The organism is Agromyces luteolus, assembly GCF_009729855.1.
In the GTDB taxonomy this organism is placed as follows: domain Bacteria; phylum Actinomycetota; class Actinomycetes; order Actinomycetales; family Microbacteriaceae; genus Agromyces; species Agromyces luteolus.
This window is the reverse complement of record NZ_WODA01000022.1, coordinates 109203-221981: the sequence shown is the minus strand read 5'-3', so window position 1 is coordinate 221981 and position 112779 is coordinate 109203. Positions and strand designations below refer to the sequence as shown.

Sequence of the window (112779 nt, the reverse complement as noted above, 5' to 3'; positions counted from 1 at the left end):
CGAGTACGCCGACCGGACGCCGTTGCTGCTCTGGGCCCGCGGCATCCGCTGAGCCGACCGCGCGAACGACCGCCCGCTACCCCGCCGCGTCGCCCGCCGGCGCGCTCGCCGGCGCCGTGGCATCCGCCGCCCCGGGCGAGGCCTGCAACGGGCCGGACTCGAGCAGGTGCGCGATGGCGCGCAGCGGGATCGGTGCCCAGTCCGGGCGGTTCCTCGTCTCGTAGATCGCCTCGTACACGGCCTTGTCGAGCTCGAACGCGGCGAGCAGGTCCTGGTAGACCGTGAGGTCCATGCCGGATGCCGCGACGTACCCGTCGATGAACGCCTGCCGGGCCGACGCCGCCCACGCGCGCCCGTCGACGGCGCGCTCGGGATGCACGAGCTCGGTGGCCCCGGCGACGTAGTCGAAGGAGCGCAGCATGCCCGCGACGTCGCGCACCGGGAGGTCGGGTCGGCGCCGCTCGGCCATCGGCCGCATCGGCTCGCCCTCGAAGTCGAGCAGGAACCAGCCCCGGTCGGGTGCGAGGATCACCTGGCCGAGGTGGAGGTCGCCGTGCACTCGCTGCAGGTCGGGCCATGCGCCGGCCTCGGCGCGCGCGTAGAACGACTCGATCGCGCCGCGGAGGGGCTCGAGCGCCGGGACCTCGGCCACCGCGATCGCCAGCCGCCGGCGCCAGGCCGCCGCGACGGCGGCGATGAGGTCGGGCGAGGCGGGCTCCCGCCCGAAGCTCACGCCGAGCGAGGCGTGCACCTCCGACACGGCCGCGCCGAGCGCGCGCGCCTCGTCGGCGAAGTCCCGGGCGGATGCCGCGGCGAGGAGTGCCACCCGCCAGGCGTCCTCCACGCCGGGGAGGAACTCCTGCGCGAACGCGAGGTGCCCGCGGGCCCGGCCCTCGGCGCGGCCGACGTCGTCCCACTCGCCGAGCACGTCGCCGACGACGGGAGGGACGTGCGGCGACCCGGCGGCGCCGAGCGCGGTCTGCAGGGTGACGTCCGGGTTGTCGCCGTGGTGGAGCTGCCGGAACACCTTGCAGATCACGGGCGGTCCGTCGCCCGGCCGGTAGACGATGGACGTGTTGGACTGCTCGCCGCCGAGCACGCTCGCCGGCACGCGGCCCGGGGGCGTCGCGGCATCCGGCTCGCCACCGCGTTCGTCGGCCGCTGCCGCTGGGGCTGCCGCTGGGGCTGCCGCTGGGGCTGCGCCCGCGCCGGCGGCCGGATGGCCCATGGCGGCCGCGCCGTGCGCGACGGCCCGTCCGCCGTCCCGGATCAGCGCGAGCAGTGCGTCGGTGAACGCCGGGTCGTGCGGGCCGTCGTAGAGTCGCGTGCCGTCGTCGAGCACGCCGATCAGGTGCGCCTCGTCGGCGGGGCCGGCCGTCGAGCGCTCGACCACGGGCACCTGGTAGAGCACGGGCGGCTCGGGGGCGTCGTCCATGACGAGGAGCGACATCGCGCGCACGCCGGGTTCGGCGACGGGGAGCTCCCACGCGCCGATCCGCCGGAGGACCGGGGCTCGGCCCTTCCCGCCGAACCAGCGCTGGTCGGGCATCCATTCGGCGATCGCGGCCAGCGCGCTGTCCATGCCTGCACGATATTGCCGCGCGTGCGCGCCGTCGAGGCGGCACGCGCCGTGTGACCCTCGGACGGGGGCACGCGGCATCCGTCGGCGGAGGAGCGGGGCGCGGGCTCGCGTGGATGCTCGCCGTGTCAGGGCAGGCGGTCGGTCCCGCGGTCGCGACGCCGCGAGCGCGGCTCGTCCAGGCCGATGTGCACGCGCGTCCGACGCCGCTCGATGACGATGAACAGCGTGCCGATCGCCCACAGCGGCACCTGCGTCAGGAACGCGATGCGGAACGCCTCGAGCGTGTACGTGGCCGGCGTGCCGGCGCCCTGCGCGTCCATGGCGATGCCGATCAGCAGGATCGCGAGCAGTGCCGCGAGGAAGCCGCCGACGTTCGTGATCCCGGTCGCGGTGCTCAGGCGGTGGCTCGGGTTGAACGTTCGCGCGTGGTCGAAGCCGATCATCGAACCGGGGCCGCCCGTGCTCATCGCGAACGCGAGCACGAACAGCAGCCACAGCGGCGCCGGGCCGGGCCAGGCGATGACGACGAGCCAGGCGAGCGCCTGGATGCCGATCACCGGCAGCACGAGCAGGTGCGAGCGACGGGTCGGATGCCGCGACGAGAGCGCGCCGATCACCGGGCCCACGAGCAGGCCGAAGACGACGTAGACCGTGAAGAGCAGCGACGCGGTCGCCGTCGACAGCCCCTCGCCGACCGTCAGGAAGGGGAACCCCCAGAGCAGCACGAACGCCGTGCCGGAGAACGGCGTCGTGAAGTGCGACCAGAACGCCAGGCGCGTGCCGGGGTGCGCCCACGACTCGCGGAAGCCCGTCCGCAGGTCGGCCGAGGAGCGGACCACGTGGATGGCGCCCGTGACCGTGTCGACCGAGACGTCCTCGATCCGGCCCGGCGGGCGATTGCGGATGACGGCGAAGGTGAGGACCGTGAACAGGGCGCCGAGCCCGGCGAGCGAGCCGAACGCGATCGACCAGGTCGTCGCGTGCAGGAGCGCCGCCAGCGGCAGCACGGCCAGGATCTGCCCCGACTGGCCGATGAGCCCCGTGATCTGGACCATGAACGGCGCCTGCCGCTCGGGGAACCACACGGCGATCACGCGCAGCACGCTCGGGAAGACCGCCGCGTCGCCCGCGCCGAGCAGCATCCGCGCGAAGATCGCCCAGCCGACGTCGGGCGCGAAGGCGAGCACGAGCTGGCCGACGGCCATGAGCGCCATCCCGATCGTGATGATCGGCCGCGCGCCGAACCGGTCGAGCAGCAGGCCGACGGGGATCTGCATGCCGCCGTACACGGCGAGCTGGATGACGGCGAACATCGACAGCGTCGAGGCGTCGGCGTCGAACCGGAGCGCGGCGTCGACGCCGACCGCGGAGAGCGAGGACCGGTTCGTGACCGAGAGGATGTACGCGGCGACGCCGACACCCCACACCAGCCACAGGCGCCACGTCGGGGCGATGGGGAGCGGGGTGGGGATCGTCACGGCCCTTCGAGGCTACCCCCGCATCCGTCCGCCGCCGGCGGTCCCGAAGAAGTGAATTTGGATTCACTTCTTGCTACGATCGTGCCGTGGATGCCGACGGCGAGGTCGAGGTGCGCGGGCGGGCGAACCGCCGCCGCACCGGTGCGGAGCGTGCGGAACTCGACGCGGTCGAGAACTGGGCCCTGCGGCGCGCGGTGAGCTGGACGGTGCTCGCGGGCGGCACCGCGAACGTGATCATGCAGCTCGCGATGCGGCCCGTCGCGTACGGGGTGATGGAGAGCCCGGTCGTCGAGGGGAACCTGTTCACGAACCCCGAGCGCCGGGCGCGCACGACGATCGCCTACATCGCGGTGACGATGCTCGGCGGCCCGGAGGAGCGGGCGGCGATGCGTCGGGCCACCAATCGCTCGCACGCCAGGGTCCGCTCCGAGCCGGGGGCGCCCGTGTCGTACGACGCGTTCGATCCCGCGCTGCAGAAGTGGGTCGCGGCGTGCCTCTACCGCGGGGCGGAGGACGCGTACACCGCCGTGCACGGTCCGCCCGAGGGTGCGTTCCGCGACGAGTTCTACCGGCAGGGGATGGTGTTCGGCACGACGCTGCAGATGCCGCCCGAGGCGTGGCCGCCGACCCGCGACGCGTTCGAGGCCTACTGGCGCGAGACGCTCGCCGGGCTCGAGATCGACGACCCGACCCGCGAGTACCTGATGCGGATCGTGCGGCTCGAGTACCTCGGCCGGCGGATCCCGGCCCCGCTCCTCCGCTGGCGCGCGCGGATGGTCGCCGGGCACCTCCCGCCCGAGTTCCGCGAGCTCATGCGGATGCCCTGGAGCGAGGCGGACCAGCGCGCGTTCGACCGGTCGACGCGGCGGCTCGCGGGGCTCATGCGCGTGCTCCCGCGGAGCGCACGCGAGTGGCCGATCCGCCGGCAGCTCCGTGACGTGCAGCGTCGGCTCGCCGCAGGTCGGCCGCTCTTCTGAGCCGCTCGCCGGAGACGACGGAGCCCCGGGACCGGACCACGTCCGACCCCGGGCTCCGATCGCGTCGATCAGGTGACGGGCGCGTCCGCGGACGCCTCCTCCGCACCGCCGTCGAAACCGAGCACGGCCTCGCCGGGCGTGCCGACGGCCGCCTCGGCCTCCATCGCGAGCTCGGCGTCGACGTCGTAGGCCGCCTGCTCGAACTGCGAGTTGTACAGGCGGTAGTAGGCGCCCTTCGCCGCGATGAGCTCATCGTGCGTGCCCTGCTCGACGATGTCGCCGTGCTCCATCACGAGGATGAGGTCGGCGTCGCGGATCGTCGAGAGGCGGTGCGCGATGACGAACGAGGTGCGACCCTGCCGGAGCGCCGCCATGGCGTGCTGCAGCAGCAGCTCGGTGCGCGTGTCGACCGAGCTCGTCGCCTCGTCGAGGATCAGCACGCTCGGCTGCGCGACGAACGCGCGCGCGATCGTGATGAGCTGCTTCTCGCCGGCCGAGACGTTCGACGCGTCCTCGTCGAGCACGGTGTCGTACCCGTCGGGCAGCGAGTGCACGAACCGGTCGACGTAGGTCGCGCGCGCCGCCTCGACGATCTCGTCGTCGGTCGCCGTCTGGCGGCCGTAGCGGATGTTCTCGCGGATGGTGCCGCCGAACAGCCACGGGTCCTGGAGCACCATGCCGGTGCGGGCTCGGACGTCGTGGCGGGTGAGTTCGGCGATGTCCTGGCCGTCGATGAGGATGCGACCGCCGTCGAGTTCGTAGAACCGCATGACGAGGTTCACGAGCGTCGTCTTGCCGGCTCCGGTGGGGCCGACGATCGCCACGGTCTGGCCCGGCTCGACGCGGAACGACAGGTCGCGGATGAGCGGCCGGTCGGGCGTGTACGAGAACGACACGTGGTCGAACTCGATGACGCCGCGGCCGTCGACGGCCGCGGGGGCGTCGGCGGCGTCGGCCTCCTCCTCGTCGGCGTCGAGCAGTTCGAACACGCGCTCGGCCGAGGCCGTGCCGGACTGCACCACGGCGGCCATTCCACCGAGCTGCGAGAGCGGCTGGGTGAACTGCTGCGAGTACTGGATGAACGCCTGCACGTCGCCGAGCCGGAGCTGGCCGCCGGCGACCATGAGCCCGCCGAGCACCGCGATGCCGACGTAGGTCAGGTTCCCGACGAACATCATGCCCGGCATGATGATGCCGGCGAGGAACTGCGCCTTGAAGGCGGCCTCGTAGAGCTCCTCGTTCTCCCCGCGGAACTTCTCGCTCGCGTCCCGCTCGCGGCCGAACACCTTCACGAGGGCGTGGCCCGAGAACGACTCCTCGACCCGCGCGTTGAGGCGCCCGACCTTGCGCCACTGGATGCCGAACGCCGCCTGCGACTTCGGCCCGATGATGCCGAAGATCACGGCCATGAGCGGCAGCGCGACGAGCGCGACGAGCGAGAGCTGCCACGAGATCGAGAACATCATCACGAGCACGCCGATGACCGTGAGGATGCTTGTGAGCGCGCTCGAGAGCGACTGCTGCATCGTCTGCGTGATGTTGTCGATGTCGTTCGTCACCCGCGAGATGAGCTCGCCGCGCTGGGTGCGGTCGAAGTAGCTGAGCGGCAGGCGGTGGACCTTCGCCTCGACCTGCTCGCGCAGCCCGTACATCGCGCGGACCATGATCACGTTGATCACGTAGCCCTGGACCCACGACAGGATCGACGCCACCACGTAGAGCAGCAGCACGATGACCACGAGCTGGCTGAGGCGCACGAAGTCGATGCCCTCGCCCGGGGTCAGCGTCGCGGCGCCCACGATGTTGGCGAGGTCCTCCTGGCCGGCCGCGCGCAGTTGCTCGACGACCTGCTGCTGGGTCACGCCCGCGGGCAGCTGCAGCGAGATCCAGCCCTCGAAGATGACGTTCGTCGCCTCGCCGAGCACCCTCGGCGCGATGACGGTGAGGAGGACGCCGATCGCTCCGAGCAGGGAGACGAACGCGAACGACCACTTCCACGGGGCCAGGAGCCCGAGCATGCGCCGGAAGCTCCGGCCGAAGTCCTGCGCCTTGCCCGGTGCGACCGAGTCCCACGAGCCGGAGTTGATGCGCGCCTCCTCGGCGAGCTGCTGCTCCTCGAGCTGCTCGAGGGTGGGCTGCTGCGCCTCCTGCGCGGCCGCCTCCGCGCGGCTGCGGCCGCGGCCCTTGGGGGTGCTGGTGTCGCGGCTCATGCCGTGGCCTCCACTCCGAGCTGGGATTCGACGATCTCGCGGTAGGTCTGGCACGTCTCGACGAGTTCGGCGTGCCGTCCGAGCCCGACCACGCGGCCGTCCTCGAGCACGACGATGCGGTCGGCGTCGGTGATGGTCGAGACGCGCTGCGCGACCACGACCTTCGTCACGTCGGGCAGCTCTCGCCAGAGGGCCTGCCTGAGCCTCGCGTCGGTCGTGAGGTCGAGCGCCGAGAAGGAGTCGTCGAAGACGAGGATCTCCGGCCGGTGCACGATCGCCCGCGCGATCGCGAGCCGCTGGCGCTGCCCGCCCGAGACGTTGGTGCCGCCCTGCGAGATGCGGGCGTCGAGGCCGCCCTCCATCGCGGCGACGAAGTCGCGGCCCTGGGCGATCTCGAGGGCGTGCCAGAGCTCCTCGTCGGTGGCCTCCTCGCGCCCGAACCGCAGGTTGGAGGCGACGGTGCCCGCGAACAGGAACGGCCGCTGCGGCACGAGGCCGATCGTCTTCCAGAGCGCCTCGAGGTCGGCCTCGCGCACGTCGGTGCCGTTCACGAGCACTGCGCCGCCCGTGACGTCGAAGAGGCGCGGCAGCAGCGAGACGAGCGTGGTCTTGCCCGCGCCGGTCGAGCCGACGATCGCGACGGTCTCGCCGCGGTCGGCGCGGAACGTCACGCCCTCGACCACCGCGTGCTCGGCGCCCGGGTAGGCGAAGGCGACGTCGCGGAACTCGACCGTTCCCGGCGCCGGGAACTCGGCGACCGGGTGCTCGGGACGGGGGAGCGTGGTCTCGGTCGCGAGCACCTCGCCGATGCGCTCGGCCGAGACGGCGGCGCGCGGGATCATGATGGTCGTGAAGGCGGCCATGAGCACGCCGCCGAGGATCACGCCGACGTACTGCATGAAGGCGAACAGCGTGCCGACCTGCACGTTGCCGGCGTCGACCTCGGCCGCGCCGAACCAGATCACGCCGATGACGGTGAGGTTCAGGACGAGCATGAAGAGCGGGAACAGCGTGATGAACAGGGTGCCGACGCGGCGGCCGACATCCATGATGTCGTGGTTGGCGCCTTCGAAGCGCTCCTGCTCGATCGGCTCGCGCACGAACGCGCGCACGACCCGGATGCCGGTCAGCTGCTCGCGCAGGATCCGGTTCACGGCGTCGAGTCGCTTCTGGTAGCTGCGGAACAGGGGGACCATGCGGCTGATGACGAGCCCCGCGACCACGAGGATCGTGAGCACGGAGACCCAGATCAGCCAGCTCAGCCCGACGTCCTGCTGCAGCGCCATGATGATGCCGCCGACGGCCATGAGCGGGGCGCTCACGAGCATGGTTGCGCCCGTCATCGCGAGCATCTGCACCTGCTGCACGTCGTTGGTGTTGCGGGTGATGAGCGAGCCCGGCCCGTAGTGCGAGACCTCGCGCTCGCTGAACGCGCTCACCTTGTCGAAGACGTCGTTGCGGATGTCGCGGCCGACCCGCATCGCGGCCTTGGCCGCGAAGTACGTGGCGACGATCGCGGCGACGATCTGCCCGAGCGAGATCGCCAGCATGAAGGTGCCGGTCGACCAGATGTAGCCGGTGTCGCCCTTCGAGACGCCCTCGTCGATGATGTCGGCGTTGAGGCTCGGCAGGTAGAGCGTCGCGAGCACCGACAGGAACTGGAACAGGAGCACGCCGGCGATGAGCCACCGGTAGGGCTTCAGGTAGCGGATGAGGAGTCGTCCGAGCATGATTCTCCGCGAGTGCAAACGGGGTGTGCGAACGCGGGATGCCGCGTCGTCCGGGCTCGGGCCTCGGCCCGAGTCGCATCGTCAAGTCTGCATCCAAGCGGATGCCACCGACATCCGTCGTGCGGCCGATATCGCTGAGGGCGGAATCGAAACGGAGGAGAACCCCCGGTCGGACGGGAGCGTCATCGCGGGGAGCGGGTCCTGGCCCGCCGGACATGATGATGGGACGCGCACCCCCGCGATGCGCGCCCCATCAGTGGTGAGCCGTTACGAGTTGAAGGCGTCCTTCACGTTCTCGCCGGCCTGCTTGAGGTTGGCCGCGGCCTGATCCCTGCGGCCCTCGGCCTCGAGGCGCTCGTCGTCGGTCGCCTTGCCGGCGGCTTCCTTGGCCTTGCCCTTGAGCTCCTCGGCCTTGTTGCCGATCTTGTCGGACTCGCCCATCCGGGGCCCCCTTCCGATCGCGCGTCGCGTTCGGGTGCGACGTCGACGGCCACGCTACGTGCGGTCCGGAACCGATCACAGGCCTTGTCAGGGGCGGATGCCTCTGCTAGCGGATCGGCGTCGGCGGGCCCGCCCCGGACCGCCCCGAGCCGCCGCGCGCTACAGCGGCCGCGTGAACGCCACGCGATGCTCGCCGGGGCCGTCGTAGTCGCGCCACGCGGGCACGCCGTCGATGATCGTGTCGCCCGTGTGCTCGAAGCCCATCGCGCGGTGGAAGTCCTGCGAGCGGACGTTCGGCGGCCCGGTGATCGCGTCGACCCGGCCGCATCCGCTCGCCCGCATCGCCTCGAAGAAGCGCTCGTAGAGGGTGCGCGCGAGCCCGGTGCGCCGCTGGTCGGGGCGGACGCCGACGAAGTGGATGTACGCGACCTCGGGCTGCGACTGCGACCGGAAGCCGATGAGGAAGCCGGCCAGCTCGCCGCGATCGTCCTCGACGATCGTCGACGTGTCGGCGAAGTGCTGGAAGAAGAGCCGGGGGAGCAGCAGCGCGAGCCGGTCGGTGCCGGGCCGCTCCCACCACGGCCCGATGACCGCGACGACGCGGGCGTGGTCGTCGACCGAGGCCCGCCGGAACGTCAGGGACGGATGCCGCGGGTCGGCGTCGAGGCGAGGGGCGGATGCGTCGCTCATGCGTTGATCATCCGGCACGGGCGGCTCAGCCCGCGAGCACGATCCCGAGGGCGGTGCACGCGACGACGAGGGAGGTCGCCGCCGTCAGCGCGCCGGCCAGGGCGAGCCGCCGTGCGGCGTCCGTCCCCGTCGGTGCGCGGGAGCCGGGCGCCAGCGGGAGCGTCGTGTGCTCGACGGATGGCTCGGGGAGCCCGGCGGCGAGCCGGATGGTCGTCCCCGTCGCGTCGGCGTTCGGGACGTGCGAGCGGGCCGCGGTGTGCGGCGTCCAGCCGGTGCCGTCCCAGTACCTCAGCGTCCGCGGTTCGTTCGGGTCCGCGTGCCAGCCCGCCGCGGCGGGATCCGAGGCGGTCACGCCGACCCGCGACGACGGGCCCGGATCGCCCGCACCGACAGCTGGGCGGCGGCCGCCAGGAGCAGCGCGGCGAAGAGCCATCCGCCCACGGTCGGGGGGATCAGGAACGCGAGCGCGACCCCCGGCAGCGCCGCGAGCGTCGCCGCACCGCCCACGATGAGCGCGGTGCGCAGGTCGACGAGTCGGCCCCTGACGTTTTTCACCGACCCGCTCACCGCGGTCGGGATCATGGCGACGAGCGAGGTCCCGCGTGCGATCAGGTCGCCGAGGCCGAAGAGCGTGATGAACGCCGGCACCATGATGAGTCCGCCGCCGACGCCGAACAGCCCGGAGGCGATGCCGACCACGAGCCCGAGCGCGACGAGGCCGAGTGCGGATGCGGGCTCGAGCGGCACGGGGTCGGCCGTGCGGTCGGGCGCGCCCAGCGCGAGCCGGATCGCCACGACGACGAGCAGCGCGATGAACAGCCATCGGAGCCACTCGAGCGGGAGCCTCGCGAGCAGCGTCGCCCCGATCCATCCGCCCACGATCCCGCCCGTCGCGACGAGCGCGGCGGCGACGAGGTCGACCTGGCCGTTCACGAGGTAGGCGATCGAGCCCGCGAGCGCCGTGGGGACGATCGCGGCGAGTGAGGTCGCCGAGGCGCGGCGCTGGTCCATGCCGGCCAGCACGATGAGGAGCGGGACCATGACGATGCCGCCGCCGACGCCGAAGAGGCCCGAGAGCAGTCCGCCGAGCGCGCCGACGACGACGAGCCGCCACGCAGCGGGTCGCGCGCCTTCGTCGGCGGCGGGGTCGGCGGCGGGGGTCGGCACCCGGTCACTCTAGCGTCGGCCCGAGCCCGGCCCGACGGGGAGCCGTCCCCATCGGGCGTGACGCCGCGCCTCGCTCTCCTGTGAAGTCGCAGGGGAATCCGCTACGCTCGAAGTTCCTCCACATACGCGGGCGCCCGCCCGTATCACGATCGATTGCCCGGAGGCGGCACGTTCCGCAGGCATGACCCGAGACCGAGGGCAGCGCGTGCGACGCACGGCCGGCCCCTCGGACCACCGCCCGCCGGCATCCGTCGTCGGGCCTGCGGACGGCCGTACGGCCGAACGTGACGGGCCGAACCGTTCGGCCCGATCGAACGAAGGACACAGCAGCATGGCAACCGGAACCGTCAAGTGGTTCAACGCCGAAAAGGGCTTCGGCTTCATCGCTCCCTCCGACGGGAGCCCCGACGTCTTCGCGCACTTCAGCGCCATCACGGGCAGCGGCTACCGCTCGCTCGAGGAGGGCCAGAACGTCGAGTTCGACGTGGTCCAGGGCCAGAAGGGCCTCCAGGCCGAGAACATCCGCGCGATCTGATCGCGCCGCGGGCGAGGCCGCCCGCACACCCGGACGCCGGGTCGGAGCACGCTCCGGCCCGGCGTTCGCCGTCTCCGGCGTGCGTATGTGAAGTCCGGCGGGGGCCGGTCAGCCCTCGGTGGGCGCCGCCTGGCCGATGTTCACCATCCACTGCACGCCGAACCGGTCGTTGAGCATGCCGAACGCGTCGCCCCACGGCGACGGCTCGAGCGGCAGGACCACCCGGCCGCCCTCGGCGAGGCCCTCCCAGTAGCCCCGCAGGGTCTCCTCGTCCTCCGGGCCGCCGCTCAGCGAGACGGCGAAGTTGGTGCCGACCTCGTAGGGCATCTCGTTCGGCGTGTCGGCCCCCATGAGCGTGAGGTGCTCGGACGTGAGCTGGCCGTGCATGATCTTGTCGGCCTCCGCCTCCTCGTCGCCCTGACCGAAGTCGGCGAACGTGCTGAGCGTGAGCTCGCCGCCGAGCACGGACCGGTAGAACTCCATCGCCTCGCGCGCCTCGTCGCGGAAGCTGAGGTACGGGTTGAGCGTGACGGACATGGCGTCTCCTTGCGTCGTGGGCGGGCCGGTGCCGTCCCGCACGCCGATCATGCACCCGGCGGGTGACATCCGCGAGAGCCCTTGACGGACGGGACGGACGGGCGTACGTTTACAACCATCTAGTTGATAAAGCGATTGGTTGAATAATGGATGCCGCAGCCGCCGACGATCGGCTCGACCGCGCCTTCATGGCGCTGGCCGACCCGGTGCGCCGCGGCATCGTCGCCCGGCTCAGTCGGGGCCCGGCGACCGTGACCGAACTCGCCGAACCGTTCGACATCACCACGCAGGGGGTGTCGAAGCACATCCAGGTGCTCGAGTCCGCGGGACTCGTCACCCGGAGCCGCGACGCGCAGCGTCGCCCCGTGCACCTCGACGCGGCCGCGCTCGAGACGCTCACCGAGTGGATCGACCGCTACCGCCTCATCCACGAGCAGCGGTTCCGTCGTCTCGACGCACTGCTCGCCTCCGCCGACGGCGGCGACGCCGCGGCATCCGCCGGACAGGACTGACACCATGACCACCGAGACCACCAACCCCGTCACCATCGAGGCCCCCGAGGGCCTGCCCTACGTCGACATCGAGCGCGTGTTCGACGCGCCCGTCGCGGCCGTCTTCGACGCCCACCGCGACCCCGAGAAGGTCAAGCGGTGGCTCGGCCCGAACGGCTACGACATGCAGATCGAGCGCTGGGACTTCCGCCCGCAGGGCGGGTATCGCTACGTGCACGTCGACCCCGACGGCGGCCGCTGGGCCTTCAACGGCACGTTCCACTCGATCCGCGAGAACGAGCTCGCCGTGCAGACCTTCGAGTTCGAGGGCGCGCCCGACGTCGTCAGCATCGAGTCGATGACGTTCGAGGACCTGGGCGACGGCCGCACGCGCCTGCGCGGCCACGCCGTCTACCCGAGCCTCGAGGCGCGCGACGCCATGGTCGAGCACGGCATGGCGAAGGGCGTCACCGAGGGCTACGAGCGGCTCGACGCGCTGCTCGCGGAGCGGAGGCCGTCGTGAGCCGCACGGTCGAGGGCGACCGCACGCCGGCGGCCGTCGAGGCATCGCCCGCACGCGACGCGTTCGTGCGGCGCGCCGGTGCGGTGGCCGCGTCGGCCGCCGCCGCGCTGCTCGCGGTGCTCGCGCTGTTCCTCGTGCTGCGTCCCGACCTCGACCCCACGTGGACGTTCCTCAGCGAATACGCGGTGGGCGACACGGGCTGGCTGATGACCGTCGGCTTCCTGTGCGGCGCCGTCGCGTGCCTCGGGACGGCCGTGATCGGATGGGTTACCGGACGTGTCCTCGGTCGGATCGGCGCGGTTCTCGCGGGCGTCAGCGCGATCGGGTTCGCGCTGGCGGGGCTGTTCCCCGCCGATCCCGCGGTCGATGGGCCGGTCGAGACGACCGCGGCGGGTGCGCTGCACGCGCTCGGCGCCTCGCTGAACCTCACGCCGATCGCCGTGCTGCTGATCACCATCGCGCTCTGGCGGCGCCCGTCGTGGCGCTCACGGCGCCTCGCTCTCGCCCTGTTGGCCGGGCTCACGCTGGCGTCCGACGTCGCGTTCATCGCGTTCGCGGCGGCGGCGGGCGGCGAGTTCGGCCCGGGCACGTTCGCGGGCCTCGCCGGCCGCATCGCGGTCGCGGCGTTCGCCGCGTGGGTCGTGGTCGCCGGCGTGCGGCTTCGGACCGGGCCATCCGGTCACCCGGCCGTCTGACGGAAGACGAGAGAGGAGCATCACCATGGACTGGACCCTCGAGGTCGTCGTCGTCCCGGTCGCCGACATCGATCGTGCGATCGAGTTCTACCGCGACAAGGTCGGCTTCGCGCTCGACCACGACACGCACGCCGGCGAGCAGCGGTTCGCGCAGCTCACGCCGACGGGCTCGGGCTGCTCGATCGTGATCGGCACGCTGCCGGCGCAGAACGAGATGGCGCCGGGCTCGCTGAAGGGCGTGCAGCTCGTCGTGGCCGACGCCGAGGCGGCTCGCGCCGAACTCGTCGCCCGGGGCGTCGACGCGAGCCCCCTGCAGGTCATCGACCAGCGCGACGGCGGCACGTTCTTCGGCTTCGCCGACCCCGACGGCAACACCTGGGCCGTGCAGCAGATCCGGGCGCGCGGCGAGCGGCCGCTCATCCCGGTCGACGCGCGCGGCCGGTTCGGCGACGAGCAGGGCGCCGACGGCCCGACGGGATGACGCGACGCGCCGCGCACGCTCGCGCGGGCCACCGGTCCGGAATCGGACCGCGACGGACCGGTGGCCGGCGCGCGAGCATGGAGGCATGACCCCACCCGACGTCCTCCGCTACGCCGCATTCACGACCGACCCCGACGGGGGGAACCCCGCCGGGGTCGTCCTCGACGCGGCCGGACTCGACGACGCCGCGATGCTCGCCGTCGCCGCGGAGGTCGGCTACGCCGAGACGGCGTTCGTCACCGGCGCCGGGGGCGGGCTCCGCGGCATCCGCTACTTCTCGCCGGTCGCCGAGGTGCCCTTCTGCGGGCACGCGACCGTCGCGACGGCGGTCGCCCTCGCCGAACGCGAGGGACCGGGCCGGATCCGGTTCGCGACCCCGGTCGGCGAGGTGGCCATGGAGACCGCCGAGGTCGACGGGCGCCTCATCGCCTCGTTCACGAGCGTCGAGCCCCGCCTCGAGCCCATGCCGGCCGACGTCCTGGCCGACCTGCTCGACCTCGTCGGGCTCGACGCCGGCGCGCTCGACGAGCGCCACCCGCCCCGGATCGCGTTCGCCGGCAACCGCCATCCGATCCTGGTGGTCGAGGATGCCGCGGCGTTCGACGCCTTCACGTTCGACCCGGTGCGGGCGCGCGCGCTCATGGACGAGCACGGCTGGCCGGCGACCATCACCGTGCTCCACCGGCTCGCCGACGCGGCCGGCGGCGGCCTCCGCTTCGAGGCCCGCAACATCTTCCCGGTCGGCGCGATCCTCGAGGATCCCGCGACCGGGGCCGCGGCGGCCGCGGTCGGCGGGTACCTGCGCGAGCTCGGCGCCGTCGTGCCGCCGGCCCGCGTCGTGATCTCGCAGGGCCGCCACGTCGGGCGCCCGAGCGAACTCGTCGTCGACGTCCCGCCGGCCGGCGGCATCGTCGTGAGCGGGCCGGCCGTGCCGATCGCCTGAGCGCGCGGACCGCGCGGCGGCCGCTGCGCCGGGGCCACGCGATCCGACTCCGATCAGTGCAGGGGATCGCGGCCGTCGTCGTCGGTCGTCCGGTCGGGGACCTCGGCGACGTCGCCGCGCGCCCGCGGGTCGTGGTCGACGATGCCGTCGACGTCCTCGGTCGGCACGCCCGTCGACTCCGCGTTGAGCGTGTCCATGGCGCGCTGCGACGGATGCCTCGGCACGAGTTCCCCGTCGATGTGCGTGAGCACGGGGCGAAGCGGCGGTTCGGCGCCGGGCACCTTCTGGATCGGCGCCGTCGGCTGGTCCGGCCTGAGGCCGAACCGCCGCTGGAGCTGCCGCATCCACCTCGGCCCGCGCCCGATCGCCCCAGCCTCGAGCGGCGCCTCGACCTCGAGCCCGTAGTACTCGCCGATCTGGTCGACCAGCTGCGCGCGTCGCGCGAGCTCGTACGCCCGGCGCTCGCGACTGAACGCGATGATCGTCGACCAGCAGATCATGAGCATCACCACGCTGAACGGGAGGGCGATGATGATCGCCGCCGTCTGCAGTGCGCGGAGCCCGCCGGCGAGCAGCAGCGAGATCGACAGCAGCGCGGTGATCAGCGTGAAGAACGTGCGCACCCACTTGCGCGGGTTGATCTGGCCGCCGGTCGCGATCATGCCCATGACCAGCGCCCCGGAATCGGAGGAGGTCACGAAGAAGATCGTGATGAGCAGGATGACCCCGAAGGTGAGCACCGTCGAGCCCGGGAAGTAGTCGAGCAGCGCGAACAGCGTGCCCTCGATGTCGACCTCGCCGTCGGCGCCGACCAGGCTGCCCGGGTCGGTGAGCTCGAGGTAGAGCGCCGAGCCGCCGAGCACGCTGAACCAGAGGATCCCGATGAGGGTCGGCACGATGATCACGCCGGCCACGAACTCGCGCACCGTGCGGCCGCGCGAGATGCGCGCGATGAAGATGCCCACGAAGGGCGCCCACGAGATCCACCAGCCCCAGTAGAACGACGTCCACGACGCCTGCCACGCCTCGCCGGCGGCGCCCTGGAACGCGCTGACGTTGAACGACAGGCCGATGAAGTTCTGGATGTAGGTGCCGATCGACTGCACGAACTCGCGCAGCAGGAACTCCGTCTGCCCGAAGACGAGCAGGTACAGCACGAGGATGCCCGCGAGCACGAGGTTCGTGGACGAGAGCCACTTCATGCCTCGGGTGACGCCCGAGAGCACCGAGGCGAGCACGAACACCGTGATCACCATGATGATGACGACCTGCGTGGTCTCGGTCGGCTCGGCGATGCCGGCCGCGTCGAGGCCCGCGCTGATCTGCAGCACGCCGAGGCCGAGCGACGTGGCCACGCCGAACAGCGTCCCCGCGAGGGCCACCACGTCGATCACGTTGCCCCAGGCGCCGCGCACGCGCTTTCCGAGCAGCGGCTCGAGCGTCCACCGGATCGAGATCGGGCGCTTGCGCCGGTGGATGGCGTACGCGAGCCCGAGCCCGACGACGACATAGATCGACCAGGCGTGGATGCCCCAGTGCAGGTAGGTCTGGCTGAGCGCCGACGACGCGAGCTGCTCCGGCGTGCCGGAGACGCCCGGTCGCGGCGAGACGAAGTGGCTGAGCGGCTCGCTCGCGCCGTAGAACACGAGCCCGATGCCCATACCGGCGGCGAAGAGGAGCGAGAACCACGCGCCGAGCGAGAACTCGGGCTTGTCGTCGTCCTCGCCGAGGCGGATGTCGCCGTACCGGCTGAACCCGACGAACAGGCTGAACGCGACGAAGAACGCGGCGATGAGCACGTAGTACCAGTTGAACGCGTTGACGATCGACGACTGGATGGCCCCGAAGAACGCCTCGGCGAGGCGCGGCGCGAGGAGGGCGAACCCGCTGAACGCGAAGACGACGGCCGCGGCGGGCCAGAACACCCACCGTTCGATGCTCGTCTTCGGGATCCGGGGCCGTCGCCGGCTCCCGCGGTCATCGGGCTGGGTCGTCGGCGTCCCGTCCATGCCCGCCACGATACGCCCGCGGCTAGGCTCGGTCGGGGACATCCGTCGAGGAGGAGCACGCATGCAGACCCGAACCCTCGGCCGCACCGGCCGCACCGTCTCGGTCATCGGACTCGGCACCTGGCAGCTCGGCGCCGACTGGGGCGACGTCGACGAGGCCGATGCGCTGGCCGTGCTCGACGCGTCGCACGAGGCCGGCGTCACGGTGTTCGACACCGCCGACGTCTACGGCGACGGCCGCTCCGAGACGCTCATCGGGCGCTGGCTCTCGTCGAACCCGGGCTCCGGCGTCACCGTCGCGACGAAGATGGGGCGACGGATGCCCCAGGAGCACGGCAACTACGTCCTCGACAACTTCCGCGCCTGGACGGACCGGTCCCGCCGCAACCTCGGCGTCGAGACGCTCGACCTCGTCCAGCTGCACTGCCCGCCGACCTCCGTCTACTCCGACGACGCCGTCTACGACGCGCTCGACACCCTCGTCGCCGAGGGGGCGATCGCCGCGTACGGCGTCAGCGTCGAGAAGGTCGACGAGGCGCTCGCCGCGATCGCCCGGCCGAACGTGGCGACCGTGCAGATCATCCTCAACGCGTTCCGGCTGAAGCCGGTGGAGGAGGTGCTGCCCGTCGCGACGCAGTACGGCGTCGGCGTCATCGCGCGCGTACCGCTCGCGAGCGGGCTGCTCTCCGGGCGGTACACCCTCGAGACCGAGTTCGCGGCGAACGACCACCGCTCGTACAACCGGCACGGCGAGTCGTTCGACGTCGGCGAGACGTTCTCGGGCGTCGACTACGCGACCGGCGTGCGCGCGGCATCCGAATTCTCGGCGCTCGCACGCGAGGCGGCGCCGGATGCCACGCCCGCACAGGTCGCGCTCGCGTGGGTCGCGGCGCAGGACGGCGTCTCGACCGTGATCCCCGGGGCCCGCAACCCCGAGCAGGCCCGGGCGAACGCGGCGGCCGGCTCGCTCGAGCTGCCGGCATCGTTCGACGCGGCGGTTCGCGACCTGTACGACCGCGACATCCGCGCATCGGTGCACCACCGTTGGTGACCGCGCGGCGCCCCCGGGACGGATCGACGTCGTTCCGCTCGGGTCGCCCCGCCACCGCCTCGCCGGCGGGCGGTGACGCGTGATCGACATCCTCACCGGGTTCGCGGTCATCGCCCTCGCCGTGGTCGTCGGCTGGGTGGCCGGGCGCACGGGCGTGCTCGGGCCGAACGCGCGCCCGGTGCTGGCGCGCCTGAACTTCAGCGTGCTCTCGCCCTTCCTGCTGTTCTCGGTGCTGTCGACCGCCGACGTGCGCGCTCTGTTCTCGGCGCTGCTGCCGGTCTCGGCGATCGCCGCCGTCTCGGTCATGCTCGTGTTCTCGGTCGTGTCGCTCCTGCTGCTCCGGCGGGGCGTCGCCCGCACCACGATCGGCGCGCTCGCGAGCGGGTACGTCAACGGCAACAACATCGGCATCCCGATCGCGCTGTACCTGCTCGGCAACGCCGCCTACTCCGCGCCCATCGTGCTGCTGCAGCTGCTGCTGTTCGCGCCGATCGCGCTCGCGGTGCTCGGCGCGGCCGTCCAGGGCCGCACGTCGATCGGCGGCATCCTGCGCTCGACGTTCACCAACCCGATCATCATCGGCTCGCTCCTCGGCGTCGGCGTCTCGGTGTCGGGCATCGAGCTGCCGCCGATCGTGCAGGACCCGATCCACCTCATCGGGCAGGCGGCCGTGCCGCTCATGCTCATCGCGTACGGGCTCTCGCTGCACGGCACGCGCCTGCTGGAGCCCGGCACCGGCCTGCGCGACGTCGTGCTCGCGGCGACGCTCAAGCTCGCCGTCATGCCCGCCGTCGCGTGGGCCGTGGGCGCGTTCGTGTTCGGCCTCGAGGGCCGCGACCTCTACGCGGTCACGGTGCTCGCGGCGCTGCCCACCGCGCAGAACGTCTTCAACTTCGCGCAGCGGTACGAGACGGCCGAGGTCGTCGCGCGCGACACGGTGTTCGTGACGACGGTCGGCTCGGTGCCGGTGCTGCTGCTCGTGTCGGTGCTGCTCGGCTAGGGCGCACCCGGCCACCGCCCGGTACCGCCGTGACGGCCGAAGGCGGCAGGATGGTGCAACGCACCGCTGCACGGCAGCGCTGCGACGCACCCAGGCGAGGAGACCCGAATGCCCTTCCTGCGCGAGGACGGCGCACCGCTCGACGAGCTGCCGCTCGCCCAACGCCCGGCCGACGGCTACCGGTTCGAGCTGCGAGCCCCGATCGTCTACGACGACGAACCGACCGGTCGCCGCTACCGGGCCCCTGCCGCGGGGGAGGCGCCGCCGCCCGTCGGCATCACGGACCTCGCGTCGGTGCCGACGCCCCTCTGGGGCCTCATCGCGAGCTACGGTCGGCAGTCGGCGCCCGCGATCCTGCACGACGCGCAGTCGATCGCCGCGGCCGCGCTCGACGACCGCGAGGCTGCGCTCGCGCAGCGCCGCGAGGACGACGACGTGTTCCACCGCGCGCTGCGCGAGCAGGGCGTGCCCATCCTCCGGGCCCGGCTCATGTGGGCGTGGGTGTCGGCCGACCGCGAGCGCACCTACGCCGGGTGGCGCGGATGGCTCCTGCTCGCCCAGGTCGCCCTCGGGGTCGCCGTCGTGGTGGCGGCGATCGTGCTCGCCGTGGTCGCGCATCCGGCGTGGCTGCTGCTCGCCCTCGCACCCGCGCTCGCCGCGCTCTGGTGGGGCGGTCTCGCCCGGCTCGTGATCGCGCTCACGTATCCGCTCGCGCTGCTCGGCCCGGTGATCATCGTGCAACTGCTTGCCGTCGGCGTGTTCCGCGCCGTCGAGGCGATCGTCGAGGTCGTCGCCGGCGGTGACGTGCGGTCGGTCGTGCGGCCGACGCTGCGGCCTCCCGACCTGCGGGCGGACGGAGACGCCCGATGAGGGCGGGGCCCGGCCCCGTCGTCGTGATGGGGGTGTCGGCGTCGGGGAAGTCGACCGTCGGTGCGCGACTCGCCCGCCGGCTCGGTGTGCCGTTCGTCGATGCCGACGACCTCCATCCTCAGGCGAACGTCGACAAGATGCGGTCGGGACACCCGCTGGACGACGCGGATCGCGAGCCGTGGCTCGACCGGGTCGGCGCGACCCTGGCGGAGTCCGCCCGCGACGGGATCGTGGTCGCGTGCTCGTCGCTCCGCCGCGCCTATCGCGATCGCATCCGCCGCGCGGCGCCGACGACCCGGTTCGTCCACCTGCATCTCTCCGAGGAAGCGCTCGCGGAGCGGGCCGGCGCGCGGCTCGGCCACTTCATGCCCGCGACGCTCCTGGCATCGCAGCTCGCCACGCTCGAACCGCCGGCGGAGGACGAACCCGCGCTCACGGTCGACGCGGACGAGCCGGTCGACGAGATCGTCGACCTCGCCGCGGCGTGGCTGGTCGGAGGTCCCGACCTCGAGGTCGGCGCCGCTCGCGACGCCCCACCGCCCGCCTGACGCGCGGCGGCGCAGCTTCAGGGCTACCCCTGATGCCCGCCTCGCGCGCCGCCCGTACCGTTGGTCCCGGTCGCGCACCGCGGACACGCAGGGGGAACTGTCACCGCGGTGCCGACCGGAGAGCCGGCCGCGCTGGACCCGACCCGAACGGGCAGCGCAGGCCGGCTCCCCCCGTTCCGGGCCCTGCGCGCGAACCGCACCGCGCCCCGTCGCGCGCCGCGCCCCGTCGCGCGCCGCGCCCCGTCGCTCGCCCAGAAGTCGCGAATGCACGGGGCGACCCTGCATCTGCGACTTCTCGAGCTGAACGACTCCTGGGCGCCGTCGCGCCCGCTCCCGAGAAGTCGCGGATGCACGGTGCGACCCTGCATATGCGACTTCTCGAGGGATCCGCGCTCCGGCGGCACGACGCGAACGCGGGCGGCAGCGCCGACGGGCCCCATGCGGCAGACTCGAACGGATGACCCCCACCCTGCTCGAGGCCGCCCCGCGCCCGTACGATCCCGACGCCATGTACGACGCGTTCGTCGACTGGGCCGACGGCCGCGGCTTCGCGCTCTACCCCGCCCAGGACGAGGCGGTCATCGAGCTCGTCTCGGGCGCGAACGTGATCCTGTCGACGCCCACGGGAACGGGCAAGTCGCTCGTCGCGGTCGCGGCGCACGCGGCATCCGTCGCCCGCACCGCCGCCGCCCGCGACGCGGGCCGGCCCTGGGGCCGCACGTACTACACCGCGCCGATCAAGGCGCTCGTGAGCGAGAAGTTCTTCCAGCTCGTCGAGATCTTCGGCGCAGCGAACGTCGGCATGGTCACGGGCGACAGCTCGGTCAACGCCGACGCGCCGATCATCTGCTGCACGGCCGAGATCCTCGCGAACCTCGCGCTCCGGCAGGGGGCGGATGCCGCGGTCGACCAGGTCGTCATGGACGAGTTCCACTACTACGGCGACCCCGACCGCGGCTGGGCGTGGCAGGTGCCGCTCATCACGTTGCCGCACGCGCAGTTCGTGCTCATGTCGGCGACGCTCGGCGACGTGTCCGCGATCGCGGACGACCTCGCGCGCCGAACGGGTCGCGACGTCGCGCGCGTGACCGGCGTCGAGCGCCCGGTGCCGCTCCACTTCTCGTACGCGAAGACGCCCGTGCAGGAGACCGTCGAGGAACTCCTCGAGACCAAGCAGGCGCCGGTCTACATCGTTCACTTCTCGCAGGCGGCCGCGATGGAGCGCGCGCAGGCGCTCTCGTCGATCCGCGTCGTCACGCGCGAGCAGCGCGACGAGATCGCCGAGGCGATCGGCGGCTTCCGCTTCACGACCGGGTTCGGCAAGATCCTCTCCCGGCTCGTGCGCGCGGGCATCGGCGTGCACCACGCGGGCATGCTGCCGCGCTACCGCCGCCTCGTCGAGACGCTCGCGCAGCGCGGCCTGCTGCGCGTCATCTGCGGCACCGACACGCTCGGCGTCGGCATCAACGTGCCCATCCGGTCGGTGCTCATCACCGCGCTCTCGAAGTACGACGGGCAACGGATGCGGCAGCTCTCCGCCCGCGAGTTCCACCAGATCGCGGGGCGGGCGGGCCGTGCCGGCTACGACACCGCCGGAACCGTCGTCGTGCTCGCGCCCGACCACGAGATCGAGAACGAGACCGCGATCCGCAAGGCGGGCGACGACCCGAAGAAGCTGAAGAAGATCGTGCGGAAGAAGCCGCAGGCCGGGTTCGTCACGTGGGGCGAGGGCTCGTTCGAGCGCCTCGTCGACGCGGAGCCCGAGCCGCTCGTGCCGCAGTTGACGCTCACGGCCGCGATGCTGATCAACGTCGTCGGTCGCGGCGGCGACGTCGTCGGCGGCATCCGCTCGCTCGTCTTCGACAACCACGAGTCGCGAGCCCGGCAGTACGAGCTCGCCCGCCGCGCGCTCGGCATCCTCCGCACGCTCCGCGACGCCGACGTCGTCGAGATCCTCCCGGCCCCGACCCCGACCCCGACCCGGCCCTCGAGTGATACCGGTGCCGCCGAGGGATACCGGTCCGCCGGCAACACTCGGCGCGACGGGTATCACTCGGCGCACGAAGGCGGCGCCGGCCTCGGCGTCGAGCTGCGGCTCATGGTCGACCTGCAGCCGAACTTCGCGCTGAACCAGCCGCTGTCGCCGTTCGCGCTCGCCGCGATCGAGCTGCTCGACCCGAAGACCAGCGAGCAGGGGACCGGCCACTACTCCCTCGACGTCGTGTCGATCATCGAGTCGACGCTCGACGACCCGCGCCCGATCCTGTCGCAGCAGCAGTACAGGGCGCGCGGCGAGGCGGTCGCCGCGATGAAGGCCGACGGCATCGAGTACGACGAGCGGATGGCGCTGCTCGAGGAGGTCACTTGGCCGAAGCCGCTCGACGAACTGCTCGCGCACGCCTTCGAGACGTTCGCGTCGAGCCAGCCGTGGGTCCGCGACTTCGAGCTCAGCCCCAAGGCGGTCGTGCGCGACATGTTCGAGCGGAGCATGTCGTTCGGCGAGTACGTCTCGTACTACCAGCTGCAGCGCAGCGAAGGCCTCGTACTGCGCTACCTCTCCGACGCGTTCCGCGCCATCCGGCAGACGGTGCCCGACGAGCACAAGGACGAGGAGCTGCTCGACCTCATCGAGTGGCTCGGCGAGCTCGTGCGCCAGGTCGACTCGAGCCTCGTCGACGAGTGGGCCGAGCTCGTCGACCCGTCGGCGCACCTGCCCGAGGACGAGGCGCCCGTCGTGCCGCCCGCACCGCCGTCGGTCGTCACGAACCGCCGCGCGTTCACGGTCCTGGTCCGCAACGAGCTCTTCCGCCGGGTGCAGCTCGCGGCGCTCGAGCGAGACGAGGAGCTCGCAGAGCTCGACCCCGACGTCGGCTGGCCCGACGTGCTCGACCGCTACTACCACGAGCACGACGACATCCTCACGGGCGGGCCCGCGCGCTCGCCGCGGCTCGTGACGATCGACGAGACGGATGCCGCGCGCGGCACCTGGCGCGTCGAGCAGGTGATCGACGACCCCGCGGGCCACCACGACTGGCGGATCCGCGGCGAGGTCGACCTCGAGGCGTCCGCCGAGGAGGGCACGGCCGTCATGCGGATCGCGGAGGTCGTCCGGCTCTGAGGCCCGGTCGCGTCAGCGCGCCGATCCGGCGCGACCGCCCGCGTCCGGCGCGCTCACGCCAGTGCGAGCAGGCCCGCGGCGACGAGCGCGAGCGCGAGCCCGGCCCACTGCACGGGTGCGATCCGCTCGCGCAGCACGATCGCCGCGAGGAGGATCGTGCCCGCCGGGTACATCGCGCCGAGCACGGCCGCCACGGCGAGGTCTCCCGCGCGGATGCCGAGGAGCAGCAGCACGTTCGCCGTGGCGTCGACGACGCCGCAGGTCAGGGCGAGCACGAGCGCGACTCGGAGGTCGCGGAAGCGCGTCGCGCCGGGCGTCGCGGTCCCCGGGGCATCCGGCACCGCGTCGCGACCGGCCGACGCCGTCGCATCCGCCGCTGCCGGTCGGGCGGCGCTCGGCGCGAGCGCGCCGGACCGCGCGCGCAGCGCGGCGAACACGGTCACCGCGCCGAAGGCGGCGAACAGCACGGTCGCCGAGACGACGCGGTTCGCGACGAGCGGCACGACGCCCGAGGCATCCGTCGTGTGCGAGATCGCGATGTAGTACCCGCCGATCGCGAGCCCGGAGCCGACCGCGAGCAGCAGGCCGCGTGCGCTCGGCCGCACCGCGCCGCGCTCGGGCACGAACCCGACGAGGACGACCGCGACGAGCGCGACGCCGATGCCCCAGACGCCGAGCGGCCCGAAGCGTTCGGCGCCGACGAGCGTGCCCCACAGCATCGGCGTGATCGCCGACATGAGGGCGGTGAGCGGGGAGAGGATGCTCATCGGGCCGATCGCGAGGCACGCGTAGAGCAGGGCGATCGCGACGGCGCCGATCACGCCCGAGAGCGCGCCCCAGCCGAGGTCGGGCGGGGTCCAGGCGCCGCCGAGCAGGGGCAGGGCGGCGATCATCGCGACGAGGCCGGCGACCGAGGCGACGGCCGTGGCGAGGAGGGCGCCCAGGCGACGCGCGGCGAGGCCGCCGAGGAAGTCCGCGGCGCCGTAGACGATCGCGCCGGAGAGCGAGAGGACCGCGGTGAGCATCGTGGTTCAGCCTAGGGGCGCCCGACGACGCTGCTCATCTGAGCAGCGGGCGCTGCTCATCCGAGCAAAATCGGCCGATTCGTTGAACGCCGCGTGACGAGTGGGTCAAGTCCCTTCCCTCGGCGCAGGCCCCGCCATAGGCTGCCGAGCAGTGCCCGCCCGCACCCGGGGTGGTCACGTGCGACGCCGGGGGAGCGCGAAGGCCGGTCTCCCGCATCCGTCCTTGCAGAGGAGATCACGCAATGCAGCAACGTTCCCCCGGTGCGGCTCGGTCCCGCGCCACGTCCCCCAAGCAGGCCCGCCGCCGGGTGGCCGCCGGTGCGCTCGCCGGCGCCACCGCAGTCGCGCTCGCGCTCGGCGGCATGGCCTCCGCGCAGGCCGCGCCGTCCCCGAAGGGCCAGGAGGCCCGTTCGGTCGACATCAACCTCTTCACCGTGAACGACTTCCACGGCCGCATCGAGCAGTCGGGCACCGCCGCGGGCATCGCCAGGCTCGCGAGCGCCGTCGACCACTTCCGGGCCCAGAACTCGAACACCGTGTTCGCCGCGGCCGGCGACATGATCGGCGCGTCGACGTTCACCTCCTTCATCCAGGACGACGTGCCCACGATCGAGGCCCTCAACGCCGCGGGACTCGACGTCAGCTCGGTGGGCAACCACGAGTTCGACAAGGGCTTCGCCGACCTCACCGACCGCGTGATGCCGCTCGCCGACTTCGAGTACCTCGGCGCGAACATCTACGACAAGGCCACCGGCGACGTGGCCCTGCCCGAGTACTGGCTGGCGAAGTTCCAGGGCGTGACCATCGGCTTCGTCGGCGCCGTCACCGACGAGCTCCCGTCGCTCGTGAGCCCCTCGGGCATCGAAGACATCACGGTCGGCAGCCCCGTCGAAGCCGCGAACCGCGTCGCCGACGAGCTCAGCGACGGCAAGAAGGGCAACGGCGAGGCCGACATCGTCATCATGCTCGTGCACGAGGGTGCCGCCACGACGAGCGTCGCATCGGCGACCGACCCGAACAGCCGGTTCGGCGACATCGTGCTGAACGCGAACGACAACATCGACGCGATCGTCTCGGGCCACACGCACCTGCCGTACAACCACGTGATCGACGGTCGCCCCGTCATCTCGAGCGGCCAGTACGGCGAGCGGTTCAGCAACATGGAGATCAGCTACGACCGCGCGACGAAGTCCATCACCAAGATGGAGAACACCCTCTACACGATGGCGACCGCGTTCGACGCGAACAACAACGTGACGGCGTGGCTCTACGAGCCCGACCCCGAGATCGTGCCGATCGTCACCGAGGCCACCGAGATCGCGAACGAGCTCGGCAACGTCGTCATCGGCGACACGGCGGCAGCGCTCAACCGCGCGCAGCGTCCCGGCGTCGTGAACGGCGTTCCCGCGCTCGTCGAGAACCGCGGCGGCGAGTCGACCCTCGGCAACCTCGTCGCCGACGTCCAGCTCTGGGCCCTGAACGAGGACGGCACGCGCAGCGTCGACATCACGTTCATGAACCCGGGCGGCCTCCGTGCCGACATCGACCAGGGCTCGACGACGTACCGCGAGGTGGCCAACGTCCAGTCGTTCGCGAACACGCTCGTCACGCTCGACCTCACCGGTGCGCAGATCAAGGGCATCCTCGAGGAGCAGTGGCAGCCCGCCGGTGCGTCGCGTCCGTTCCTCAAGCTCGGCGTCAACGAGGGGCTGACGTACACGTACGACCCGACCGCCGCACAGGGCTCCCGCATCACCGAGATCTTCCTCGACGGCGTGGCGCTCGACCCGGCGGCGACGTACTCGGTCGGCGCGAACTCGTTCCTCGCCTCCGGCGGTGACAACTTCGTCACCTTCCGCGACGGCGTGAACAAGGCCGACAGCGGCAAGATCGACCTCGAGGCGATGGTGGACTACTTCGAGACGGTCGGCACCGTGTCGCCCGACTACGCCCAGCGCGCGGTCGGCGTCGACGTCGTCAGCGTCGCGGGTGGACAGGCCACCGTCGACCTCTCGTCGCTCGACTTCAGCACCACCGAGCCGAAGGCCGGCACCGTGACGGTCTCGCTCGAGGGCGTCGATGTCGCGACCGTCGCCGTGGACCCGTCGTTCCCGAACCCGGCGACCTTCGACGAGATCGGTCGGGCGTCCGTGACGTTCACCATCCCGGCAGGCGCGACCGCCGATTCGCGCTTCGTCATCACGACGCCGACCGGCACGACGAGCTCGTTCACGCTCCCGCTGTGAGCTGAATCGAGTCCTCACGCAGGCGGCCCCGGGCTTCGGCCCGGGGCCGCTTCCGCGTCTCGGGGCGACTACGCTGGTGGGGTGATGACCCGAGGTGCACGCGCAGCGCGCGGCGCGGCCGTCGCCGCGTTCGCGGTGCTGGCGGCATCCCTCGCGCACACGGTCGGCGGCGGCACGCCGCCCGGCCCGATCGCGCTGGCCCTCGCATTCGCGTTCTCCGTCCCGGTGGCGATGGTCGTCGTCGGCGGGCGGATGCCGCTCCTGCGGGCCTCGGTCGCGGCGCTCGTCGCGCAGGCCGCCCTGCACCTGCTCTACTCGCTCGGTACGCCCGGCGCGGGAGCCGCGGCATCCGTCGACGCCCACGCGCTCCACGCGGCCGGCGGGGCCATCCCGCTCGACGCGTTCGTCGCCGTCGACCACGGCCACGCCGCGATGCCGGTGGCGCACGTGGCCGCCGCGGCCCTCACGGTCGCGTTCCTCGTCGTGCTCGGCCGCTCGGCCGCCGTCGTCGCCGCCGTGGGCGGCGCGCTCGCGCGCGGCATCCGCCTGCTCGTCACCGCCCTCGCGGGCGCACCGGTCGCCCGCCGAGGCGACGCCCGCCCGCCGGTCTCCCGCCGCGACGGCCCGCCGCACCTCGGCATCCTCCTCCTCTCCACCCTCCGGCACCGCGGCCCGCCGACGGTGATCGCGGCCGCCTGAGCGGTCACGACCCCCGAATCCGTTCGCGCCGACGCGCCGAACCACTGCCGACGAACGCGGCAGCGCGTCCACGCACCCCTTTGGAGAAGAAGAACACCGATGCGATCCATCACCCGCACCACCGCAGCCGCCGCGACCGCCCTCGGCGCCGGCACCCTGCTCGCCCTCGCCGCGCCCGTCGCGGCACAGGCCCACGTCGTCGTCAACCCGAGCTCGACCGCCGCGGGCTCGTACGCCGTCCTCGAGTTCGCGTCCGGTCACGGCTGCGACGGCTCGCCGACCGCGAGCTACACCATCGACATCCCCGAGTCGATCCTGTCGGTCACGCCGACCCTCAAGCCGGGCTGGGACGTCGAGAAGGTCATGGTCGAGCTCGACGAGCCCGTCGAGGGCGCGCACGGCGACGTGATCGCCGAGCGCGTCGGGCAGGTCGTCTACACGGCCGAGACGCCGCAGCCCGACGGCTACCGCGAGACCTTCCAGGTCCAGGTCCTGCTGCCGGAGGACGCCGCGGGCGAGCGCCTCGAATTCCCGGTGCTGCAGGCCTGCACCGAGGGCGAGAACGACTGGAGCGAGCCCGTCGGCGACGACGGCGCCGAGCCGGAGCGACCGGCTCCGGCGATCGAGGTCACCGAGGCGACCGGCGACGCGCACGGCCACGGCGACGCCGAGGAGGCCTCGGACGAGCACGGCGAGGAGCACGAGGCCGAGGAGACCGCGGCCACGCAGGGCTCGGTCGACGTCCTGGGCCGGGTGCTCGGCATCACCGGCCTCGCCGTGGGCGCCGCCGGCCTGACGGTCGCGATCCTCGCACGTCGCGGGAAGAAGGCCTGACGACCATGTCGCGCCGGAGCACCCGGCTCGCCGCGACCGGGGCGGCGCTCGCCGCCCTGGTCGCGGTCGGCGGTCCAGCCGTGCCGGCGTTCGCGCACAACACGGTGATCGCCGTCTCGCCCGACGGCGAGGACACCGTGACCGAGCAACCCGGCGTCGTCTGGCTCGAGACCAACGACGCCCTGCTCGACGCCGACGGCGCCGCGGCGATGGACGTCGTCGGTCCCGACGGGCTCCACTACGCCACGGCGTGCGCCGCCGTCGACGGACCCATCGCGAGCGTCGCGGCCGAACTCGGCGGGCCGGGCGAGTACACCGTCGTGTGGCGAGTGGTCTCGGCCGACGGGCACCCGATCTCTGGCGACTTCGAGTTCGACTGGGAGCCCGCCGACGGCGAGCCCGTGGCGGAGGGCGCCGACGCCTCGCCGTGCGCCGACGCCGCGGGAGCGGGCGAGGACGACGGCGACGCGCAGGCCGGCGAGGCGTCGTCGAGCGGTGCCGCGCAGGACCTCGTCTGGATCGGCGCCGGCGTGCTGGCCGTCGCCGTCGCCGCCGCGGTCGCGTTCCTCTTCGTCCGCCGCGCACCGCGCGGAGCGGATGCCGCCGGCAGCGCGGCCGAGCCCGACGCGACCGCCTCGACCGACGATCCCGAGTCGACCGACGATCCCGACGGGCCTTCACCCGGTCGTTGACGACCGAGCTGCCGCCCGGCGCAGCGTCGGGGCCCGATCAGGCTCCGGTGAACGCGTCGGGCGGCAGCGCCGTCGCACCGTCCTCGATCGCGCGCACGAGCCGATCGGCGACGGCCGCGGGATCGTGTCCCCGCGGGAAGCGGGGCGGGGTTCCGAACAGCGGGCGCTCCGCGAGTCCCGTCTCGGTGTGACCGGGTCTGGCGTCGACGAGGCGGATGCCGCTGCGCCGCAGTTCCCGTCCGGCCGCCGCGACGTACGCCGCGAGTGCCGCCTTCGATGCCGAGTAGCTCGCGAGCCCGGCCGTCGGAAGCTCCGAGACGATTCCCGAGATCGTGAGCACCACGGGCTGGTTCCCCTCGGACGCGGACTCCCGAAGGCTCGGGAGCGCGACCGAGATGATGCGCATCGGCGCGAGGGCGTTCACGGTGAACAGGGTCTCGAGGTCCTCGCGCGCGGTCTCCGCGACGCCGTCGAACCCGACGACGCCGGCGGCCATGACGATCGCGTCGAGCCCTCCGAGTGCCTCGACCGCCCGCTCGACGATGGCCTCCGGAGCGTCGGCGTCGGTGAGGTCCACCGCGACGGCGGCGACGTGCGCCGGTCCGTCGGCGAGCCGGGACGCATCCCGGCCGTGCAGGACGAGTCGGGCTCCGCGGTCCGCGAGGCGACGCGCGATCGACGTGCCCAGCGCACCGGTCGCTCCGACGACGAGGATGCGCGCCTGATCGATGCGGGTCATGGACGCGAGCCTAGGTCGCCTCGGCGCGCGCGCCCGTGGTTCACAGCGGACTCGCACCGCGACCCGTCCTCCCCGTCGCCCGCCGGTCGTGGAGGTCCCGGCACCCGTGGGACCTGTCGGAGCCGCCGGGTAGGGTCGACGGGTGACCTGGAGCGAGCACCCCGAACCCGCCGGCGCACCCCCGTGGGCCGACGAGGTCCCGTGGGACCCCGACGAGCTCGCGCCCCCCGACGACGAGTGGGCGCCGCCGCCGCCGTCCGACCCGTCGGCGCGATCGCAGTCGGCCGAGCGGATGCCGCCGATCGCCGCCCCGGCGGCCGCGCCGGCGCGATTCGGCTCGGCGGACGATGCGCTCCGCACGGTCTACGGCTACGACGGGTTCCGCGGCGAGCAGGCCGCGATCATCGATCACGTCGCGACCGGCGGCGACGCCGTGGTGCTCATGCCGACCGGCGGCGGCAAGAGCCTCTGCTACCAGGTGCCGGCGCTCCTCCGCGAGGGCACCGGCGTCGTCGTGTCCCCGCTGATCGCGCTCATGCACGACCAGGTCGACGCGCTGGTGCGCAACGGCGTGCGGGCGGGCTACCTGAACTCCTCCCAGTCGCCGGCCGAGCGGGCGACGGTCGAGCGCGCCTACCTCTCGGGCGAGCTCGACCTCCTCTACGTCGCACCTGAGCGGCTCGGCTCCGAGCAGACCAAGCGGTTCCTCGAGCGGGGCACGATCGCGCTGTTCGCGATCGACGAGGCGCACTGCGTCGCCCAGTGGGGGCACGACTTCCGCCCCGACTACCTCGCGCTCGCCGAACTCGCCGAGCGCTGGCCCGATGTGCCGCGCATCGCCCTCACGGCCACCGCGACCGAGGCGACGCATCGCGAGATCACGACGCGGCTGTCACTCGGCGACGCGCGCCACTTCGTCTCGAGCTTCGACCGCCCGAACATCCAGTACCGCATCGCGCCGAAGCTCGACGTCCGCCGGCAGCTGCTCGACTTCGTCCGCACCGAGGGCCGCGACGCCGACGGCCACCCGGTGGCGGGCATCGTCTACGCGCTCTCGCGCGCGAGCACCGAGAAGCTCGCCGCGTTCCTCGCGGCGAACGGGGTCGATGCGATGCCGTACCACGCGGGGCTCGACGCCGCCACGCGTCGTCGGACCCAGGAGCGCTTCCTCCGCGACGACGGGGTGGTCGTCGTCGCGACGATCGCCTTCGGCATGGGCATCGACAAGCCCGACGTCCGGTTCGTCGCGCACGTCGACCTGCCGAAGTCGGTCGAGGGCTACTACCAGGAGACCGGTCGAGCCGGCCGCGACGGCCTGCCCTCGACCACGTGGCTGGCGTACGGCCTCCAGGACGTGGTGCAGCAGCGGCGCATGATCGACGAGAGCCCCGGCGACCTCGCGCACCGACGGCGGCTGGCCTCCCACCTCGACGCCATGCTGGCACTCTGCGAGACCGTGCAGTGCCGCCGTCAGAACCTCCTCGCGTACTTCGGCGAGCAGAGCGAGCCGTGCGGCAACTGCGACACGTGCCTCGAGCCCCCCGCCTCGTGGGACGGCACGGTCGCATCGCAGAAGCTGATGTCCACGATCGTCCGGCTCCAGCGGGAACGCGGGCAGCGGTACGGCGCAGGCCACCTGGTCGACATCCTCCGAGGCAAGCGCACGCCACGGGTCGAGCAGTACGGCCATGACGCGCTCGCGACCTGGGGCATCGGCGACGAGCTGTCGGAGGCGCAGTGGCGGGGCGTCGTGCGCCAGCTGCTCGCGCAGGGGCTGCTGCAGTCGGTCGGCGAGTACGGCGTCCTGACGCTGACGGATGCCTCGGCCGACGTGCTCTCGGGTTCCCGGCGGGTCTCGTTCCGCACCGAACCCGAGCGCCCGGTGCGCGCGTCGCGTTCGAGCCGTGCCGCGGCGCCCGCCGCGGCCGACCTCGAGCCGCGCGACGCAGAGCTGTTCGAGGCGCTCCGCGCGTGGCGCGCCGCGGAGGCGCGCGAGCAGGGGGTGCCCGCCTACATCGTGTTCGGCGACGCCACCCTCCGTGCAGTCGCGGTCCGCCGCCCGGGCGCGATCGCCGAGCTCGACGGCATCTCGGGCATCGGCGCGAAGAAGCTCGACGCCTACGGGGCGGCGCTCGTGCGGGTCGTCGCCGAGCACGCCGGCTGAGTCGGGGTCGCGCCCGCCCGCGGCATCCGCCGGGTTCACGACACGTCACCATCGGCCCTCGCGCTCGCAGCGCCCCCGTCGATAGCATCGGGCCAGAGGCCGTCAGGGCGGCGGCGCGGATTCGGGGAAGCGCATGTCCACAGCACAGGGAAGCCGGCCGGTCACCGTCACGATCATCGGGGTGCTCGCGTTCATCGCCGGGGCGATCGACATGGTCACCGGCGTCGTCCTCTTCTTCCTCCTCGCGGTGCCCGAGGTCGTCGACGGGTTCGGCGGCACGGGGCAGCTCATCACCGCCGCGATCGCGTCGATCGTCGTCGGCCTGATCACCGCCGTCCTCGCGGGCGGCCTGCTGCGGGGCAGCCAGCCCGCACGCCTGATCGTCACGGTGCTCCAGGTCATCTCGATCATCGGATCGCTCTTCCTGGCGGTCGCGTACCTCGGCATCCCGGTCGGCGAGTGGATCGGCCTCGCGATCTCGGCCCTCGTCGTGATCCTGCTCTGGACGCCGAAGGCGAGCGCGTTCTTCACGCGCTGACGAGCGACCTGCGACGACCCGACGACCCGACGACCCGCAACGACCCGCAACGACCCGACCACGACACGGAGGAGGACGCATGACCGGACAGGGCATCGAGGGAGTCCGTCGACCAGCGGCGGTGACGGTGGTGGGCGCGCTCGTCTGGGTGAACGCCGCGCTCGACCTGGTCGCGGGGTTCTTCCTGCTGACCCTCGCCACGATCGGCGGCGAGGACGCCGCGACGCGCACGGCCTGGGCGATCATGGGCTCCGTCTCGCTCGTGCTCGGCGCGATCGCCGCCGTCGTCGCCTTCGGCCTGATGCGGGGCAACTCGGTGGCGCGGATCGCGATCACCGTCATCGAGGTCTTCTCGATCATCGCCTCGGTGAGCGCCGCGATCACGAACCCCACGAGTGCGGTGAACGAGATCGTGAGCGCCCTCATCGCGGTCGCCATCCTGTTGCTGCTGTGGTCGGGCGAGTCGACGCGCTTCTTCCGCGGGTTGGCGCCCGATCGGCCCTCGGAGCCCTGATTCACGCGAATCCTTGTCGATCATCCAAGAGCGAGCGGCGGTCGGTTTGTAGGGTTCGTCAAGCGTGCTCGGATGCCGCGAACCGGCGTTTGTAGGCGACGAACGCAGTTCTCCGTCCGTCGGGACGCCCGCCGTACCGTGGGATCAGCCCTATCCCGCGTACGAAGGACGAACCGACGATGGTCGACACGGCATCCCGAACCGACGCTGCTCCCGCGCACACGACCGAGCGCCCCGGCACCCCGGAGCGTGCCGCGGCGGCCACTCCCGCCAACACCCCGATCGACGCAAGCGACGCTCCCGTCGTCGACGTCGACGCACTCGCACGCCAGCTCCTCGGCACCTGGCCGGAGGCTCGGCTCGCCGCACGCGAGCGCGCGGCGCACCCCGACTTCCAGCGGATCGACGGCCAGAGCATGGCCGAGCACCGCGAGCGCGTCCTCGGCCAGTTGCGGCTGCTCGTCGAGTCCGGCGCGGTGCACAAGGCGTTCCCGAAGAGCCTCGGCGGTGCGGACGACCACGGCGGCAACATCGCCGCCTTCGAGGAGCTCGTCCTCGCCGACCCGAGCCTGCAGATCAAGTCGGGCGTGCAGTGGGGACTCTTCGGCGCCGCGGTGCTCCACCTCGGCACCGAGAAGCACCACCAGAAGTACCTGCCCGGCATCATGACCCTCGAGGTCCCCGGCGCGTTCGCGATGACCGAGACCGGGCACGGCTCCGACGTGGCGGCCATCGGGACGACCGCGACCTACGACCCCGAGACCGAGCAGTTCGTCCTGAACACGCCGTTCCGGGGCGCGTGGAAGGACTACCTCGGCAACGCCGCGCTGCACGGCATCGCCGCGGTGGTCTTCGCCCAGCTGGTCACGAAGGGCGTGAACCACGGCGTGCACGCGTTCTACGTTCCGCTCCGCGACGAGACCGGCGCCTTCCTGCCCGGCATCGGCGGAGAGGACGACGGCCTGAAGGGCGGCCTCAACGGCATCGACAACGGTCGCCTGCACTTCACCGACGTCCGCGTGCCGCGCGAGGACCTGCTCGACCGCTACGGCTCCGTGGCCGCGGACGGAACCTACTCGAGCCCGATCTCGAGCCCGGGTCGCCGGTTCTTCACGATGCTCGGCACGCTCGTGCAGGGTCGCGTCTCGCTCGACGGCGCGGCGACCCTCGCCAGCGCGATGGGCCTCGCGATCGCGATCACGTACGGCACTGAGCGCCGCCAGTTCAACGCCGGCAGCGACACCGACGAGGAGGTGCTGCTCGACTACCAGCGCCACCAGCGGCGCCTGCTGCCGAAGCTCGCGACGACCTACGCGCAGGTCTTCGCGCACGACGAGTTCCTCGTGAAGTTCGACGCCGTGTTCTCCGGCGAGGCCGACACCGACGACGACCGCCAGGACCTCGAGACGATCGCCGCGGCCCTGAAGCCGCTGTCGACCTGGCACGCGCTCGAGACCCTGCAGGAGGCCCGCGAGGCCTGCGGCGGCGCCGGCTTCCTCGCGGAGAACCGCCTCGTCGGGCTCCGCCAGGACCTCGACATCTACGTCACGTTCGAGGGCGACAACAACGTCCTCCTCCAGCTGGTCGCCAAGCGACTGCTGACCGACTTCTCGAAGCAGTTCGCCAAGGCGGATGCCGGCGCGATGGCGCGATACGTCGTCGCGCAGGCCGCCGACCGCGCCTACCACGGCACGGGCCTGCGCCGCCTCGCGCAGATCGTCTCCGACTTCGGCTCGACCGCGCGTTCGGTGCACGAGCTCCGCGACGAGGAGACGCAGCGGGAGCTCCTCACCGACCGGGTCGAGACCATGATCAGCGAGATCGCCGGTCGCCTCCGCGACGCGCGGAAGCTCTCGAAGGCCGAGCAGGCGGCGCTGTTCAACCGCAACCAGAACGAGCTCATCGAGGCGGCTCGCGCGCACGGCGAGCTGCTCCAGTGGGAGGCGTTCACGCGCGGCATCGCGCGCACCGAGGACGCGGGCACGAAGCAGGTGCTCACCTGGCTCCGCGACCTGTTCGGGCTCGGCCTCCTCGAGACCCACCTGTCGTGGTACCTCATCCACGGCCGGCTCTCGCCGCAGCGCGCGCAGGCCATCACCGCGTACATCGACCGCCTGGTCGAGCGACTCCGTCCCTACGCGCTCGACCTCGTCGACGCGTTCGGCTTCGCGCCCGAGCACCTGCGCGCGTCGATCGCGTCGGGCGCCGAGCAGCAGCGACAGGACGAGGCGCGCGCATACTACGCCGCGCAGCGCGAGGCGGGCACGCTGCCGACGCCGGAGAAGTCGGAGAAGTCCAAGCGATAGCGGGAATGGGGGAGACGGGCCGGGCGCGCAGCGCCCGGCCCGTCGTCGTGTGCGGCGGGCTCAGCGCCGCGACGTGCGCTGCGAGCCCTCGTCGTCGCCGGGCGGCTTCATGATGGCGCCGGCGGCGAGTCCGACCGCGAGTCCCGCGGCGAGCCAGAGCCAGAACCCGGTCCAGAGGCTCACGACGAGTCCGATGATGAGCCCGACGACGATGCCGACGACGAGTTGGCGTCGACGTGCGGGCGAGAGCGGTTCGCGTGCGGCCATGCTGCCAGCGTAGGCGGTGTCGTCGCGACAGCCGCGATCGTCCGAGCAGGGGGCGACGGATGCCTCGCGGCGCGCCGCGGCATCCGTCGCCGTCAGATCAGGCCGAGTGCCCGCACCGCCTCGCGCTCGTCGACGAGTTCGGCGACGGACGCGTCGATCCGCGAGCGCGCGAACCCGTCGATGCCGAGCCCCTCGACGACCGACCACGAGCCGCCGTCGGCGACGACGGGGAACGAGCAGATCACGCCCTCGGCGACGCCGTACTCGCCGTTCGACCAGATCGCCGCGCTCGTCCGCCCGCGATCGCCGGTGCCGAGCATCCAGTCGCGCATGTGGTCGATGGTCGCCGACGCCGCGGAGGCGACCGACGACGAGCCGCGCACCTCGATGATCTCCGCGCCGCGCTTGGCCACTCGGGGGATGAAATGGTCCGCGAGCCATTCCCGGGCGGCGTCCGTGCCGCCGAGCCGGGCGGCGAGCAGCGCGGGCACCGAGTCGCCGTCGGCGGTCGCGTGCGCAACGTCCGGGAACTGGGTCGCCGAGTGGTTGCCCCAGATCGTGACGCCGCGGATGCCGCCGACCGGCGTGTCCACGGCGGCGGCGAGCTGCCCGAGCGCGCGGTTGTGGTCGAGGCGCGTGAGCGCCGTGAAGCGGTCGTTCGGCACGTCGGGGGCGTGCGACGCCGCGATCAGCGCGTTCGTGTTGGCCGGATTGCCCACGACCACGACGCGCACGTCGTCGGCCGCGTGGTCGTTGATCGCCCGCCCCTGCGGCCCGAAGATGCCGCCGTTCGCCTCGAGCAGGTCACCGCGTTCCATGCCCGCCGTGCGCGGCCGCGCACCGACGAGGAGCGCGGCGTTCGCCCCCTCGAACGCGACGACCGGGTCGGCGGTCACCTCGACGTGCGTCAGGAGCGGGAACGCCGAGTCCTGCAGCTCGAGCGCGGCGCCCTCGGCCGCGCGGAGCCCTTGCGGGATCTCGAGGAGGTTCAGGCGGACGGAGGTGTCGGGACCGAGCAGGGCGCCCGAGGCGATGCGGAACAGCAGCGCGTAGCCGATCTGCCCCCCGGCGCCGGTGATCGTGATCGTGACCGGTCTGCGGCTCATGGGCACGAGCCTACGCCGCGACCCTCACCAGCCCATGGTGCCGGGCGCGCCCTTGACGGGGCCCGCCACGATCGACGTGATCCACCCGCCGTAGAAGCCGCCGGGCTGCGGGAGCGCCGTCTCACCGTCGACGGTGCAGGCGTCCATCGGGCCCGCGTAGACCGCGACGCGGTCGCGGAGCACCTCGAATCCGGGCGACGGGGTCGGATAGGTCCACGCGGCGCGGTGGGCGGAGCGATCCCCGCCGCGCACGTCGAAGTACCGCGCCGCGCCCTTGAACTCGCAGAACGACGATCCCGCCGTCGGGACGAGCGCGCCTTGCGCGAAGGCGTCGATCGGGAGGTAGTAGACGGGCGGATGGCTGGTCTCGAGCACGCGGACCACGTCGCGGGTGTCGACGATGCGCCGCCCGCCCAGGTCGATCGCGACCCGCACGTCGACCTGCTCGGCCCGGGGCGGTCGCGGGTAGTCCCACACGGACTCCTGGCCGGGCCCGACCGGTTCTCGGATCGGATGCATGCCCGCACGCTAGGCGGCGACGCTGGGAAGGCACCGACACCACGCGACCGGGGATGCCGCGGCGGCGCGCCGCGAGCGGGGCATCCGCTCGTTCGCTAGCGTGAGCGGACAAGGGGGAACCGATGAGGGAACTGTATCCGGAGATCGAGCCGCTCGAGACCGGGATGCTCGACGTGGGCGACGGCCAGCACATCTACTGGGAGGTGTCGGGCAATCGGGACGGCAAGCCGGTCGTGTTCCTCCACGGCGGCCCGGGCGGGGGCACGTCGCCGGCGCACCGGCGCCTCTTCGACCCCTCGAAGTACCGCATCGTGCTGTTCGACCAGCGCGGTTGCGGACTCTCGATCCCGCACGCCTCGGAACCCGGTGCGGTGCTGTCGGCCAACACCACCTGGCACCTCATCGCCGACATGGAGCGACTGCGCAAGCACCTCGGGATCGAGCGCTGGCAGGTGCTCGGCGGCTCATGGGGCAGCGCGCTCGCCCTCGCCTACGCCGAGACCCACCCCGAGCGCGTCACCGAGATCGTGCTGCGCGGCATCTTCACTCTGCGTCGCCAGGAGCTGGACTGGTTCTACGAGGGCGGCGCGTCGGCGATCTTCCCCGACCTCTGGGAGGACTTCCTCGCGCCCGTCCCGATCGGCGAGCGCGTGCACCTCATCGAGGCGTACCACCGGCTCCTGACCGACCCCGACCCTGCCGTGCACCAGCCGGCCGCGATCGCATGGTCGCGGTGGGAGTCCTCGACGATCACGCTCCTGCCGCAGGCCGACACCATCGCGCGATTCACGTCGCCCGAGTACGCCACGGCGTTCGCGCGGATCGAGAACCACTACTTCCGACACGGCGGGTGGTGGGACGAGGGGCAGCTCATCCGCGACTCGGATCGGCTGCGCGACATCCCGGCCGTGATCATCCAGGGCCGCTACGACATGTGCACGCCCGTGATGACCGCGTGGGATCTCCACCGGGCCTGGCCCGAGGCGGAGTTCCGCATCATCGACGACGCCGGGCACGCGTTCGACGAGCCGGGGATCCTCGACGCGCTCATCGCGGCGACGGATCGGTTCGCCGCCGAGGTCGACGGCCCCCGCGATGCGTTCGCCGAGGAGGCCGAGGGCGAGGAGGCCGATGGCGAGGAGGCCGTCGACGACGACTCGGACGACTCCGACGAGGAGGACGTGGAGGACGAGGAGCGCGAGGACCTCGAGGGCGACGGCGATGACGAGGATGACGACGACGACAGCGACGATGACGACGCCGACGACGACGCGGCCGACGACGACAGCGACGACGACGTCGATGACGACGACGAGGATGACGCGGACGACGCCGACGCCGACGACGACAGCGACGACGACGATGACGATGACGATGACGACGACGCGGCCGACGACGACAGCGACGACGACGTCGATGACGACGACGATGACGAGGAGGACGCCGCGGACGACGTCGAGGAGGAGGAAGAGGAGGAGGACGCGCGAGCGCCCTCCGACCGACCGACGAGCGTAGCCCCCGGCGACCCGGAGCGGAAGGCGGAGCCCGGCGGCGACGCGGCGCGGTAGTTTCGTGCCATGACGTTCAACCCCAAGGCCGATATCGGCGGCGGCAAGACCTCGCGCCGCGGACGCAACACGGGCATCGCCGTCGGCGGCGGGCTCGGCGTGCTCGCGCTCGTCCTGGTCGGTTCGTTCCTCGGCGTGGACCTCACCGGGCTCCTCGGGGGCGGAACGGGTGGCGGCACCACGAGCGAGGACTCCTCCCTCGAGCAGTGCCAGACGGGTCAGGATGCGAACGAGCAGATCGACTGCCGCATGAAGGGCGCGGATGCCTCGCTCGACGCCTACTGGTCGGAGGTGTCGTCGAGCATCGGGGTGGACTACGTGCGGCCGCAGGGTTTCATCCTCTTCAGCGACGCGGTCGCGACCGGATGCGGCAACGCGTCGTCGGCGACGGGCCCGTTCTACTGCCCGCCCGACCAGACGATCTACATCGACACCTCGTTCTACGACCAGCTCGAGCAGCGGTTCGGCGCGGAGGGCGGGCCCCTCGCCGAGATGTACGTCGTGGCGCACGAGTACGGCCACCACATCCAGAACATCGCGGGCGTGCTCGAGTCGACGCGCGACGGGCAGACCGGTCCGACCTCGAACGCGGTGCGCGTCGAGCTGCAGGCCGACTGCTTCGCCGGTGCGTGGGCCGGCGCCGCGGCGACGACCGAGGACGCCAACGGCGAGACCTTCCTCCGGCCGATCAGCCCCGCCGAGTACCAGCAGGCCATCGACGCGGCGGCCGCGGTCGGCGACGACCGCATCCAGGAGGCGACGCAGGGCCAGGTCACCCCGCACACCTTCTCCCACGGCACGAGCGAGCAGCGTGTCCGCTGGTTCGCGGCCGGATACGACGAGGGCGTCGGCGCCTGCAACACGTTCCAGGTCGACGGATCGCAGCTCTGATGCGGCGCGCCGTCGCGGCCGTCGCCGGGATCGTCGCGATCCTCGCGCTCGCCGTGGTCGTGTTCCTCGTCTGGGCCAACATCCTGTTCCAGGGCGAGCGGGAGCCGTCGCTCGACGCCTGGCGCTCCGACTCCGTGGAGATCAGCCGGACGGACGAGGGGTTCCTGATCGAGTCGACCTCCGGCGATTCCGACGCGGGGCTCGTGTTCATCCCCGGCGCGAAGGTGGAGCCGAGCGCCTACCTCTACAAGCTGAGCGGCATCGTCGAGGAGACCGGGATGACCGTCGTGATCACGCATCCCACGCTGAACCTCGCGTTCTTCGACACCCGCCCCCTGTCGGCCTTCACCGACGACGCGCCCGAGGTCGCGCAGTGGTTCGTGGGCGGGCACTCCCTCGGCGGGGTGCGGGCGTGCCAACTGGCCGAGGGGTCGACGGATGCCGCGGGCGGTCCGAGCGTCGTCGGCCTGATGCTCTTCGGCAGCTACTGCGCGAACGACCTGTCGGGCACGGAGCTCGATGTGCTCTCGCTCGTGGGCGAGCACGACGGGCTGAGCACGCCCGAGAAGGTCGCGAGCGCAGCGCACCTCCTGCCGGCCGATGCGGAATCGGTGCTCCTCGAGGGCGCGAACCACGCCTCGTTCGGCGACTACGGGCCGCAGCCCGGTGACGGCGTCGCCACGGCCGATCGGCAGACGGTCCGCGACGACATCTCGACCGCGGTGGCGGAGTTCCTCGCGGATCGCGGCGACGCCGAGTGACCCGATCGGTCGTGCTCCCGGCGCGTCAGCGCTCGAGGGTCTGGACGAGGATGCGACCGAGCTCGACCGGTCGCGAGAACTGCGGCCAGTGCCCCGTGGGCAGGTCGACGTAGTCGACGTCGCGCATCGCGGCCAGTTCGCGGACGAACGGAGCGCCGTCGGCGACCCAGGCCCGGATCTGCGAGCTCGGGTACTCGCACGTGATGATCGTGGTCGGCACGTCGAGTCGGCGTTCGTCGGTGAGGTGCAGCGGGTCGCTCGCGACGGCGGCGGGCTCCGGGATCGCCCGCTCGCGGAAGCGGCGCCGCGCGTCGTCGTCGAGGCCGGCGAGCATGCCCTCGCCGAACACCGACCACTCGGGCAGGGGGATCTCGTCGCCGACGACGGGGAGCTCGTCGTTGATGGTGTCGCCGTCGCCCATGGGCGCCGCGTCGACGTACACGACCCTCGCGATGCGGTCGGGTCGCGCGTCGGCGACGGCCTGGGCGACCGTGCCGCCGCCGGAGTGTCCGACGAGCACGACGCGCTCGCCGAGCCGGTCGACCAGCCGGGTGACCGCCGAGACGTGGTCGACGAGGCCGATGCCCGCGCGCGGCGCGTCGGGTGCCTCGAGCCCGGGGAGGGTCACGGCGTGGATGCGGTGGCCGGCCTCGTCGAGAGCCGGGGTCACCTCGTTCCACGAACTCGCGTCGAGCCAGAAACCGGGGATGAGGATGACGTCCATTCCCCGGACGCTACGGGGTGCCTCCGACGTCGACGGGGACGCCCCGGGAGGTCGCGGCAGCCGTGCGCGGCGTCGTGCGCCGCGGCATCCGTCGACCGCTCGAGGCGGCGAGGAGCACGATGCCGGAGGCGAGCACCGCGAGCCCGAGCACGGCCGACGCGGGGAGGCGCTCCTGGAGCAGCAGCACGCCGAGGAGCGTCGCGGTGAGCGGTTCGGCGAGGGTCAGGGTGGAGACCGTCGCGGGGGCGAGGTGCTTCAGGCCGGCGCCGAACAGCAGGTACGCGGCCGTCGTCGTCACGAGGCCGAGCCAGAGCGCCATCGCGAGGCCCGCGCCCGTCGCGAGCCAGCGCGTGTCCGTGGACAGGAGCACGGGCAGGCTCACCGCGGCGGCGACGCCGAACATGGCGCCCATGCTCGCCGGTGAGGACCATCCGCGGTCGAGCAGCGACTTGCCCGCGAGCGTGTAGACGGCGTACGACGCGCCCGCGCCGACGGATGCCGCGACCCCGAGCGGGTCGACCGAGCTCGGCCCGGTGCCGCTCGCCGACGCGAGCACCGCGACCCCGACGGTCGCGAGCGCGGTCGCCAGGACCCAGGTGCCGCCGGGGAACCGACGACGGAGCGCCCAGTCGAGGAGCCCCGTGAGCACCGGTGCCGACCCGAGCGCGACGACCGTGCCGACGGCGACGCCGTTCGCCGCGGTGCCCGCGAAGAACGCCGGCTGGTAGGCCAGGACGCCGGCCGCGCCGACGGCCACGGCGACCCACGCGGGCAGGCGCGGTGCGCGGCCGCCCGACGACGGGGCGACGGATGTCCCGGTCGCACCGCTCCGACGTCCGGCGGCCTGCAGTGCGAACGCCACCGCGGCGAGGGCGCCGCCGCCGATCAGGATGCGCGCCGCGCCGACGGAGACCGGATCGGCGGCCGGCCCGAGCGCCTGGGCGGTGCCGGTCGTGCCGAAGCACACGGCGGCGGCGAGCACGAGCATGACGGAACGCATGGGAAGGATTGTTACACAATCTGGTCCACGGTGGAAGTGGCGACGGCGCGCCGCCGCGGGAGCCGCCGCGCCCGATAGGATTCCGTGGGTCGCCTCGCCGCGGCATCCGTCACGTCATCGCCGAGGGGGCGCGCGACCCGGCGCACGGTGCCGCTCGGCCGGCGGCCGGCCACCATCCGGAGGAGGACCTGTGCGCGCCGTCATGTACCGCGGATTCGGCGACGAACCCGAACTCGTCGACGTCGATCGTCCGGCCTGCCCGCCGCGCGGCGCGGTCGTGCGCGTGCGCGCGACCGGGCTGTGCCGCAGCGACTGGCACGGGTGGATGGGCCACGACGCCGGCATCGAACTGCCGCACGTGCCCGGCCACGAGTTCGCCGGCGAGATCGCGGAGCTCGGATCCGAGGTGCCGGTCGATTCCGGCTGGGAAGTGGGCGACCGCGTCACGGCGCCGTTCATCTGCGCGTGCGGGCGCTGCGCCGAGTGCCTGGCGGGCAACGAGCAGGTCTGCGACGCCCAGCGCCAGCCCGGCTTCACGCACTGGGGCTCGTTCGCCGAGTACGTCGTCGTCGACGAGGCCGCGCTGAACCTCATCCTGCTTCCCGACACGCTCGGCTTCGTCGAGGCGGCCTCCCTCGGGTGCCGGTTCGCGACCGCGTACCGCGCGATCATCACCCGCGGCCGCCTGCACCCCGGCGAGCAGGTGGCGGTGCACGGATGCGGCGGGGTCGGGCTCTCCGCGATCATGATCGCCGTCGCGGCCGGCGTCCCGGTCTACGGCGTCGACGTCTCGGACGCCGCGCTCGCCGCGGCCGCCGAGCTCGGCGCGACCCCGATCCGGGGCGGCGAGGGCGCGGCCGATCGGGTGCGCGAGGCGAGCGGGGGCGGGGTCGACCTGTCGGTCGATGCGTTCGGCAGCCCCGCGACCTCGTTCGCGTCGGTGCGGAGCCTGAAGAAGCGGGGCCGGCACGTGCAGATCGGCCTCATGCTCGCCGACGACGCGACCGCAGCCATGCCCATGGACGCGGTCATCGACGGCGAGCTCGAGATCCTCGGCAGCCACGGCATGGCCGCGCACGAGTACCCCGACATGCTCGGCGCGGTCGCGTCGGAGGCGTTCCGCCCGATCGAGCTCGTCGGCCGGACCATCCCCCTCGACGCCGTGCCCGAGGCCCTCTCGGCGATGGGCCGCGCCGGGGGAGCCGGCTCCGGCATGACGGTCGTGGAGCTGTAGGCGCCGGGGATCAGGCGACGTCGGGCAGCGGCGCCGGCCGCGGCCGGCGCGCGGGCCTCCGGGCCGGCGTCACCGGCGTCACCGGCGTCGCCGGGGGCGTGCGGGGCGTGCGGGGGATCGACCGCTCGTCCGGCTCGTCGACCGGCTCGGGAGCGATCACCAGGCCGTCGCGCGAGGCCGCGACATCCGCCAGCAGTTCGAGCCAGGCGCGGCTCAGGGCGGGCCGGCGTCGATCGGCGTACCGGAACTCCAGCGCGACCGACGGGCCGAGCCACAGGCTCACCTCGCGGCCGTCGACCGTCGCGGTGAGGCCGAAGTGCTCGCGGCGCCGGAGCTTGCCGAGGATCACGACCTGCAGGTGGAGGAGCGTGCGGTCATCCATGGGGATCGACAGCCGACTGTCGTAGACGAGGGAACCCATCTCGGCCGACTCCTTCCGACGGGTCGCTGGTGGGGATTCGCGAGCGGTGCCATCGTCGCGGTCCCCCTCCGCCGACTCCGAGCACCGCCCGCTCTCCGAACGCTACGCCCGTGGGGACGGCGCGCCGGGCCGATGGCGGCGAACTCTGCCGAATCCGGATAGGCGGACGGGGATCCGCACCGTACACTTGCCGGACCCGGCATTCCCCCGATGCCGGGAGCAGGGAGCTCCATGATCGGACTCGCCCGGTCCGCGATCGACACGCGCGACCCGGAAGCGGCGTGCCGCGCCTTCGAGCCGATGGTCCCTCGGCTCGCCTTCGGTCGCGCCGACCCCGCCGAGTTCCGGGTCCGTCTCAGGTTCGATGCGGCGCCGTCGTTCACCGTGATCGAGTACGCCTTCTCCGCCTCGGCGGCGTCCGTCGCCGGCTCCGACGACCTCGTCGTCATCTCTGCCAAGGGTCGCGGCTTCGAGCTGCGGCACGGTCGCGCCCCCATCGACACGTCACTGCCGTACCTGCAGGCACCCGAGGGCATGGCCGCGAGGTGGAGCGCGGTCGCCGCGCGCGCCATCATGCTCGACCGCGCGGGCGTCACCGCCGTCGCGCGCGCGATCACGGGCGACCCGGCGGCCGAGCCCGGATTCGTCACGGTCGCGCCGCGGAGCCCGGAACTCGGCCGGAACTGGGAGCGCATCGCCGACCGCGTGCGGTCGGCGATGCTCGTCGCCCCCGAGGCGTTCACCGAGCCGCTCGTCGCCGAAGCCGCGTTCAACCGGCTCGCGGTCGCCTACGTGTACGCGTTCGAGGTCGTCCGGCTCGACTTCGACGGGCGACTGATGTCGGTCGGCGCGAGGTCCGCGGTCGTCCGGACCGCCGTCGACCACATGCACGCGCACGCGGCCGAACCCATCACGGTGCAGGGGATCGCCACTGCCCTCCACATCTCGGTGCGCGGCCTCCACGCCGCGTTCGCCGCGGAGCTCGGACAGTCGCCGTCGGAGCACCTGCGCGGCATCCGCCTCGCCGGAGTTCGCGACGAGCTGCGCTTCGCTCCGCCCGCCCAGGGCATCGCCGCCGTCGCCCGCAGGTGGGGCTTCGTGCACCTCTCGCGGTTCGCCGAGTCCTACGCCCGCGAGTTCGGCGAGCTGCCCTCGGAGACCGTCGGCGTGCGGCGCCGCGCGATGTCCTCGACCGCTCGCGGGTGAGCCCGACACCGTCCGTTGCCGCGCCCCCGTCACCGGAGTAGCATTCGCGCCGGGCGGAGCGGAAGCCGGTTCGGGGGACCGGGGGATTCCGCGCCACGGCAGTCGGGGGAAGGCATGCCGAACACCGTCGAACAGGCCATCGCGTTCGCGAAGGCGCATCCGACGAAGGACGTCGGCCAGTTCGACCTGTCGTGGGCCGGATGGTGCGCCGCGCTCGTGTTCTGGGCGGGCGGCTTCGGGCGGTCGTTCGGCACCGCACTGGAGGCGGGGTCGTCCTCGGGCTCGCTGCACGCCGACTGGCGTGCGGCGCCGCGCGGCGCCATCCACTACTGGGCCGGCGTGTTCATCGACGGCGTGGAATGCGGGCACACGGCCATCGACATCGGCGGCGGGAACCACACCCTGCTCATGGCGTCCTCCCGCGTCGACAACTTCGGCACCGCGATCGGGACGATCGCGTTCGCCGACTACGGCCTGCCGAGCTATCGCGGCTGGTCGATGAGGTGGGGATCGGAGACGCTGGCCGGCGTGGACGCCCTCGGGCGTCCGAGGCCCGACGATGAAAGGGACGACGACATGACCTTCCGCATCGTGAACCCGACCGACCCGGGAGACAACGCGCTGTACGCGCTCTCGGACTCCGGCCGGTGGGTGAAGATCAGCAACCCCGCGGATCTCGTGCTCCTCCAGAAGTTCCGGACGGGCGACATCAGCGACATCACCAAGGGCCAGGTCAGCATCATCCGGCAGTACCTGCAGAAGCTCTCGCCGAGCTCGCCGCCGTTCGACGCCCAGGCGTTCGCGGCGGCCGTCGCGAAGCGGCTCGTCGGGCGGGTCAACGACTCCATGGACATCGAGCAGGCCGTGAACGAGGCAATCGAGGAGCAGGCCCCGCCGCTCGAAGAGGAGCCCCTGATCGTGCGGCCCGGATGAGGGCGGCGCGGACGTCGGGGGCGGAGGACCTGGTGGGCGCGCCGTACTGGGGGAAGTACCGGGGCACCTGCGTCGACGCGACCGACCCGCAGGCGATGGGTCGGATCCGCGTGTCCGTGCCGGCCGTGCTCGGCGAGGTCGAGACGCCGTGGGCGATGCCCTGCCTCCCGGCGGCGGCGGGCGCGGGCGGCATCGCCTGGATCCCGTCCGTCGGGGCATCCGTGTGGGTCGAGTTCGAGGGCGGCGATCCGGCCCGCCCGATCTGGGTGGGCGGATGGTTCGACCCGGCCGGCGCGGACGGGCTCCGGCCCGGCGACATCCGCATCACCACCTCGACGGGGGCCGCCGTCACCCTGTCCGAGAGCGGGATCTCCATCGACACGGGTCGAGGTGCGATCATCACGCTCTCCGGTCCGTCGGTCGACGTCAACCGCGGCGGCCTCACGGTCACCTGAGGCGACGCCCCGTGACCGAGCCGATCGTCGACGCAGGGACGCAGGTGCGCTGCCCGCACGGCGGGATCGCCGCGCCGCTCGTCGCGGAGGCGCGCGTGCGAGTGGACGGTCTCCCGGCGGTCACGGTCGCGACCCGATGGGCGATGAGCGGATGCCGCGGCGAGGGCCCGGACGGCTGCGTCACCGCGCACGGCATCGGCGGCTCGAGCCGGGTGAGCATCGGGGGCGTGCCGGTCGTCCGGGCATCGGATCGGTTCGTCGGCGACCCGTCGGGCGCCGACCTGACGGTCGTCGTCCGGGGCGACCGGGTCCGCGCCGGGTGATCGGGGCCCCGCGGCGTCACGGAATTCTCCCGCTGGGCGCCGCCGCCGTACGCTGGCGGGACGGCGACGACGCCGGAGACGCATCGGCGGGAGGACGGCGGATGACCGGGTGGCGGATTCGGGAGTTCCATCGGGATGACCTCGACGGCATCCTCCATCTCTGGGAGCACGCGACGGACTCGCCCATCGAGCCCGTCTACGGCCTGAGCGAGGTGCTCGCCTCGTGCGAGAAGGACGACGCGCTGGTCGCCGTGCACGGCGAGGAGGTGGTCGGCGCCGTCGTCGGCCGGGCCGCCCACAACCAGGGCTGGATCGTCTTCCTCGCCACGACCCCGGAATGGCGCGGGCGCGGGATCGGCACCGCACTGCTCGCCGCCCTCGAGAAGAAGATGGAGCCGCACGGCCTCGGCAAGCTGTCGGCACTCGTGCCCGAGGCGGAGGAGACGCGGGTCGACGCGTTCCGGCGCCAGGGCTTCGACCTCCGGCAGCACCTCCGCTACTACGAACGCCGCATCCCCGTGCAGCGCGAGGAGCTCAGCTCGCTCGCCGAGCTCGGCGGCCGCATCCTCCCGCGCGACCTGTGGGAGGGCGTCGCCGGCATGCGGCGCGAGAAGGAGATCCTCGAGCAGCGGCTCGTCATGCCGCTCTCCGAGCCCGACCTCGCGGAACGGTTCGGGGTCGTTCCGCCGCGCGCGGTCGTGCTCTTCGGCCCGCCCGGGACGGGCAAGACGACGTTCGCGAAGGCCATCGCGTCACGGCTCGAGTGGTCGTTCGTCGAGGTGTTCCCGTCGCGGCTCGCGGCCGATCCGGGCGGGCTGGCCGGGGCGCTCCGCGAGACCTTCACCAAGATCGCGGAGCTCGAGCACGCCGTGGTGTTCATCGACGAGGTCGAGGAGATCGCGGCGCAGCGCTCAGGCGAACCGCCCTCGCCCCTCCAGGGCGTCACGAACGAGCTGCTGAAGATCATCCCGGCCTTCCGCGAGCAGCCGGGCCGACTGCTCGTGTGCGCCACGAACTTCATCCGGGCGCTCGACAGCGCCTTCCTCCGCCACGGCCGGTTCGACTACGTGATCCCCATCGGACTGCCCGACGAGACGGCGCGGACGGCGATCTGGCAGCGCTACGTCCCGGAGACCGTGGCCGACGAGGTCGACCTCGACGTGCTCGTCGAGCGGACGGCGGGGTTCTCGCCGGCCGACATCGAGTTCGCCGCGCGCAGCGCATCGCAGCGCGCGTTCGAGGCCGCGCTCTCGGGCGGGACGGATGGCGCGTCCGAGCGCCCCGGGCCGACGACGTCGGACTACCTGGAGGCGATCGCCGGCACGCGGACCACCGTCTCGCCGGAGACCACCGCCGCCTTCCTCGAGGACATCGAGGCGCTCGCGCGGGTGTGAGCGGGTCTGCTTCGGCGACCGGCACTCAGTAGGGCGGCAGCGGACCCGGGGGAGCCGTGGTTCCGCCCGGTGCCGCGCCGGGTGCCGCACCCGGCGGCGGTGGATAGCCCGCTCCGCCGGTCGGGATCTGGCCGGCGGGATACCCGCCCACGATGGCCTGGGCGCCCGACGGGGTCGTCCCGACGCCCTGCGCCCGCTGGGCCTGCTGGGCCTGTGCCTGCTGGGCCTGCGCCTGCTGCTGTGCGCGCGCCATCCGGTCCATCTCCTCGCGGTGCTGCCGCTCGGACCGCTCGATCCGACGGCCGATCGCGGCCACCCCGGCACCGATCCCGCCCGCGATGAGGGCGTAGATGATGATCGCGAACAGCGCCGAGACGTCGAGGTAGCCGCCGTCGGAGAGGTCGCGCGTCGGGAAGATGTCGCGGAAGGGATGCAGGTAGGCGTCGGAGACGCGATAGACGAACGCCGCGAATCCGGCGTCGGGATTCGCGGCGAAGAGCAGCAGGAACACGCGCAGCGAGAGCGCGATGACGCCGATGAGCACCCAGAGGTAGAGGATCCAGGTCGCGATCTTCAGCAGCCGCAGGTACCACGGCGGCTTCCAGGCGGTCTCGGCGGCGGTGTCGGTGCGGCTCATCGGGGTCCCCCTCCCCCTCGCGCGTCGCGAGGCGACCCGACCAGCCAACCGTGTCTGCCGGGTCCGGCGCAAGGGACGTGGGTCCCGTCGTCGAGCGATCAGACGTCGCGGTCGCGCGTGGAGATCGGGCCGGTGGGCGGCGCGCCGTACCGGAACGTGGGCACGCCCCATCCCAGGAGCACCGAGGCGATGCGGATCGCGAGGATGATCACGATCGGCACCCAGAAGACCACGATCTCGTCGAGGTCGAACCCGAGCAGCAGCACGTACACGAGCGCGCCGGCGAGGGCGGCGGTCACGTAGAACTGCCCGCCGCGGAGCACGTCGGGGACCTCGTTCGCCAGGATGTCGCGGATGATCCCGCCGGCCACCCCCGCGATGACGCCCACGATCGCCGCGGCGATCGGGTCGGCGCCTGCGGCGATCGCGACGTTGGTGCCGACCACCACGAACAGGGCCATGCCCGCGGCATCCGAGACCTGCACGATGCGGAACTGCTGGAGGAGGTCGAGCGCCCGCGTCCGCGAGAGCGGGACGACGATGAGCGCTGTCACCGCGCCGACCAGCACGAACGTCGGGTTGCTCACCCAGAAGACGGGGGTGGCGCCGAGCAGGAGGTCGCGGATCGTGCCGCCGCCGACGCTGACGATGCAGGCGAGCACCACGACGCCGACGAGGTCCATCTTCTTCCGGCCCGCGGCGACGGCGCCCGAGATCGCGAACGCCACCGTGCCGATGTACTCGAGGGCGACCTGCACGACCGTGAGCGCCGACGAGATCGATTCGGATGCCTCTGACATCGAGTCTCCCTCCGCTAGCCACACCCTAGGCGCGATCCGCGCCGGTCGCGGTCCACGCGTGCATCGCGGGGTGCCCGGTCGCGGCCGTGGCGAGCGGTGCGCGCGGTCGAAGCGGCGCCGCCGTTGGGTGCTCGGTGCCGCGTGCATCGCCCGGGGCCAGAGGAACCGGGCCGCGGCAGCGCCGGCCACGGCGAGGACGGCCAGTGCGGACCAGGTCACCGAGAGCCCCATGGTCGTGCCGAGCCATCCGGCGATCGGGTAGGTCATGAGCCAGGCGAGGTGCGACAGCGAGAACTGGGCGGCGAAGACCTGGGGCAGTCTCGTGGGTTCCACCGATCCGCGCAGGATCCGTCCGGTCGGGGTGACGATCATCGCCATCCCGGTTCCGATCAGGAGCCAGAGGATGGCCGTGCCGGCCCACGTGATGATCCCCGCGGCGGTGAGACCGGCGGCCGTGATCGTGGCGACCGACAGGGCTGCGGCGCCGGTCAGCATGACCGTGCGCTCGGCGATCCGATCGAGCACGCGCGGGAGGGTGAGCGCGGCGACCAGCGAGCCGGTGCCGGACGCGGCGAGCATCCAGGCGACGGCCGATTGCGTGCCGCCGAGCTCGTCGCGCACGTAGGTGACGGTGTTGACGATCACGATCGAGCCGGCGGCCGCGACGACGAGGTTGAGGGCGATCACGCCCCGGAGTTTCGGTGTGCGCAGGAACGTCCTGATCCCGGAGGTCGCACGGTCCCACGCGCCGGAACGTGCGCCTCGGCGGGCGTTCGGGATGCGGGTCGAGAGGACGAGCAGCGTGGACAGGATGAAGCCCATCGACGTGCCGAGGAACAGCCAGCTGAAGCTCATGAAGCTGAGTGCGACGGCGGCCAGCACCGGGCTGAGCAGGCTCTCCATGGTGTACGCGACCTGCGAGGCGGACAGTGCCCGCGCGTGTAGTCGGCCTTGTCGGTCACGATGTCCGGGATCACCGCCTGGAACGTCGGAGTGAACGCCGCCGAGGATGCCTGGAGGAGGCCGATCAGGACGTGGACGTGCCACACCTCGGTGATGACCGGCAGCGCGAGGACCACCCCGGCACGCAACGCATCGAGGGTGACGAGGAACGCCCGCCGGGGGAGCCGGTCGATGTACGCGGCCGCGATCGGGGCGATGACCACGTACAGGACCATCTTGATCGTGAGCGCCGTGCCGAGCACTTGACCCGCCTGCGGCCCGGCGAGGTCGTAGGCCAGCAGGCCGAGGGCGACCGTCGTCAGTCCGGTGCCGAACAGGGCGATGACCTGCGCACTGAAGAGGTGGCGGTAGGCGCGGATCTTGAACAGTCGCATGGTCTTCCTCCTGCGAGGACCGGGGTCGGGATACCCGTGTCAACCTGATACCCCTAGGGGGTATTCCCGATCCATCCATCCGACTTCGCCCTCGTGGGCGCGACGCCGCTGGGAAGGACGGGGACCGCGGTTGCACGGGAATACCCTATAGGGGTATACGTTGATACCCGGCAGGGGTATTCGGCCCCGGAAGGAGAAAGAAGATCATGTCCCAACCAACCGCGGCCGCATCACGGCGCCGCTGGCTCGGGCTCGCGCTCATCGCGGCAGCCCAATTCGTCGTCATCATGGACACGTCGATCATCGGCGTGGCCCTCCCCGAGATGCAGGCGGAGCTCGGGTTCACGCCCGAGTCCCTCTCCTGGGTGTTCAACGCCTACGTGGTCGCGTTCGGCGGCCTGCTGCTCCTCGGCGGGCGACTGTCCGACCTCTTCGGCGCCCGGAAGGTGTTCCTCGCCGGATGGGGCGTCCTCGCGCTGGGCTCGGTCCTCGCCGGTGCGGCGACCGGCGTCGGCATGGAGATCGCCGGTCGTGCCGTCCAGGGCGCGGGCGCCGCGCTGATCGCGCCGGCCGCCCTGAGCCTGCTGATGGCGCTCTTCGGCGGAACGCCGCAGCTGCCGAAGGCGTTCGCGGTCTACGGCGCCGCGGCCCCGCTGGGCGGCACCGCCGGCGTCTTCCTCGGCGGCGTGCTCACCGAGTACACGAGCTGGCCGTGGGTGTTCTACATCACCGTCCCGATCGCGCTCGCGGTCATCCTGCTCGCTCCCGCCGCCCTCCCGCGGGTCGCCGGTCAGCGCGGTTCCGTCGACATCCTCGGCGCCGTGACCGGCACGGCCGGTCTCGCCGCCCTGGTCTACGGCATCGTCCGTGCGCCGGAGATCGGCTGGGCCTCGCTCGAGGTGCTCATCGCGCTGGCGGCAGGCGTCATCCTGCTCGGCCTGTTCTTCATCGTGCAGCGCGCCGCCCGGCAGCCGCTGCTGCGCCTCGGGATCTTCCGCACGCCGCAGCTCGGCGCCGCCAACACGGCCCAGCTGCTGCTCGGCGCCGCATGGGTGCCGATGTGGTTCTTCCTGAACCTCTACCTGCAGCAGGTGCTCGGAGCGAGCTCCTTCGCCGCGGGTGCGGCACTCCTGCCGATGACCGTGCTCATCGTGCTCGGCATGACCACGGTCGCCCCGCGACTCCTGGCGCGCTTCGGCGCGAAGTCGCTCATCATCGCCGGGTTCGCGTTCCTCGCCGCCGGGCTCGTGTGGCTCGGGTTCGTCCGGCCCGACGGCAACTACGTGGTGGACGTGCTCCCCGCGTCGCTGGTCGCCGCGTTCGGCATGGCGCTCGCGTTCATCCCGTCGCTCGGCACCGCGATCGGCGTGGCCCGGCCCGAGGAGACCGGTGTCGCCTCGGGGCTCGTGAACACGAGCTACCAGATCGGCTCCGCGGTCGGCCTGGCCGCCGTGACCGCGCTCAGCTCGGCCGTGGTCGGGACCGGCACCGGGCCGGTGGCGCTGACCTCGGGGTACTCGGCCGCCTTCATCGGCGCCGCGGCCATCGCGGTGGTCGGTGGACTCATCGCCGCAGTCACGCTTCGCGCGGCGAAGCGGGCGGGCGAGGCCGAGGCCGTCGCCGACGAGCAGGTCCCGGTGGACGCCTGACGTCCGATCGGGAGAGGAGGCGCGGGCCGTGCGGCCCGCGCCTCCGTCGCGTTCAGTGGTGGGCGTGCACCGGCTCGTCGGCGCCGCGCGACGCGCGGTCGCCGAGGAGCTCGCGGGTGCTCGTCTCGGGGCGGAGGTCGAGGCGGCGGAGGAGCTGCGCGTTCCCGGCGACGATGATCGTCGAGAGCGACATCAGGATGGCGCCCACCGACATCGGCAGCACGAACCCGATCGGGGCGAGCACGCCGGCGGCGAGCGGCACCGAGATGAGGTTGTACCCGGCGGCCCACCACAGGTTCTGCTTCATCTTGCGGTAGCTCGCCCGCGAGAGCTCGATCACCGACAGCACCGAACGCGGGTCGTCGCTGGCGAGGATGACGCCGGCCGACGCGATCGCGACATCCGTCCCCGCACCGATCGCGATGCCGACATCCGCCTGCGCCAGCGCGGGCGCGTCGTTCACGCCGTCGCCGACCATCGCGACCTTCCGGCCCTCGCGCTGCAGTTCCTGGACCTTCGCCGACTTGTCCTCGGGGCGCACGCCGGCGAAGTACCGGTCGATGCCGAGGTCGGATGCCACGGACCGGGCGACCGCGTCGGCGTCGCCGGTGATCATGACGACCTCCAGGCCCAGCTCGTGCAGCGCGTCGACCGCGTCGCGGGACTCGTCCCGGATCGCATCGGCGAGCTTCAGGGCGCCGATCACCGACCCGTTCTCGAGCACGTGCAGGATGATCGCGCCGTCGGCGCGCCACTCATCGGCGACGGCGAGCTCGTCGACGCCCTCTTCGGCGAGCAGGTGCGGCCCGCCGACGCGGATCGTGTCCCCGCCGACGCGCGCGGTGACGCCGACGGCCGGAGCGGATTCGAAGTCCGTCGCGGCAGCGGGATCGAGGCCGCGCTCGGTCGCGGAGCCGACGATCGCGCGGGCGAGCGGGTGCTCCGAGTCCATCTCGGCGGAGGCGGCCAGCGAGAGCACCTGCTCGGGGTCGCGACCGGAGGCCGGCTCGATCGCGATCACGGTCGGCTGCCCCTTGGTGAGGGTGCCGGTCTTGTCGAAGAGGACGCTCGTCACGGTCCGCATGCTCTCGAGCGCGAGCCGATCCTTGATCAGCACGCCGCCGCGCGCCGCGCGCTCCGTGGCGATCGAGACGACCAGCGGGATCGCGAGGCCGAGCGCGTGTGGACACGCGATCACGAGGACCGTGATCGTGCGGACGACGGCTTCGTCGGGCAGCCCGAGCAGGCCCCAGACGGTCGCGGTGATCACGGCCGCGCCGAGCGCGAACCAGAACAGCCAGGCTGCCGCGCGGTCCGCGATCCGCTGGGCGCGTGACGACGAGTTCTGCGCGTCCTCGACGAGACGACGGATGCCGGCGAGCGCCGTGTCCTCGCCGACGGCGGAGATCTCGATCCGGATCCCCGAGTCGGTGGCGACCGTGCCGGCGACGACGTGGTCCCCGTCGCTCCGTCGGACCGTCTTCGACTCGCCGGTGATCATCGACTCGTCCATGCTCGCCGAACCGGCGACGACCACGCCGTCGGCGGGCACGCGGCCTCCGGGACGGACGACGACGACGTCGCCCACCTGGAGTTCGGAGGGGTCGACCGTGACGGTCGTGTCGCCCTCGACGCGCTCGGCCTCGTCGGGCAGCAGGGCGGCGAGCGAGTCCAGGGCGGAGGTCGTCTGCGCGAGCGAGCGCATCTCGAGCCAGTGCCCGAGGAGCATGATCACGATCAGGAGGGCGAGCTCCCACCAGAAGTCCAGCTCGTGGTCGAGCAGCCCGAGGGTCGCGCCCCAGCTCGCGACGAACGCCACCGTGATGGCGAGCCCGATGAGGAGCATCATGCCCGGCTTCAGCGCGCGGAGTTCGCTCACGGCGCCCGTCAGGAAGGGGCGACCGCCCCAGACGTACATGACGGTGCCGAGCACCGGCGAGATCCACCCGACCCAGGCCTGCTCGGGCAGGTCGTAGCCGATGATCATGGCGAACATCGGCGAGAAGGCGACGACCGGAACGGCGAGGAGGAGGTTGATCCAGAAGAGCCTGCGGAACTGGCCGACATGGTCGCCGTGGCCGGCGTGGCCCATGTGACCGGCGTGGCCGGTGTGCGCGTCGTGCTCGGCGTGACCGCCATGTGCGTCGTGCTCGGCATGCTCAGCGTGGCCGGCATGGCCGGCATGGCCGGCATGGCCGGCATGCCCTGCGTGCTCTGAGTCGTCGCGCTCGCCGTGCGCGTCGTGGTCGCCGTGCGACCCGTGCATCTGCATCGCGGGACTCGCGGCATCCGCTTCGTGGTGGTGGGCGTGGCCGCCGTGCTCGTCGAGTTCGTGACCGGCCGGAGTCGTCGACTTCGGGTGATTCCGCGCGTGCTCGTCCATCGTCTCGCCCTTCCGCATCGCCAGGCGAACGGCGATCGCCGTTCGTCGGCGCCAGCACGAGCGATTATACCCCTGTGGGGTACAGTGACAACGAGTCGCGGAGGTCCCGGCTCGCCGACGCCGCGAGGTCGCGCACGACGAGCGGGGCGTCGAGGCCGGTGACCGCGGTGACGTGTCCGAGGTGGCGCCCGACGCCCACGGTCGCGCCGTCGACGTGTCGCGACCATTCCGTTCGATCGGTGGCCACGCCCCACGCGGTGAGCATCGAACCGTGGATCCGGCTGGAGTACCCGGACTCGAACCGGTACTCGCCGGGATCCGGCCCGCCGAGGAGATCGTGCAGGATCGAGCGGGCGGCGTGGGCTCCCTGGGCTGCCGCATCATCCCAGTGGTCGACGCGGATGACGGTGCCGTGCGCGAGGATCGACGCGACGCCGCCGGCGGCGTAGACCCCGCGGAGCCCGGTCCGCAGTCGGGCGTCGACGGTGATCGCGCCCCGGTCGGAGCCGGATGCCGGGCGACGCGCGAGCGTGCCGTGCGCCACGATAGCGGCGTCGCCCTCGAGGGTCTCGCCGTCGGAGAGTTCGATGACGGCCGAGCTCGACCGGGTCGTGGCGCGCGCGACGCTGCGCCCGGTGCGGACCCGGATGCGGTCGCGATGGCGCCGGAGCAGCTCCGATGCGACGGTCGGACCGAGCTGCTCGCGCAGGGGGAGTGTCGATCGGGCGACGAGCGTCACGTCGACGCCGGCGTCGGCGAGCAGCGACGCGGTCTCCGAGCCGACGAGGCCGGCGCCGAGGATCACGACGCTTGCGCCGTTCGACGGCACGAGGCCGCGGATCCGTTCCGCATCCTCCGCCGAGTGCAGGGGCAGGATCCGTGAGCGCGGAGCACCGGCATCCGCTTCGAAGGACGCCGGACGCGGGACGCTGCCGGACGCGATCACGACGGCGTCGGGTGCGAGCCGGCCGCCGGACCGCAGGCGCACCGTCCCGACCTCCTCGATCGCCTCCACCTCGTCCTGCAGCAGCTCGGTTCCCGTCGGGATCGGTCGGCTCAGCTGCTCCCGGTTCAGGAGCCCCGTGAGCACGCCCGTGTTCACGAGCGTGCGGTTCGTCGCCCCGGCGGGGTCGACGATCGTCACCCGGCCCGGCCAGCCCGATCGTACGAGCGTGTCGGCTGCGGACCAGCCGGCGGCGCCCGCCCCGACGATCACTGCGTGTCCTGAAGTCATGTCCACCTCCGTGTGCGGAATACCCCAGTGGGGTATATGGTTGTCCAGCATACCGTAATACCCCTACCCCCTATCGAAAGGATGAGGCGATGAGCGTGTACGAGTACCAGGTGAGCGGAATGACATGCGGGCACTGCGAACTGTCCGTGCGTGAAGAGGTCTCCGGGATCGCCGGTGTGCGGAGCGTCGACGTGTCGGCCGTGACCGGCCGCCTGGTCGTGGGTTCCGACACCGAGCTCGACCACCGGGCCGTGATCGATGCCGTTCAGGAGGCCGGCTATGTCGCGCAGCCGCGGTGAGATGGGCCCCGCCCTTCGGCTCGGCCTCTTCGGAGCGGGCGTCGCGGGCGTCTTCGGCCTCGCGATCGCCGCAGGTTCCCTGATCGTGCCGCCCGACCGCGTCGCCGCGTGGGCGGAGCAGAGCGAGAACAGTAGACCGTCGCACGGCGGGCCGCACGAGGCGCCCGACGCACCCGAGGGGGAATCCATGCCGCACGAGGTCCCCGGCCTGTCGATCGAGGCCGACGGGTACCGCCTGGCCGACCTGCACGCGCCCGACGAGGCGGGCAGCGCCGAGTCGCTGCACTTCCGCATCCTCGACGCCGAGGGCGAGGCGGTGACGGCCTTCGACGAGACGCATGAACGGCCGCTGCACCTGATCGTGGTGCGCTCGGACGGGGCGCAGTTCCGCCACGTGCACCCCGAGCTCGAGCACGACGGGCACTGGAGCATCCCCTGGGAATGGGAGGCTGCGGGAACGTACCGTCTCTTCGCGGACTTCCGTCCGACCGGGCACAGCGAGACGCTCACGCTCACGACCACCGCGAGCACGAACGGCCTCGTGGCCCCGTCCGACGCGCCCGCGCCGGGCTCCCGGGTCGCCGAGGCCGGGCCGTTCACGGTCGAGCTCGCGGGCGACCTCGCCGCCGGTGCGGAGGCCGAGCTCGAGTTCACCGTGCGACGGGACGGACGCCCCGTGACCACCATCGAGCCGTACCTGGGCGCTGCGGGGCACCTCGTGATGCTCCGAGCGGGCGATCTCGGGTACCTCCACGCCCACCCCCTCGACGAGGCCGAGACCGCCGGGGCATCCGGCCTCGGTCCCGACATCCGCTTCGCCGCCACCCCGCCCACCGCGGGCGCCTACCTGCTCTACGTCGACTTCAAGGTCGACGGGCAGGTGCACACCGCCGCCTTCGCCGTCGACGCTGCGCTCGCCGCTGCGGGGCCGGATGCACACGGCGACGGCGACGACGGCGAGCACGCCGACGGTCACTGAGACGACGTGACCGACGAAAGGAACCGGAGATGAACGACAGCACCCAGCAGGCGGCACCGCCGACCGACGTGATCGAACTCGACATCGGCGGGATGACCTGCGCATCCTGCGCGATGCGGATCGAACGCAAGCTCAACAAGCTCGACGGTGTCAGCGCGACCGTCAACTACGCCACCGAGAAGGCTCGCGTCGAGGTCCCGCCCGGCTTCACCGCGGACGCGGTGATCGCGGAGATCCGGAAGACCGGCTACACGGCCGAGGCCCCGACGCCGCCGACGGCAGCGCGCGCCGACGCCGACCCGGCCGACGAGGCCGAGGACGGCGAGCTGCGGACCCTCCGGCATCGGCTGATCGGATCCGTCGTGCTCTCCGTCCCCGTCATCCTGATGGCGATGATTCCGGTCCTGCAGTTCCCGTACTGGCAGTGGCTGTCGCTGGCGCTCGCCGGGCCGGTCATCGTCTGGGCGGCCTGGCCGTTCCACCGGGCGGCCGCGGTGAACCTGCGACACGGCGCCGCGACCATGGACACGCTCGTCTCGGTGGGCACGTCCGCCGCGCTGCTGTGGTCGGTGTACGCCCTGTTCTTCGGGACCGCGGGCACGCCCGGGATGACGCATCCGTTCGAGCTGACCGTGGCGCCGACCGACGGCGCCGCGAACATCTACCTCGAGGTCGCCGCCGGCGTGACCATGTTCGTGCTCGCCGGGCGGTACTTCGAGAAGCGGTCGAAGCGCACCGCCGGTGCCGCCCTGCGCGCCCTGCTCCAGCTGGGTGCGAAGGACGTCGCCGTGGTCGAGGACGGTCGGGAGGAGCGGATCCCGATCGAGCGGCTCAGCGTCGGCGACGAGTTCGTCGTGCGCCCGGGCGAGAAGATCGCCACCGACGGCGTGATCGTCGAGGGCCGCAGCGCCGTCGACCAGTCGATGCTCACCGGCGAGTCGGTGCCGATCGAGGTGACCGTGGGCGACCCGGTGGTCGGTGCGACCGTCAACGCCGGCGGCCGGCTCGTCGTGCGTGCCACGCGCGTGGGCTCCGACACCCAGCTCGCGCAGATGGCGAAGCTCGTCGAGGACGCACAGTCCGGGAAGGCGCAGGTCCAGCGCCTGGCCGACCGGATCTCCGGGGTGTTCGTCCCGATCGTGCTCGCCCTGACCGCCGCAACGCTCGGCGTCTGGCTCGGCGCCGGATTCCCGGCGGCCGCCGCGTTCACCGCGGCGGTTGCGGTGCTGATCATCGCGTGCCCGTGCGCGCTCGGCCTCGCGACGCCGACGGCGCTGCTCGTCGGCACGGGTCGAGGCGCGCAGCTGGGCATCCTGATCAAGGGACCCGAGGTGCTCGAGTCGACCCGGAAGGTCGACACCGTGGTGCTCGACAAGACCGGAACCGTGACGACCGGGCGGATGACCCTGCTCGCGGTGTTCGCGGCGACCGGGGAGACCGAGGCCGACGTGCTCCGCATCGCGGGAGCCCTGGAGGATGCCTCGGAGCACCCCATCGCCCAGGCGATCGCCGCCGGCGCCACGGCCCGGGTCGGCGAGCTCGCAACGGTCGAGTCGTTCGAGAACCACGAGGGCCGGGGCGTCCACGGCATCGTCGTCGGGCACCTGACGGTGGTCGGCCGCGAGTCGCTGCTCGCGGATTGGGCCGTCGAGGTCCCCGAGGAACTCCGCGAGGCGAAGTCCGACGCCGAGTCGGCGGGGCAGACGGCGGTGCTGGTCGCCTGGGACGGCGTCGCGCGCGGCGTGCTCGTCGTCGCCGAACGTGTCAAGGACACCAGCCGCGACGCGATCGCGGAGTTGCGCCGCCTCGGCCTCACGCCCGTGCTGCTGACCGGCGACAACGCCACGGTCGCGCGGCACGTCGCCGACGAGGTCGGCATCGACGAGGTCATCGCCGACGTGCTCCCGGCCGACAAGGTCGCGGTGGTGCGCGACCTGCAGGCATCGGGCAAGGTCGTAGCGATGGTCGGCGACGGCGTCAACGACGCCGCGGCGCTCGCGCAGGCCGACCTCGGCCTGGCGATGGGCACCGGCACCGACGCGGCCATCGAGGCGGCGGACATCACGCTCGTCCGCGGCGACCTCCGGGCCGTCGGGGACGCCATCCGGTTGTCGCGCCGCACCCTCGGGACGATCAAGACCAACCTGTTCTGGGCCTTCGCCTACAACGTGGCCGCGATTCCCCTGGCCGCCCTCGGCCTGCTCAACCCCATGCTCGCCGGCGCGGCGATGGCGTTCTCCAGCGTCTTCGTCGTGAGCAACAGCCTCCGCCTGCGGACCTTCCGCTCGCGGACCAACGGCGCCCCGCGCGCCACCACCACCGCGACCGCACCGGCGCGGGAACTCGAAACCGCGTGATCCACGCGACCTGAAAGGACACCACCCATGAGTGCACACTGTTGCGGCACCGGCGACGCCCGCGGGCACGCCGTCAAGCCCGCCGAGGCGACCGACCTGCTCCGCGGCGGCGACGACCTGGCCGAGTGCCCGGTCATGCCCGGAAGCATGGTCGTGAAGGCCGATGCGGAGCAGGCCGGCCTGTTCCGCGACCACCACGGCCAGCGGTACTGGTTCTGCTGCGCCGCCTGCGGTCCGCTCTTCGACGCCGAGCCGGCGAAGTACGCGGTCGCCTGACCGAGGTCCGTCGGGGCCGGCCGTTCGGTCGGCCCCGACGGGCTTCGGCGCCGTGCCGTGAGGACGGTACGCGAACCATCCGGGCAATCCCCCATCGAAGGACGCGCAGCGAGGTGGTCATCCGCGTGGACCGGACCATAGACTCCGGAAGTGGCGACGGCTCGCGAGGTCGCGGGCGGCCCGACGGATGGGGGATTCGTGGTGGAGCAGGCTGGACAGAGGATCACGACGGCGTACGCGGCTGAGGTCGGGAGGACCGCCTACCTCTGGGGTTGGCCCCTCGTCAACATGCACAACCGACTGAGCATCATGGAGCAGGTTCCTGAGCCGGGCCTGCTGGTGGGGATCGTCCCCGCGGGGCCGCCGAACCACATCGGCATGCTGCACGACTACATCCGCCCCGAGGAGCGCGTGGTCGCCTGCCCGAACCAGGACGTCGTGTACGGCTTCGGTGCGCTCGACGCCGAGCGCGGACCGGCGGTCGTGCAGGTGCCCGACTTCGGCGACCGGTTCTGGGTCTACCAGATCGTGAACCAGCGCACCGATTCGTTCGTCGAGCTCGGCAAGATGTACGGCACGAAGCCCGGGCACTACCTCCTGGCCCATGAGGATTGGGACGGCGAGGTCCCCGAGGGGATCGCAGGCGTGTTCAGGTACGACACGCGGATCGGGATCGTCATCCCGCGGGTCTTCCTCGACGACACGGCGGAGGACCGGGCCGCAGTCGCGCCTGTGGTCAACCGGATCTGCGTCTATCCGCTCGAGAAGTTCGACGGCACGATGAAGGTGACCGACTGGGCGAACGTGCCGAGCTTCGGCAACGCCGATGCGACCGGCGACCAGGAGGAGACCCAGTGGGTCGACCCGAACACGTTCTTCGACGTGTTCCCGGCCGTGCTCGACGAGATCCCGCCCCTCCCGGGCGAGGAATCGCTCTACGCCTGGTTCCGGACGGTGCTCGAGGGTGCAGCCCGCGATCCCGAGATCGCGGCGGCGCTCGGGCAGGCCGCGCTCGACGCCGACGTGACGGTGAAGGAGCTGTTCGAGTTCCGCAACTACGGCATCCCCGTCGACCACAACTGGACCACGCAGCGATCGGGGGCGCGCTTCGGCACCGAGTACCTCCTGCGCACCGCGGTCGGGAAGTCGAACATCTTCGTCAACACGCCGAACGAGACCTCGTACTTCTACCAGGACCTCGACGCCGATGGGCGGCGCCTGCACGGGGCCCACGGGTACAGGGTCAGGTTCGACGCGGACCAACTCCCTCCGGTGCGCGGATTCTGGTCGCTCACGGTCTACAACCGTCACCACTTCTTCCACCCGAACGACCTCGACCGGTACTCGCTCGGCACGAAGAACCAGGACCTCACGTTCGACGCCGACGGCTCGCTCACCATCACCGTCGGCGGCGCGGCGCCCGCCGACCCGGCGACGCTCGCGAACTGGCTGCCCGCGCCCGATGACGAGTTCACGCTCTACCTCCGCGCGTACTGGCCCGACGACGCGATCCTCGACGGATCGTGGAACCCGCCCGCCATCGTCCGCGCCTGAGCCGCACGGCGACGGAGGGGAGGAGTTCGCATGGGGGAGGACTCGCACGCGACGACGCCCGAGGGTGAGGAGCAGGTCAGCGGGCGACGGCGACGGATGTCTCGGCCCTTCGCCGGCCTGACGCGTCGCAACGTCGCCGGTGAGGTCGGCGCGGGGGTGACGCTGCTCGCGATCGCGGTGCCGTTGAACATCGGGTACGCGCAGATCGCGGGCCTTCCCCCGACGGCCGGGCTCTATGCGCTGGTCGTCCCGGCGATCGTGTTCGCCCTGGTCGCGTCGTCGCGCCAGCTGGTCGCGTCGCCGGATGCCGCGGCATCCGCCCTGGTCGCGTCATCGATCGGCGGACTCGCGGTCGCGGGCGACGCGGACTACGCGACGATGGCGCTCGCGCAGGCGATCATCTGCGCGGTCGTGTTCATCCTGTGCGCGGTGTTCAAGCTCGGGTTCCTGGCGAGCTTCCTGTCGAAGCCGGTGCTCGTGGGGTTCATCGCCGGACTGGCGCTGGACATCCTGGTCAGCCAGGTCGCCAAGATGCTGGGGGTCTCGATCGACTCCAGCAAGGAGTTCGTCGAGAAGCTCGCCGAGCTCGGCGCGAACCTCGGTGAGACGGACGCCTGGTCGGTCGGGATCGCGGTCGTGTCGATCCTGATCCTGGTGGTCGGCCGCCGGGTGGCGCGCCTCGTGCCGTGGGCGCTCGTCGTGCTCGTCACGTCGACGATCGCCGTGGTGCTGCTCGACCTCGACGGGGCCGGCGTCGACGTGCTCGGCGAGGTGCCCGCAGGCCCGCCGACGCTGACCTGGCCGGTGCTCGACTGGACGACCTGGGTCGCGCTGGTGCCGTCGGCGTTCGCGCTCGTGCTGGTCACGATCGCCGAGGGGCTGCTCGTGGCGCGCGCCTACGCGGAGCGGCACGGCTACCGCGACGCGCCGAACCGCGACCTGCTCGCGTTCGGCCTCGGCAACCTCGCCGCCGGCGCGACCGGCGGGTACGTCGTCGGGGCGTCCGCGTCGCGGACCGCGGCGATGGACCTCGCAGGCTCGCGGACCCAGCTTCCCGCGGTGGTGGCCGCGGTCGGCACCCTGCTGCTGCTGGTGTTCGGCACGGCGCTGCTGGCCGACATCCCGTCGCCGGCGATCGGCGCGGTCGTCGCGGTCGCGGTCGTTCCCCTGCTCGGCGTGCGGGAGTTCGCCGGGCTCTGGCGCTCCGCCCGCTTCGAGTTCGCGATCGCGATCGCGTGCTTCGCCGTCACGCTGTTCGTCGGGGCGATCCCCGGGATCCTCGTCGCGTTCGTGCTCGCGCTGGTGAACCTCGCACGCCGGGCCGCGCGCCCCTCGCTCGACGTCCTCGCCGAGGACGACCACCCGACGGACTCGCTGCTCGATCCCGCACCGGCGGGGGCGGTGACGGCGCCCGGCGTGGTCGTCGTCCGCCTCGGAGCCCCCCTGTTCTTCGCCAACGCGTCGTCGTTCTCGGATGCCGCGAAGGCCGCGGTCGAGCATGCTGCGACCCCCGTGCGCCACCTCGTCCTCGACTGCGAGGCGATCACCGACCTGGATGTCACGGGCGCCGAGTCGCTTCGGGGCGTGCAACGCTGGCTCGACGAGCACGACGTCACGCTCGCGTACAGCCGCGTCCGTCCGAGCGTCCGGCGCCTGCTCGACCGGTTCGGCCTGCTCGACGGCGTCGCCGTGTACGACACCAACCGGGCCGCGGTGGCCGGCGTCGCCGCGAGCGACTGACGCATTTAGGGATGTCGTCACGTCGGCGGGTGCGAAGCCCGCTGCACCCGCCCGAACTGACGACGACCGCCGCCGCCGTCAGTGAGAGCGGGCGGGCGCGGTCTCGGCCTGGCCTTCGCCGCGTCCCCGCTGCTTCAGGGCGCCGCGGAACGCGAGGAACGCGATCAGGGTGGACAGCGCCAGCACGATCACCGCGGGCACGCCCGCCTCGGTGCCGAACTCGCCTCCGGTGAGCCAGTCGGGCGCGCCGGGGGTCGGGGCGAGGTAGGTGAGCGAGTTCGAGTGCGCCGGGAGGCCGCTGACGGAGATGCCGTACAGGTTGCCCATCGCGAAGTTCCAGCCGGTGTGGATGCCGATCACGAGCCACAGGGAGCCGAGCCGGAGCACGACGAACGACGCGAAGAGGGCCCAGAGGAAGATCGTCGCGAACGGCAGGGGGTCGAACGCGAAGTGCACCACAGTGAAGAGCAGCGCGGGCAGGAGCACCGCGAGCCAGCCGGGGAGCTGGTACGCGGAGTTCTGGAGCAGGAATCCGCGGGTCGCGACCTCCTCCGTGCCGGCCTGCACGGTGACGAACACCACGATGAGCAGGAGGAGCGGGATCGCGCCGCCACCTGACGCGCCGCCGGAGGGCCCGTCGACCGGTTCGAGGTTGCCGGTGAGCAGCAGGAAGCCGATGGGGATCGACTGGAGCAGGATGCCGCCGATGATGCCGATCAGCAGGACGAGGATCCCCCTGCCGGGTCGGCGAAGGCCCAGCGTCTTGGGTCGGCGACGCTCGAACAGCCAGACCCAGAGGAAGATGGCGCCGAGCAGCGCCGCGAATGCGGCAGCCTCCTGGAGTTGCGCGGCGGCAGAACCTTCCTCGACGGGCCATTGCCTGTCGAGGGCCGCGACCGAGATGGCCTGGACGCCGAAGATCCCGGCGACGAGGACGAGGATGTAGGCGAGCCACCAGCGCGTGACGCGATTGCCTGCCGCGGCATCCTGGACGAAGGCGAGGGAACGGATCGACATCGGGGCTCCTTGTCGTTTCGCTGCTTCAGGGGGTGTGCGACGGCGACGGTGCGGTCGCGTGCTCGTTCCCGGCGGCGGGGGAGCGGTCGCGCCTCACCGGGTCCGGTGCGTAGACGAGCGTGGCGGCACTGCCGTCCCGCCAGATCAGCTTCACGTAGACGAGGACGAGGGCGACGATGAGGACGCGGGAGAGCATGCCGGGGATGCCGCCCTCGGGCCCGTAGGCGCCGCCGTTGAGCAGTTCGTTCCCGATCGACTCGGAGGTGAGCCATCCGGGCCACTGCGTGTTGCCGCTGACCGGGAAGCCCCACAGTGCCTGGCTGAGGTTCCACGAGATGTGCAGGAACAGCGGCAGCCAGATCGATCGGGTGGCCACGAACGCGACGCCGTAGATCACGCCGCCGAGTGCGGTGCCGAAGGCGCCGATGAGGGTCGCGTTCTCGTTGGTGAGGTGGATGGCGCCGAAGATCAGCGCGGTCGCTGCGACCGCGATCCACCGTCCGGCGGGCACCTTCCGGAGCAGGATGATCGCTCCGCTGAGCAGCAGCACGCGGAACACGACCTCCTCGAAGAGCGCGAACCCGGCGATCTCGCCGAGGACGCCGCCGATCGAGGACCAGTCCGTGTCGGCGCCCGCGACCTCGATCGCGCCGAGCGCGAGTTCGGCGAGGAACACCAGCGTGATCGCGACGAACGGGATGACGAGGCCGACGGGGATGTCGAGCGGTGTCCACCTCGTGACGGTGATGCCCATGCTCCGCCACACCGGTCGGTCGTGGCGGGCGTACCAGATGATCGCGAAGATCCCGGATGCCGCGGACAGCGCGAGCATCGTCCAGAAGAACATGCGGGGGATCCTTCCGTCGGGGGTGCCGGCCAACACGAAATTACGGTCACCGTAGCGGACGGCAGAGTCCGGTACCAGTAGGGTGTGGCGCAGGCGAACGTGACGAGCATTCGGGGGAACGCATGGACGTGGACATCTCTTCAGGACCGGCCTTCGCGATGGGCGTCGTGACGCTTCCGCCGGGCGGGTCCGTCCGGGTCGAGGCCGGGGCCATGGCGATGACCCGCGGCGACATCACGATCGAGACGTCGACGCGGGGCGGCTTCATGAAGGGGCTGCGGCGGAGCCTCGGCGGCGAGAGCTTCTTCGTCAACGACTTCCACTCCGGCAGCGGCGGCCAGGTCGGCGTCGCCGCCACCCTGCCCGGCGACATGACGAAGGTCGCGCTGGACGGTGGGACGGCGCTGCTCGTCCAATCGGGTTCCTGGGCCGCATCCGACCCGACGATCGACGTCGACTCGAAGTGGGGCGGCGGCAAGTCGTTCTTCAGCGGCGAGGGGCTGATCCTGCTCCGCTGCACCGGAACCGGCGACCTGCTGCTCTCGACCTACGGGGCGATCGTGCCCGCGGAACTCGCCGCCGGTGAGACCATGACCCTCGACACCGGCCACGTCGTCGCGTTCGACGAGACCGTGCAGTACGCGGTTCGGAAGGCGGGCAGCTGGAAGTCGACCATCCTCGGCGGCGAGGGCCTCGTGACCGACTTCACCGGCCCCGGCAGGGTGTGGCTGCAGACACGATCGAGCTTCGATCTCATCGAGTGGATCAAGCGGGTCAACCCGCAGCGCTCCTCCGGGTCGTAGCGGCAGCACAACGCGGCGTGTCCTCGCGCTCCGCGACAAGCTGTGAGTATGCTTCGAACCACTGCGATTCACAGGCGAATCGCAGCTTGACGTGCAGTCGAGGCTTCCTCGGTGCGTGCGGTGACGCGCGCATCCCCGCGAAAGGAAAGAGAAGCATGGACAAGGCAACGCTGAACCGTCGGGCGGGCACCGTCGGCGGCATCTACGGGGTGATCGGTGCGGTCATCCTCACCCTCGGCGCGATCGCGGCGGTGATCGGGTTCATCCAGGCGCTCATCATCGCCGACGACGTCCTCGTCGGCATCCTCGCCGGGCTCTTCTCGGCGCTCGTGATCGCGGTCTCCGCGGTCGTCTCCTGGGCCGGCGTGCAGATGTTCGCGCTCGTCGCCCGGTACATCGAATGGCGCTCCGGCGACGGAGCCTGACCGGCAGACCACTGAACACCAAGGAGGAGAACACCATGGCAGGTCAACGTCCCGGCGGCGTCACACTCGTCGCCGTCCTCGCATGGCTCAACGGTGCCATCGCGATCATCAGCGGCATCATCCACCTGTTCGGTGAGGGCTTCGGCTCGTTGCCCGCGTGGCTGACCATCGTGATCGGAGCCATCACCATCGCCGTCAGCCTTGGGCTGTTCCGCGGCAGCAACACGTCGCGCATCATCATGACCGTCGTCTTCGTGCTGAACGCGGCGATCGCCGTCTACGGAGTGTTCACCTTCGGGAACGGCTTCTGGGGTCCGCTCATCCAGGGCATCATCGCCCTCATCGGCCTCGGTCTGCTGTGGTCCCGCAAGGCGAACGAATTCTTCGACTGACACACGCCTTCCGACTGGGCCCGGCGCGCTGCGCCGGGCCCAGTCGCTGTCAGGGGCTCGCGGGGGGATCCGCAGAACTCGATCGTTCAGTCGCCGGGAACCGCGAACGAGATCCCGAAGGTGACCGGCTCGCCGTCGAGTTCGCCGGGCCACTTGCAGACGCTCACGTCACCGGCTCCCTCGATCTGCTCGTGCGTGTACAGCGGCTCGCCGCTGTCCAACACGTGCCGGTCGTTCGCCTCCAGGGTCGCTGCCGTCTCCGGTGATTCCGCGGCCGGACCGAAGTCGGCGTCGGTCCTACCCTGCACCGAACCTCCCGCGAAGCGATCCATCCGCTCGCTGCCCCAGAGGTAGGTGCCTGTCGCGTCCTTCACCCACAGGTAGAACGGGACGTTCTTGAACGGCTCGAGGTCGGTGATGCGCATCATGCCTCCTCAGTGAGCAGGGCCCGCCGGCGCGGACGTGCGTGCGCGCGAGACGCTACCACCAGCGCTCGCGCACCGCGTGAGACCTTCGGCCTGCTCGGATGGGGCGGAGTGCGACCTCACCGGGCGCCTGTGCGTCCCGCGGGTCGAGGGTGGTTCTGGCGGCCGGCCATGCCGAACGCATCTCCTTCCGGAGACGCGAAAACCCCCGGCGAACCGGGGGTTTTCAGCTGTGGCTCCGACCGGCATCGATCCGGTGACCTTTCGATTTTCAGTGAGCCTGGGCGGTTTTCGGCACTGTTCTTGTGGTTGCGATATCGCGCTGATCAGGGATTCCGCGAAATCGTCACAGTTGGTTTCAGTTGGTTTTCAGGCCTTTAATGGCCCTTTAATGGCCCAAGATCGAGTCACCTTGGACCGCTCGAACCCCAGCGCGGTCACCGGAAGCCCTCCCCACTAGTGCGCTCGCGCAATATCGACATCGGCTTCCAGGGTCAGGAACCCCACCTCGAGCACGAGGCTCGCGAGCTGGGCGTGGGCAGAACCTGTCTGGTACATGTCGAGCCGGGCGAGGTCGACGGCAAGTTGAGCACCACGGGTATCGTCGGCGCCGACCTCGGTTGCGAGCGCGGCCGCCCGCTCTACAGCCGCACTCCATGCTGCGGGGTCGTCTTCCGAGACGGTCAGCGGCGCGGGAAGCGGAGGCGGATCGGGGATCGCCGGCCAGTGCCCGGGCCGGTGAAGGCGCAGATTCTTGGCCTGCGAGAGCGAGATGAGTTGGTCGAGGTAAGTGCCCATCCTTGCGCGGTAGACGTGGGGGACCTCGTCCAGTGCATGGACGACTCGAGCTAGCTGAAGGTACTCGTCGGTTGCGGGGGTTCCTCGTGATCCAGATCCGAACAGCACCAGGCCGATTGGGATCGCCAGTCCGCCGTCACGGGCCGACGCGACGACCACGCTGTCAAAGCCAGCTTCGGTTCGGGCGTGCACGTCCCACTCGCGAAGCGCTCGTTCCGTCGCGGCCCAGTCGTCCAGAACCACGGCAACGCTGACCCCCAGGTGATTCCATGCGGGCACAGGCTCGGCGGCCTCATAGGTCGCCACGGTCACATCCGACACTCCCGCCGCCTCGAGCTGCGCCATGACGGCATCCGCGGTCGCGGCCGCCTGTCCGATTGCCAGCTGGTCAAGTGCGTTCGTCAAGGCGCGGTCGCCGACGCTGCTGACGCGGAGGGCGCCGGCAGGGAGGCGCTCGAAACAGGTCAGCATCCGTGAGGCGACTAGGACTGAATCGCGGAGGGCGCTCGGCAGTGTAGGACCGATTGCCGCGTACACCGGGAGCTGGGGCCCTGTCTCGGCCTCGTCGAACAGTTTGAGGGCCGCCGCCAACCGGAGGCCGGCGCCGTGGACAGCATGCTGATCGAACCCCGACTGGACCACCTGCAACAGCGACCCGGTGACAGCGTCGTAGAACTTCCTAGCCTTATCGGACTCTCTGACGCGCTGCTCAAGGTCGGCCGCGTTCGAGCCGAGAAGAGTCGCTACCTCGTCGAGGAATGGGCGCGGCGCCGGAATTCCTGGCATCCTGGCTGCGCGGGCGGCAACTTGGCGCACCCTGTGTGACCAATCCCCTCGCCGAGCGGCATGGTCGTTGGGTGCGAACCGGCGCGGAAGTTCATTGAGGAGCGTGGCGAGATCGTTCGCGAGTGCGGCTTGCTCTCGGCATCGATCAGACCAGCGCTCGTTGTTCCGTGTCGACATCGCAGCGGCCTGAACTGCAATGTTCCGACGCTGTTCGACCGCCCTCGGGACCACGCCGGCACGGATGGACTTGTGCCCGTCGGAGGGCACGCCCATCATGTCGGTTTCACCGTGGGCTTGCACAACATCAACCGTTACGAGGTCGAGTTCGGGGCACATGTCAAACAGCCGCCGAACGAACCGCACGGCCTGAGCGTTGACCGACGCTGCGTTGGTCCCGGGCTGATCCGGGTAGCTATCGCTTTCGTAGTTCGGATCTGCGCGCGCAAACGCCTTCGCGGTGGCTACGGTCGCGATTTCCGAGCGGGGCGGCCTGACGAGCGCACTTCGGGATTCGGGCAGGGCCGTGGCCGCAATTGTTGTGACGACTGCTTCGTATCCGGAGGGGTCTGCGGCGACGGCGAGGGTTGCGCGGCTCGCGACCGCACCGAACAGGCCGTCGACCTCCTCGGGTGCTGGATCGTTGGCGGAGAACAGAGCTGCCACGAGCTGAGCACGAAGGCCAACACTTCTCAGGCTTCCAGGCTCGACCGGGTGCGATTCGAGGACGCGGGCGACGGTGGCAGCGGATACCGGTATCCGGCCCTCGATCGCCTCCGCGAGCGCGATCGCCGATTCGAGGTCTGCCGTGACGAAGGCGGTGTCGACCCCTCCGGGGTCGAGCGCGATGAGGACGGTCTCAACCGAGCTCGGCGACCATTGGGGCAGTCGGGCCGCGAGGTCGCGGATGTCCCGTAGAAGGTCCAGCTCGGCGAGCACGTCGGATGCCTGATGGGAGTATGCCAACAGCAGGACGTCGGTGGGGTCGGCGGTGTCAGGGACTGAGTTGCTCACGACCCGGAGCGCGGCGTGCACGTAGCTCAGTGCATCGAGTCTCTCCGCGACCTGAACCCACTCGGCGACCCGGCCCGCCGTCGCCTCACTCGGGTGATCGATCTCGCGGCGGACTTGGTCGCGGATCATATCGGCGAGGGCACCAAGCTCACGGCTGAGGCCGAGAGCACTTGACGACCGTCTCGTGAGGCGTGTGGCCGCCCTGCGGACGAGTTCCGGGCGCAGGCGTGGCTGGACGCCAGCGATGGCGCGGGCATAGGTGGCACCGAGGGTGGGCGGCGGGGATGCGTGGAGCACCTCGACCAGCACCTCGGCACGGAGGTCATGCAGAGCTCGCCACGCAGTCGCGTCCTCGATTGCAATGAGGTGCTCGTCCTGAAGCAGCCGCAATGAGTGCGACAAGTCGCCGTCCTGAGTGCACATGCGGCCGAGATGCTCGGCAGGCAGGGCGTGGCCGAGCGTGTGCAGCGTCGCGATGTAGCGGAGGGCCTCGACTGCGAGCACATCCCGGGTCGAGAGCATCGCCACTTGATCCGAGAGCACCTCGTTTAGGTGACGGCCTGTTGTCGCAAAGGCGATCATCTCCATCATGAGCCCATTGCCACGGTCGATTGCTTCCTCCGGCTCGACCGCGAGACTGATTCCAGAGGTCTGCATTGCCTGAATTACTGCGTGCGCGGACGCACCATCCAGCCGCGAGTCCACGAGCGCTGCGCGCCGCCCAATCTCCGGGGTCAAGTCCTCTTGACGGCAGCCACCGATCACAGACACGCCGGTCATAGCGAGAAGCTCGTCGCGGGCAGCTGGCCACGCAGAGGTCCGCGCTCGACCCAGGTCGTCGATGCATACAATCACCGGACGAGAGGCGTCCGGGGCGAGGGCGGCTACGTGATCCACGAGGAGCGCGACATCGGAATCGGAGGATACGCGTGTGACTCGAATGACACGGGAGCCGTCTGCGATCATCGACGCGGTCCGCCAAAGTAGTGCGGACTTGCCGGTACCGCTAGGGCCCACGATCAGCGCTTGACGAGAACGGCTCAGGGCCTCGAGCGCCCGCTCGGTTTCGCTTACGCGAAGGACATCGAGCCCTGAAGCGATGTGCGTGGGCAGGACCGCGACGCCACTGAAGAACGTGGTCAAGTCGTCGGGAGTCCCGTGCGCAAAATCGGCGAACTCACAAACGCCGGCATCGACGGCGCGCGAGAGCCGCGTAAGGTCTGTGGCGCGCTGCACATCCTCCACAAGTCGATCGATGCGCGTCCGCTCGAAGACGAACGCGTCGTGCAGCTCACGTGAGCGCTGCTCGCCAGCCATCCGTGCGAGTTCGTGGACGAGGTGCGCATGCACAGCGCGGGCCACGATGTCTGCAACCCCGTAGCCATCCAGCACGCCGCGCACTATGCCGGGCTGGAGTGGGTCGGGAACGATCACAGTCGAAGTCAGCGACAAAGCGTGTTCCGTCTCCGCCGCGTCCATCCCTTGGGCGATCAGCGCCGCGCGAAGATTGTCGAGTCCGAGTTGGCCGGACAGAGTGGAGCTCCAGCCGGTCACGGGCACGTTCGACGCGAACCGCTCGTTCGTCACCACGGCAACCCTTCGCGGTCCATCGTCTGCCGTCACTGAACGCAGCTCGAGCGCGTGCCTTATGGCTTCGGCGACACCAGATGCGCCAAGAGCGTTCCCAGGGGAGCGTTCTTTTGATTGAACGAACAGCCAGCCGCCGTCCTCCAGACGACAGTCGATGTCTTCAAAGCCTTCTGGCCGTACCGCGGTAATGTCGGGCCAGCCGCCCATTCCTGAGCGGACCAACAGTGCCGCGGACAAGCCGATCTGGTAGCTCACCCCGGCGACATTGCGTGCGCCCTGCCGGAGCCGGCCGAATAGGTCCGCCGGGGTGGCTTCAGAGCTTGCGGTCGTGGCGGTTTGCATCCGTTGCGCCGCCCGTCTCGCCGCCTCCCCGTCACTACCTCGCCGACGATTCCGCGGCATCGTTCTTCCTCTCCGTCAACTGCAATGGCCCATCGAATCGCGGTACCACGCGACGAGTAGCGATACACGCGTCGGTGGGAGCGCAATTGCTTGACACTCTTCCAGAATGGGACTCCGCGATGCGCACGCGATACCGAACGGGACTCGGATCTGGCCGTTGATCCGCTTCTCCTCGGTTTGTATCGCTCGGACAGATGCGAACCGGGTGTTCAGAGGCGGAGGTCTGGCTGTCGCCTGCCGCGCCGAGCCGTGTCAAGCTCAAATGGAGCAGGGGCAGCGTTCTGTGGTTGATGCGCGGCGGGGACGAGACCGCGCACAGAGTTTCGAGCGGCGTCCGCAGCGCGGTCGACTCCGCGATCGGCGCGGTCCTTCTCCATCGCGAGCACGAACTGCTCGCGCGCCTCGCTCAGGTCGGCCGCGACGACGTGGAGGCGGTTGGCGTTCCGTCCGCGCGTCATCCCCACGTAGAGGTCTGCCGCGCCCATCGAATCGGTCAGCACCGTGTGCGACGCGGGCGCCGTCGCGCCCTGCATCCCATAGGCGGTTGACGCATAGGTGAGATGGGTGTGCTCCGCGACGTACTCGGCCGTGAGTCGCACCGTACGTTGTCGGGCGCCGGCGAGGGCTTCCTTCACCCACACAGCCCCATGGTCGTCGACGCCCTGAACTACCCAGGTCTGTCGGTTCGCCACGCGCAGTGCCGAGTCGTTCCGGCGTGTCTGGATCGGATCGCCGCGCCCTATGCTCAGCCCGTCGCTCCCGAGCGCCGTCCGATGGTCGTCGACCTCGCCGACGCGTACCCGCTCGTCGCGGAACCGCTCATTCAGCTCGCGTGCCTCATCGTTCGTCGCGACGGTGATCGCGTCGCCGTCGCGACGCTCGAGTGCGAGCGCAGCACGCATCGCATCGGGGCTCTCGTGCATCACGACGAGTCCGCGCGCGTGCAAGTCGTCGAACACGGCTGTCGGGTCGTCTCCGTGCCGCATCCGCACGGTGAGCGCGGCGTACCCGGGATCGGCGAAGCGGTGCACGGTGGTCATGCTGTGCACCCGGGTGAGGAGTTCCGCGGCGATGTCGAGCACACCGCCGCGGCCGACGGCCGCGAGCTGCGCTCGATCGCCGACGAGCGCGAGCGTCGCGCCGTACTCGCCGGCGACGGTGAGGAGTGCGAGCGCCGTCTCCTGGTCGAGCATGCCCGCTTCGTCGACTACGATGCGCTCACCACGGGAGAGCCGAGCGGATGCCGCGGGGCCGGTGTACGCGGCATCCGTCTGTGGATCGCGCTCACCGACGGCAAGCCGCGTCCAGACGCCGTCGCGATTCCAGCGCCATCCGTGCTCGTGGAGGAGCTTCGCGACGCTGTCGGCGGCGATCCCGAGTTCCTTGTGTGCGACATCCGCGGCCTTCTTCGTCGGGGTGACCACTCGTGTTGCGCGACCGTGTTCGGCGCCGGCCGCGATGGCAGCGGCCAGCATCGTTGTCTTGCCTGCGCCGGCGGCGCCTTCGACGATGACCAGCGGATCGACGGACGCGATCGCCGCAGCCGCTCGGGCCTGGGCCGGGTCGAGACCGAGCCGGCGTGCGATGCGGCGCAGGTCTGGCGTGCGCTGTCCGGTGTACGTTGCGCGCGCGGCGAGCAGATCGCGCAGCCGGGTCTCGCAGGCGATGACGTGCCCGCTCGTCAAGTGCGCGACGTGCTCGGGATGCGGGCTATCAGGCGGCAGGACCGACAGGCAATCGTCGGCCGCCAACCGAGTCGCGAGCGTGATGCGTTCGCGCAATTGTCGCGGTTCCGCGCGCACGCCGGCCTCGGTGATGATGCGCGTGACCTGGTCCTGGATGTCGTGCACCGTCCACGTCGACGCGGTCGCGGCGCAACGGTCGAGGGCGCGGGACGCGACGTCCTGAACCCGCACTTCCTCGAGCGCGATCGGAGGGTGGGCCGGCGCACGCTCGAGGTCGGGTCGGTAGCCGGCATCCTCGAGTTCGGACCGCCATGCCGCCTCGCATCCGAGCTTCGTCGGCTTCTTGTGCGGTCGCTCGTGGTCCCACGCCATCGCCGTGAGCCGCGTCATCGCCGCCGGGCCGGGCTCCTGGTCGGGATGCGCGCTGCGCCACTCCTTCTCGAACCGCGCGAGGTTGCGCGCGACCTGTTCGGCCCGCTTGCTCATCACCGCGTTGAACGGCTGTAACTCGGCGACCTCGCCGGTGACCGGGTCGAGGGTGAGGCCGTGCGCGTCGAGCGCGGCCGCGAGCTGCGGATGCCCGGCGATGACGGCCGTGCCGAGCGAGCGGATCGCGCCCTGCTGCCGGAAGAGCGCCGCGGTGTCGAGGCCGCGCCACGCGTCGGCGGCCCACACCCTCGTGCCGACCTGGAGGTGGATATGACGGTGCGGGTCTCCGGCCCGCGACGTCTTGTGCGAGACCGCGACGGTCTCGAGCTGCTCGATGGGCACGACACGTTGCGCGCCGCGCGGTCCGACGCGGGTGACTGAGTGCTGGCCGAGCCAGGCGCGGATCTCGGCGACCGCATCGCGCTGCGCGACGTCGAGCGCGTGGGATACCTCAGGATGAAGCGCGGCCGCGATCGACAGCGACTTGGGCGCGTTCACGACCATCTCCGCGAACCGCGGCGACCCGTGGCGTCCGTCGCCGGGCAGGCGGGGCTTGCCCATCGTCTCACCGGTGAGCGGATTGACCCAGTCGACCCACTGGCCGTACTCGCCGGGAGTCAGTGCGCCTTCGCCGATCAACTCGCCGTCGTCGTCGACGACCGAGAACTCGGCGAGGGATGTTCCGCCCTCGAGGTAGTACTCGTCAGCCCGCGATCGATCGGACTCGAGGTAGCGACCCGCGTCTGCCCCGGAACCCCGGTAGAGGATCACGCCGCCCTTCATGCCGCCCTCCGAGCTAACTCAGGTTCTTGCAACTATCTACGGTAGCATACGTCCATTCACGCGGAAGGCTTCTCAGGCGCGATCACTCGGAACGGCACGCGTTGCTATCGCGGCTCCTTCCGGTTCTTGTTCCCCGAGGGAGATGGTGACGCTTTCGACCGCTCGGCGCGAAGCCTCATCGTGAGTTGAGCCGGCGTGAGTGCGCTCTCCACGCGCAGACCGCGGGAGGCAATGGCTTCGTCGAGATCAGCGTCCGGCCCAACGTCTCGATTGTCGAATCTCAGTCCGAGGTATTGTCCGTCGCTGTCGAAGATCATCATGGCGGCGCGTTCAAGATCCAACTGATGCTTCTTCGCCGCGAGGTATTGTTCGTGACTTGAAATCAGCTCCTCCTGCATTTGAGCAGATACTCGAGCGGGGACCACGAGCCACACAATCAGCATTCGGTTCTGTCTCCGATCCCCCAACACCATCGTCGAGGTGTGCTGCAAACCGTCGCGGTGCGACATTTCGCCGAGGATCGCAGGCATTTCAAGAACCCCGCGTCGAGTACTTGCGTCGCCGCTGAGAAGCGCTGCTGCGGTCGGCAGCCAGCCCGGGGGCCGAGCGTCGGCGATGAGATCTACGAACGACTTGAGTTCATCGCGGACGTTCAGGTGCGGCTTAGGCGCGGGTGTATGGCGGTCGCCCTGTTGGTAGAAATACCAGGAATCGAGTGAGACTGTATGGCTCGCGAGGATGGTGACGGATTGATTTCGAAATTTCCGGCGCTTCGCTGTCGTCACACGGGAATGCTTCCATTCTTGCTGTTCCACGTCCGGGTCCACCTCGATATACAAGCCTTCGGATAAGAAGTACATGAAATAGTCGAGCTCATCTTGCGCGAGCACAGTTCGAGTTAGCTCGGGCAAGGTCCTGCGGCGCAAGTAGATGAGAAACTCCGCTGGTCGATCAATGACTTCACTCACTATTCGGAGGTCAAACAGATTCACAACCCACGGAAGTAGGGGGCCGCGAAGCACCCCAGTGCGCACCAGATCGTCGGTTACTGTTGCCAACTGATTGAGGTCTTCAAGTATCACGACGATGGAGTACACCTCCTTGACGTGACTCAGATCCATGACCGAGCGATCGCGCAGGACAACCTGTCGGTCGGTGAGAATGAGATCCCGAAGTCGCGCAGCCTGCTGGGACGCCGTCGATACCAGGCGCCGAAGGTCACTCCCAAGACGTGCGCGATTGCCTTCGCGGGCCTTCTGAGACAGCGCTCCGGCTTTTGCCTCGAGAACGATCGCGACATCGTCGAGGAGCAAGAGTCCGTCACATTCGACTAGCTGCGTGTAAGCCTCAGGTCCCTCCTTGATGGCGGGATCGGTCGGCGCGAAGTGCTCGAACGATGGGAAAATCCTTGCTCCGGGAAGCATCGCTACGAGGAAGCCCAACGCGGTGGTTTCAACCAGCTTGGCACGAACCTCCGTGTACTCGGCCTCCGCGGGTGAACCAATGAGTACTCGTTCCATGGCGACCCTGAGCGCAGGGAGGATGTCCACTTCGTGCACCGCCATCAAGCGGCCGGATCCTGACTCCTGAAGTATGGGAGATCCTCGGAAAGGATTACGCCCGCCCAGGAAGCTTTCGACAAGATCCATCGAGTTCTGTTTCGAAAGATCAATCGTCAGTGCGGCGATGATTCGAGATACGACAGTGGGTGAGATCTCCGTTTGGGCAGCAAGTTCATCGACATCCAGAAGTCCGAGTTCTTCAATGTCTCGCCAAAATGTTCCCCATATTGCGTACCAATTCTCGTAGACCTGATCATCGTCAGATGCGGTGACAGCCCGATCTTGCGACTCAGGGAGCACACGGGCGAGCGCTTCGGCTTGATCCTGAATCTCGCCGACACGATGCATGCGGGCACTCAGCCGGTCGTGCCGGTTCTGAGTGATCTGCTGGACAATCCGAAACCCATCTGACGGTCGAAATCCGAGCACCTCGACGACGCGTTCCGCTTCATCGAGCCGCGAGGTGAGGTCGTCAAGAAACTCCTCCATCATGTGCGGATACGCAGCGTTGCGAATCGTGAACTCGCGCATGGCGAGTTGGCTAGAAAGCTCCTGCGTGTCGTCGGCATTCACTTTTCCCAGTACCTGGCGAAAACGCCCCAGTTCCAGGATCTGTAGTGCCAGAGTCTGGACCTCGTCCATAGGAGGCCAACCCTGTTCGATGGCAGGTCGCTGTGCGTGATCCGAACTCATGGCCACGAGGGCGACTAGCTCCGTTACGATCGGTGCGCCTTCGTGTGTTGTTTCCTCATAGGATTCCGGGTCGCCGACAAGGTTCTGCATGAATGAGTTGGCGATGACGTCGAACGCGGAATGACCGTCGATCAGGGTGAGCAACTCAGCGACACCTCTCTTGATCGCTGTTTCAATGTTCACCAAGGTTTCGGCGTCGGAGTCACCCTGCAAAATAGCGAAACGCTCGGCTGCGCGAAGGTGTCGGTCGATCTGCGTTTCAAGCGAGCGCGCTTCCCGGGCTCGCCCATTGTTCGCTCGTGACTGTCGTCGTCCCATGGAATGAAGTTGATCCGTTCTGAATCGGCTGGCGGGCGGAATACCTACTGACGGAGTCGGGTGCTCCAAATCGGGTCACTCGGACCAGACGTTCCCGTGGCCAGGGATCGTATCGCTCACCCGGGCTTCCCGGTTCACCCGAATCGTGGTTCGGACAGCATCAGATGTCTTGAGTCCGCGCGTGGCGTGCTCTTTCCGCCACGCCGTACGAGCCATGGTCTGACACGCCTCTGTGTACTCAACCCGCGCGGCCACGCCTTCCAGGCGGCAGCAGGCCGCGTTCGCGGGCCTTCGTGATCCAGCCTTGTGCGGTCGATAGTGCGACGCTGCTGAGTTGGGCCATCGTCGCGCTCGGGTTCGAATCGCCCTGCTGCGTCAGGCGGCCATGCTGCAGCGCGACGAGCTCGTAGAAGTCGGGCACCTTCTTCGGGTCGCCGAGTGGCTTGAGGAGGTCGCGCTCGCTGACCTTGCGGCCTGACGGTAGGACGATCTTGCCTCCCGCGATCGTCTCAGTTCGCTTCATCGCGAACAGGCGCTTGTTGATCGCGGCCTCGATGCGAGCCGTAGGCAGCTCGCGGAGGAGCTGGCTTGTGATGGGTTCGCCCGGGCGCCAGGGGAGGTAGATCACGCCGGTGATGCGGACCTCTTCGGGCACGGCGAAGAGCTGCCGTTGCAGGCGAATCATCACGCGGGTGTGCGTGGCCTCGTGCTCGAGGTAGCGCCAGCGGCCGTCGGTGGTTTCGTTCTGGTCGGAGTCGGCCGGCGCGCCCTGGTCGTCGTACCCGAGCACCACGTCGATCTGCGCGCTCGCGTCGTCGTCGCGCTCGCCGGGGAACCGGTTCGGTAGGTACCAGCCCTCGGGAAGGTCCTCCGGGACCAGCAAGCCGTCGAAGGACTGGTCACCGGGTCGGGGAACGGGCTTCGCCATGCCCCGAGTCTAGCCACGATCTCAGGTAGTTGCCGAAACATGCACCGTAATGGTAATCTCAGGTACCTGCAAATAGCCGCGTAGCGATGCAACCCGCGAGCGGCTGGTCGGAAGGGGTTCGTCATGGTCGGCATCGCCGTGAGGGTCGAGTACCTGAACCGCGCCGAGGCGGCCGAGCGGTGTCGCATCCCGGTCTCGAGCTTCGACAAGCTCAGACGCGACGGCCTCATCCCCGAGCCCGACGCCCACATGGGCAAGCACCTGCTCTGGAGCGCCGACACCATCGACGAACTGCTCGCCCGGGGCGGCACAGAGACCTGATGGCCGGACGGCCGGGCCGCGACTCCCCGACGCGCATCGATCCGCGCACGGGGCGGCCGCTGCCCGAGGGCATCCGCTGGCGCGCCGATCGGCAGCGGTACCAGATCCGCGTCGTCGGCCCGAGCGTCGATGGGGGAGCGGCCGAGCGCACCCGCATGTTCCTCACCCTCGCCGAGGCCAAGCGCGAGCTCGCGAAGATGGTCGCCGGCCGCAACCCGAACGGATCGATGACGCTCGAGCAGTGGCACGAGAAGTACTGGCCGGCGATCGAGTCGTCCGTCCGACCCGCCACCGCGCGAGGCTACGGCGTCGCCTGGCGTCTGCGGGTGAAGCCGAGCCTGGGCCGGCATCGGCTCGAGGACATCACCTCACCGATGATCGAGTCGGCGATGGTCGCGTGGTCGGGCGGGGCATCCGCGAAGAACGACGCGCTCGCAGTCCTCTCACGGCTGCTCGATGGCGCGCGCCGCTCCCGGTTCATCGACTACAACCCGGCGCGAGAGGTCAAGCGGCCGAGCATGCGCGAATCCGTCTCGCCGATCTCGCGGGCGCTCACGCTCGACCAGGTGCGCACGCTGCTCGAGCTCGTGCCCGAGGGTGCCTACCGCAGCTACGTCGCCGCGCTCGTCTACACGGGGATGCGGGCCGGTGAAGCGACCGCGCTTCGTGTCGGTGACGTCGACTTCGAGCGCGGCATCATTCGTGTCAGCCGCTCGCTGAGTCCTGGTCAGCGGGGCGAGCTGATCGAGCAGTCGCCGAAGAGCCACAAGTCCCGTGAGGTTCCGCTCATCGACGCGCTTCGCCCGTACGCCGAGCAAGCCGCACGCGGTAAGCAGCCAAGCGACCTGCTGTTCTCCGGACCAGACGGCGGACGACTCACGAACCACAACGCACGCCGCGGCGTCGACTGGGAGGAACTGCGCAAGGCGATCGGCCGGCCCGACCTGCGCGTGCACGACCTCCGCCACACGTTCGCGACGATCCTCTTCGACGCGGGCGCGAGCGCACCCGACGTGCAGGCGACCCTCGGCCACTCGAGCTTGCAGGTCACCGAGCGATACTCCCGGGCGCGCGAGGGGGTCGCACTCCGTGCCGGCGCGGCGCTCGACCAGATGCTCGGCGCAGCCGATGGCGAGGTTGCCGAAATGGCCCAGAGGAAGAAGCCGGCGAGAGTTAATGGCCCAAGAATGGCCCAAGCTCAGCGAAGACCCTCACGGTAGGATCCCGCCAACGAGAAAACCCCCGGTAAACCGGGGGTTTTCGTTGTGGCTCCGACCGGCATCGATCCGGTGACCTTTCGATTTTCAGTCGAACGCTCTACCAACTGAGCTACAGAGCCTCGGGGTGTGGAACACCTCGATGATAAGGAGAAAGCCCCTTCTCTCGAAAGGGAAAGGGCTTGTCGCCTGAGCGACCCTGACGGGACTTGAACCCGCGACCTCCGCCGTGACAGGGCGGCACGCTAACCAACTGCGCCACAGGGCCTCGTAAAGAAGCTGTTCAATTGTAAACCCATCGCTGGGTGACCCCAACGGGATTCGAACCCGTGCTGCCGCCGTGAAAGGGCGGTGTCCTAGGCCGCTAAACGATGGGGCCGGAAGGTCTCGCCCGGGGGCTCGACCGCCGAGAAGAAAGCATACGCATACCTCGCCCAGAATCCAAAACGGCGCGGGCAAGACGCGCCACGCGCGGCGGAAATGCCCGATCCGCGGTCGATCCGAACCTAGTGTGACAAGGCCACTGCCCGCATGGCGGGTACGCGAGCGCGGTCCGCACGGCCCGCGCGGATGGGGAGCCATGTCGCGGATCGCAGGACGCCGAGCCCCGTGGGGGTCGCGCATGCGCGCGCTCGCGGGCTCCCTCGTGATCGCGCTCGCGGCGACTGCCGGGGTCGTCGCGAACCCGATCGCCGCGACCGCCGCCGACTACCCCACGTGGGAGGAAGTGCAGAAGGCGAAGGCGAACACGAAGGCCGCGGCCCAGGCCGTCGACGAGATCATCGGCCTCATCGCCGAGCTCGAGGCGAACGTCGAAGCGGCGCGCGCCGAGGCGCAGCGCCGCACCGACGAGCTGATCGTGGCGCAGCAGGAGTACGACGACGCCGTGCGGCGCGCCGACGAGATCCAGGCCCAGGCCGACGAGGCGAAGGCCGAGGCCGAGGAGGCCGAGAAGAACGCCGGGCAGCTCGCGGCCCAGCTCTACCGGACCGGCGGGTCCGACCTCGGCGTGAACCTGATGTTCGACGCGGGCGACGCGACCCGAACCGACGAGCTGCTCGCGAAGCTCGGGTCGATGGAGAAGCTCGTCGAGCGCACCGCCGACATCTACGAGCAGGCGAAGGAGGCCGGCAACACGGCCCAGTCGCTCGCCGACCAGGCCGAGGTGGCGCGCGCCGAGCGCGAGAAGCTGCGCGTCGCCGCGGAGCAGGCGCTCGCCGCGGCGCAGGCCGCGCAGGCGGCCGCCGAGGAGGCGCTCGCCGAGTCCGAGGAGAAGAAGATCGAGCTCGACCAGCAGCTCAAGTTCCTCAGGGACAAGGAGGCGAAGACCGCGGCCGCCTACCAGGAGGGCGAGCGGAAGCGGAAGGAAGAGGAGGAGCGCCGGCGACGTGCCGCGGCAGCGGCGGCAGCGGCGGCCGCAGCGGCGGCGGCCGCAGCCGCAGCAGCAGCCGGCGGCGGTGGCGGCGGTGGCGGCGGCGGAGGAGGCGGCCAGACGGTGTCTTCCGGGTGGTCGAAGCCCGCCTACGGCTGGATCTCGGGCAGCTACGGCCCGCGCCAGGTGATCTGCAGCGGCGGGTACTGCTCGAACTCGTTCCACTACGCCACCGACCTCGCGACCGGGTGCTCGGCCCCGATCTACGCGGCGAACTCCGGCACCGTCGTCTACGCCGGCTGGTCGGGCAGCTACGGCAACTTCATCAAGATCGACCACGGCGGCGGCATCTCGACCGGGTACGCCCACATCCGCCCCGGCGGGCTGTTCGTCGGCTACGGGGCGAGGGTGAGCTCCGGCCAGGTGATCGCCTCGAGCGGCACGACGGGCGCGTCGACGGGGTGCCACCTGCACTTCGAGGTCTACAGCGGCTGGAGCCGCATCGACCCGGTCCCGTTCATGGCCGCGCGCGGCATCTACCTCGGCTGACCCGAGCCGCCGGGCCCGAGGGCGGAGACGCGACGAGGGGGCGAGCCGTCAGGCTCGCCCCCTCGATGCGTGCAGCGGATGCCGCGGCATCCGCCCGGGCCCAGTGACCCGGCGGGCTCAGCGGCCCGGCAGGCTCAGTGACCCGGGTACGCCTCGATCGCCTTCGCGATGAGCGCCTCGGCCTCGGCGGCGTTCGCCCAGCCCTCGGTCTTGACCCACTTGCCGGGCTCGAGGTCCTTGTAGTGCTCGAAGAAGTGCTCGATCTCCTTGCGGGTGTACTCGGGCACGTCGTCGACGTCCTGGATGTAGTCCCAGCGCGGGTCGCCCGCGGGCACCGCGATGACCTTGGCGTCGCCGCCGCCGTCGTCGACCATGTTGAAGACGCCCACGGGGCGGACCTTCACGCCCACGCCCGGGAAGAGCGGGTACTGGGTGAGCACGAGCACGTCGAGCGGGTCGCCGTCGTCGCCGAGCGTGTCCTCGAAGAAGCCGTAGTCGGTCGGGTACACGAAGTTCGTGTAGAGCACGCGGTCGAGGAAGACCCGGCCGGTCTCGTGGTCGACCTCGTACTTGTTGCGGCTCCCCTTGGGGATCTCGATGACGGCGGCGTACTCGCCCATGTGGTTCTCCTCGTTTCGGATGGTGGAGTCTCGAAGGTCTCGCGGGCCGTGACGGCACCGGCGTCGACGCGCGCCCGATGGGCGCCGCTTTCGACGGAATAAGGTTACGTGATGCCCCCAGAGCGCCGTCCCCGCCTGACGCCGCCGATCGCCGACGTGCGACGCGCGGTACGCGGGGTGCTCGGGTCGCGCGGTCTCGATACGCCGCGGGCGGCGACTCGACCACCGCTGCTCCTCGTCGCGCTCTCGGGCGGTCCCGACTCGCTCGCGCTCGCCGCGGCCGCGGCGTTCGAGGCGCCGAGGGGCGGATGGCGCGCCGGCGCGGTGATCGTCGACCACGGGCTGCAGGCGGGGTCGTCCGAGCAGGCGGATGCCGCGGCATCCGTCGCCCGCGACCTCGGGCTCGACCCGGTGCTCGTCGAGCGGGTCGACGCAGGTGCCGCACCAGGTGGCGCCGGCCCCGAAGGCGCCGCACGCGCCGCCCGGTACGCCGCGCTCGACGCCGCCGCACGAGCGACCGGGGCCGACGTCGTGCTCCTCGGCCACACGCTCGACGACCAGGCCGAGACGGTGCTGCTCGGGCTCGCGCGCGGGTCGGGTTCGGCGAGCCTCGGCGGCATGGCCGCCCGCTCGGGGCGCTACGCGCGGCCCCTCCTCGGCATCCGGCGCGCGACGACGCGGCAGGCGTGCCTCGACGCGGGCCTCGAGCCGTGGGACGACCCGCACAACGTCGACCCCGCCTTCGCACGCGTGCGCGTGCGCGAGCGGGTGCTGCCCGTGCTCGAGGCCGAGCTCGGACCGGGCGTCGCCGAGGCGCTCGCGCGCACCGCCGAGCAGCTCCGCGAGGACGAGCAGGCGTTCGCCGACCAGATCGACGAGTTCATCGAGGAGATCTGCGAGCCCGCCGAGGCCGGCATCGCGATCTCGGCGGCCGCGCTCGCCGCGAATCCGGCGGCGCTCCGGCAGCGGATCATCCGGCACGTCGTCGACAGCGAGTTCGGGGTGTCGCTCACGCGCGCGCAGACGCTCGAGGTCGCCCGGCTCGTCACCGACTGGCACGGGCAGGGGCCGATCGACCTGCCCCGCGGCATCCGCGCCACCCGCGCCGGCGGGCACGTCGTGCTCTCCACGACGGGCTCGACCGAGGTGCTGCCGCACGACCACTGAGCCGCGGCGTAGGCTCGTGGCATCCGTTCGCCCAGACGCACGCAGGAGGAGCTCGGGATGGATTCGCGCGAGATCGAGGCCGACCTGACCGAAGTGCTCGTGACCGAGCAGCAGATCCGCGACAAGCTCGCCGAGCTCGCCCGGCGCATCGAGGCCGACTACGAGGGGCGCGACCTGCTGCTCGTCGGCGTGCTCAAGGGCGCGGTCATGGTGATGGCCGACCTCGCGCGCGAGCTGCGGCCGCACGTGACGATGGACTGGATGGCCGTGTCGTCGTACGGCATGGGCACCGCGTCATCCGGTGTCGTGAAGATCCTGAAGGACCTCGACTCCGACCTGTCGGGCCGCGACGTGCTCATCGTCGAGGACATCATCGACTCCGGCCTCACCCTCAGCTGGCTGCTCGGCAACCTCGCCTCGCGCGGCGCCGCCTCGATCGAGATCTGCGCCCTCCTGCGCAAGCCGGATGCCGCGAAGGTCGAGATCGACGTGAAGTACCTCGGCTTCGACATCCCGAACCAGTTCGTCGTCGGCTACGGGCTCGACTACGCCGAGCGGTACCGCAACCTGCGGGATGTCGCGATCCTCGCCCCGCACGTCTACAGCTGAGGTCCTGACCGGCCCGCGGACCGGACGTCGCCATGGCTGAGCTCGGACGCCGGAACAGGTTGCGGGACGCGGGCGCCGCTTTCGCGAGCAACTGGCGGAACACCGACCTGCGCCGTGCGCAGCTCAGCTTCCTCGGCGCGTGGACCGCGGAGTGGGCGTTCACGGTCGCGCTCGGGATCGTCGCGTACCGCGACGGCGGGGCGGCGGCCGTCGGGCTCGTCGGGCTGCTGCGCATGCTGCCGTCGGCGCTGCTCGCACCGTTGCTCTCGCCGATCGCCGATCGCGGTCGCCGCGAGCGGGTCCTCATCCTCGTGTCGGTCGTGCGCGGCGCGGCGACGGCGGGCGCGGGCGTCGTCGTGGCGGTCGCCGGTCCCGCGGCGGTCGTCTACGCGCTCGCGGTGGTGTCGACGATCGCCGCGACGCTCTACCGTCCGGCCCACTCCGCCCTGCTGCCGTCGCTCTGCCGCACGGGGTACGAGCTCGCCAGCGCCAACATGGTGCGCGGGCTGCTCGACTCGGCGGCGACCGTCGCGGGCCCGCTGCTCGCCGCGGTGCTGCTCCAGTTCACCGGGGTCGACGTCGTCTTCGCCGTCGCGGCCGCGGCCTCGTTCGCGGCCGCCGCGCTGCTCGTCGGGCTGCAGTACGACGCCCCGCCGCGCCCGTCGGCGCCCGAGCGGCCGAACATCGGCCGGGAGGCCGTCGAGGGGCTGCGCGCGGTCGGGCGCGACCGGGACCTCGTGCTGATCCTCGGCCTCGCGGCGGCGCAGTCGCTCACCCGTGGCGCCCTGACCGTGCTCTCGGTGGTGGTGGCGATCGAGCTCATCGGAACCGGCGAGCCCGGTGTCGGCGCCCTCATGACCTCCGTCGGGGTCGGGGCGGTGCTCGGCTCGCTGGGGGCCTCGCTGCTCATCGGCACGGGTCGGCTCGGGGCCTGGTTCGCCGTCGGCGTGGCCCTCTGGGGGCTCCCGATCGCGCTCGTCGGCGTGTTCCCCGAGCAGGCCGTGGCCCTCGTGCTGCTGTCGTTCGTGGGCGTCGGCAACGCCCTCATCGACATCACCGGGTTCACGCTCATCGGCCGGATCGCGCCCGACGAAGTGCTCGCGCGCGTCTTCGGCGTACTCGAGAGCACGGTCGCGATCTTCGTCGGCATCGGGGGCGTCGTCGCGTCGACGCTCATCGGATGGTTCGGCATCCAGCCCGCGCTCGTCGCGATCGGCCTCCTCTGCCCGGTGCTCGCGGCGGCCTCGTGGTGGCGGCTGCGGGGACTCGACCGCGCCGTGGCCGCCCTCGACCGCGAGATCGGGGTGCTGCGCCGCGTCGAGATGCTGTGCATGCTGCCGCTGCCCTCGATCGAGCAGCTCGCGCGCGGGCTCGAACCCGTCGCCGTGCCGTCCGGCGCGAAGGTCTTCGCGCAGGGCGACGTCGGCGACCGGTACTACGTCATCGAGTCCGGCGAGGTCGACGTGGTCCGCGACGGGCGCGTCGTCGCCGAGCTCGGCGAGGGGGAGGGCTTCGGGGAGATCGCGCTCCTCCGGCCGACCGGCCGGATGGCGACCGTCGTGGCGAGGTCCGACCTCCGGCTCCAGGCCCTGACCTCCGACCGCTTCCTCCCCGTCGTGCTCGGGTACACGCCGAGCGCGGTCCAGGCCACGGCGACCGTCGACGGGATCATGGCGCAGTACGAGCCGGGGGAGCCGGACGAGGAGTCCGATTGAGCCGCGGACCCTGGCGCGGGGCGCTGACCGCTTTCAGCGAACAGGCAGCGGGTGTCCAGCGCCGCCGGGGTAGCCTGCTAGCACCATGAACATGAAGAAGCTCCTGCGCGGGCCGATCCTCTACATCGTGCTGGCCATCATCGCGGTGTGGATCGGGTCGACCCTGATCACCCAGTCGGGTTTCCGCGAGGTCTCGACGCAGCAGGGGCTCGAGCTCCTGAACGACGGCAAGGTCTCGGCGGTGAAGATCGTCGACGTCGAGAACCGCGTCGACCTCACGCTCGCCGAGGCCGAGGAGGACCTCGGCACGCAGGTGCAGTTCTACTACGTCACGCCGCGCGGCGACGACGTGATCGCCGCGGTCGACGCGGCGAACCCGGCCGACGGCTTCGACGACGAGGTCCCGCAGCCGAACTGGTTCCTCTCGATGCTCGGCATCCTGCTGCCGCTCGTGCTCATCGGCCTCTTCTTCTGGATCATCCTCTCGGGCATGCAGGGCGGCGGGAACCGCGTCATGCAGTTCGGCAAGTCGAAGGCGAAGCTCGTCTCGAAGGAGAGCCCGAAGGTCACCTTCGAGGACGTCGCGGGCGCCGAGGAGGCGATCGAGGAGCTCCACGAGATCAAGGAGTTCCTGAAGGAGCCGGCCAAGTTCCAGGCCGTCGGCGCGCGGATCCCGAAGGGCGTGCTGCTCTACGGCCCTCCCGGAACCGGCAAGACGCTCCTCGCCCGCGCGGTCGCGGGTGAGGCGGGCGTGCCCTTCTACTCGATCTCGGGTTCGGACTTCGTCGAGATGTTCGTCGGCGTCGGCGCGAGCCGCGTGCGCGACCTGTTCGACCAGGCCAAGCAGAACGCACCCGCCATCATCTTCGTCGACGAGATCGACGCGGTCGGCCGCCACCGCGGCGCCGGCCTCGGCGGCGGGCACGACGAGCGCGAGCAGACGCTCAACCAGCTGCTCGTCGAGATGGACGGCTTCGACCCGAAGACCAACGTGATCCTCATCGCGGCGACCAACCGTCCCGACATCCTCGACCCCGCACTGCTCCGCCCCGGCCGCTTCGACCGCCAGATCGGCGTCGACGCGCCCGACCTCAAGGGCCGCCAGAAGATCCTCGAGGTGCACTCGAAGGGCAAGCCGCTCGCGAACGGCGTCGACCTCGAGGTGCTCGCGCGCAAGACGCCGGGCTTCACGGGCGCCGACCTGGCCAACGTGCTCAACGAGGCGGCGCTGCTGACCGCCCGCTCGAACGCGCAGCTCATCGACAACCGCGCGCTCGACGAGGCCGTCGACCGCGTCATCGCGGGCCCGCAGCGCCGCACCCGGGTGATGAAGGACAAGGAGAAGCTCATCACCGCGTACCACGAGGGCGGCCACGCGCTCGCGGCGGCGGCGATGAACCACACCGACCCCGTGACGAAGATCACGATCCTGCCGCGCGGTCGCGCGCTCGGCTACACGATGGTGCTGCCGCTGGAGGACAAGTACTCCGTCACGCGCAACGAGCTGCTCGACCAGCTCACCTACGCGATGGGCGGCCGCGTCGCGGAGGAGATCGTGTTCCACGACCCCTCGACCGGCGCCTCCAACGACATCGAGAAGGCCACCGCCACGGCCCGCAAGATGGTCACCGAGTACGGCATGTCGGCGAACGTCGGCGCCGTGAAGCTGGGCCAGTCGCAGGGCGAGGTGTTCCTCGGCCGCGACATGGGCCACCAGCGCGACTACTCGGAGGAGATCGCCGAGAAGGTCGACATCGAGGTGCGCACGCTCATCGAGCAGGCGCACGACGAGGCGTGGCAGGTGCTGAACGACAACCGCGACATCCTCGACACGCTGGCCGCCGAGCTGCTCGAGCACGAGACGCTCGACCACCACCAGATCGCGGAGATCTTCAAGGACGTCAGGAAGCTGCCCGAGCGCCCGCTCTGGCTCTCGAGCGACCGGCGACCGGTCTCCGACCGCCCGCCGATCCCGTTCCCGAGCCGCAAGGCGCCGATCGACCAGGGCGCCGTCGACGGCGGCGTCGACTCCGGCACGCCCGTCGAGGAGGCGAAGGCGTCCCGCACGCCGAGCACGAAGCCGCGCCCCGCCACGGCGTGAGCCGCGGCACGGAGGAGCGCGCAGAGGAGGGTGCCATGACGGGGGTCGACGCCGACCGCATCGAGCGCGCCGTGCGCGAGCTGCTCCTCGCCATCGGCGAGGACCCGGATCGCCCGGGGCTCGAGCGCACGCCGCAGCGCGTCGCCGAGGCCTACGCCGACTACTTCAGCGGCGTCGGCGCCGACCCGCTCGTGCACCTCGCCGACACCGTCGCCTCCGGCGACACGGCCGCGGGCGTCCCGGCGACCTCCGACGCCGTGGTGCTGCGCGACCTCGCCTTCCGCTCGGTGTGCGAGCACCACCTCCTGCCCTTCATCGGGACCGCGCACGTCGCCTACCTGCCGGGCGACCGCCTTGTCGGCCTCGGCCGCATCCCCGCCGTGATCGACACGATCGCGAGCCGCCCGCAGCTGCAGGAGCGCATCGCCGAGGAGGTCGCCGACGCGCTGGTCGCCGGGCTCGACCCGCGCGGCGTGCTCGTGGTCATCGACGCCGTCCACGGGTGCGTCACGGCTCGGGGCGCGCGGCAGGAGCGCAGCTCGACGGTCACGGTCGCCAGTCGCGGCGCGCTCGCCGAGCCCGCGGCGCGGGCCGAGATCATCGCGCTGATCGGATCGGGGCGCGGTGCCTGAGCCGACGCCCGCCGTGCCGACGGCGGCCGCAGCGCCGCTCATCATGGGCGTGGTCAACGTCACCCCCGACTCCTTCAGCGACGGCGGGCGATGGTTCGATGCGGATGCCGCGATCGAGCACGCGCTCGAGCTGGTCGCCGACGGCGCGGACGTGCTCGACGTCGGCGGCGAGTCGACTCGGCCCGGCGCCGCTCGCGTCGATCCCGACGAGGAGCTGCGCCGGGTCGTCCCGGTCATCCGCGAGCTCGCCGGCCGCGGGCTCCGCGTGAGCGTCGACACGATGCGCGCCTCGACGGCGCGGGCGGCGGTCGAGGCCGGCGCCGAGATCATCAACGACGTCTCCGCCGGGCTCGCCGACGAGGCCATGGCGCGGATCGCCGCCGACTCCGGCGCGACCTACGTCGCGATGCACTGGCGCGGCCACTCCGACCGGATGGACGACCTCGCCGAGTACGTCGACGTCTCGCGCGACGTGCGCGACGAGCTCGCGCGGCGGGTCGAGGAGCTCGTCGCGGCGGGCGTCCCGACGGAGCGGCTCATCCTCGACCCGGGGCTCGGGTTCTCCAAGCGCGGCGAGCAGAACTGGGAGCTGCTGGCCAACCTCGACGTGCTCGCGGAGCTCGGACTCCCGATCCTCGTGGGCGCCTCGCGCAAGCGGTTCCTCGGGGCGCTGCTGCCCGAGGGGGCGCCGGTCGGCGACCGCGACCTGCCGACGGCGGTCGTGAGCGTGCTCGCCGCGCAGGCCGGGGCGTGGGGCGTCCGCGTGCACGACGTCGCGGGAACGCGCGTCGCGCTCGACGTCGCCCGCGCATGGCAGAGTGGACGACGTGGCCAGCACTCGTGATCGGATCGCCGTCACCGGCATCCGCGTGCGCGCACACCACGGCGTGTTCGACTTCGAACGCGAACAGGGGCAGGAGTTCGTGATCGACGTCTCCGTCGCCGTCGACCTCGCGGCCGCGGCATCCGGCGACGACCTCGCCCGCACCGTGCACTACGGCGACCTCGCGGTCGCCGTCGCCCGGGCGGTCGAGCGCGACCCGGTCGACCTCATCGAGACGGTCGCCGAGCGCGTGGCCGAGGTCGCCCTGGGGTTCGACGCCGTCGAGGAGGCCACCGTCACCGTGCACAAGCCGCAGGCGCCCATCGAGGTGCCCTTCGACGACGTCGCCGTCACGATCGTGCGGAGCCGCGCGTGACCAGGGCCGTGATCGCGTACGGCGCGAACCTCGGCGACCGCGAGGCGACCGTGGCGTCGGCCACGCGCGCCATCGCCGAGACCGAGGGCGTCTCTCTCGTCGCGGTCTCGCCGGTGTACGAGAGCCCGGCCGTCCGCCTCGACGGCGTCGACCCCGACGCCCCGCGGTACCTCAACGGCGTGATCGTCGTCGACACCGACCTCGAGCCGCACGTGCTCCTCGACCGGCTCAAGCGCATCGAGGACGAGCACGGGCGCACGCGCGAGACCCGGTGGGGCGACCGCACGCTCGACCTCGACCTCATCGACGTCCGCGGCGTCCGCCTCGCCGACGACCGGCTCGAACTGCCGCATCCCAGGGCGTGGGAGCGGGCCTTCGTGCTGCAGCCGTGGCTCGACGTCGAGCCCGATGCCGAGATCGCCGGCCGCGGGGCGATCGCCGTCCTCCGCGCCGAGGCGACCGACGAGGTGATCCGCCGGTGAAGCGCACGCACGCCTCGACCCTGCTCGCGTTCGCGGTGGTCGGCCTCGCGGTCGCCTACCTCGGCGAGCTCGCGCTCGTCGCGGGGGGAGCGACCGCGCTCGTGCCGCCGATCTCGCTCGCCGTCACGCTCGTCGGCATCGGCGCGATCGTCGTGCTCGTGGCCTGGCCGATCCGGCAGGCCGTGCGCGGCGAACGGAGCCGCCGGGTCGACCCGTTCCGCGCGGCCCGCATCGCCGTGCTCGCCAAGGCGAGCAGCGTCACGGGCGCGCTCGTGCTCGGCGTCGGCATCGGCATCACGCTCTTCCTGCTCACTCGCAGCGTCCTTCCGCCGGCCGGCACGATCTGGATGGCCGCCGCCACCGCGATCGGAGCCGCGCTGCTGCTGACCGGCGGACTCGTGGCCGAACACTTCTGCACGCTCCCGCCCGACGACCCCGAAGAGGAGGGTTCGGCGCATGCCTGACCCCGAGCACGCCGCATCCGACGCACCCGAGGCGCCGGTCCCGGAGGCCCCCGCGCACGTCGACGACGACTGGCGTCGCGTCTCGCCCAAGCACGTGGTCGTCGAGGTCGTCGGATCCGTGATCGGCGCCGGCATCACGGTCGCCGTGCTGCTCGTCGTCGGGTGGTGGTTCGAGCTGCCGTGGGCGACGTGGGGCGGCATCGCGGTCGGCGCGATCGCGCTCGTCTCGATCGCGTTCGAGCCCCGCCGGGTCCGATCGATCGGGTACCGGCGGCGCGCCGACGACCTCGTCTTCCGCCGCGGCATCATGTTCCAGCGCCAGGTCGCGGTGCCCTACGGGCGCATGCAGCTCGTCGACATCACGCGCGGCCCCGTCTCGCGTGCGCTCGGCCTCGCCGACCTGAAGTTCGTGACCGCCGCCGCGGCGACCGCCGTGACGCTGCCCGGGCTTCCGCTCGACGACGCCGAGCGGCTGCGCGACGAGCTCGTCGCGCTCGCCGAGACCCGCCGGGCGGGCCTGTGACCGAGCCCGCGCCCCGCGCACCGATCGGCCCGCTCGCCGACGGGGAGTGGCACCGGCTGCATCCCGCGAGCCCGCTGCTGCGGGGCGGCCTGGTGTTCCTCGCCGTGCTCGGCTTCGTGCTGGCGAACCTGCGGGAGCGCGTCGTCGAGGTGTTCGTGCTGTTCTTCGCACCCGGCGAGGCGGGCGGCGGCGAGGCGCCCGGGTTCGGCGGCGACTGGGCGGAGGACCCCGTGACCGGGATCGTCGCGAACGGGCTCGTCGGCTGGGCGCTGCTCGCGTTCGCGGTCGTCATCGCACTCGTCATCCTGGGGTTCTGGTTCGCGTGGCGGATGCACACGTTCCGCGTGACCGACGAGGCGCTCGAGGTGCGCAGCGGCATCCTGTTCCGCTCCCACCGCAGTGCGCGACTCGACCGCATCCAGGGCATCAACATCGCCAGGCCGGTGTTCGCCCGGCTCTTCGGGGCGGCCAAGCTCGACGTCTCGGTGGCCGGGCAGTCGGGCAACGTCGACCTGTCGTACCTCGGCTCGGCGCAGGCCGATCGGCTGCGCGGCGACCTGCTGCGCCTGGCCTCGGGCGCCCGACGCCAGGAGCCGGTCGCGACGGGCGACGGCGACTCGGTCGTCGCGGCAGGGGCGGATGCCGCGGGCACCGCGCAGCTCGGACCGGGCGCGCCGTCGGCGGCCGATCGCGCCGGCGCGGTGGTCGGTCGCCGCGTCGACGAGTTCCTCGCGCCCGAGCTCGATCCCGACCTCGCACCGCCCGAATCGGTCGTGCGGCTCCCGCTGCCGCGCGCGATCGCCGCGGCGCTCCTCGGCGGATCCATGATCTGGCTCGTCGTGATCATCGTCATCATCGTGATCGCGCTGACGACCGGCACGCTGTGGATGCTGTTCACGTTCATCCCCGCCGCCATCGGCGTGATCAGCTACCTGTGGTCTCGGATCACCGGGTCGCTCCGCTACTCGATCGCCGGCACGCGCGACGGCGTCCGGATCGGGTCGGGGCTGCTCTCGACCGCGAACCAGACCATCCCGCCCGGTCGGGTGCACGCGATCGAGGCCTCGCAGTGGCTCCTATGGCGGGCGTTCGGCTGGTGGACGGTGCGCGTCAACGTCGCCGGCCAGTCGATCACCCAGGCCGGCGACGCCGCACGACGCACGCTCGTACTGCCGGTCGGCACCGCCGACGACGTCCGCCGCGTGATCGGACTGCTCGCGCCCGACGCGCTCGACGACCTCGTCCCGCTGCTCGACGCCGGCCTCGCCGGCACCGGCCCGGCACCCGGCTTCACGTCGGCGCCGCGACGCGCGGCGTGGATCCGGCCCTTCTCGTGGCGCCGCATCGGCCTCGCCGTGCAGGGCGGCACCGCCGTGCTCCGCAGCGGCTGGCTGCTCCGCCGACTCGCCCTCGTCCCGCTGGCCCGCATGCAGTCGGTCGCCGTCGCGGCCGGGCCGGTGCGGCGCGGCCTCCGGCTCGAGTCGCTGCGCATCCACACGGTGGCCGGGCCCATCGCGCCCGAGGTCCCCGCGCTCGACCGCGCCGACGCGACCGCCGCGTTCGGGGCCATCGCGGCCGAGGCGGTCGAGCGCGCGCTCCGCGATCGGACCGACCGGTGGGGGGCCGAGCATGCGTCCTGACCAGCGGGCCGGGCGCCTCGGGGTCGGCACGATCGGAGCGGGCCGGGTCGGCGCGGTGCTCGCGTCGGCGCTCGGCGGTGCCGGCCACGCGCTCACGGGCATCGCCGCGGTGTCCGAGGAGAGCCGGGAGCGCGCCGCCGCGATGCTGCCCGGGGTGCCGGTGCTCGCCCTGCCCGAGATCGTCGAGCGGAGCGAGCTCGTGCTGCTCGCCGTTCCGGGCGACGAGCTCGGGCCGCTCGTCGAGGGCCTCGCGACCGCGGGCGCGTGGCGACCCGGGCAGCTGGTCGTCCACACCGCGGCGGGCCACGGCGTCGGCGTGCTGGAGCCCGCGATGCGGGCCGGTGCGATACCGCTCGCCGTCCACCCCGCGATGTCGTTCACCGGCACGAGCGTCGACCTCGGCCGACTCGCCGGCACGTGGTTCGCGGTCACCGCTCCCGCGCCGGTCCTCCCGATCGCCCAGGCGCTCGTCGTCGAGATGGGCGGCGAGCCGTTCGTCGTCGCCGAGGCCGACCGGCCGGCGTACGCCGAGGCGATCGACACCGCGGTCTCGTTCTCGACGGCGATCGTCGACCAGGCCACCGGCATCCTCGAGGGCATCGGGATGCCGCGGGCCGGCGCCGTGCTCGCGCCCCTCGTTCGCAGCGCGGTCGAGAACGCCCTCGCCCGGCACGATCCCGGTCCGATGATCGACGGGGCGGCTACGATCGACGGGGCCGACGACGATCGGCCGTCGGGAGGTGGCGCGTGACGGGCGACGACGAGCGGGCACGTCGCACGGCCGACGCCGCGGGGGGAGCCGTGGGCGGAGCCGTGGCGACCGGGCGCCGCACCGGGCCCGAGGTGCATGTCACGATCACCGGCATCCGCGACGCGATCGCCACGCTGCGGCGCGCCGATCGCACCGTCGCCCTCGTCCCCACGATGGGCGCACTCCACGACGGGCACCTCGCACTCGTGCGCCGGGCGCGAGAGCTGGCCGACGCCGTGGTCGTGTCGATCTTCGTGAACCCGCTGCAGTTCGGCGCGGGGGAGGACCTCGACCGGTACCCGCGGACGCTCGACGCCGACGTCGCAGCACTCGAACGCGAGGCCGTCGACCTCGTCTTCGCCCCGAGCGTCGACGAGATGTACCCGGCGGGCGCCGTCGAGACGAGCCTCGCCGCGGGTCACGTCGGAACGCTCTACGAGGGCGCCTCGCGGCCCGGGCACTTCGACGGCATGCTGACGGTCGTCGCGAAGCTCTTCCACATCGTGCAGCCCGACACGGCCGTGTTCGGCCAGAAGGACGCGCAGCAGGTCTTCCTCGTCCGCCGGATGGTGGCCGACCTGAACGCGCCGCTCGCGGTCGAGGTGGTGCCGACGGTCCGCGAGCCCGACGGCCTGGCGCTGTCGAGCCGCAACCGGTACCTCGACGCCGACGGGCGCCGGGCGGCGCTCGCGCTGTCGGAGTCGCTCGCCGCCGCCGAGGCCGCCGCGGGCGAGGGCCTCGACGAGGTGCTCGCCGAGGCGGCCGCCGCGTTCGGCGACCACGAGGCCATCGAGCTCGACTACCTCGTCGTCGTCGACCCGGCGACCTTCCTGCCCGTCGACGAGGGCGCGACCGGCAAGGCGACCGTGCTGGTCGCGGCGCGCGTGGGCGGCACCCGGCTGATCGACAACGCCGGGATCGTGCTCGGCTGAGCCGAGGCATCCGGCTGCCCTTCAGGTCGGCGCGTCGCAGCGGGATACGCTGGTGGGTGGCATCCGCTCGGATGCGCACCCCACGAACGCACCCCCACACCGGAGACGCCATGGCCGACGAGACCACGCACGAGCCGACCGCCGAGGAGATCTCGGAGCAGAAGGCCGTGCGACTGGCCAAGCGCGAGCGGCTCATCGCCGAGGCATCCGACCTCGGCGACGGCGCGTACCCGGTCTCGCTTCCCGTCACGACCACCATCCCGGAGGTGCGCGCGCGGTTCGTGGGCCTCGGCGTCGACGAGCGGAGCGGTGAGACCGTCGGCGTGTCCGGCCGCGTCGTGCACCTCCGCAACACCGGCAAGCTCTGCTTCGCGGCCCTCCAGTCGGGCGACGGCAGCCGGATCCAGGCGATGGTTTCGCTCGGCGAGGTCGGCGAGGAGGCGCTCGCGGCGTGGAAGGAGCTCGTCGACCTCGGCGACCACGTGTTCGTCGCGGGCGAGGTCATCACGAGCCGCCGCGGCGAGCTCTCGATCATGGCGACCGAGTGGCGGATGGCGGCCAAGGCCATCAACCCGCTGCCGAACCTGCACAACGAGCTCTCCGAGGAGACGCGCGTGCGGAGCCGCTACCTCGACCTCATCGCGAGGGAGCAGGCCCGGCGCAACGTCCTCGACCGGGCCACGGTCAACGCGAGCCTCCGCTCGACGTTCACGGGCCTCGGCTTCGTCGAGGTCGAGACCCCCATGCTCCAGGTGATGCACGGCGGCGCCTCGGCGCGGCCGTTCGTGACCCACTCGAACGCGTTCGACACCGAGCTGTTCCTGCGCATCGCCCCCGAGCTCTACCTCAAGCGCGCCGTCGTCGGCGGCATCGAGCGCGTGTTCGAGATCAACCGGAACTTCCGCAACGAGGGCGCCGACTCGACGCACAGCCCCGAGTTCGCGATGCTCGAGGCCTACCAGGCCTACGGCGACTACCACTCGATCGCCGACCTGACCCAGAAGCTCATCCAGGATGCCGCGTACGCGGTCGCGGGCTCGCACGTGGTCACGTGGGCCGACGGCACCGAGTACGACCTCGGCGGCGAATGGGACCGGCTCTCGATGTACGACTCGCTCGGCGCGGCGATCGGCGAGGAGATCACGCCGGAGACCCCCATGTCGCGACTGAAGGAGCTCGCCGACGCCGTCGAGATCGAGGTCGACCACCCGCTGCCCGGCAAGTACGTCGAGGAGCTCTGGGAGCACCACGTGAAGTCGGGCCTCACCCGGCCGACCTTCGTCATGGACTTCCCGCTCGACACGTCGCCGCTCGTACGACAGCACCGGTCGATCCCCGGCGTCGTCGAGAAGTGGGACCTCTACGTGCGCGGCTTCGAACTCGCCACGGGCTACTCCGAGCTCGTCGACCCCGTCGTGCAGCGCGAGCGGTTCGTCGAGCAGTCGCGCCTCGCCGCGGGCGGCGACCCGGAGGCGATGCGCCTCGACGAGGAGTTCCTGCGTGCGCTCGAGTTCGGCATGCCGCCGACGGGCGGCATGGGGATGGGCATCGACCGCCTGCTCATGGCGGTCACGGGCCTCGGCATCCGCGAGACGATCCTCTTCCCGCTGGTCAAGTGACCGGGCATCGAGCAGCCGAGCGCATCGAGATCAGGAGCCACACATGAACGACTACCTCCCCAAGAAGGAGCTCGAGCCCGAGCCCGACCCCCGCAAGCCCTCGTTCGCCCGCATCGCGATCTGGGTGATCGTCGGCGCCGTCGGCCTGTACCTGCTCGGATCCGGCGTGTGGGGCATCATCACCGCCGGCTGAGGAATCCGCGGGTATTCTGGAACGGCTATGGACGACTTCTGGCTGAACGCGATCTGGTCGCTCGCGCCGACCGTGCTGATCGGACTCATCTTCTGGTTCGTGATGCGCTCCCTGCTGCGCGCCGACCGCAGCGAGCGCGACGCCTACGCCAAGATCGAGGCCGAGGAGCGCGCGAAGCGCGCCGAACAGCAGCACAGAGCCGCGTAACCCCGGCATGACGACGGCGCAGGTCACGGCGATCATCGCCCTGCTGGTGATCGTCGTCGACATCGTCGTGCGCGTGATCGCGATCATCGTCGTTCCGCGCAATCGCCGGCCCACCGCCGGAATGGCGTGGCTGCTCGCGATCTTCTTCATCCCCTACCTCGGCGTGCTCTTCTTCCTGCTGATCGGCAACCCGAAGCTGCCGAAGGCGCGTCGGGCCAAGCAGGCGGAGGTCGACCGCTTCATCCGCGAGAGCACCCACGGCGTCGAGCAGGTCAGCGACGACCGCGACTGGCCCGACTGGTTCGATGGGGTCGTGCGGCTGAACCGCAACCTCGGCGCGATGCCGCTCATCGGCCACAACAGCGCGCGGCTCATCGGCGACTACCAGGCGTCGCTCGACGCGATGGCGGAGGCGATCTCGCGCGCGACCCGGTACGTGCACGTCGAGTTCTACATCTTCGCCTACGACCCCACGACCGCCCGGTTCTTCGATGCGCTCGGCGACGCCGTCTCGCGCGGCGTCGAGGTGCGCGTGCTCCTCGACCACATCGCCTCGCGGCGCTCGAAGGGGTACCGCCGCACCATCCGCCGGCTCACGCGCATGGGCGTCGACTGGCGGCTGATGCTGCCCGTGCAGCCGCTCCGCGGCAGGTACCAGCGTCCCGACCTCAGGAACCACCGGAAGATCCTCGTGGTCGACGGCGAGGTCGCGTACATGGGCTCGCAGAACATCATCGACCGGAGCTACAACAAGCGCGGCAACATCCGCCGCGGCCTCAAGTGGCAGGAGCTGGTCGCCGAGCTCGAGGGCCCGATCGTCTCGGGACTCGACGCGATCTTCGCGACCGACTGGTACCTCGAGACCGGCGAGGCGCCGTCCCGCGAGGAGCTCATCCCGTTCGCCCAGCCGCCCGCCGAGCAGAACCTCGACTGCCAGGTCGTGCCGAGCGGGCCGGGCTACCAGAACGAGAACAACCTGAAGCTCTTCCTCGCGCTGCTCTACGCCGCCCGCGAGCGGATCATCATCACGAGTCCGTACTTCGTGCCCGACGAGGCGATGCTCCGCGCGATCAGCGGTGCCACGCAGCGCGGCGTGCACGTCGAGCTCTTCGTGTCGGAGATCGGCGACCAGGCGCTGGTCTACCACGCGCAGCGCTCGTACTACGAGGCGCTCCTCCGCGCGGGCGTGCGGATCTACATGTACCGCGCGCCCTTCATCCTGCACGCCAAGCACTTCACGATCGACGACGACGTCGCCGTGATCGGCTCGAGCAACATGGACATCCGGTCGTTCGAGCTCAACATGGAGGTGTCGCTGCTGGTGCGCGGCGCCTCGTTCGTCCGCGAGATGCGCGCGGTGGAGGACGGGTACCGTCGCGACAGCCGCGAGCTGGGGCTCGAGGAGTGGATGCAGCAGCCGCTGCGCTCGACGGTGCTCGACAACCTCGCGCGGCTCACCTCCGCCCTGCAGTAGGGCGAAAACGCGCAGGATTCTTCACACGAACGCAACGAATCGCTCTGGAGCGTGCATGCGTTCGCATGCAAGGCTGGCTGGTACCGCTTTCCAGCGCACGATTCCACCGTGATTCGCGCGCGGTTCGTCCGCGACGGCGAGACCCGCCGCCCCGTGTGCGCGAGCCGGTCCCGATCCGAGTCCGCAACCCTACGGAGCACCATGTCGATGCAACGCACCCTTGCGGGCGCGGGCGTCACGGCCGTCCTGGCCGCGACGCTCGTCGCCGGTTCCACCCCCGCGGTCGCCCTCGAGGGCGACCCCGCCGTCCCGATCGTCACTCCCGTCTCGCCGCTCGTCGCACCGCCCTCGAGCTACCCGTCCCAGCCCGAGCTCCCGACCGTCGCGGACGACCCGAACGACGCGTCGATCAACCGCGGCGTCATCCCCTACGACGAGATCGCGCCGCTCCTGAACGGCCTGACCGCCGTGAGCGACCGCATCTCGGTGCAGGTCGTCGGGCAGTCGGCCCTCGGCCGCGACATCCACCTGGTCACCCTGACCGCGCCCGAGAACGCCGGCGAGACGAAGCGCCAGGCGAACTTCCGCGACATGATCAAGCACAACCCCGCGGCGGCGGCGAAGAACGCGTCGCTCATGAAGAACTACAAGGTGCCGATCTGGTTCAACGCCAACATCCACGGCAACGAGTGGGAGGGCACCGACGCGGTCCTCGAGTACATCGAGCACCTCGCGACCGCGCCCTACGACGAGGTGCAGGACGTGCTCGAGCACAACCGCCTCTACTTCACGGTGACGAACAACCCCGACGGCCGTGCGCTCGGGCAGCGCGCCACCGCCGACGGGTTCGACGCGAACCGCGACATGATCACGGGCGCGACGAGCGAGGCGCGCATCATCCGCGACCTGTCGGGCGTGATCCAGCCGACGTTCTACATCGACCTGCACGGCTACACGAGCGTGCTGCAGGTCGAGCCGTGCGGTCCGCCCCACGGCGAGAACTACGAGTACGACCTGTTCCTGCCGCACGCGTACGCGGCGGCGCTCGAGATCGAGGAGGCCGTGACCGCGGCCGACATCCCCGGCAACACCTACCTCGACCTCGACACGAACCGGGTGACGACCGAGAACACCGGCAACATCCGGATCCCGTACCGCGACATCCGCGCCGGATGGGACGACTGGCCCCCGATCTTCACGCCGCAGTACGTGGCGTACCAGGGCGCGATCACGAACACGGTCGAGCTGCCGCTCGGCCGCGTGAACCCCGCGGACGACCCGAGGAACGCGGCGAACTCGGCCGTCAACATCGAGGTCGCCGGCGTCGTCATCGACACCTCGGTCGACTACGTGATCGAGAACGCCGACGCGCTCCTGACGAACCAGATCGAGATCTTCCGCCGGGGCCTCGCGGGCGAGCCGCTCGTCGAGATCCCCGCCGACGTCGACCCGGCCGAGGTGGCCGAGCCGAGCCAGTGGGCCGAGATCTGGGACGAGACCGACGTCTACACGGCCGAGTTCCCGCGGGCGTACGTCATCCCGGCCGGCGAGGCGCAGCGTTCGGCGACGGATGCCGCGAACCTCGTCGACCAGCTCATCGCGAACGGCGTCGAGGTGCAGCGGGCGTCCGCGCCCTTCACGGCGGGCGGCGCGACGTACGAGGCCGGCTCGTACGTGGTCGACATGCACCAGCCGCTGCGCGGCATGGCGAACGTGCTGCTCGCCGACGGTTCGGACATCTCGGAGCGCGTGCCCGACATGTACGACATCTCCGCGTGGAGCCTCGCCCTGCTGTGGGGCGCGGACGTCGACGCGGTCGGCTCGACGGGCGACCCGGCGATCAAGGCCAAGCTGAAGGCGGTCGCCGAGGCGGCGCCGACGGGTTCGGTGCCCGCGCAGGGCGGCTACCTCGAGCTCGCCACCTCCGGGGCCGCCGAGTACCAGGCGGTCAACGCGCTGCTCGAGTCGGGCGTCCCGGTGTCGGCCTTCGCCGACGGCACGGTGATCCTGGGGCCGGATGCCGCGAGCCACGCGGCCGCGGTCGAGGTCGCCGACCTCTACGGCGTCGCGTTCACGGTGTCCGACGGCTCGCGCCTGGCCTCCGAGGAGAGCACGGGGCTCGACGACCTCACGGTCGCCTACTCGGGCGGCGGCGAGGAGCTGCAGACGCTGCGGAAGCTCGGGTTCGACGACCCGGTCGCGATCTCGTCCGCGTCGCTCACGACCGGAACGGTCGTGCTCGACGACGTGGACGTGCTCTGGATCGGGGGCACGCTGAACTTCTCGTCGTCCCAGGCGGCCGGTCGTGCCGAGGTGGCGGAGTACCTCGCAGCGGGCGGCGGCGTGGTCGGCGAGGGCACGGCGATCGCGAGCTTCGCGAACGCGTTCGGCCTCGTGACCTCCACCGCGACGTCGGGCACGGGCGGATCGAACGGCATCGTGTCGGTCGAACCGGTCGACGGCGGCCTGCTCGGCACCTTCCCCCTGGACACCGCGTTCGTCTACCCGGCGGTCTGGTACACGAACCTCGGGGCGAACGCGGTGGTCGAGCAGACCTACGCCGCCGACCCGTTCATCTCGGGCCACTGGCGCGACTCGGCGGGTCGCTCGACGACGGATGCCGCGGGCCAGGCGTCGGCGGTCTCCGCCGTGACCGAGGCCGGCAACCGGGTGCTGATGTTCGGCACGTCGATGAACTTCCGGACCCACCCGGTCGGGCAGTTCGGCCAGATCGCGCGCGGGCTCCTCTGGGCCGGCAGCGAGGGGGCGGAGGTTCCCGCCCCGTAGTCGACGGATGGCACGGCGCGGCGCCGGCCGGGATGCGTTCCCGGCCGGCGCCGTCGTGCGTGCGCGGTGTCCACGCGTCGCCCGAGCCGGCTTCGCAGACCCCTCCAATGTGGGTTTCTGTGGGAAATTCTGCGAAAGAGTTGCTTTGCGTGAGTGTTGCGAGATAAACTCACACGAACGCAGGTGATCGAAGATCGGCAGGGAGGCCGCATGTACGCGATGGAGCGACACGAGCACATCCTCGACGCACTCGCCCGCACCGGGCGGGTCTCGGTCGCGGGACTCGCCGACGAACTCGACGTCACCGCCGAGACCATCCGCCGCGACCTCGACGCGCTCGAGCAGGCCGGCCAGCTGCGGCGCGTGCACGGCGGGGCGGTGGGCGCCGGCCGGGCGAGCCTGACCGAGACGACCGTCCTCGAGCGCACCGGCCAGCACGCCGACGCCAAGCGGGCCATCGCGCGCGAGGCGATGGCGCTCGTGCCGCCGACGTTCACGGGCTCGATCCTGCTCGACGCCGGCACGACGACCGGGGCGCTCGCCGAGGCGCTCGCCGGCTGGCAGCCGGCCCCGAACACGCCGCCGCTCACGGTCTACACGAACTCCGTCCCGATCGCTGCACTCCTCCACGGCAGCCGCGACCTGGTCGTCCGCGTCGTCGGGGGCACGATCCGCGGCATCACGAGCGCCGCCGTCGGACCGTCCGCGATGGCCCAGCTCGCCGAGATCCGCCCCGACATCGCCTTCATCGGCACGAACGGCGTGAGCGCCGACTTCGGGCTCTCGACCCCCGACGAGCTCGAGGCCCAGGTCAAGCAGGCCATGGTCCACCGGGCCCGACTGGCCGTGGTCCTCGTCGACTCGTCCAAGCACGACGACGAGGCACTCCAGCGCTTCGCGGCCCTCGACGAGGTCGACGTCCTCATCACCGACGCGCCGCCCGGGCCCGCGCTCGCGGTCGCGCTCGACGAGGCCGAGGTGGAGGTGCGGGTCGCATGATCGTCACGCTGACCGTCAACCCGTCGCTCGACCGCACGGTCGAGCTCGACCGGGAGCTCGAGCGCGGCGAGGTCCAGCGGGTCGCGCGCAGCGTCGAGGAGCCCGGAGGCAAGGGCGTCAACGTCACGCGCGCGCTCGTCGCCGCCGGCGCCGACTCGATCGCCGTGCTCCCGGGCCGTTCCGACGACCCGCTCGTCGTGGCGCTCGCCGCCGTCGGCCTCCCCGTCGCGACCGTCCCCATCGCCGGGCGGCTCCGCTCCAACATCGCGATCACCGAACCCGACGGCGTGACCACCAAGCTCAACGAGCCGGGGCCCGCGCTCGACGACGACGAGCAGCGCGCGCTGATCCGCGCGACGGTCGAGCAGTCGACGGATGCCTCGTGGCTCGTGCTCGCCGGGTCCCTCCCGCCGTCGCTGCCCGACGACTTCTACGTCCGCGTCGCGCGCGAGGTCCGCGCCGCGGGCGTCGAGGCGCGGATCGCGGTCGACACGTCGGGCGCCCCGCTCGCTGCGCTCGTGGGCTCGGGGGAGCAGATCGACCTCATCAAGCCGAACGGCGAGGAGCTCGCCGAGCTCACCGACCAGATCGACGCCGACGCCCTGGAGGCCGACCCCGAGCGCGTGGCCGACCTCGCCGCGCGGCTCGCGCCGCGAGGCATCCGCTCGGCGCTCGTCACGCTCGGCGCCCGAGGCGCCGTCCACGTCGCAGCGGGGGGCGCCTGGTTCGCCCCCGCGCCGCGCATCGACGCACGCAGCACGGTCGGCGCGGGCGACAGCTCGCTCGCCGGCTTCCTGCTCGCCGTGACCGAGGGGGCCGCGCCCGACCGGGCGCTCGCCCAGGCGGTCGCACACGGGGCGGCCGCCGCGTCGCTCCCCGGGTCGGCGGTCCCCACCAGGGCCGATGCCGACGCCACCGCCATCACCGCAATCCGAATCCGGGGCGCCGTCGCCCCGGCCGTCCAGTAGGAGGAATCGATGTCCAACGTCATCGACCAGCGGCTCGTCAGCCTCGACGAGCCGATCGGCGCCGACAAGGCCGCCGTCATCCGGGCGCTCGCCGACGCCGTCGTCGCCGCCGGCCGCGCCACCGACCGCGATGCGCTCTTCGCCGACGCGTGGGCGCGCGAGGAGAAGGACTCCACCGGGGTCCCGGGCGGCATCGCCATCCCGCACGCGAAGTCGGATGCCGTGACCGAGCCCACGCTCGCCGCGGCGCGCCTGCCCGAGGGGGTCGACTTCGGCTCCTTCGACGGGCCGGCCGACCTCGTGTTCCTCATCGCCGTGCCGACCGCGTCGACGCAGGACCACCTCGCGGTGCTCTCGACCCTCGCGCGGTCGCTCATCGACGAGGACTTCGTGGCCTCGCTGCGGGCCGCACCCGACGCGCCGGCCTTCGTCGCGCTCGTCGAGGGCGCGCTCGAGCCGAAGGAGCAGCCCGCCGCCGCGCCCGCCGGGGCCGCTGCGGCCGGGGGTGCGGCCGCCGCATCGGTCGCAGCGCCGTCCGCGGCATCCACCGCCCCCGAGCACGCGCCCGTGCTGCTCGCGGTCACCGCGTGCCCGACCGGCATCGCCCACACCTACATGGCCGCGGACGCGCTCGCCGCGGCCGCGAAGAAGGCCGGCGTCGAACTGCACGTCGAGACGCAGGGGTCCTCGGGCTCCACGCCGCTCTCGCCCGAGGTGATCGCCCGTGCCGACGCGGTGGTCTTCGCCGTCGACGTCGACGTGCGCGACAAGAGCCGGTTCGCCGGCAAGCCCGTGGTGCAGGGGCCCGTGAAGCGCGGCATCGACCACCCCGCCGAGATGATCGACGAGGCAGTGGCCGCGATCTCCGATCCGTCGGCGCCGCGCGTGCAGGGCGACGCCGGAGCGCAGACGGCCGCGGCGGCGGCCGCGAACGAGCACTTCGGCCAGAAGGTCAAGCGCGTGCTGCTCACGGGCGTCAGCTACATGATCCCGTTCGTCGCCGGCGGCGGCCTGCTCATCGCCCTCGGCTTCCTGTTCGGCGGGTACGACATCACCGACAACGCCACCGAGATCGTCACGACGAACAACCTGTTCAACCTGCCCGACGGCGGCCTCCTGGTGTACCTCGGCGCCGTGTTCTTCACGATCGGCGCGATCTCGATGGGCTTCCTGGTGCCGGCGCTCGCCGGGTACATCGCCTATGCGATCGCCGATCGCCCCGGCATCGCTCCCGGCTTCGTCGCCGGTGCGGTCGCGGGCCTCATGGGCGCCGGGTTCATCGGCGGCCTCGTCGGCGGCATCCTCGCCGGCTGGGTCGCGCTCATGTTCGCCCGCCTCGACGTGCCGCGCTGGCTCCGGGGCCTCATGCCGGTCGTGATCATCCCGCTCGTCGCGTCGATCGTCGCCTCCGGCCTCATGATCGTCGTGCTGGGTGGTCCGATCGCCGCGCTCTCCACCGCCCTGAACGACTGGCTCGCCGGCCTCACCGGTGCGGCGGCGGTCGTGCTCGGGCTGATCCTCGGCGCGATGATGGGCTTCGACCTCGGCGGTCCCGTCAACAAGGTCGCGTACTCGTTCGCCGTCGCCGGCCTCGGCGCCGCCACGGTCGAGAACCAGGCCCCGCTCATGGTCATGGCCGCGGTCATGGCCGCCGGGATGGTGCCGCCCCTCGCCATGGCGCTCGCCACGGTGCTCGACCGCAAGCTGTTCACGCCCGTCGAGCGCGAGAACGGCAAGGCCGCGTGGCTGCTCGGTGCCGCGTTCATCTCCGAGGGCGCGATCCCGTTCGCCGCGGCCGACCTGTTCCGCGTCATCCCCGCCATGATCCTCGGCGGCGCCGTCGCCGGCGCGATCTGCATGGGCATGGGCGTGACGTCGCAGGCCCCGCACGGCGGCATCTTCGTCTTCTTCGCGATCGGCAACCTGCTCTGGTTCGTCCTGGCCATCGTCGCCGGCGCGGTCGTCGGCGCCCTGGTCGTGATCGCGCTGAAGCGCTGGGCGCACCGTCGCACCATCCGCGAGGAGGTCGCCGAGGGAGAGCCCTCGATCGTCGCGGCCTGACCCGCTCCGACCCCGACGGCCGGCGCCCAGCTCCCGGGCACCGGCCGTCGGCGTGCGTGCGGCTCGGTGCCGCGCGCTCGGCGCCGCGCGCTCAGCGCCGGGGCTTGAGGCGCACGGTCGGCAGGTCGGGTGCGGGCAGCGGAGCGCCGTCGTACCCGACGACCGTGCCGAACGGGCCGTCGGCGTCGTTGCGCGCGATCACGTCGGACTGCCAGCGACGGCGGTACTCGACGATCTCGTCGTGCGAGCGGCCGATGAAGTTCCACCACATCACGAGTTCCTCGCCGAAGGGCTCGCCGCCGAGCAGCAGGACGCGGACGGGGTCGGCGTCGGCCCGCACGCGGACACGCTCGTGCCCGAGTTCGAGGTGCGCGAGGCGCGACCACGGCACCTCGGTCGCCGACTCGGATCCCGGCACCTCGACGAACGCGGGACCGACGTCGACCAGGATGCCGTGCTCGAACGTCGGGTCGAGCGCGAGGTCGACCGAACCGCCGGCCGGGAGGTCGACCTGGGCGCCGAGGAGCGGTGAGAAGACCGTGACCGCCGCGGCCGCGGCATCCGTCGTCTCGCCGTCGCCCGCGAGCTCGCCGACGAAGACGCGCACGGTCGCGTCGCCGACCCGGAACGGCGTGGTGTCGGCGTGCTCGAAGAACGGGGCGACCGATCGGTCGCCGTCGGGGAGCGCGACCCAGAGCTGGACGCCGTGCAGGCGCGTCGTGCCCGGCGTGGAGACCTCGGAGTGCGAGATGCCGCGGCCCGCGGTCATCAGGTTGACGCCGCCGGGACGCACGAGCTCGTGGCTGCCCGTCGAGTCGCGGTGCTCGATCTCGCCCTCGAACAGCCAGCTCACGGTCTGGAGGCCCGTGTGCGGATGCGGCGGGACGACCATGCCGCCCGTCTCGGCGACGTCGTCGGGCCCGTAGTGGTCGGCGAAGCACCAGGCGCCGATCGTCGTGCGCCCGCGCTGCGGGAGCGTGCGCCGGACGGGCATCGCGCGCGGTCCGCCGAGCGGGACCTCGCGGTAGTCGTAGACGGCGACGCCGGGGCCGGTCGCCTCGTCGGGCGGGCAGAGCAGTTCGACGGGATCGCGCTCGAGGTTGCTCATTCCCGCATCCTACGCGCGGGCGCCGACCGCGCTCCCAGCCCGCCGCGCCGGCCGCGCGAGCACGCCGGGCCCGCCGACGGTAGGGCCGGAGGTCCCGTCCGTGGAGGGCGACCGCGTGGCAGCATGGCGCCATGACTTCGCTCACCGGACCTCGCCGTCTCCTGCTCGCCGGGCTCGCGATCGCCTCGGCCCTGGTGCTCACCGGCTGCAACCCGGGTTCCGGCGCCGTCGAGGACTTCCCCGGCCTGCCCGTCGCCGAGGAGGAGGCGACGGACGAGGCCGGCGGCGAGGAGACGAACCTCGGCGGGGGCACCGAGGAGGAGACCGACGAGGAGGACACGATCGAGGTCCCCGAGCCGACGGGCGACGAGCCGTTCGTGCAGTACCTCGACGACGGCGGCAAGCTGGCCGTCACCATCTGGGGCTCGTCGACCTGCCCCGTGGTGCCGACCGAGATCACGGTGCTCGCCGAGGCGGGCGAGGGCAACGCGGTCGAGGTGAAGCTGCCCGAGCCCGAGACCGGGCCCTGCACAGCGGACTACGTCCCGCACACCACGGTCTTCTGGACCCCGGTGTTCACGACGACCACCGAGCCGCTCGAGGTGACGATCGGCGACCAGGTCGTCACGGTGCCGATCAAGTAGCGGTCACGGCGCCCACGGCGTCGCCGCGCGCCGGCGTCAGCCGTGCCCGAGCGTGAGGTCGACGAACAGCTCGCTCGCGACCCGCTCGAGGTCGTCGCGCACGTCGGCGGGGTCGCCGCCCGGCGGCACCCGCACCACGAGGTGCGCCTCGAACAGCCGGCCGCCGGCCATCGGCGCGTCGCGCTGGCCCGTCGTGATGGTCTCGATGCTGAGCCCGTGACGTGCGAGGACCGCCGAGATGTCGCGCACGATGCCCGGGTGGTCGTTGCCGATGAGGTCGATGCGCAGCGGCGTCCAGGCGGATGCCTCGACCTCGGCCTTGGGCGGAAGGCCCGGGTGGGCCGAGACCTCCATGAGCCCGTCGAGGCCGTCGAGCGCGGCGCGGAGCGCCGCCTCCTGCTCGGCGGGCACCTCGACCACGACGATGCCGGCGAACTGACCGGCGAGCTCGGCCATCTGGCTCTGCTCCCAGTTGCCGCCGTGATCGCCGATGACGTCGGCGAGCGCACCGACGAGTCCGGCGCGGTCGTCTCCGATGACGGTCAGCACGAGTCTCGACATGCGTGCATCCAACCACGCGCCGGCGGGTGCGGTCGAGCCCGCGGCATCCGTCGTCGCGGCGGGCCGGAGGCATCCGCTCGCCCCGTCGCGACGAACCACCTCGTGAGCGTGCGCCCGTGGCGAACAGCGGCCCACCGCGGAGCCGCGGTCGTTACCGTTGAACGTAACGACGCCCCTACCCGGCGTCGGCGAGGAGTTGAGATGTTCGAGAGATTCACGGACCGAGCCCGTCGTGTCGTCGTCCTGGCCCAGGAAGAGGCCAAGATGCTGAATCACAACTACATCGGCACCGAGCACATCCTGCTCGGCCTCATCCACGAGGGTGAGGGCGTGGCCGCGAAGGCGCTCGAGTCGCTGGGGATCTCCCTCGATGCCGTCCGCGAGCAGGTGCAGGACATCATCGGGCAGGGCCAGCAGCAGCCGACCGGGCACATCCCGTTCACCCCGCGCGCCAAGAAGGTGCTCGAGCTGAGCCTCCGCGAGGCGCTCCAGCTCGGCCACAACTACATCGGCACCGAGCACATCCTCCTCGGCCTCATCCGCGAGGGCGAGGGCGTCGCCGCCCAGGTGCTCGTCAAGCTCGGCGCCGACCTCAACCGCGTGCGCCAGCAGGTCATCCAGCTCCTCTCCGGCTACCAGGGCAAGGAGCAGGTGCAGGTCGGCGCGAACGAGCAGCAGCAGCCGCAGGGCGGCTCGCAGATCCTCGACCAGTTCGGCCGCAACCTCACGCAGGCCGCGCGCGAGTCGAAGCTCGACCCGGTGATCGGCCGCGAGAAGGAGATCGAGCGGGTCATGCAGATCCTCTCGCGCCGCTCCAAGAACAACCCCGTGCTCATCGGCGAGCCCGGCGTCGGCAAGACCGCCGTCGTCGAGGGACTCGCGCAGGCCATCGTCAAGGGCGAGGTCCCCGAGACGCTGAAGGACAAGCAGCTCTACTCGCTCGATCTCGGCTCGCTCATCGCGGGTTCCCGCTACCGCGGCGACTTCGAGGAGCGCCTCAAGAAGGTCACGAAGGAGATCCGCACGCGCGGCGACATCATCGTCTTCATCGACGAGATCCACACCCTCGTGGGTGCGGGCGCCGCCGAGGGCGCGATCGACGCCGCGTCGATCCTGAAGCCGCTGCTCGCGCGCGGCGAGCTCCAGACGATCGGCGCGACCACGCTCGACGAGTACCGCAAGCACTTCGAGAAGGATGCCGCGCTCGAGCGTCGCTTCCAGCCGATCCAGGTCGCCGAGCCCTCGCTCCCGCACGCGATCAACATCCTCAAGGGGCTGCGTGACCGCTACGAGGCGCACCACAAGGTCTCGATCACCGACGGCGCGATCGTCGCGGCGGCGAACCTCGCCGACCGCTACATCAGCGACCGGTTCCTGCCCGACAAGGCCATCGACCTGATCGACGAGGCCGGCGCGCGCCTGCGCCTGTCGATCCTGTCGTCGCCGCCCGAGCTGCGCGAGTTCGACGAGAAGATCGCGGTCGTGCGCTCCGCGAAGGAGACCGCGATCGAGGAGCAGGACTTCGAGAAGGCCGCGTCGCTGCGCGACGAGGAGAAGAACCTGCTCGGCGAGCGGCTCCGCCTCGAGAAGCAGTGGAAGTCGGGCGAGGTCAAGACGACCGCGGTCGTCGACGAGGGCCTGATCGCCGAGGTGCTCGCGCAGGCCACCGGCATCCCCGTCTTCAAGCTCACGGAGGAGGAGTCGTCGCGCCTCGTCTTCATGGAGAAGGCGCTGCACGAGCGCGTCATCGGCCAGGAGGAGGCGATCGCCGCCCTCTCGAAGACGATCCGCCGCACGCGTGCGGGCCTCAAGGACCCGAAGCGCCCCTCGGGGTCGTTCATCTTCGCCGGCCCCACGGGCGTCGGCAAGACCGAGCTCGCCAAGGCGCTCGCCGAGTTCCTCTTCGACGACGAGTCGGCGATGATCTCGCTCGACATGTCGGAGTACGGCGAGAAGCACACGGTCTCGCGACTGTTCGGCGCCCCTCCCGGCTTCGTCGGCTTCGAGGAGGGCGGCCAGCTCACCGAGAAGGTGCGCCGCAAGCCGTTCTCGGTCGTGCTCTTCGACGAGATCGAGAAGGCACACCCCGACATCTTCAACTCGCTCCTGCAGATCCTGGAGGAGGGCCGTCTGACCGACGGCCAGGGTCGTGTGGTCGACTTCAAGAACACCGTCATCATCATGACGACGAACCTCGGCACGAAGGACATCTCGGGCGGCCCCGTGGGCTTCCAGATCGAGGGCGACACCCGCACGGGCTACGACCTCATGCGCGCGAAGGTGAACGAGGAGCTGAAGAAGCACTTCAAGCCCGAGTTCCTGAACCGCGTCGACGAGATCATCGTGTTCCCGCAGCTCAGCAAGGAGGAGCTGCTGCAGATCGTCGACCTGTTCATCAAGCGCCTGGGCGAGCGCATGCTCGACCGCGACATGACCGTCGAGCTCACGCTCCCGGCCAAGGAGCGGCTCATCGAGGTCGGGTTCGACCCGGCGCTCGGCGCCCGCCCGCTGCGCCGCGCGGTGCAGCACGAGGTCGAGGACCGCCTGTCGGAGAAGATCCTGCACGGCGAGCTCAACTCGGGCGACCACGTGCACGTCGACTTCAAGGACGGCGAGTTCGTCTTCACCACGACCCAGCGGGCGCTGCCCGTCGGCGTCGGCGTGAACACGGGTGCGGCCATCGGCACCGGGCCGACGACGCCCGACCTGGCCGCCGGCCAGTAACCGGCACGATACGAAGGGCGGATGCTGCGGCATCCGCCCTTCGTCGTTATCGTCGAAGGGTCGTTCCCCGGACTCGGACTGCGAGGCGAACCGCGATGAGGCATCCGCTGCATGAGTGGGCGGAGGCGAGCCTGCCCGAGATGCTGCTCGACCTCGAGCGCCTGGTGCTGGTCGAGTCGCCGTCCTCCGACCTCGCCGCGGTCGCGCGATCGGCCGACGTCGTGGCCGAGATCGGCGGCCGACGCATCGGCTTCGCACCGGAGCGAATCGTGCTCGACGGGTGCACCCACCTCCGCTGGCATCTCGGCTCGCCCGAGCCCGACGCGCCCCGGGTGCTGCTCCTCGCCCACCACGACACCGTCTGGCCGATCGGCACGCTCGAGACGCATCCGTTCTCGCTGCAGGACGGCGTGATCCGCGGGCCCGGCTGCTTCGACATGCTGACCGGACTGGTCATGGCGGTCCACGCCGCGGCCCACCTCGGCCATCACCCCGACGCCGCCCTCACGCTGCTGGTCACCGGCGACGAGGAGCTCGGTTCCCCGACGTCGCGCGCGATGATCGAGCAGGAGGCGGACGGGTGCGTCGCGGCGCTGGTGCTCGAGGCGAGCGGCGACGGCGGGGCGCTGAAGATCGGTCGCAAGGGCACCTCGAACTACCGCGTCGAGATCACCGGCCGGGCGGCCCATGCGGGCCTCGAACCCGAGAAGGGCCTCAATGCGACCCTCGAGATCGCGCACCAGGTCGGCGTCGTCGCGCAGTTCGCGGATGCCTCGGTCGGCACCTCGGTCACGCCGACGCTCATCCACGGCGGCACGACCGTGAACACCGTGCCCGCGCACGCGTCGGTCGAGGTCGACGTCCGGGCCCTGACGGCGGAGGAGCAGCACCGCGTCGACGATCGGTTCCGCTCGTTGACCTCGTCGACCGGGGCGCGCGTGGCGGTGCACGGCGGCATCAACCGCCCGCCCTTGGAGATCACGGCCACCGAGGGGGTGTGGCGTCGTGCGCGCGCCGTCGCCGACGAACTCGGGATGTCGCTGCCGGAGGCGATCGTCGTCGGCGGCGCGTCCGACGGCAACTTCACCGCCGGCGTCGGCGTGCCCACGCTCGACGGCCTCGGCGCCGTCGGCGGCGGCGCGCACGCCGATCACGAGCACGTGATGGTCGACGACATCCCGGCGCGCACTGCGCTGCTCATGGGGCTCATCCGCGACCTGCTCGGGATCGACGCGTCCGCGACCGACGCATGAATCACCATACGATGAGCGGATGACGCAGCCGCCCATCACCGTGCGCCGGGCGCGCACGCCCGACGTGCCGAAGATCGTGGACCTCGTCGAGCCGCTCGTCGCCCGACGCATCCTGCTCGGCAAGGAGCGCGTCGACCTGTACGGCGCCGTGCAGGAGTTCCGCGTCGCGGAGACCGCCGACGGCACGGTCGTCGGCTGCGGCGCGCTGCACGTCATGTGGGAGGACCTCGGCGAGATCCGCACGCTCGCGGTCGGGGACGAGTGGCTCGGCCACGGCGTCGGGCACGCCCTGCTCGCCGCGCTCGAGTCCGACGCCCGGGAGCTCGGGCTCAGTCGCCTCTTCTGCCTCACCTTCGAGGTCTCGTTCTTCGGTCGGCACGGGTTCGAGGACATGGGTGCGGAGATCGTCGATCCCGAGCTGTACGCCGAGCTCGTGCGCTCGCACGACGAGGGTGTCGCGGAGTTCCTCGACCTCGCGCGCGTCAAGCAGAACACGCTCGGCAACACCCGGATGCTGAAAGTCCTCTGAGCGTTCCTCACCCGCGTCGGGGCGCGCCGCGCGCCCGCGCGCCCCGGTTCCCCGCGCGGCCGTAGCCTGAGCCCATGTCAACCGACCGTCCCGCGCCCGGGCGCCTGCCCGCCTCCGTGTACCGACGCCGTCGGCTCATGGTGCTCCTGGGCCTCGTCGCGGTGATCGTCGCGATCGTGCTCGTGTTCGTGCGTCCGGGCGCCAGCCAGGGCGACGACGTCGGCGCGACCACGCCCGCGAGCGCGACCCCGTCGGCTCCGGCGACCGACGACGCGACGGAGACGGATGCCGCCGAGCCGCCGCCGAGCGAGCCCGCGGCCGAGCCCGCCGCCGACGGGGACCCCTGCCGGGCGGAGCAGATCACGGTGGAGGCCGTCACCGACGCGGCCGTCTACGCCGCCGGCGAGCAGCCGAAGCTCTCGGTCACGATCACCAACACCGGGTCGAACTCGTGCGTGATGGACGTCGGCACGGCCGCGCAGGTGTTCACCGTCACGAGCGGGGCCGACACCTACTGGACCTCGACCCACTGCCAGGTCGACCCGGTGAACGCCGACGTCACGATCGAGCCCGGAACGCCGGTCTCGTCGAGCGAGCCGATCACCTGGGACCGCACGCGTTCGAGCGCCGACACCTGCGGGGGCGCGCGGACGAACGTTCCGGCCGGCGGCGCGTCGTACCACCTGAACGTCAGCGTGAACGGGTTCGAGTCGACGACGTCGAAGCAGTTCCTGCTCTACTGAGGCGGCAGGAGATCGGGCGCCACCGGACGCGATGTGTCCGTGTGTGACTGCCGGCTGTTGATCGCGCGAGGAATGCTCAGCAGGATCGGAGGCGGACCAACCATCCTCCGGTCCACGGGGTCCGCGGTGTTACCTCGCGCCGCGGGCCCCCGACCGTGGGAGGGCCGCCCGAGCGTCTCGTAGGCTGGGGGGATGGCCGGTTCCAAGCGTTCGAAGCCCACGCAGCCCGTCGAGTTCCGCTCGCAGGCGCTCGCCGAGGCGCTGGAGCGACAGGACATCGCGGCGGTCGCACTGGCGCTCCGCAACGGCAACACCGTCGTGCCGCTCGTCAAGCCGGGGCCCCGCGATAAGCCGCTCGACGGCGGCGAGGTGTGGACGTACCGCGACCCGAACACGGGCGAGGTCGCGCTGCTGCTCTTCAGCGACGCGAAGCACAAGCCGGCGAACCTGCCGCCGGCGGTCGGCCTGCAGAGCCCGGCCTGGCTGAAGACCTTCCTCACCCGCTACGAGTCGACGATCACCACGGTGTTCCTCGACATCGCCGGACCGCACCCGATGCAGGCGTCGCCCGCCGAGCTGCTGAAGGCGCTCTCGGTCTAGAACGCCGCGTCGAGCTCGCGCTCGCGCGCTCCGGATGCGGCCATCATCGCCCGCTCGACGGCCGCGCGCACGCTGCCGAGGTCGTCGTCGAGGAGCGCGCGGTAGCCGAGCCGCGCCGCCTCGGCCGCGCGTTGCCTGGCCGAGGCGACCGGCCGCACCTCGCCCGCGAGGCTGATCTCGCCGACCGCGGCGAGGTCGTGCGGCACGGCACGGTCGCGCATGGCGCTGGCGATCGCGACCG

General features: G+C 71.6%; 104 protein-coding genes, 3 tRNA genes and 1 pseudogene (2 of these 108 running past the window's edge). 71 read left to right on the top strand and 37 right to left on the bottom strand.

Annotated elements, in window-relative coordinates; genetic code table 11:
- On the top strand, nt 1-52 hold the 3' end of the coding sequence (locus tag GLX25_RS11730) for a methyltransferase family protein (RefSeq protein WP_166548750.1). The gene continues 401 nt to the left of window position 1, outside the view; the window shows 52 of its 453 coding nt (coding positions 402-453); its start codon lies off the left edge, out of view; its stop codon occupies nt 50-52.
- A 24-nt stretch (nt 53-76) separates the two neighbouring features.
- On the opposite strand, the gene GLX25_RS11725 is transcribed toward GLX25_RS11730, so the two are convergent.
- Together GLX25_RS11725 and GLX25_RS11720 are read right to left on the bottom strand one after the other, a co-directional pair.
- Entirely contained in the window at nt 77-1582 is a 1506-nt protein-coding gene (locus tag GLX25_RS11725) for a maltokinase N-terminal cap-like domain-containing protein (protein WP_240898317.1), read from the bottom strand.
- A gap of 125 nt (nt 1583-1707) precedes the next feature.
- Nucleotides 1708-3060 (bottom strand): MFS transporter, encoded by a 1353-nt coding sequence (locus GLX25_RS11720; RefSeq protein WP_271192426.1) that lies wholly within the window; start codon nt 3058-3060, stop codon nt 1708-1710.
- An 86-nt stretch (nt 3061-3146) separates the two neighbouring features.
- Here GLX25_RS11720 and GLX25_RS11715 point away from each other — a divergent pair, with 86 nt between their 5' ends.
- Nucleotides 3147-4037 (top strand): oxygenase MpaB family protein, encoded by an 891-nt coding sequence (locus GLX25_RS11715; RefSeq protein WP_205719880.1) that lies wholly within the window; start codon nt 3147-3149, stop codon nt 4035-4037.
- A gap of 68 nt (nt 4038-4105) precedes the next feature.
- Here GLX25_RS11715 and GLX25_RS11710 read toward each other — a convergent pair whose 3' ends face one another.
- From GLX25_RS11710 to GLX25_RS19385, 6 genes are all read right to left on the bottom strand, one after another.
- On the bottom strand, nt 4106-6247 hold the full coding sequence (locus tag GLX25_RS11710; RefSeq protein ID WP_155842621.1) for an ABC transporter ATP-binding protein: 2142 nt from the start codon (nt 6245-6247) through the stop codon (nt 4106-4108).
- Nucleotides 6244-7977, bottom strand: coding sequence for an ABC transporter ATP-binding protein (locus tag GLX25_RS11705; RefSeq protein ID WP_155842620.1), 1734 nt, complete (start codon nt 7975-7977; stop codon nt 6244-6246). The genes GLX25_RS11710 and GLX25_RS11705 overlap by 4 nt, the downstream gene beginning before the upstream one ends.
- 267 nt (nt 7978-8244) lie before the next feature.
- A complete protein-coding gene (locus tag GLX25_RS11700; protein ID WP_155842619.1) occupies nt 8245-8418 on the bottom strand; it encodes a CsbD family protein in 174 nt (57 codons plus the stop codon).
- A gap of 159 nt (nt 8419-8577) precedes the next feature.
- Entirely contained in the window at nt 8578-9108 is a 531-nt protein-coding gene (locus tag GLX25_RS11695) for a GNAT family N-acetyltransferase (protein WP_155842618.1), read from the bottom strand.
- A 25-nt stretch (nt 9109-9133) separates the two neighbouring features.
- Nucleotides 9134-9460 carry a DUF2510 domain-containing protein gene (locus GLX25_RS11690; RefSeq protein ID WP_166548748.1) on the bottom strand — a complete coding sequence of 109 codons (327 nt, stop codon included), beginning with the start codon at nt 9458-9460 and terminating at the stop codon, nt 9134-9136.
- Nucleotides 9457-10275, bottom strand: a complete 819-nt coding sequence (locus GLX25_RS19385; protein ID WP_271192425.1) for a sulfite exporter TauE/SafE family protein — start codon at nt 10273-10275, stop codon at nt 9457-9459. Before GLX25_RS19385 ends, GLX25_RS11690 begins: the two co-directional genes overlap by 4 nt.
- 331 nt (nt 10276-10606) lie before the next feature.
- Between GLX25_RS19385 and GLX25_RS11680 the strand changes: the two genes are divergently transcribed.
- Entirely contained in the window at nt 10607-10810 is a 204-nt protein-coding gene (locus GLX25_RS11680) for a cold-shock protein (RefSeq protein WP_155053172.1), read from the top strand.
- Nucleotides 10811-10918: 108 nt separating this feature from the next.
- Here GLX25_RS11680 and GLX25_RS11675 read toward each other — a convergent pair whose 3' ends face one another.
- Nucleotides 10919-11347 (bottom strand): VOC family protein, encoded by a 429-nt coding sequence (locus GLX25_RS11675; RefSeq protein WP_155842616.1) that lies wholly within the window; start codon nt 11345-11347, stop codon nt 10919-10921.
- 146 nt (nt 11348-11493) lie between these two features.
- Between GLX25_RS11675 and GLX25_RS11670 the strand changes: the two genes are divergently transcribed.
- The 5 genes from GLX25_RS11670 to GLX25_RS11650 all read left to right on the top strand — a co-directional run bounded on the left by GLX25_RS11670 (nt 11494) and on the right by GLX25_RS11650 (nt 14480).
- On the top strand, nt 11494-11859 hold the full coding sequence (locus GLX25_RS11670; protein ID WP_155842615.1) for an ArsR/SmtB family transcription factor: 366 nt from the start codon (nt 11494-11496) through the stop codon (nt 11857-11859).
- A 4-nt stretch (nt 11860-11863) separates the two neighbouring features.
- Nucleotides 11864-12361 carry an SRPBCC family protein gene (locus tag GLX25_RS11665; RefSeq protein WP_155842614.1) on the top strand — a complete coding sequence of 166 codons (498 nt, stop codon included), beginning with the start codon at nt 11864-11866 and terminating at the stop codon, nt 12359-12361.
- Nucleotides 12358-13056, top strand: a complete 699-nt coding sequence (locus GLX25_RS11660; protein WP_155842613.1) for a DUF998 domain-containing protein — start codon at nt 12358-12360, stop codon at nt 13054-13056. The genes GLX25_RS11665 and GLX25_RS11660 overlap by 4 nt, the downstream gene beginning before the upstream one ends.
- A gap of 25 nt (nt 13057-13081) precedes the next feature.
- Nucleotides 13082-13537: a VOC family protein gene (locus GLX25_RS11655; protein WP_155842612.1), complete on the top strand. Its 456-nt coding sequence runs from the start codon at nt 13082-13084 to the stop codon at nt 13535-13537.
- 85 nt (nt 13538-13622) lie between these two features.
- Nucleotides 13623-14480 carry a PhzF family phenazine biosynthesis protein gene (locus tag GLX25_RS11650; protein ID WP_155842611.1) on the top strand — a complete coding sequence of 286 codons (858 nt, stop codon included), beginning with the start codon at nt 13623-13625 and terminating at the stop codon, nt 14478-14480.
- Between the two features lie 53 nt (nt 14481-14533).
- Here the strand turns inward: GLX25_RS11650 and GLX25_RS11645 are convergent, their stop codons facing one another.
- Nucleotides 14534-16489: a BCCT family transporter gene (locus tag GLX25_RS11645; protein WP_155842610.1), complete on the bottom strand. Its 1956-nt coding sequence runs from the start codon at nt 16487-16489 to the stop codon at nt 14534-14536.
- Between the two features lie 61 nt (nt 16490-16550).
- On the opposite strand from GLX25_RS11645, the gene GLX25_RS11640 reads away from it, so the two are divergent.
- The 5 genes from GLX25_RS11640 (at nt 16551) to GLX25_RS11620 (ending at nt 23076) form a co-directional block, all read left to right on the top strand.
- Nucleotides 16551-17540 (top strand): aldo/keto reductase, encoded by a 990-nt coding sequence (locus tag GLX25_RS11640; RefSeq protein ID WP_155842609.1) that lies wholly within the window; start codon nt 16551-16553, stop codon nt 17538-17540.
- Between the two features lie 79 nt (nt 17541-17619).
- Nucleotides 17620-18540, top strand: coding sequence for an AEC family transporter (locus tag GLX25_RS11635; protein ID WP_166548747.1), 921 nt, complete (start codon nt 17620-17622; stop codon nt 18538-18540).
- A gap of 108 nt (nt 18541-18648) precedes the next feature.
- Complete coding sequence (locus GLX25_RS11630) at nt 18649-19410, top strand: DUF1353 domain-containing protein (RefSeq protein ID WP_155842608.1); 762 nt, start codon at nt 18649-18651, stop codon at nt 19408-19410.
- Nucleotides 19407-19958, top strand: a complete 552-nt coding sequence (locus tag GLX25_RS11625; protein WP_155842607.1) for a gluconokinase — start codon at nt 19407-19409, stop codon at nt 19956-19958. Before GLX25_RS11630 ends, GLX25_RS11625 begins: the two co-directional genes overlap by 4 nt.
- 457 nt (nt 19959-20415) lie before the next feature.
- Nucleotides 20416-23076 carry a DEAD/DEAH box helicase gene (locus tag GLX25_RS11620; protein WP_155842606.1) on the top strand — a complete coding sequence of 887 codons (2661 nt, stop codon included), beginning with the start codon at nt 20416-20418 and terminating at the stop codon, nt 23074-23076.
- Between the two features lie 53 nt (nt 23077-23129).
- Here GLX25_RS11620 and GLX25_RS11615 read toward each other — a convergent pair whose 3' ends face one another.
- On the bottom strand, nt 23130-24101 hold the full coding sequence (locus tag GLX25_RS11615) for an EamA family transporter (RefSeq protein WP_155842605.1): 972 nt from the start codon (nt 24099-24101) through the stop codon (nt 23130-23132).
- Nucleotides 24102-24343: 242 nt separating this feature from the next.
- On the opposite strand from GLX25_RS11615, the gene GLX25_RS11610 reads away from it, so the two are divergent.
- The 4 genes from GLX25_RS11610 to GLX25_RS11595 all read left to right on the top strand — a co-directional run bounded on the left by GLX25_RS11610 (nt 24344) and on the right by GLX25_RS11595 (nt 28572).
- The gene (locus GLX25_RS11610; protein WP_155842604.1) at nt 24344-26347 is read left to right on the top strand and encodes a bifunctional metallophosphatase/5'-nucleotidase; all 2004 of its coding nucleotides are present in this window, start codon (nt 24344-24346) and stop codon (nt 26345-26347) included.
- Between the two features lie 81 nt (nt 26348-26428).
- Nucleotides 26429-27046, top strand: a complete 618-nt coding sequence (locus GLX25_RS11605; protein WP_155842603.1) for a hypothetical protein — start codon at nt 26429-26431, stop codon at nt 27044-27046.
- Nucleotides 27047-27145: 99 nt separating this feature from the next.
- Complete coding sequence (locus tag GLX25_RS11600; protein ID WP_155842602.1) at nt 27146-27880, top strand: YcnI family copper-binding membrane protein; 735 nt, start codon at nt 27146-27148, stop codon at nt 27878-27880.
- Between the two features lie 5 nt (nt 27881-27885).
- Nucleotides 27886-28572, top strand: a complete 687-nt coding sequence (locus tag GLX25_RS11595; RefSeq protein ID WP_155842601.1) for a copper resistance CopC family protein — start codon at nt 27886-27888, stop codon at nt 28570-28572.
- Between the two features lie 37 nt (nt 28573-28609).
- On the opposite strand, the gene GLX25_RS11590 is transcribed toward GLX25_RS11595, so the two are convergent.
- Entirely contained in the window at nt 28610-29311 is a 702-nt protein-coding gene (locus GLX25_RS11590) for an SDR family NAD(P)-dependent oxidoreductase (RefSeq protein WP_155842600.1), read from the bottom strand.
- A 292-nt stretch (nt 29312-29603) separates the two neighbouring features.
- Here GLX25_RS11590 and recQ point away from each other — a divergent pair, with 292 nt between their 5' ends.
- From recQ to GLX25_RS11570, 4 genes are all read left to right on the top strand, one after another.
- Nucleotides 29604-31475, top strand: coding sequence for a DNA helicase RecQ (gene recQ / locus GLX25_RS11585; RefSeq protein ID WP_155842661.1), 1872 nt, complete (start codon nt 29604-29606; stop codon nt 31473-31475).
- A 133-nt stretch (nt 31476-31608) separates the two neighbouring features.
- Entirely contained in the window at nt 31609-32013 is a 405-nt protein-coding gene (locus GLX25_RS11580) for a hypothetical protein (RefSeq protein WP_155842599.1), read from the top strand.
- 79 nt (nt 32014-32092) lie between these two features.
- Entirely contained in the window at nt 32093-32527 is a 435-nt protein-coding gene (locus GLX25_RS11575) for a DUF7144 family membrane protein (protein WP_155842598.1), read from the top strand.
- A gap of 179 nt (nt 32528-32706) precedes the next feature.
- Complete coding sequence (locus GLX25_RS11570; protein ID WP_155842597.1) at nt 32707-34833, top strand: acyl-CoA dehydrogenase family protein; 2127 nt, start codon at nt 32707-32709, stop codon at nt 34831-34833.
- A 60-nt stretch (nt 34834-34893) separates the two neighbouring features.
- On the opposite strand, the gene GLX25_RS11565 is transcribed toward GLX25_RS11570, so the two are convergent.
- The 3 genes from GLX25_RS11565 to GLX25_RS11555 form a co-directional block, all read right to left on the bottom strand.
- Complete coding sequence (locus GLX25_RS11565) at nt 34894-35100, bottom strand: HPP family protein (protein ID WP_155842596.1); 207 nt, start codon at nt 35098-35100, stop codon at nt 34894-34896.
- Nucleotides 35101-35192: 92 nt separating this feature from the next.
- Nucleotides 35193-36206 (bottom strand): malate dehydrogenase, encoded by a 1014-nt coding sequence (locus GLX25_RS11560; RefSeq protein WP_155842595.1) that lies wholly within the window; start codon nt 36204-36206, stop codon nt 35193-35195.
- Between the two features lie 24 nt (nt 36207-36230).
- On the bottom strand, nt 36231-36725 hold the full coding sequence (locus tag GLX25_RS11555; RefSeq protein ID WP_155842594.1) for a DUF427 domain-containing protein: 495 nt from the start codon (nt 36723-36725) through the stop codon (nt 36231-36233).
- A gap of 122 nt (nt 36726-36847) precedes the next feature.
- On the opposite strand from GLX25_RS11555, the pseudogene pip reads away from it, so the two are divergent.
- From pip to GLX25_RS11540, 3 genes and pseudogenes are all read left to right on the top strand, one after another.
- A pseudogene (gene pip / locus GLX25_RS11550) lies at nt 36848-37801 on the top strand (prolyl aminopeptidase); the annotation flags it as partial.
- A 501-nt stretch (nt 37802-38302) separates the two neighbouring features.
- Nucleotides 38303-39184, top strand: coding sequence for a KPN_02809 family neutral zinc metallopeptidase (gene ypfJ / locus GLX25_RS11545; RefSeq protein ID WP_155842593.1), 882 nt, complete (start codon nt 38303-38305; stop codon nt 39182-39184).
- Nucleotides 39184-39945, top strand: coding sequence for an alpha/beta hydrolase (locus GLX25_RS11540; RefSeq protein ID WP_155842592.1), 762 nt, complete (start codon nt 39184-39186; stop codon nt 39943-39945). Before ypfJ ends, GLX25_RS11540 begins: the two co-directional genes overlap by 1 nt.
- Nucleotides 39946-39970: 25 nt before the next feature.
- Here GLX25_RS11540 and GLX25_RS11535 read toward each other — a convergent pair whose 3' ends face one another.
- Nucleotides 39971-40669 (bottom strand): alpha/beta fold hydrolase, encoded by a 699-nt coding sequence (locus tag GLX25_RS11535; RefSeq protein WP_155842591.1) that lies wholly within the window; start codon nt 40667-40669, stop codon nt 39971-39973.
- 10 nt (nt 40670-40679) lie between these two features.
- Nucleotides 40680-41669: an EamA family transporter gene (locus tag GLX25_RS11530; protein ID WP_155842590.1), complete on the bottom strand. Its 990-nt coding sequence runs from the start codon at nt 41667-41669 to the stop codon at nt 40680-40682.
- A gap of 190 nt (nt 41670-41859) precedes the next feature.
- Between GLX25_RS11530 and GLX25_RS11525 the strand changes: the two genes are divergently transcribed.
- Nucleotides 41860-42903: an alcohol dehydrogenase catalytic domain-containing protein gene (locus tag GLX25_RS11525; RefSeq protein WP_166548746.1), complete on the top strand. Its 1044-nt coding sequence runs from the start codon at nt 41860-41862 to the stop codon at nt 42901-42903.
- A 10-nt stretch (nt 42904-42913) separates the two neighbouring features.
- On the opposite strand, the gene GLX25_RS18550 is transcribed toward GLX25_RS11525, so the two are convergent.
- On the bottom strand, nt 42914-43324 hold the full coding sequence (locus tag GLX25_RS18550; RefSeq protein ID WP_205719878.1) for a DUF7882 family protein: 411 nt from the start codon (nt 43322-43324) through the stop codon (nt 42914-42916).
- 231 nt (nt 43325-43555) lie between these two features.
- Between GLX25_RS18550 and GLX25_RS11515 the strand changes: the two genes are divergently transcribed.
- The 5 genes from GLX25_RS11515 (at nt 43556) to GLX25_RS11495 (ending at nt 47635) form a co-directional block, all read left to right on the top strand.
- Nucleotides 43556-44530 carry a helix-turn-helix transcriptional regulator gene (locus GLX25_RS11515; RefSeq protein WP_166548745.1) on the top strand — a complete coding sequence of 325 codons (975 nt, stop codon included), beginning with the start codon at nt 43556-43558 and terminating at the stop codon, nt 44528-44530.
- Between the two features lie 114 nt (nt 44531-44644).
- The gene (locus GLX25_RS11510) at nt 44645-45463 is read left to right on the top strand and encodes a hypothetical protein (RefSeq protein ID WP_155842588.1); all 819 of its coding nucleotides are present in this window, start codon (nt 44645-44647) and stop codon (nt 45461-45463) included.
- On the top strand, nt 45460-45918 hold the full coding sequence (locus GLX25_RS11505) for a phage baseplate assembly protein V (protein WP_205719877.1): 459 nt from the start codon (nt 45460-45462) through the stop codon (nt 45916-45918). Before GLX25_RS11510 ends, GLX25_RS11505 begins: the two co-directional genes overlap by 4 nt.
- Nucleotides 45919-45929: 11 nt before the next feature.
- A complete protein-coding gene (locus GLX25_RS11500; RefSeq protein WP_155842587.1) occupies nt 45930-46241 on the top strand; it encodes a hypothetical protein in 312 nt (103 codons plus the stop codon).
- Nucleotides 46242-46342: 101 nt separating this feature from the next.
- Nucleotides 46343-47635 (top strand): ATP-binding protein, encoded by a 1293-nt coding sequence (locus GLX25_RS11495; protein ID WP_155842586.1) that lies wholly within the window; start codon nt 46343-46345, stop codon nt 47633-47635.
- Nucleotides 47636-47660: 25 nt separating this feature from the next.
- Here the strand turns inward: GLX25_RS11495 and GLX25_RS11490 are convergent, their stop codons facing one another.
- The 3 genes from GLX25_RS11490 to GLX25_RS19380 all read right to left on the bottom strand — a co-directional run bounded on the left by GLX25_RS11490 (nt 47661) and on the right by GLX25_RS19380 (nt 50409).
- Nucleotides 47661-48272 (bottom strand): YggT family protein, encoded by a 612-nt coding sequence (locus tag GLX25_RS11490; protein WP_166548744.1) that lies wholly within the window; start codon nt 48270-48272, stop codon nt 47661-47663.
- Nucleotides 48273-48370: 98 nt separating this feature from the next.
- Nucleotides 48371-49975 carry an MFS transporter gene (locus GLX25_RS18545; RefSeq protein WP_205719876.1) on the bottom strand — a complete coding sequence of 535 codons (1605 nt, stop codon included), beginning with the start codon at nt 49973-49975 and terminating at the stop codon, nt 48371-48373.
- Nucleotides 49924-50409 (bottom strand): MFS transporter, encoded by a 486-nt coding sequence (locus tag GLX25_RS19380; RefSeq protein WP_205719875.1) that lies wholly within the window; start codon nt 50407-50409, stop codon nt 49924-49926. The genes GLX25_RS18545 and GLX25_RS19380 overlap by 52 nt, the downstream gene beginning before the upstream one ends.
- A gap of 206 nt (nt 50410-50615) precedes the next feature.
- Here GLX25_RS19380 and GLX25_RS11475 point away from each other — a divergent pair, with 206 nt between their 5' ends.
- Nucleotides 50616-52058, top strand: coding sequence for an MFS transporter (locus GLX25_RS11475; protein ID WP_155842583.1), 1443 nt, complete (start codon nt 50616-50618; stop codon nt 52056-52058).
- Between the two features lie 52 nt (nt 52059-52110).
- On the opposite strand, the gene GLX25_RS11470 is transcribed toward GLX25_RS11475, so the two are convergent.
- A complete protein-coding gene (locus tag GLX25_RS11470) occupies nt 52111-54150 on the bottom strand; it encodes a heavy metal translocating P-type ATPase (protein WP_420837653.1) in 2040 nt (679 codons plus the stop codon).
- Between GLX25_RS11470 and GLX25_RS19485 the strand changes: the two genes are divergently transcribed.
- Nucleotides 54142-54276 (top strand): hypothetical protein, encoded by a 135-nt coding sequence (locus GLX25_RS19485; protein WP_420837652.1) that lies wholly within the window; start codon nt 54142-54144, stop codon nt 54274-54276. The two genes, GLX25_RS11470 and GLX25_RS19485, sit on opposite strands and share 9 nt — an antisense overlap.
- Before the next feature lie 229 nt (nt 54277-54505).
- On the opposite strand, the gene GLX25_RS11465 is transcribed toward GLX25_RS19485, so the two are convergent.
- Entirely contained in the window at nt 54506-55675 is a 1170-nt protein-coding gene (locus GLX25_RS11465; RefSeq protein WP_166548743.1) for an FAD-dependent oxidoreductase, read from the bottom strand.
- 89 nt (nt 55676-55764) lie between these two features.
- Here GLX25_RS11465 and GLX25_RS11460 point away from each other — a divergent pair, with 89 nt between their 5' ends.
- The 6 genes from GLX25_RS11460 to GLX25_RS11435 all read left to right on the top strand — a co-directional run bounded on the left by GLX25_RS11460 (nt 55765) and on the right by GLX25_RS11435 (nt 62880).
- Nucleotides 55765-55974, top strand: a complete 210-nt coding sequence (locus tag GLX25_RS11460; protein ID WP_155842581.1) for a heavy-metal-associated domain-containing protein — start codon at nt 55765-55767, stop codon at nt 55972-55974.
- Entirely contained in the window at nt 55955-56953 is a 999-nt protein-coding gene (locus GLX25_RS11455; RefSeq protein WP_240898314.1) for a heavy-metal-associated domain-containing protein, read from the top strand. The genes GLX25_RS11460 and GLX25_RS11455 overlap by 20 nt, the downstream gene beginning before the upstream one ends.
- 29 nt (nt 56954-56982) lie before the next feature.
- Nucleotides 56983-59310: a heavy metal translocating P-type ATPase gene (locus GLX25_RS11450; RefSeq protein ID WP_155842580.1), complete on the top strand. Its 2328-nt coding sequence runs from the start codon at nt 56983-56985 to the stop codon at nt 59308-59310.
- Between the two features lie 27 nt (nt 59311-59337).
- On the top strand, nt 59338-59586 hold the full coding sequence (locus GLX25_RS11445) for a YHS domain-containing protein (protein WP_155842579.1): 249 nt from the start codon (nt 59338-59340) through the stop codon (nt 59584-59586).
- Nucleotides 59587-59736: 150 nt separating this feature from the next.
- Nucleotides 59737-61140: a DUF1254 domain-containing protein gene (locus tag GLX25_RS11440; RefSeq protein WP_205719874.1), complete on the top strand. Its 1404-nt coding sequence runs from the start codon at nt 59737-59739 to the stop codon at nt 61138-61140.
- A gap of 30 nt (nt 61141-61170) precedes the next feature.
- On the top strand, nt 61171-62880 hold the full coding sequence (locus GLX25_RS11435; protein WP_240898313.1) for a SulP family inorganic anion transporter: 1710 nt from the start codon (nt 61171-61173) through the stop codon (nt 62878-62880).
- Nucleotides 62881-62958: 78 nt separating this feature from the next.
- On the opposite strand, the gene GLX25_RS11430 is transcribed toward GLX25_RS11435, so the two are convergent.
- Nucleotides 62959-63897 (bottom strand): CPBP family intramembrane glutamic endopeptidase, encoded by a 939-nt coding sequence (locus GLX25_RS11430; RefSeq protein ID WP_155842578.1) that lies wholly within the window; start codon nt 63895-63897, stop codon nt 62959-62961.
- 25 nt (nt 63898-63922) lie between these two features.
- Complete coding sequence (locus GLX25_RS11425; protein ID WP_155842577.1) at nt 63923-64744, bottom strand: CPBP family intramembrane glutamic endopeptidase; 822 nt, start codon at nt 64742-64744, stop codon at nt 63923-63925.
- Between the two features lie 122 nt (nt 64745-64866).
- Between GLX25_RS11425 and GLX25_RS11420 the strand changes: the two genes are divergently transcribed.
- From GLX25_RS11420 to GLX25_RS11410, 3 genes are all read left to right on the top strand, one after another.
- Complete coding sequence (locus GLX25_RS11420; RefSeq protein ID WP_155842576.1) at nt 64867-65547, top strand: TIGR00266 family protein; 681 nt, start codon at nt 64867-64869, stop codon at nt 65545-65547.
- Between the two features lie 155 nt (nt 65548-65702).
- Complete coding sequence (locus GLX25_RS11415; protein ID WP_155842575.1) at nt 65703-65972, top strand: hypothetical protein; 270 nt, start codon at nt 65703-65705, stop codon at nt 65970-65972.
- A 35-nt stretch (nt 65973-66007) separates the two neighbouring features.
- Nucleotides 66008-66364: a hypothetical protein gene (locus GLX25_RS11410; protein ID WP_155842574.1), complete on the top strand. Its 357-nt coding sequence runs from the start codon at nt 66008-66010 to the stop codon at nt 66362-66364.
- An 86-nt stretch (nt 66365-66450) separates the two neighbouring features.
- On the opposite strand, the gene GLX25_RS11405 is transcribed toward GLX25_RS11410, so the two are convergent.
- From GLX25_RS11405 to GLX25_RS11385, 5 genes are all read right to left on the bottom strand, one after another.
- Nucleotides 66451-66792, bottom strand: coding sequence for a PAS domain-containing protein (locus tag GLX25_RS11405; RefSeq protein ID WP_155842573.1), 342 nt, complete (start codon nt 66790-66792; stop codon nt 66451-66453).
- Between the two features lie 453 nt (nt 66793-67245).
- Nucleotides 67246-71229: a hypothetical protein gene (locus tag GLX25_RS11400; RefSeq protein WP_155842572.1), complete on the bottom strand. Its 3984-nt coding sequence runs from the start codon at nt 71227-71229 to the stop codon at nt 67246-67248.
- 356 nt (nt 71230-71585) lie between these two features.
- On the bottom strand, nt 71586-74273 hold the full coding sequence (gene mobF / locus GLX25_RS11395) for a MobF family relaxase (protein WP_155842571.1): 2688 nt from the start codon (nt 74271-74273) through the stop codon (nt 71586-71588).
- Between the two features lie 104 nt (nt 74274-74377).
- The gene (locus GLX25_RS11390; protein ID WP_155842570.1) at nt 74378-76846 is read right to left on the bottom strand and encodes a hypothetical protein; all 2469 of its coding nucleotides are present in this window, start codon (nt 76844-76846) and stop codon (nt 74378-74380) included.
- Between the two features lie 238 nt (nt 76847-77084).
- Nucleotides 77085-77774, bottom strand: coding sequence for a hypothetical protein (locus GLX25_RS11385; protein WP_155842569.1), 690 nt, complete (start codon nt 77772-77774; stop codon nt 77085-77087).
- 123 nt (nt 77775-77897) lie between these two features.
- Between GLX25_RS11385 and GLX25_RS18400 the strand changes: the two genes are divergently transcribed.
- Entirely contained in the window at nt 77898-78095 is a 198-nt protein-coding gene (locus GLX25_RS18400; RefSeq protein WP_166548742.1) for a helix-turn-helix domain-containing protein, read from the top strand.
- Nucleotides 78095-79315, top strand: coding sequence for a tyrosine-type recombinase/integrase (locus tag GLX25_RS11380; RefSeq protein WP_166548741.1), 1221 nt, complete (start codon nt 78095-78097; stop codon nt 79313-79315). Before GLX25_RS18400 ends, GLX25_RS11380 begins: the two co-directional genes overlap by 1 nt.
- Nucleotides 79316-79361: 46 nt before the next feature.
- Here GLX25_RS11380 and GLX25_RS11375 read toward each other — a convergent pair.
- The 3 genes from GLX25_RS11375 to GLX25_RS11365 all read right to left on the bottom strand — a co-directional run bounded on the left by GLX25_RS11375 (nt 79362) and on the right by GLX25_RS11365 (nt 79691).
- Nucleotides 79362-79434: transfer RNA gene (locus GLX25_RS11375), tRNA-Phe, on the bottom strand.
- Between the two features lie 72 nt (nt 79435-79506).
- Nucleotides 79507-79580, bottom strand: a tRNA-Asp gene (locus tag GLX25_RS11370).
- A 38-nt stretch (nt 79581-79618) separates the two neighbouring features.
- Nucleotides 79619-79691 (bottom strand) — tRNA-Glu (locus GLX25_RS11365).
- A 201-nt stretch (nt 79692-79892) separates the two neighbouring features.
- On the opposite strand from GLX25_RS11365, the gene GLX25_RS11360 reads away from it, so the two are divergent.
- The gene (locus GLX25_RS11360; protein ID WP_155842567.1) at nt 79893-81233 is read left to right on the top strand and encodes a M23 family metallopeptidase; all 1341 of its coding nucleotides are present in this window, start codon (nt 79893-79895) and stop codon (nt 81231-81233) included.
- Between the two features lie 134 nt (nt 81234-81367).
- Here GLX25_RS11360 and ppa read toward each other — a convergent pair whose 3' ends face one another.
- A complete protein-coding gene (gene ppa / locus GLX25_RS11355; RefSeq protein ID WP_271192429.1) occupies nt 81368-81874 on the bottom strand; it encodes an inorganic diphosphatase in 507 nt (168 codons plus the stop codon).
- A gap of 90 nt (nt 81875-81964) precedes the next feature.
- Between ppa and tilS the strand changes: the two genes are divergently transcribed.
- The 21 genes from tilS (at nt 81965) to GLX25_RS11250 (ending at nt 104376) form a co-directional block, all read left to right on the top strand.
- A complete protein-coding gene (gene tilS / locus GLX25_RS11350) occupies nt 81965-83020 on the top strand; it encodes a tRNA lysidine(34) synthetase TilS (RefSeq protein ID WP_155842565.1) in 1056 nt (351 codons plus the stop codon).
- Between the two features lie 57 nt (nt 83021-83077).
- Nucleotides 83078-83629, top strand: a complete 552-nt coding sequence (gene hpt, locus GLX25_RS11345; protein ID WP_155842564.1) for a hypoxanthine phosphoribosyltransferase — start codon at nt 83078-83080, stop codon at nt 83627-83629.
- A 32-nt stretch (nt 83630-83661) separates the two neighbouring features.
- Complete coding sequence (locus tag GLX25_RS11340; protein ID WP_155842563.1) at nt 83662-85344, top strand: MFS transporter; 1683 nt, start codon at nt 83662-83664, stop codon at nt 85342-85344.
- An 85-nt stretch (nt 85345-85429) separates the two neighbouring features.
- Nucleotides 85430-87445 carry an ATP-dependent zinc metalloprotease FtsH gene (gene ftsH / locus GLX25_RS11335; protein WP_155842562.1) on the top strand — a complete coding sequence of 672 codons (2016 nt, stop codon included), beginning with the start codon at nt 85430-85432 and terminating at the stop codon, nt 87443-87445.
- Nucleotides 87446-87480: 35 nt separating this feature from the next.
- Nucleotides 87481-88077: a GTP cyclohydrolase I gene (folE, locus tag GLX25_RS11330; protein ID WP_155842561.1), complete on the top strand. Its 597-nt coding sequence runs from the start codon at nt 87481-87483 to the stop codon at nt 88075-88077.
- A gap of 43 nt (nt 88078-88120) precedes the next feature.
- Nucleotides 88121-88921, top strand: a complete 801-nt coding sequence (gene folP, locus GLX25_RS11325; RefSeq protein WP_155842654.1) for a dihydropteroate synthase — start codon at nt 88121-88123, stop codon at nt 88919-88921.
- A complete protein-coding gene (gene folB, locus GLX25_RS11320) occupies nt 88905-89276 on the top strand; it encodes a dihydroneopterin aldolase (RefSeq protein WP_271192421.1) in 372 nt (123 codons plus the stop codon). Before folP ends, folB begins: the two co-directional genes overlap by 17 nt.
- The gene (gene folK, locus GLX25_RS11315) at nt 89273-89758 is read left to right on the top strand and encodes a 2-amino-4-hydroxy-6-hydroxymethyldihydropteridine diphosphokinase (protein ID WP_166548739.1); all 486 of its coding nucleotides are present in this window, start codon (nt 89273-89275) and stop codon (nt 89756-89758) included. Before folB ends, folK begins: the two co-directional genes overlap by 4 nt.
- A complete protein-coding gene (locus tag GLX25_RS11310) occupies nt 89755-90222 on the top strand; it encodes a DUF3180 domain-containing protein (protein ID WP_166548738.1) in 468 nt (155 codons plus the stop codon). Before folK ends, GLX25_RS11310 begins: the two co-directional genes overlap by 4 nt.
- Complete coding sequence (locus tag GLX25_RS11305) at nt 90215-90745, top strand: PH domain-containing protein (RefSeq protein ID WP_155842560.1); 531 nt, start codon at nt 90215-90217, stop codon at nt 90743-90745. The genes GLX25_RS11310 and GLX25_RS11305 overlap by 8 nt, the downstream gene beginning before the upstream one ends.
- Nucleotides 90742-92385 carry a PH domain-containing protein gene (locus GLX25_RS11300; RefSeq protein WP_155842559.1) on the top strand — a complete coding sequence of 548 codons (1644 nt, stop codon included), beginning with the start codon at nt 90742-90744 and terminating at the stop codon, nt 92383-92385. Before GLX25_RS11305 ends, GLX25_RS11300 begins: the two co-directional genes overlap by 4 nt.
- Nucleotides 92375-93136 (top strand): Rossmann-like and DUF2520 domain-containing protein, encoded by a 762-nt coding sequence (locus GLX25_RS11295; RefSeq protein ID WP_155842558.1) that lies wholly within the window; start codon nt 92375-92377, stop codon nt 93134-93136. The genes GLX25_RS11300 and GLX25_RS11295 overlap by 11 nt, the downstream gene beginning before the upstream one ends.
- A gap of 62 nt (nt 93137-93198) precedes the next feature.
- Nucleotides 93199-94068 carry a pantoate--beta-alanine ligase gene (gene panC / locus GLX25_RS11290; protein WP_166548760.1) on the top strand — a complete coding sequence of 290 codons (870 nt, stop codon included), beginning with the start codon at nt 93199-93201 and terminating at the stop codon, nt 94066-94068.
- Nucleotides 94069-94178: 110 nt separating this feature from the next.
- Entirely contained in the window at nt 94179-95687 is a 1509-nt protein-coding gene (lysS, locus tag GLX25_RS11285; protein ID WP_155842557.1) for a lysine--tRNA ligase, read from the top strand.
- 43 nt (nt 95688-95730) lie between these two features.
- On the top strand, nt 95731-95880 hold the full coding sequence (locus GLX25_RS11280; RefSeq protein WP_155842556.1) for a hypothetical protein: 150 nt from the start codon (nt 95731-95733) through the stop codon (nt 95878-95880).
- A gap of 27 nt (nt 95881-95907) precedes the next feature.
- Nucleotides 95908-96087, top strand: coding sequence for a hypothetical protein (locus GLX25_RS11275; protein WP_155842555.1), 180 nt, complete (start codon nt 95908-95910; stop codon nt 96085-96087).
- 7 nt (nt 96088-96094) lie between these two features.
- Nucleotides 96095-97561: a cardiolipin synthase gene (cls, locus tag GLX25_RS11270; protein WP_155842554.1), complete on the top strand. Its 1467-nt coding sequence runs from the start codon at nt 96095-96097 to the stop codon at nt 97559-97561.
- Between the two features lie 207 nt (nt 97562-97768).
- The gene (locus GLX25_RS11265; protein WP_166548737.1) at nt 97769-100348 is read left to right on the top strand and encodes a M14 family zinc carboxypeptidase; all 2580 of its coding nucleotides are present in this window, start codon (nt 97769-97771) and stop codon (nt 100346-100348) included.
- A gap of 210 nt (nt 100349-100558) precedes the next feature.
- The gene (locus GLX25_RS11260) at nt 100559-101347 is read left to right on the top strand and encodes a DeoR/GlpR family DNA-binding transcription regulator (protein ID WP_155842552.1); all 789 of its coding nucleotides are present in this window, start codon (nt 100559-100561) and stop codon (nt 101345-101347) included.
- Nucleotides 101344-102315 (top strand): 1-phosphofructokinase family hexose kinase, encoded by a 972-nt coding sequence (locus tag GLX25_RS11255; RefSeq protein ID WP_155842551.1) that lies wholly within the window; start codon nt 101344-101346, stop codon nt 102313-102315. The genes GLX25_RS11260 and GLX25_RS11255 overlap by 4 nt, the downstream gene beginning before the upstream one ends.
- Nucleotides 102316-102324: 9 nt before the next feature.
- On the top strand, nt 102325-104376 hold the full coding sequence (locus GLX25_RS11250) for a PTS fructose transporter subunit IIABC (RefSeq protein ID WP_155842550.1): 2052 nt from the start codon (nt 102325-102327) through the stop codon (nt 104374-104376).
- Nucleotides 104377-104467: 91 nt separating this feature from the next.
- Here GLX25_RS11250 and GLX25_RS11245 read toward each other — a convergent pair whose 3' ends face one another.
- Nucleotides 104468-105484, bottom strand: a complete 1017-nt coding sequence (locus tag GLX25_RS11245) for a pirin family protein (RefSeq protein WP_155842549.1) — start codon at nt 105482-105484, stop codon at nt 104468-104470.
- Between the two features lie 131 nt (nt 105485-105615).
- Between GLX25_RS11245 and GLX25_RS11240 the strand changes: the two genes are divergently transcribed.
- Nucleotides 105616-106128 (top strand): hypothetical protein, encoded by a 513-nt coding sequence (locus GLX25_RS11240; protein ID WP_155842548.1) that lies wholly within the window; start codon nt 105616-105618, stop codon nt 106126-106128.
- Nucleotides 106129-106164: 36 nt separating this feature from the next.
- Here the strand turns inward: GLX25_RS11240 and GLX25_RS11235 are convergent, their stop codons facing one another.
- Nucleotides 106165-106689 carry a glycine cleavage system transcriptional repressor gene (locus GLX25_RS11235; protein WP_155842547.1) on the bottom strand — a complete coding sequence of 175 codons (525 nt, stop codon included), beginning with the start codon at nt 106687-106689 and terminating at the stop codon, nt 106165-106167.
- Nucleotides 106690-106890: 201 nt separating this feature from the next.
- Here GLX25_RS11235 and GLX25_RS11230 point away from each other — a divergent pair, with 201 nt between their 5' ends.
- The 5 genes from GLX25_RS11230 (at nt 106891) to GLX25_RS11210 (ending at nt 112538) form a co-directional block, all read left to right on the top strand.
- Nucleotides 106891-109413 carry an ATP-dependent Clp protease ATP-binding subunit gene (locus GLX25_RS11230; RefSeq protein ID WP_155842546.1) on the top strand — a complete coding sequence of 841 codons (2523 nt, stop codon included), beginning with the start codon at nt 106891-106893 and terminating at the stop codon, nt 109411-109413.
- A gap of 95 nt (nt 109414-109508) precedes the next feature.
- On the top strand, nt 109509-110666 hold the full coding sequence (locus GLX25_RS11225) for a M20 family metallopeptidase (protein WP_205719873.1): 1158 nt from the start codon (nt 109509-109511) through the stop codon (nt 110664-110666).
- Nucleotides 110667-110685: 19 nt separating this feature from the next.
- The gene (locus GLX25_RS11220) at nt 110686-111195 is read left to right on the top strand and encodes an amino-acid N-acetyltransferase (protein ID WP_155842545.1); all 510 of its coding nucleotides are present in this window, start codon (nt 110686-110688) and stop codon (nt 111193-111195) included.
- A 74-nt stretch (nt 111196-111269) separates the two neighbouring features.
- Nucleotides 111270-111938 carry a hypothetical protein gene (locus tag GLX25_RS11215; protein ID WP_155842544.1) on the top strand — a complete coding sequence of 223 codons (669 nt, stop codon included), beginning with the start codon at nt 111270-111272 and terminating at the stop codon, nt 111936-111938.
- Nucleotides 111939-112130: 192 nt separating this feature from the next.
- Nucleotides 112131-112538 (top strand): dehydrogenase, encoded by a 408-nt coding sequence (locus GLX25_RS11210; RefSeq protein ID WP_155842543.1) that lies wholly within the window; start codon nt 112131-112133, stop codon nt 112536-112538.
- Here the strand turns inward: GLX25_RS11210 and radA are convergent.
- A protein-coding gene (gene radA / locus GLX25_RS11205) for a DNA repair protein RadA (protein ID WP_155842542.1) crosses the window boundary here: on the bottom strand, nt 112535-112779 show its 3' portion. It continues 1123 nt past the right edge of the window; only the last 245 of its 1368 coding nucleotides appear in the window; the start codon falls outside the window, past its right edge; the stop codon is at nt 112535-112537. The genes GLX25_RS11210 and radA overlap by 4 nt on opposite strands.

What these genes read in the sequence shown, in the direction of transcription:
- GLX25_RS11725 (WP_240898317.1), bottom strand. Translation starts at nt 1,582, where the DNA reads ATGGACAGCGCGCTGGCCGCGATCGCCGAATGGATGCCCGACCAGCGC.
- GLX25_RS11710 (WP_155842621.1), bottom strand. Translation starts at nt 6,247, where the DNA reads ATGAGCCGCGACACCAGCACCCCCAAGGGCCGCGGCCGCAGCCGCGCG.
- GLX25_RS11705 (WP_155842620.1), bottom strand. Translation starts at nt 7,977, where the DNA reads ATGCTCGGACGACTCCTCATCCGCTACCTGAAGCCCTACCGGTGGCTC.
- GLX25_RS11700 (WP_155842619.1), bottom strand. Translation starts at nt 8,418, where the DNA reads ATGGGCGAGTCCGACAAGATCGGCAACAAGGCCGAGGAGCTCAAGGGC.
- GLX25_RS11695 (WP_155842618.1), bottom strand. Translation starts at nt 9,108, where the DNA reads ATGAGCGACGCATCCGCCCCTCGCCTCGACGCCGACCCGCGGCATCCG.
- GLX25_RS11680 (WP_155053172.1), top strand. Translation starts at nt 10,607, where the DNA reads ATGGCAACCGGAACCGTCAAGTGGTTCAACGCCGAAAAGGGCTTCGGC.
- GLX25_RS11675 (WP_155842616.1), bottom strand. Translation starts at nt 11,347, where the DNA reads ATGTCCGTCACGCTCAACCCGTACCTCAGCTTCCGCGACGAGGCGCGC.
- GLX25_RS11670 (WP_155842615.1), top strand. Translation starts at nt 11,494, where the DNA reads ATGGATGCCGCAGCCGCCGACGATCGGCTCGACCGCGCCTTCATGGCG.
- GLX25_RS11665 (WP_155842614.1), top strand. Translation starts at nt 11,864, where the DNA reads ATGACCACCGAGACCACCAACCCCGTCACCATCGAGGCCCCCGAGGGC.
- GLX25_RS11655 (WP_155842612.1), top strand. Translation starts at nt 13,082, where the DNA reads ATGGACTGGACCCTCGAGGTCGTCGTCGTCCCGGTCGCCGACATCGAT.
- GLX25_RS11650 (WP_155842611.1), top strand. Translation starts at nt 13,623, where the DNA reads ATGACCCCACCCGACGTCCTCCGCTACGCCGCATTCACGACCGACCCC.
- GLX25_RS11645 (WP_155842610.1), bottom strand. Translation starts at nt 16,489, where the DNA reads ATGGACGGGACGCCGACGACCCAGCCCGATGACCGCGGGAGCCGGCGA.
- GLX25_RS11640 (WP_155842609.1), top strand. Translation starts at nt 16,551, where the DNA reads ATGCAGACCCGAACCCTCGGCCGCACCGGCCGCACCGTCTCGGTCATC.
- GLX25_RS11630 (WP_155842608.1), top strand. Translation starts at nt 18,649, where the DNA reads ATGCCCTTCCTGCGCGAGGACGGCGCACCGCTCGACGAGCTGCCGCTC.
- GLX25_RS11625 (WP_155842607.1), top strand. Translation starts at nt 19,407, where the DNA reads ATGAGGGCGGGGCCCGGCCCCGTCGTCGTGATGGGGGTGTCGGCGTCG.
- GLX25_RS11620 (WP_155842606.1), top strand. Translation starts at nt 20,416, where the DNA reads ATGACCCCCACCCTGCTCGAGGCCGCCCCGCGCCCGTACGATCCCGAC.
- GLX25_RS11615 (WP_155842605.1), bottom strand. Translation starts at nt 24,101, where the DNA reads ATGCTCACCGCGGTCCTCTCGCTCTCCGGCGCGATCGTCTACGGCGCC.
- GLX25_RS11610 (WP_155842604.1), top strand. Translation starts at nt 24,344, where the DNA reads ATGCAGCAACGTTCCCCCGGTGCGGCTCGGTCCCGCGCCACGTCCCCC.
- GLX25_RS11600 (WP_155842602.1), top strand. Translation starts at nt 27,146, where the DNA reads ATGCGATCCATCACCCGCACCACCGCAGCCGCCGCGACCGCCCTCGGC.
- GLX25_RS11595 (WP_155842601.1), top strand. Translation starts at nt 27,886, where the DNA reads ATGTCGCGCCGGAGCACCCGGCTCGCCGCGACCGGGGCGGCGCTCGCC.
- GLX25_RS11590 (WP_155842600.1), bottom strand. Translation starts at nt 29,311, where the DNA reads ATGACCCGCATCGATCAGGCGCGCATCCTCGTCGTCGGAGCGACCGGT.
- recQ (WP_155842661.1), top strand. Translation starts at nt 29,604, where the DNA reads ATGCCGCCGATCGCCGCCCCGGCGGCCGCGCCGGCGCGATTCGGCTCG.
- GLX25_RS11580 (WP_155842599.1), top strand. Translation starts at nt 31,609, where the DNA reads ATGTCCACAGCACAGGGAAGCCGGCCGGTCACCGTCACGATCATCGGG.
- GLX25_RS11575 (WP_155842598.1), top strand. Translation starts at nt 32,093, where the DNA reads ATGACCGGACAGGGCATCGAGGGAGTCCGTCGACCAGCGGCGGTGACG.
- GLX25_RS11570 (WP_155842597.1), top strand. Translation starts at nt 32,707, where the DNA reads ATGGTCGACACGGCATCCCGAACCGACGCTGCTCCCGCGCACACGACC.
- GLX25_RS11565 (WP_155842596.1), bottom strand. Translation starts at nt 35,100, where the DNA reads ATGGCCGCACGCGAACCGCTCTCGCCCGCACGTCGACGCCAACTCGTC.
- GLX25_RS11560 (WP_155842595.1), bottom strand. Translation starts at nt 36,206, where the DNA reads ATGAGCCGCAGACCGGTCACGATCACGATCACCGGCGCCGGGGGGCAG.
- GLX25_RS11555 (WP_155842594.1), bottom strand. Translation starts at nt 36,725, where the DNA reads ATGCATCCGATCCGAGAACCGGTCGGGCCCGGCCAGGAGTCCGTGTGG.
- ypfJ (WP_155842593.1), top strand. Translation starts at nt 38,303, where the DNA reads ATGACGTTCAACCCCAAGGCCGATATCGGCGGCGGCAAGACCTCGCGC.
- GLX25_RS11540 (WP_155842592.1), top strand. Translation starts at nt 39,184, where the DNA reads ATGCGGCGCGCCGTCGCGGCCGTCGCCGGGATCGTCGCGATCCTCGCG.
- GLX25_RS11535 (WP_155842591.1), bottom strand. Translation starts at nt 40,669, where the DNA reads ATGGACGTCATCCTCATCCCCGGTTTCTGGCTCGACGCGAGTTCGTGG.
- GLX25_RS11530 (WP_155842590.1), bottom strand. Translation starts at nt 41,669, where the DNA reads ATGCGTTCCGTCATGCTCGTGCTCGCCGCCGCCGTGTGCTTCGGCACG.
- GLX25_RS18550 (WP_205719878.1), bottom strand. Translation starts at nt 43,324, where the DNA reads ATGGGTTCCCTCGTCTACGACAGTCGGCTGTCGATCCCCATGGATGAC.
- GLX25_RS11515 (WP_166548745.1), top strand. Translation starts at nt 43,556, where the DNA reads ATGATCGGACTCGCCCGGTCCGCGATCGACACGCGCGACCCGGAAGCG.
- GLX25_RS11510 (WP_155842588.1), top strand. Translation starts at nt 44,645, where the DNA reads ATGCCGAACACCGTCGAACAGGCCATCGCGTTCGCGAAGGCGCATCCG.
- GLX25_RS11505 (WP_205719877.1), top strand. Translation starts at nt 45,460, where the DNA reads ATGAGGGCGGCGCGGACGTCGGGGGCGGAGGACCTGGTGGGCGCGCCG.
- GLX25_RS11495 (WP_155842586.1), top strand. Translation starts at nt 46,343, where the DNA reads ATGACCGGGTGGCGGATTCGGGAGTTCCATCGGGATGACCTCGACGGC.
- GLX25_RS11490 (WP_166548744.1), bottom strand. Translation starts at nt 48,272, where the DNA reads ATGAGCCGCACCGACACCGCCGCCGAGACCGCCTGGAAGCCGCCGTGG.
- GLX25_RS18545 (WP_205719876.1), bottom strand. Translation starts at nt 49,975, where the DNA reads ATGGAGAGCCTGCTCAGCCCGGTGCTGGCCGCCGTCGCACTCAGCTTC.
- GLX25_RS19380 (WP_205719875.1), bottom strand. Translation starts at nt 50,409, where the DNA reads ATGCGACTGTTCAAGATCCGCGCCTACCGCCACCTCTTCAGTGCGCAG.
- GLX25_RS11475 (WP_155842583.1), top strand. Translation starts at nt 50,616, where the DNA reads ATGTCCCAACCAACCGCGGCCGCATCACGGCGCCGCTGGCTCGGGCTC.
- GLX25_RS11470 (WP_420837653.1), bottom strand. Translation starts at nt 54,150, where the DNA reads ATGGGCCACGCCGGCCACGGCGACCATGTCGGCCAGTTCCGCAGGCTC.
- GLX25_RS11465 (WP_166548743.1), bottom strand. Translation starts at nt 55,675, where the DNA reads ATGACTTCAGGACACGCAGTGATCGTCGGGGCGGGCGCCGCCGGCTGG.
- GLX25_RS11460 (WP_155842581.1), top strand. Translation starts at nt 55,765, where the DNA reads ATGAGCGTGTACGAGTACCAGGTGAGCGGAATGACATGCGGGCACTGC.
- GLX25_RS11455 (WP_240898314.1), top strand. Translation starts at nt 55,955, where the DNA reads ATGTCGCGCAGCCGCGGTGAGATGGGCCCCGCCCTTCGGCTCGGCCTC.
- GLX25_RS11450 (WP_155842580.1), top strand. Translation starts at nt 56,983, where the DNA reads ATGAACGACAGCACCCAGCAGGCGGCACCGCCGACCGACGTGATCGAA.
- GLX25_RS11445 (WP_155842579.1), top strand. Translation starts at nt 59,338, where the DNA reads ATGAGTGCACACTGTTGCGGCACCGGCGACGCCCGCGGGCACGCCGTC.
- GLX25_RS11435 (WP_240898313.1), top strand. Translation starts at nt 61,171, where the DNA reads ATGGGGGAGGACTCGCACGCGACGACGCCCGAGGGTGAGGAGCAGGTC.
- GLX25_RS11430 (WP_155842578.1), bottom strand. Translation starts at nt 63,897, where the DNA reads ATGTCGATCCGTTCCCTCGCCTTCGTCCAGGATGCCGCGGCAGGCAAT.
- GLX25_RS11425 (WP_155842577.1), bottom strand. Translation starts at nt 64,744, where the DNA reads ATGTTCTTCTGGACGATGCTCGCGCTGTCCGCGGCATCCGGGATCTTC.
- GLX25_RS11420 (WP_155842576.1), top strand. Translation starts at nt 64,867, where the DNA reads ATGGACGTGGACATCTCTTCAGGACCGGCCTTCGCGATGGGCGTCGTG.
- GLX25_RS11415 (WP_155842575.1), top strand. Translation starts at nt 65,703, where the DNA reads ATGGACAAGGCAACGCTGAACCGTCGGGCGGGCACCGTCGGCGGCATC.
- GLX25_RS11410 (WP_155842574.1), top strand. Translation starts at nt 66,008, where the DNA reads ATGGCAGGTCAACGTCCCGGCGGCGTCACACTCGTCGCCGTCCTCGCA.
- GLX25_RS11405 (WP_155842573.1), bottom strand. Translation starts at nt 66,792, where the DNA reads ATGATGCGCATCACCGACCTCGAGCCGTTCAAGAACGTCCCGTTCTAC.
- mobF (WP_155842571.1), bottom strand. Translation starts at nt 74,273, where the DNA reads ATGAAGGGCGGCGTGATCCTCTACCGGGGTTCCGGGGCAGACGCGGGT.
- GLX25_RS11390 (WP_155842570.1), bottom strand. Translation starts at nt 76,846, where the DNA reads ATGGGACGACGACAGTCACGAGCGAACAATGGGCGAGCCCGGGAAGCG.
- GLX25_RS11385 (WP_155842569.1), bottom strand. Translation starts at nt 77,774, where the DNA reads ATGGCGAAGCCCGTTCCCCGACCCGGTGACCAGTCCTTCGACGGCTTG.
- GLX25_RS18400 (WP_166548742.1), top strand. Translation starts at nt 77,898, where the DNA reads ATGGTCGGCATCGCCGTGAGGGTCGAGTACCTGAACCGCGCCGAGGCG.
- GLX25_RS11380 (WP_166548741.1), top strand. Translation starts at nt 78,095, where the DNA reads ATGGCCGGACGGCCGGGCCGCGACTCCCCGACGCGCATCGATCCGCGC.
- GLX25_RS11360 (WP_155842567.1), top strand. Translation starts at nt 79,893, where the DNA reads ATGTCGCGGATCGCAGGACGCCGAGCCCCGTGGGGGTCGCGCATGCGC.
- tilS (WP_155842565.1), top strand. Translation starts at nt 81,965, where the DNA reads ATGCCCCCAGAGCGCCGTCCCCGCCTGACGCCGCCGATCGCCGACGTG.
- hpt (WP_155842564.1), top strand. Translation starts at nt 83,078, where the DNA reads ATGGATTCGCGCGAGATCGAGGCCGACCTGACCGAAGTGCTCGTGACC.
- GLX25_RS11340 (WP_155842563.1), top strand. Translation starts at nt 83,662, where the DNA reads ATGGCTGAGCTCGGACGCCGGAACAGGTTGCGGGACGCGGGCGCCGCT.
- ftsH (WP_155842562.1), top strand. Translation starts at nt 85,430, where the DNA reads ATGAACATGAAGAAGCTCCTGCGCGGGCCGATCCTCTACATCGTGCTG.
- folE (WP_155842561.1), top strand. Translation starts at nt 87,481, where the DNA reads ATGACGGGGGTCGACGCCGACCGCATCGAGCGCGCCGTGCGCGAGCTG.
- folP (WP_155842654.1), top strand. Translation starts at nt 88,121, where the DNA reads ATGGGCGTGGTCAACGTCACCCCCGACTCCTTCAGCGACGGCGGGCGA.
- GLX25_RS11305 (WP_155842560.1), top strand. Translation starts at nt 90,215, where the DNA reads ATGCCTGACCCCGAGCACGCCGCATCCGACGCACCCGAGGCGCCGGTC.
- GLX25_RS11295 (WP_155842558.1), top strand. Translation starts at nt 92,375, where the DNA reads ATGCGTCCTGACCAGCGGGCCGGGCGCCTCGGGGTCGGCACGATCGGA.
- lysS (WP_155842557.1), top strand. Translation starts at nt 94,179, where the DNA reads ATGGCCGACGAGACCACGCACGAGCCGACCGCCGAGGAGATCTCGGAG.
- GLX25_RS11280 (WP_155842556.1), top strand. Translation starts at nt 95,731, where the DNA reads ATGAACGACTACCTCCCCAAGAAGGAGCTCGAGCCCGAGCCCGACCCC.
- GLX25_RS11275 (WP_155842555.1), top strand. Translation starts at nt 95,908, where the DNA reads ATGGACGACTTCTGGCTGAACGCGATCTGGTCGCTCGCGCCGACCGTG.
- cls (WP_155842554.1), top strand. Translation starts at nt 96,095, where the DNA reads ATGACGACGGCGCAGGTCACGGCGATCATCGCCCTGCTGGTGATCGTC.
- GLX25_RS11265 (WP_166548737.1), top strand. Translation starts at nt 97,769, where the DNA reads ATGCAACGCACCCTTGCGGGCGCGGGCGTCACGGCCGTCCTGGCCGCG.
- GLX25_RS11260 (WP_155842552.1), top strand. Translation starts at nt 100,559, where the DNA reads ATGTACGCGATGGAGCGACACGAGCACATCCTCGACGCACTCGCCCGC.
- GLX25_RS11255 (WP_155842551.1), top strand. Translation starts at nt 101,344, where the DNA reads ATGATCGTCACGCTGACCGTCAACCCGTCGCTCGACCGCACGGTCGAG.
- GLX25_RS11250 (WP_155842550.1), top strand. Translation starts at nt 102,325, where the DNA reads ATGTCCAACGTCATCGACCAGCGGCTCGTCAGCCTCGACGAGCCGATC.
- GLX25_RS11245 (WP_155842549.1), bottom strand. Translation starts at nt 105,484, where the DNA reads ATGAGCAACCTCGAGCGCGATCCCGTCGAACTGCTCTGCCCGCCCGAC.
- GLX25_RS11240 (WP_155842548.1), top strand. Translation starts at nt 105,616, where the DNA reads ATGACTTCGCTCACCGGACCTCGCCGTCTCCTGCTCGCCGGGCTCGCG.
- GLX25_RS11235 (WP_155842547.1), bottom strand. Translation starts at nt 106,689, where the DNA reads ATGTCGAGACTCGTGCTGACCGTCATCGGAGACGACCGCGCCGGACTC.
- GLX25_RS11230 (WP_155842546.1), top strand. Translation starts at nt 106,891, where the DNA reads ATGTTCGAGAGATTCACGGACCGAGCCCGTCGTGTCGTCGTCCTGGCC.
- GLX25_RS11225 (WP_205719873.1), top strand. Translation starts at nt 109,509, where the DNA reads ATGAGGCATCCGCTGCATGAGTGGGCGGAGGCGAGCCTGCCCGAGATG.
- GLX25_RS11220 (WP_155842545.1), top strand. Translation starts at nt 110,686, where the DNA reads ATGACGCAGCCGCCCATCACCGTGCGCCGGGCGCGCACGCCCGACGTG.
- GLX25_RS11215 (WP_155842544.1), top strand. Translation starts at nt 111,270, where the DNA reads ATGTCAACCGACCGTCCCGCGCCCGGGCGCCTGCCCGCCTCCGTGTAC.
- GLX25_RS11210 (WP_155842543.1), top strand. Translation starts at nt 112,131, where the DNA reads ATGGCCGGTTCCAAGCGTTCGAAGCCCACGCAGCCCGTCGAGTTCCGC.